Consider the following 115343-nt stretch of genomic DNA (forward strand, 5'->3'; position numbering starts at 1 on the left):
TGGGTTACCTATCTCCAGAGCAGTTTGAAGCTCTGTACAAAAAAAGTATTAGCTAATTGCTCTTATTTAGTGTCCACTTTCTTGACTGAGGTCCACTTTTTGCGTTAACTGGCAGTATTACACAATACACGGAAAATCAGTGTGGTAAAATAATACCATTAAAACTACATCTTTAAATTACACTCCACACGTTTCATAAGGATATTTCGCCAATAGCAGGCAGAACTGGCAAGTCCGCAAATGGAGCATTGAATTTGCACGTATGCGATAGTCAATTATCTAAATAACCATCAATCAATCTGTGCACTTCCGTGTTTTCATTTATATGTACATTAATATTTCTAACATAGTAAGACTGAGAATATATCTGTGTTGAGTTAACGCGTTTATGGCCAAGGAGTTGCATTAAGACTAGAATATGGACACCAGAATCCCTCATTAAAGTAGCAAAAGAGTATCTTGTACTATGAAGGGTGACGTCGGGCAAATTTGCTTTTTTTAAAAAGAATTTTAATAAGTTGGTTACTGTTGTGTAAGTAATTGGACAGACATTTTTTGATTCGAATAAAAAGTCATCATCTTTTAATTCATTTAATGCACAGTAATTTTAAATGATTTCTCCGTAACCATCTCTTAGAGTTATAATTCTTTGGACATTGGTTTTGGTATCTAAAAGCATCAGACAATCGTCTTTAAAATTAATTTGATTTACTCTCAAAGTTCGAATCTCAGAATTTCTACATCCTGTGGAATATAACAAAGAAAATAACAAGAGATCACGTTCAAGTTGTTCACTATATGTCACTATTGCATTTAGAAGCTTTAGAATTTCATGCCGGCTTAGTATACGGGTAGGCTTCTTAGTTTTTCTGAATTCTTTAAAATCAAACGTAATCTGATTCATAACATTTTTAAATCGGTATTTTTGCTCAAGATAATTAAAAAAGTGACGGAGAGCATATATGGTTCCACGCATCCAAGAGAAGCCACGATGAATATTTTGGTTTAAATAGCTGTCTATAATCAGATAATCTATAGGTCGATAAGTTAAAATATCCCCAGATGAATTTAGGACAACATAAATTCTCTCTAGATGTAACTCGCTTAAATCAGTATTGGTTATTGCTGCGAGATTTTTCGCTAGATTTCTAAGATGTCTTATATATGCTATTAAGGTTTGCGGCTTTAACTTAAGGTTAGTATTTGAAAAAAGTTGAATTTCATCAATTAGTTTCTCCATTCGTAGCACCACCATTCGGTATTAATTTTTGCATTAGCTTTTCAAAAGGGAAGGGGAATTTCTCCATTACGTCATTTTTTAGGTCATGAGGGAGTAGCTTAGTATATACTCTGGTTGTTTCTATACTCTTGTGTCCCATTACTTGAGCTAATATATCTATGCGCATTCCTATTTTGAGGCAATTTACAGCAAATGTATGTCTAAATGAATGAACGCTAAATCGCTGATCCATTTGTATTTCTTTTAATATTGATTTAACTGTTCGTTGAATATACTTGTTTGATAATGGTGGTCGATCTTCTCCGAAACCTTTAGTAAAAAGTGATTTTTCGTTATTGCGATTCCATTCCTTAATACCGGTTCTTTGAAGATAGCTAAGCACTATATTTTTAACTTCTGGATACATGGGGATATACCTGTCCTTGTAGCCTTTACTTTTTTTAATGAAAATTAGATTATTCAATACGTCAAATTGATTAATTCTTAGTTTTGTTACTTCACTTAAACGGCAGCCAGTTCCAAGTAAGAAAATAATTATTGTGTTGTTTAAATGAGGTCGGCTAGTGTGGTGACTTTTTATAATAATATTTGAAGCTACATCATCGGGTATGTATCGAGGTAGAATATCAGTAGTTAACTTTTCAAATCTTGGACGTAAATCAATATTGATATATTTCATTATAAGAGAAAAGAAAAGCAGTTCTCTGATAATCGATTGATACGTATTAATTGAGCCTCTAGACAACGAACCACCGTCCCTAGAGATGCATTTTTCTAAAATGAATTCATTAAATAAGACTTCGGTAAGACCGAGTAAATCAATACTCGGATCGACCTCATTGAGAAAACTTTTGAATTGGGATAGGAATGAAGCATAATAAGAAATAGTTGTAGCACTCTTATTTGATTTTTTTACCGTACCCATAAATTCGTCAATGACTTCAATGATTGTTTTTAAATTACTTGGCTCCTCTTGTTTACCAGAAATAAGCCTAAGGAAATCTTCTCTTTCAATACCAAAAGTTGAACATATTTCTTCAATGTTATAGTTAGAGTTTATTGGAATTGCCATTTTTATCGACCTCCAGTTTTGATAATGGATTGAATTTCAAGCTGTTCTTTAACAAACGCTTGTTGCTTCTATGAAGATAATACATTGTAGAAATCCAATTTAAATGTCCAAGACTTTGTACAACCTCATCGAATGAATTTCCATTTTCAAGAGCGTTGGTAGCATATGTATGTCTAAGAGATTTTGCTGAATAACGATTTTCACCAAAAGTCTTTATCGTAGTTTCATTAACAAATCGTTGTATTGTACCTGAACGTACAGGTTCTTTGTAGCAGGTTATAAACAAGGCATCACACTCAACTTCAAGTGTAGTACGTTGCTCCAAATATTTTTTTAGAGTAGTCTTTAGAGTAGAACTGATTTTTAAAATTTTTGCCCTGATTTCATTGAATAGATGGTTAACGTTCGTTCGATGAGGTTAACATCGTATACACCTAAACTGCTCACTTCAATTGGGCGGCTGATATGCTCCCCAAATAGTAGACAGGTGAAATAATAAAACCTGCTGCTATGAGGGGAGCAGATCAAGGTGGAGGCCTTTTTGCTTTTTTAAAGTAGGAAATGATGAAAGTTTTAAATCAGCAATAAAAAATCCATTGACGATTGCTTATGTAAGCGTTTATAATTCAATCAGGTAAACGATTACGTGAACGATTACTTAATAGGAGATAAGGGATTGAAAGCGTTCTTAAAAAGTGCATTACGGAGGTTCTTCTCAAGAAGGGACCTTAATAGTTTTCTTATGAGGGTAACGTAAACGTTTACGTATTGATGGGAAGGTGGAAATGATGATGAAGACGATAAGCCGGGATAATGTACGGCTGGTAAAGGAAAAGCCGGCAGCAAGCTCCACCAATCAAACATGGGTGAAAATGAAGCAAAACTATGAGCTGTACCTGTTCATGCTGCCGGTTGTTATTTTATATCTGGTATTTAAGTATTACCCGATGTACGGCGTCCAAATTGCCTTTAAAGACTTCAGGGCGAGCAAAGGAATTTGGGGAAGCGAGTGGGTCGGATTCGAGCATTTCATTCGTTTTTTTGAGGCTTATAATTTCTGGCCTATTATGGAAAATACGATTCTGCTTAGCCTGTATTCCTTGGTGATCGGTTTCCCTGTTCCGATTCTGGTTGCACTTATGCTGAATCAGATGATGGCCAAACGGTATAAGAAATTCGTTCAAACCGTCATTTATGCTCCGCACTTTATTTCAACCGTCGTGCTTGTCGGAATGCTGAATGTTTTTCTGTCCCCGAACAGCGGAATCGTTAACCACGTTATTACGTTTTTTGGCGGAGAACCGATACTGTTTATGGCGGATGAGGGATGGTTTCGTCCTTTGTATGTACTGTCTGGTATCTGGCAGGAAACAGGCTTTGCGACCATCATATACTTGGCTGCCTTGGCCGGAGTAAATCCCGAGCTTCACGAAGCCGCCGTTATGGATGGCGCCAGCAAATGGAAGCGAGTCAGGCATGTAGATATTCCGGGTATTTTGCCGACGATTATTATTCTGATGGTGCTCGCTCTTGGAAACGTGATGAGTGTCGGGTTCGAGAAAGCGTTTCTGATGCAAAGCGACTTGAATTACGGGGCGTCCAATATTATTCCGACCTATGTATATGAACTAGGTATTCAGAAGGCGCAGTACAGCTTCTCTGCTGCAATCGGCTTGTTCAATGCGGTTATAAATGTGGTGCTGTTAGTTACGGTAAACCGTATAGCCAAGAGGCTGACGGAAACAAGCTTGTGGTAAGGAGGCAAAACCAATGAATGCTCTGCTAAAACGGAAAACAAAAGGTGATCTGTTGTTTGATATTTTGAATTACTCGATTCTGACCATTGGAATGCTGCTGATTCTTTATCCGCTTTACTTTGTTTTTATAGCATCCTTCAGCGATCCGAATCAGATTTACTCGGGAGATATATGGTTGTTTCCAAAAGGGCTTACCTTGGACGGATATGAGCGCATTTTCAGCGATTCGACGATTTGGATCGGCTATGGGAATTCGCTGCTCTATGCCATAGTAGGTACGGCCATTAGCGTGATGCTCACCTTGATGGCGGCGTATCCGTTGTCCCGCAAAGATTTTGTAGGCCGCGGCGTGTTCATGTGGTTCTTCGTGTTCACGATGTTTTTTGGCGGCGGATTGATTCCTACTTATCTGCTGATCAAGGATTTGAACATGATTAACACGATATGGGCGTTAGTTGTTCCGGGAGCGGCGGGCGTATTCAATATTATCATTGTACGCACCTTCTTCCAAAGCACGATTCCTGATGAAATGCGAGAGGCCGCATTTATCGACGGCTGCTCGAACACGAGGTTTTTCCTGGGTATGGTCCTCCCTCTTTCGAAGCCGATCATTGCGGTCATGGTGCTTTACCACGTTGTCGGCTTTTGGAACGGATTTTTCGACGCAATGATTTATTTAAATGAGGAAACGAAATTTCCGCTTCAGCTGGTGCTTCGGAACATTCTTGTTCAGAATCAGGTCAACTCCAGCATGATGATAGATGTTGAATCTTATGCCGCCAAGCTTCGTGTAACGGAGTTGATCAAATACGGCGTAATTATCATCGCAAGCCTTCCGCTGCTGATCTTGTATCCGTTCCTGCAGCGATATTTTGTCAAAGGGGTCATGATCGGCTCCATAAAAGGCTAACAAGCCTGCTTACTCCGGTTATCGCCGGGCTCCGTATTACCGCGGATCGGACTCGGATGATGATAGATAAATAAACAAAATTAAGGGAGGATCATCAAATGAAAAAGACAGGGTCGATTGCTGTAAGTCTTCTTCTCACTGCAAGCTTGCTGCTTTCCGCTTGCGCCGACAACATAACAAACAAGGGACCAGATACCGGCAAAACGAATGGCAATGCAGCTAAGGTTGAGGGCTTTAATAAGGAAGGGCTCCCGATTGTCAACGATAAGATCACACTCTCGATAGTATCCCCAAAAGCGCAGCTTGCGCCGGAATACAACGAGATGGAAATCTTCAAACGGTTAGAGACCGATACGAACGTTCATATCGAATGGACGAATATCCCGGATACCGATTATGCGGAGAAGAAAAACCTGCTGCTTGCCAGCGGTGATTTGCCCGATGCCTTCTACAGCTCGCAATTCACTGATTATGAATTGATTACTTATGGCAAGGACGGGACGATCATTCCTCTGGAGGATCTGATTGATCAATATGCTCCGAACTTGAAAAAGCTGCTGGAAGAAAGACCTGACCTTAAAGCGGCTATCACAGCTCCTGACGGCCATATTTACGGTCTTCCTACTTGGGAGGAGAATGAGCTCGGCACGAATCCGTTCTTCCATGTGATCAATACGGAATGGCTCAATAAGCTGGGCTTGAAATTCCCGGAAACGCTTGACGAATACACGGCTGCGCTGCTTGCTTTTAAGACGCAAGATCCGAACGGCAACGGCAAAGCCGACGAAATTCCGCTTAGCTTTATGCATATGCAGTGGTGTATGGACATTGCAGGTCTGTTCGGTGCGTTTGGCTTGCCGGACAATCTGGAGCACCGCATCGTAAGGGATGGAAAGGTTATTTTCACAGCCACTCAGCCTGAATACAAGGAAGCTTTGAAATATTTTAACGAGAAATGGTACAAACAAGGTCTTATCGATCCTGAATCGTTCACGCAGGATGCGCCGCAATATTTGGCCAAAGGTAAAACGCCTGACGCAACGCTAGGTTCCTACGTTTGGTGGGAAATCGAAGAGGTTGTCGGGACGGAGCAAGCGAAAAACTATGCTCTAGTTCCTCCGCTTACAGGTCCGACAGGCAAAAAAAGCATCGGAAGAGGCAACGGCGGCGGTCCGGGAAGAAACGCATTTGTTATAACCAGCGAGAACGAAAACCCGGAAGTGACAATGCGCTGGATCGATCAACAATATGAGCCTTATATGGCCGCTCAAATTCACTGGGGTCCGATCGGGGTTATTTATGAGAAAGACGCAAGCGGAAAGCTTGTTAACCTCCCGCTGGAGGAAGGCGTATCGATGGGTGAATTCCGTCAAAAGGTTGCTCCGAACGGAGCGGGCGTCATTACAAAGGAGCACTTCAAAACAATCGTAGATATGGAGCCGCGCGCACAGCAGCGGAAGAAGGATCTCGAGCAATATTACGAGCCGTTTATGGAGAAGGAAAATTATCCGACGATCTTCTTCCTTCCGGAAGAGCTGGATACGATTAACCAGTTTGAACCGGAATTAATCAAATACGTGAATACGCAAAGAGCCAAATTCATCGTTGATGGCGTGACTGACGCAGAGTGGGACAGCTATGTGAAAACCGTAGAGGATATGGGCCTGAGTAAATTGATGGAGATTTATCAAACCGCTCTTGACCGCTACAAAGAAGCTCAGAAATAGTAGATAATCGTTGGCCGGGGCGGAACCTTCAATTGAAGGTTCCGTCACCTCCATTGATAAGCATCGAACGATAAGAGGAGAGAGACACATATGAATCCTATTTATGATAACCCGTTACGCCCGCAATTTCATTTTACGCCTGCTGCTAATTGGCTAAACGATCCGAACGGGATGGTATATTTCGAGGGAGAGTACCACTTATTTTATCAGCATCATCCGGAAAGTACGGTATGGGGACCTATGCATTGGGGTCATGCGGTAAGCAAGGATCTTGTTCATTGGGAGCACCTGCCTATCGCGTTATATCCGGATCACAACGGCACGATTTTTTCGGGGAGCGCTGTAGTGGATTGGAACGACAGCAGCGGCTTTTTCGATGGAAAAGCAGGGCTAGTCGCGATCTATACGCAAACCGAGATGATTCCGGATTCTAACCTCTCAAGGCAGCGGCAAAGTATTGCTTATAGCAAGGATAACGGCCGAACCTGGACTGCTTATTCGGGTAATCCCGTGCTTTCGGATGAACGATTCTCTGATTTTCGGGATCCGAAAGTATTCTGGCACCAAGATTCGAAGCGCTGGATTATGGTGCTTGCGGCTGGTGACCGGGTATGCCTCTATCATTCGCCTAATTTGAAGGAATGGACGTTTGCAAGCGAGTTCGGTGCAGAGGAAGGGTCGCATGCCGGAGTATGGGAATGCCCGGACTTATTTGCATTGCCTGTTGAAGGAAGCACGGGGAAAGAGAAATGGGTGATGATCGTAAGTATCGGGGACGATGAAACGCTCCCTGAAGGCTCGAGAACGCAATATTTTATCGGTGAATTTGACGGAATCAAGTTTACGAACGACCATACGCCGGAGTCGGTGCTATGGATGGATCACGGCCGCGATAACTATGCAGGCGTAACCTGGTCGGATGCGCCGGAACTAACTGGAGCGCGGCTGTGCATCGGATGGATGAACAACTGGAAATATGCCAACCTGATCCCGACGGCTGAATGGCGCGGCGCAATGACTATACCCCGCAAACTTACGCTGCGTGAGCGGGCGGACGGTATCCGTCTCGTTCAGGAAGTGCCGGACGAGATGAGAAAGCTGCGTTTGGATGGCTTCGATTGGCGGGATGAACTAATCGTTCCGGGAAGCAATCTACTGGTCGGTCATAAGGGCGAGTTATTCGAAATTTCAGCCGAATTCGAGTTAGACACAGCATCTGAGTTCGGCTTTAAGCTAAGAACAAGCGATGAAAATGAGACAATCGTCGGTTACAATACGGCTGACTCCCAGTTGTTTATTGATAGAACTAAATCGGGGATCATCGATTTTCATACGCAATTCGGCTGCAGGCATAGTTCGCAGCTTGAACCAGATGATGGTCGAATTAAGCTTCAATTGTGGGTTGACCGGTCGTCAGTCGAGGTATTTGCTGATAACGGGGGGCTTGTCATGACCGATCAGCTGTTTCCGCTTGAAGGCAGTGATGGAATCGAGATCTATGCGTTGGGCGGCGTTGTTTGGCTTCGTTCGTTACAAATATATCCGTTAAAATCCGCTTACGCGCCCATGGTAACAGAAACCGTAGGAAAATAACGATAAGAAATGCGGGAGGACGAGTGTTCATGGATAATCGTAAGCTGCCCTTCACCCTTGAAGCGGGATTAATCGCCCACTGGCCTCTGAATGAAGGCAAGGGAAAAACAGCGATTGACGTCATAAGCGGGAATGCGGACGATATCTCCTATGCCCTTCTTGATGCACGTTTCACAGAATCGCGTGATCCGCAGTGGCGCAAAGGAATTCGCGGAAGCGCGATGCTGTTTGATGGCTATTCAACTTGGATTACACGTAAGGCTGCTGCAATAGAACATCTAAGGAACGCCTTTACGATCTCGGCGTGGGTCGCGCCGCGTTCGTATGAGTGGGGACAGGAGCAGAGGCTCTCTGCTATCGTGAACCAGCATGACAGGGAGGCCAAAGAGGGTTATATTCTTGGCATGTACAGGCATGGCTCATGGTCAATGCAGATGGGGCTGGCCGGGAAATGGGTGGAACTATGGTGTCATGACCGGCCGCTGCCGAAGAAGCAGTGGTCCCATATTGCCGCCACGTTCGATAAGGATGAGGCGGTTGTGAAGCTTTACTTAAACGGCGAGCAGGTTGCTGCTCTTTCAACACCGGAGAATACCGAAATTATCCCATGTTTGAACGACTTGCTAATCGGGAAAAATAACCAGGCGGCGGTATTGGCCGAAGCCTTCAGACATAATATGTTTGACGGTTTGATGGATGAGGTGAAAATTTACGGCCGCGCTTTGTCGGCTGATGAAATAGCATCCTCGTATGAAGCTGACCTTATTCCGCACGGCGGGATTATACCAGAAATCGATGAAGCCGATATCCGGCTGGATCGTACACCACTGCTGGCTGACAGGCATCGGCCGCAGTACCATGCCAGCCCTGCGGCTCATTGGATGAATGAGCCGCATGCACCTATATATTTCAACGGACAATATCATTTGTTTTATCAACACAACCCGCAGGGGCCGTACTGGGCACAAATCCATTGGGGTCACTGGGTGAGCGAGGATATGGTTCATTGGCGCGACCTGCCGGTCGCGCTCTCACCGGAGAAGGGAGCCGTCGATCCGGACGGCGTATGGTCGGGCAGCGCCTCATACGACGAAAATGGGATTCCTGCTCTTTTCTTTACGGCTGGGGATGACAGCGCGGTGCCGAATCAAAGGGTAGGATTAGCGAGAAGCACATTTAAGCAGGACGGAGAGACTGATCTTGTGCGCTGGGTGAAGCATCCGGAGCCGCTGATCGTTCAAGAGAAGGGACAAGGCATGTTCGGCGACTTCCGCGACCCGTTCGTTTGGAAGGAAGGCGACCTATGGTACCTGCTTATCGGTTCCGGCACGGAAGGGCAGGGCGGAACAGCACTGGCCTACACGTCACGCAATATGACGGATTGGGAGTACAAGGGTCCTTTCTACTTATCTGATCCTGCTGTTTATCCGTATCTTGGCAATATGTGGGAGCTCCCAGTTCTGCTGCCGCTCGGCAAGGACAGCGCCGGCAAGGAAAAGCACGTATTTCTTATTAGTCCATTAGGTCCAGGTGCTGATGTGGAGGTATTTTACTGGATCGGGACATTTGACCGGGAGGCATTCCGATTCGTACCCGATCAGGATGAACCGCAGCTCATCGATGTCGGCGACTTTCATTTTACGGGGCCGAGCGGAATGGTTGATCCGAAGACCGGGCGCAGCATCGTATTCACGATTGCGCAGGGGGAGCGAACGCCGCAGCTGGACTATGACTCTGGTTGGGCCCATAATGCGGGCTTGCCTGTCAGCTTAACCTTGCGTGAGGACGGCCGTCTCGGTATCGAACCGATTGAGGAGCTTCAATCGCTGCGCGGCGCTCACATCATTTCTCTGCGGGATAAGTCTTTAGCGGAAGCTAACAAGCTGCTTGAAAACGTGCAAGGTGACATGCTGGAAATTCAGGTCGAATTTGCAGCGGACAGCGCTGAGCAAATGGGGCTTATAGTAAGGAAATCTCCAGCGGGCGAAGAGGAGACGGTCATCTATTATGACTGGAAGTCGTCTGAATTCGGCGTCGACCGTTCAAAGACGACATTAGATCCGAATGAGCGCTCCAGGGGAGTGCAGCGCGGCCTGCTGGAGCTGGAGGATGATGCGTTAAAGCTGCATATTTACTTGGACCGTTCGATGGTTGAAGCATACGCGAACGGATTAAAAAGCTTGACGACAAGAGTGTACCCGAGCCGCCAGGATTCGCTTGGCTTGCAGGTTTGGGGCGACGATAGCTTGAATGTCAAGTCATTGGATATATGGCAAATGTCATCCGCGTTTTCATGAAGTAGAGATTTGCAGGTTCCGTTAATTTGTTCCATTTAATCTTACGCTAATGTTCTTCCTCTATAATCAGGATATCTTTTGCTTCTGAGAATAGAGGAGGAAATCATGACAAATCTGCAAGCGGGAATCGAACGTAAGGCGCCTGAGCCGGAGTTCCGCCATAAAAAAGAACGGATCGAAGAAGTGACGCTTCTTCGCGCGTTTGCCTTTTTGGCGGTGACGCTTCAGCACTGCATAGCGGAATATATTTATCGGCCTGACATCTTGCAGTCCGATTCGATCATGCTGGCGATGCTGTTTCATTTCACCCGGTTCGGTACTCCGACGTTTGTATTCCTGTCAGGTCTCATCCTATTTTACAATTATAGCGGGAAGCTGCATTACCGTTCGTTTATCCGAAAAAGGTTCGGCGATATTTTTGTTCCTTTTCTATGCTGGACGATCATTTACTGGATCGCGGTGGAAGGGGTAATCGGCGGCAAGCTCATGCAGCCTTCGGCTTGGCTAAATATTTTCTTACAGCTGATAAAGCCGACCAACGGTTATCATCTGTGGTTTATCTTGATGATTTTTCAGTTTTACCTGTTATTCCCGCTGTTTTCGCGGGCGGTCGCAGCGTTCCGGGATCGTCTGCATCCCGATACGGAAGGGAAATTAATCCGCCGGGTTGCGTGGGCGTCTTTGACGCTCAGCCTAATGTACGGTGCGCTGATGTGGCTGTCCTATTATAAAATGCCGGGCTGGGCCGCGTCCGCCGGCGGTTTTTGGGCGGGGCTGATCACATTCCGCTCTAATTATTTTATCATGTACACATTCTACTTTCTGATAGGCAGCGTTTGCGCCTTTGGCTTGTCCAGATTTCGGACGTTTGTGGCTGATGCGATGGGCTGGACAATGATTGTGTTCATCGGGGCGTATATTTGGCTTGGTTACGATGTTCTTCGCTTCTCGGCGGAGCGGATGAATTTGCAGGTTTCCAACTATTTGAAGCCTTCCACCTTCGTAATCATCGTCTCCCAACTGCTGCTGCTATACGGGTTCGCGCTGCTGCTGCAGAGACGGAAAGGCGCGATATACCGCATCTTGCGGTTTATCGGGCGGTATTCGTTCGGCGGTTTTCTGGCCCATGCGTTTGTGCTCATGTTGGTGAGCGGGGTAACGCGGCCGATGCATCTCACCGGGTCTCATCTGCCGGCTGCATTGATTACGTTTATTTTGGTGGCGGCAGGCGCGATCGGGCTCTCCAGTCTTCTGGAAAAGCTGCCTTTCGGGCGATGGCTGGTCGGACCGACTGGCCGACGGAGAGCTGGGGCGGCGTATGCAGGCCGTTCCGTCGCGGAACGTGCCGTCCGGGAACAGACAGGTTAGAAATCGCTGCTGTAATGTAACCGGACATTTATTTGAATGAAAGACCATAGTAATATCAACGATAAGGCCGCCAGTTTTTTAACTGACGGTCTTTGTTTACTCTCGGAAATAGTGCTGGATACCGGATTAATTTTTGCTGCTGCGGTAAAAGGAAGGGGCGGTACCCTCGACCGTTTTGAAGAAACGGCTGAAAGCATGGATGCTCAGAAATCCCATTTTCTCCGCAATAATCGACAGCGGGTCTGTTGTGTACTGTATCATATGCCGGGCGGCATGAACGCGCATGAGTTGATGATATTGGATCGGACTCATGCCAAAAGCTTTCTGAAAGAGACGGACTAGATAATGCTTGCTGATGCCGGACATCTTGGCGATCTCATCCAGACTGATCTTTCTGTTTGTATTATGCATAAGGTATTGTTTTATGTGCATTAATGCGTGCATGTTTGTCTCAACATGAGGGTTGCGGCTCCAGTGATTTTCACGAAGCAGCTGGATCCATAACTGGATAAACAAGCCTTTGACCTTGAACTCGTAATACGGCATTTTTGTTTCATATTCATAGATAATGTCCATGAGCATCTTTTCGATCAGGATCGGATTCTTAAGCCGAAGATGGCTGGATAACGGGATCGGCATATCATCGATGATATCATTCCTGAACCAGTAGTACTCGTCGGTGCTAATCTCCTCAAGAGGGCGAAAGGAGACTTTTACTTTATCGCTGTCTTCGGTATAAAAGAAATCGAAATGAATATGAGGCTGTCTCAATCTCTGTCCTTCGACTTTGACGATCTTGTGCTTTTGCTTCGGGCGAAACAGAAAGATATCCCCCCGTTCCCCCTCGTAGACGGCGCCTTCAATCGTCACAATCACTTTGCCCTCCATAATATACAGAAGTTCATAATCGAATAATACACGATCCTGGATGATCCACGGGCGCTCGACGATATTATCCATGGCCACCCGGATATAGGGTGAAATTTGATGTAAAATCATCGTGAATCTCTCCTTAAAATCGTTTTTTGTAAGCGTAACACAATAGCAAGAAATGATAAATATAAAATAAGAATTGCTAAATACAAGCGTAAATTAAGGGTGTAATATTGGTTTATACTTCAGGGTAGAGGGCAATATTTGCTATCTTGAAGATTATGAATGAGGGGGAAATACAAACAATGAAGAGAAAGCTATCGATTATCCTTATCGTTTGTTTTGTGATTCTTGGCCTAGCGGCATGCGGCAAGAACGGGAATGCGGGAGAAACTGCTCCGGCCAAAACAGCGGGTAACTCGGATGGTACCGATGCAGCGAATAAAAGCACTGGCAACGATGGGAATGCACAGAAAGCGGTAACCCTCTCGATTGCCATGCATGTAGCTAATGTGAAGGACCAAGAACCTTACATGTATGGGATCATACAAAAATTCCAAGAGAAATATCCAAACATCAAGATAGATCTGCAAGGCGCGGATACCCAGGAGCATGTAAAGAAAATGAAGATGATGGCGCAATCGTACACGCTTCCGGATATTTTCTGGATGCTGCCGGCTCCGGCCAAGGAAATGAACAAGGCCGGTCTTCTTCTCGATCTGAATGAATTTTTACAAGACAATCCTGAAATCGCTGCCAGTATCGACTCCAAGATGGTAAACGCTTACCAAGATGGAGGCAAACAATTTGGATTGCCTTATCAAGCATTGGTCACGGGATTGTGGTACAACAAAGCGCTGTTTGACCAATACGGCCTAAAAGTTCCGGAAACCTACGATGAACTGCTTGCGGCAGCGAAGGTGTTCAAGAAGAACAATGTGGTCACTATAGCAAAAGGCGCGAAAGACACATTCAGTACATGGGCTTTCCTCGGGATGCTTACCCGCTATGGGTTCTTCGACAAGATCGATAAAATACAAGCTGGCACCGAGAAATTCGAAAATCCGGATTTCCTGAAGCTGTTCAATAAGATCGACGAGCTTCGCATAAACGGCGCGTTCCCGGACAATGTAACCACGCTTTCCTACTTCCAGGCGGTCGAAATGTTCACGGCCGGCAAAGCGGCTATGCTGGATGCCGGCGTATGGGAAACCAAAAAGATTGAAAGCAGCCCAATCGCGAAGACCGTCGGCTTCTCATGGGGACCGACATTCGCAGACGGCGCAGGCAATCAGAAGATCGCGATGGCTGTAGCCGCGGCACCGCTCGTCGCAAGCGAGAAGGTGAAAGAGGATGCCGCGAAATATGACGCGGTAACGAAGTTTTTCGGGTTCTTCTACAGCCAGGATGGCGCTGCCGTTATGGCCGAGAATGAAGCTCCACCCGTCGTTAAATACACAGGCAATGTGGACAAAGAGAAATATCCGGTCTACGCGGACGTCATCAGCAAGTTGAACGAGCCGGGCTGGGACCGTCCAGCTGCACAACCTGACCTCGTTCTTTCCGAAGCTGTAGCCAATCAGCTGAACGACAGCATTTATGGGGTAATTAACGGAATATATAAACCGGCAGAGGCGCTGAAGCTGATTGACAGCAAAGTTTCGAAATAATTAGCGTAGCGTTCCGCCGGCACCCGAGAATGCCGGCTGGACCTTCATACTCCATAAGATAGGGAGAGAGCGTGATGATTTGGCTTAGTAAACGAAGATACATCCTGGGAATGCTTCTTCCGACCCTACTTGTATACCTGGTCTATATCATTTTGCCGGTGATTGTTTCCTTCTATTATAGTTTTACGACCTATACGGGAATCGGAGCAGCAGAATTTGTTGGACTTAAAAATTACGTGACCCTATGGCAGGACTCCTTATTTTGGATATCGCTCAAAAATACGTTCATTATATTGGTTGTCTCCATCATGTTTCTACTGCCGGGAGCCTTCCTGCTTGCCTTGCTCCTGAATTTAAAGATAAAGAGCGGCAATGCAATCAAGGCGCTTAACTTTGCTCCAAGCATTATCGCGCCAATTCTGGTTGGGTTAATCTGGGTATTTATTCTCGACCCGCAGATGGGGCTGATTAATGTGTTCGCCAAGAGCCTAGGTTTGAATCAGCTGGCTCTGCAATGGATTGGCGGAAAGACGTTAACGCCTTATTCGATAGGCGTTGTATTCACTTGGCAAATGATTGGGTTTCTGGCGACTGTTTTTCTAGCCGGCTTAAAGATGATTCCGCGTGATGTATATGAATCAAGCTCCATCGACGGGGCGGGCAAGCTGCAGCAATTGTTAAGCATCACGATTCCGATGCTGAATGAAACCGTTAAAATCAATGTCGTGCTGATTATTACAGGCGTATTTAAAATTTTCGAAACTGTCTTGCTGTTAACGAACGGAGGACCAAACCACCTGTCGGAAGTCTTGGTCACGTATATGTACAATGTTACCTTCACTTCAGGTGAATATGGCTACGGAATGTCAATCGCTACCGTGACCTTCTTGCTAACGATGGTATTCTCCCTAGTCTACATGGGACTCAGCAAAAAAAACATCGAGGAATAGGGGGGGAATGCGATGAGTGATTTAGCAAAAATCAGTTCCGGACCGGTAATCAAGAGAGTGAAAGGGAAACAACATACGCTTTCTGAAGGACGCGGCGGCAGAACCGTACTGGCTTACATCGTAACTTTATGTATACTGCTTCCTTTATTGTGGATGGTTCTCTTATCCTTCAAATCGAACAGCGATATCCTTAACAATCCGTTCAGCTTCCCCAAGACAATCAGCTTTGGCAATTACGCACGCGCCTTGGAGACATTGAATCTGGGATTACTATATAAGAATACGTTTGTTATCGCTGCGATTACGATCGTTATTGAAATCATGATTACCTTTATGAGCTCTTACGCTTTGGCGAGGATGGTCTTCAGGTCGGAGAGGCTAAAACGCTGCGTCACTGCCCTTTTATTAATGGGCCTTGCCATACCGGCATTTATTCTACTGTTTCCCGTATACCGTCTTACGATTTTCTTTGGGATCTCTAATACCTACGCATCACTGGTCATCCCCTATATCGCAACGTCCATCTCGTTCAATACCCTTCTGTTTACAGGCTTTTTGAGGGGGTTTCCGAAGGAAGTGGAGGAGGCGGCGGTCATTGACGGTTGCGGTCTATTCACCTTGGGCAGAGCGGTGGTGTTCCCGATCATCATGCCTGTTGTGGCTACCGTTTTCATCTTTAATGTACTGTATATTTGGAATGAATTCCCTTTCGCAGTGACCTTGATCAGCAATGAAGCCATGACTACGTTATCGCTTGGCATTTCACAGTTCAAGGGAAGGTTCAATATTGACTACGGCGGCATTATCGCAGCCAGCATCCTGTTGATTATTCCACAGCTTGCCTTCTTTGTTTTCTTCCAACGATTCATCATTGAAGGCATGACGGCAGGCGCAGTAAAAGGCTAGGCGGAACGTTTTCTAACAGCAACAACCATTTCCATATAAACCATACAAAAGGAGAAATCATCTATGCAAAATCAATCGTTAAACCTTGAGAAATCATCTATGCACAACCAATCGTTAAACCTGCTCAGCAGACTTACTCAGGTTAGGGAAGTCCGCTCTGCTCGGGTATCCAGCTGGGATCAAGACGGTCGCAATCAGGATTACTGGATGATTCCGGCCGGTGAGTCGGTTGTTCTGGGCGACATTGAAGGACCGGGCAGCATCTCGCATATCTGGATGACATCGTTCTGCCGCAGAACTCATGGCCCAAGCGTCATTAATCCGGAAGGCGGAGGCAATATCGCACCGGTAAATGAAATTCATAACGCGCTTGGCGTCACGTGGGAGACGGCTGACCCGGCTTGGTACCGTAAAGTGCTGATCAAGATGACTTGGGACGATCAATCGCACCCTAGCGTGCTTGTTCCTTATGGCGATTTCTTCTGTATTGGCCATTCCATGCCTGGCAATTTTGCTTCACTTCCGTTCACAGTTTCCGTTAAACCGGAGGAACAGTTCAAGTTCGGCGGTGTTGCGTCGGTTAACTGTTACTTGCCAATGCCTTTCAACAAGAAAGCCAAAATTGAAATCATCAATGAAAACGATGTACCGTTCGGTCTCTATTTCCATATCGATTATGAGCTATACAAGAAGCCTTTCGGCGATGACACAGCGTATTTCCATGCGCAATGGCGCCGTGAGAACCCATGTGACGGCTGGGGTCCCGATCTTCAGGTAAATACGCCGGAGGTGAACCGTGTAGCGAATCTTGACGGAGCTGGGAACTACGTCATCCTGGAGACGGAAGGGAAAGGCCACTATATTGGCTGTAATCTATCCGTTACCCACTTCCAGGGAAGCTGGTGGGGAGAGGGCGACGACATGTTCTTCATCGACGGCGAGAACCTGCCGAGCATAGTCGGCACAGGTGCGGAAGACTATTTCAACCATGCCTGGGGCATGCAAAAGAACGCCTTCCCGTTCCACGGCTCCATCGTACACGAGAGCGACGTTCCTGGTTACCAGGTCTCATACCGGTTTCATATTACCGATCCGGTTCATTTCTCGGAGAGCATTAAAGTCACCATCGAGCATGGGCATGCCAATCATCTGTCCGATGACTGGTCTTCAACGGCTTATTGGTACCAGACGCTGCCGTCCAAACCGTTCGGCATTCTTCCGGTAGAAGAGCGGATCCAACTGATGCCGCAATTTCCAAGCCCGGGTCAGCTGAAGAAGGTAGAGCTTAATGACGAGATGAAAGAATCGTATAAGCTCGCAAAGGAACGAATGGCAGCGTATTCGGAAGGGCGGACGAATCAAGTTCAGAAGAAATCGGACAGACTTTCCATGCACTCCCAAGGAAATATTGAACAGAGCAAGAATATCCGTAACTCGTTTAAATAAGAGATTCAAATTGTTGCGGGACCTTGAGGTCCTGCAGCAATAAACAGTAGGAGGAACAAATGTGGAAATACCAATCAAAAGGATCTCCCATAGAGAAGCGTTATTGAAAGCGGAACATTCCATCGCCAAGATAAAAGATACCGTAAGTAAGGATTTGAGCCGATTAAAATATCATTTTATGGCACCGGCATATTGGATCAATGATCCAAATGGACTTATCTTCTATAAAGGAGAATATCATCTCTTCTATCAGCATTACCCGTATGGTTCTAAATGGGGCCCTATGCATTGGGGACATGCGAAGAGCAAGGACCTGGTGCATTGGGAACATTTGCCGATCGCCCTTGCACCCAGTGAGCCCTACGATCTGGATGATCGGGGAGGCTGCTTCTCCGGGAGCGCTGTGGACGACAACGGCGTCCTGACGCTGCTTTATACGGGAACGGTCATTAAAGACGGGAAACTCATTCAAACGCAATGCCTGGCTACAAGCGAAGACGGGATCACTTTCGAGAAATATGAAGGAAACCCTGTTATTCCGGGCCCTTCCGAAGATGGCTCTGCGGATTTTCGCGATCCAAAAGTATGGAAACATGATCAATTCTGGTATATGGTAGTCGGCTCCAGGAAATACGATACCGGTAAGGCATTGTTATATAAATCCTCAGACCTTCGTGCCTGGGAATATGTCGGCGTACTTGCGGAAAGTGACGGGACAATGGGTTATATGTGGGAATGTCCTGATTTCTTCGCGCTTGGAGACAGGCATGTCCTGTTGTTCTCACCAATGGGAATGGGCAATCGCAAAACGGTCTATCTGGTCGGAGATATGGATTATGAGACCGGCAAATTTACTTGGGATACAATGGGCGATATCGATCACGGTTATGAGTATTATGCGCCGCAATCGTTCTTAGACGGCAAGGGACGGCGGGTGATCATTGCCTGGTTGAACGCCTGGGATTGGATGCCGTGGTTCAAGAACTTTGGTCCAACGGAGAAGAATCACTGGTCCGGCGCAATGTCGGCTCCGCGGACCGTGGAATTGGATACCGACGGCAGGTTGAGGTTTGCACCAGTTGAAGAATTGCAGGTGCTTCGCCGGGAGCATTATCGTCTTGTGAATACGATCGTCTCTCCTGGGGCCGAGGTGCTGCCCAAATATGCGGGCAGCGATTGCATGGAAATTATGGCGGAGTTTCAATTGACCGGTTGCAAAGCGGAAGAGATTGGGTTTGTATTAAGGGCCTCCAGCGATGGAACACAGCGGACACTGCTTGTATACAATGTCCGTACAAACGAGCTTCGTTTCGACCGCAATCAATCCGATGGGTGGAGCGAGGGCGTTCAGTCGGTTACCTTGGAACGATCGGGAGAAGAGGCGCTTAAGCTGCACATCTTCATCGATACCTGCGTGATCGAAGTTTATACGGATAATGACCGTACAGTAATGACCAACAATATTTATCCGGATCCGAGTAGTATCAATATGGAAGTTTTCTCAATCGGCGACCAGGTAAGGATGAGTTCGATCGATATCTGGAAACTGCGTTCCGCTTGGTAAGGAGGAACGAAACATGCGTATTGGCGCGATCGAAGTCATTGGTTCTTCCGGTAGAAAGAAGAACTGACGCCATCGGTCTTCTTGAACGCTTTCCTAAACGGCTGGGGGCCGTTTAGGAATGACAGTCGCGCAAAGCAGCAGAACCATCTTTTTATAAAGGTGGTTCTTTTATTAAAATGCGGAATAGTGACACTTCCCTTGACGACTTATAGAAATTGGAATAATATAGATTAAAATGCAAGTGAGCACTTGCAATTACGACCGTCCCGAAGGAGGCTTTTATAACGGAGAGCGTACAGTTGTTCGCTAGGGCATTAACCCCCTAGTTTTTTTACAAATTGAATGCAAGTATGTGCATGCATACAAAAAGGAGGGTCTAAACAATGGAAACGGAATTTAAACAGCAAACAGGAGAGAAATTGATCCGCATATTGATGTTCACGCTCACCCTTTCCGTGATGAGCGCGTTCATGTTTAATCTCGTACTTCCCCAAATAAGCGAAGAGTTTGATCTTACCATCGCGCAGGTAAGCTGGGTCTCATCAGCGTATGTTCTGATTTACGCGATAGGATCAGTCACTTACGGGAAGCTGGCGGACAGCTTCAAGCTCAAAAATTTAATAACGTTCGGCTTGATATTTTTTGCTTTCGGTTCATTGATTGGCCTTGCCTCCCAAGCATTCTGGATGGTGCTTGCCGGTAGATGCTTGCAAGCAGTAGGCGCTGCGGTTATCCCGGCAACGGCTATGCTTATTCCGATCCGATACTTTGCCCCAGAGCGAAGAGGCTCTGCTATAGGTACGGCAACCGTAGGGTTAGCTCTTGGCAATGCTCTTGGTCCCGTTATTTCCGCTTTTATCATCAGTTTTGCTCATTGGCGCTGGTTATTTTGCGTACCCCTTCTCCTCTTGCTTACGCTGCCCTTTTACCGGAAATATTTGGGGGATGAGCAAAGTAACCCAGGCAAAAAATTTGACTGGCTTGGCGGAGGGCTGCTTGCTGCAACAGTGGCAATGCTGCTTCTAGGCGTTACGAATGGAACATGGTTGTTTATTATAGGCGGCATACTTGTTTTGGGATTGTTCATCATGCGAATTCGTTCCATAGAAGATCCCTTTATTCAACCGAAGCTTTTTAAGAACAAGAGGTATACTGTCAGTCTATCGATCGTTTTTCTAATAAGCGGGATTGGTTTTTCCCTTGCGTTTCTTAGTCCTTTGCTGCTGGCCCGTGTTCATCAACTGCCGCCAAGCTGGATCGGCTTTGCCATGGTTCCCGCAGCAATAGCCTCGGCCATTCTTGGGAGAAAGGGCGGCAAGCTGGCAGACTTGAAGGGGAACTCGTATTTATTCTTTCTTGCATCCGGATCGTTATTGATTTGTTTTGTATTACTTTCAACCTTCACAGGAATTTCTCCCGTATTCATTGCCGTCTTTCTGATTTTCGGTAATGTAGGACAATCCTTTATGCTCATTGCCATGTCTAATTCGATTTCAAGGACATTGCCAAAGGAACAGGTCGGAGTGGGCATGGGGATTTTTTCGATGCTGAATTTCATTGCTGCAGCAATGTCTACAGGGGTTTACAGCAGGGTAGTTGATCTCGGATCCGATATTCACTGGAACCCGGCCTATTTCTATCCTAGTTGCTTCACTTACAGCAATATATATTTCGTTCTTGCTGCCTTGCATGTAGGTATTCTGTTGTTTTACTATATCCAGTTTGGCAGTGCAAAGAAAACAAGCGTTCAAATGGAAAGCTGAGGCATTTAGATCACATAATAACTAGAAGGAATATTCGTGGCCTAGTTCAAGACAAGAACGCGAAGCGATTATTCCTCTAGTAACTCTCTTAGTAATTTCAGCGCGAATGGAATTAACACCCCCCCGCATTCCATTTTCGTAATTATCATCTGTTATTTCTGCTTATTGTTGAATTGGATACTTATAAGCGGGCAAATTTTACTACTGTTCAGCAATTCAAAGCAAGTGCTTGAAATATCAACAGAGGATTTCACTCCAGACATTGATTTTATAGAGCGCAAGTTATTACTGTTTATGAGCAAAGGAAACAAGTCAGAAAGGCGTTAGATATCGTAATGAACACCCTGAATATTGAATAACTTAAACCCCCTATCAAGTAACAATAGGGGGTTGAAATGTTAAGCCATGTATTAAGGAGAGCGGCGGGCAGCTTCGAATATTAAGTTAATTCATCTTATGATATTTCTGACTTGTGTTAATTCATGAATGAAATAATCAAGTTGTTTTTGTGTAGTTTCTACCTGCATTGATTGTTGGCTTTGGTATGGGGTTCTGTACTCATTTTCTAATGATTCTAAAGTAAGACCAGCAGCGAGAGCTGCTATCCCATCTCCCAATGTAGCAATGGATAAACCAATAAATTCAAGCCTAGCAATTTCAATTTCCCTTAAAGCTTTTTTACTTTTATCCATGTCGGTCCTTGATGATAATCATCATGATATGCGTAATGAACCTAGTTAGTGAGGGATTGGGTGTAGAAGTCCGATTAAACATCGGAAGAATATCGTGGTGCGCGTTCATAGATGGAAGGTTGTTCAGGTCACCGAAAATAATTCGGGAACAATTTTGAATACGCAAATACATGGGAGGCGCGGCATGAAGGGTTTGATAATAAAACCGAAATTTAGGTAAGCATCATGTTCCGCTAGGCGCGATTCCGTATTGCAAACCGTGGGCATGGGTGCTGCAAAATCCGATAGTTTACCCGGTGCCGGTTCCTTACGAGCATCCACAAGGCGCGGTAATTTGGGTGAACATAGCTTGAGTACGGAAATACATGGGGAGGCTTTCGATGAACCGAAACCGAAAACGATTCGAGAAGGAACTTTCAGCCAAGGGATACTCGTTGGTGACTGCATCTTGGCAGCCGATCGGCGGAAACGTCGAAATGATAGGACGGGAACGGCTGGGTAGTCGAATACACCGATGGAGATTTAAGCGACTACGTTTTCGGCTACAGTTCCGATGAAGTACTATCCAATATCGAGAAACTGGTGAAGTACGCAGATGAATACTGAAATACAAAGAAAGGGGCAAAAACTTAGCCCCTGAAACGAAACCTCTCACTTGGGTATGGATTGATCCTGTTCAGCATCGGTCTCATCTGCAACTGATTTCACGATTCTGTCAGTATAAGCCTCTACAATTTCGCTTAATCCGTCTGTGGCTGCTACACCTTCTTCACCTTTCGGTATCCTGGATTCGCTAAAGGCATCCCGCTCTTTATTTTCATCATTAGAGTCCATTATTGAAAAGTCTCCTTTCTTGATTGTAGACTGTTTCTATAATTACCAAAAACAATCTCGTTATGCGTAGGCAGCACGTTTCAGATGTAACAAAATGAATAATAAGTTGTATAGGGCGTGCATGAAAAAACTCTGCGGTTTCTATATCATTTATGATGGATTCTTACATTGAAGCGGTTGAAGTTAATGTATTGCAAGATTAGCTTGCAAAAAAAGATAATATCCAAGATCACCAAAGTCCTTCCCATATCCAGGCGAACCTGCCCATTATAAGTTAATCATATTTCAATAAGTTTCTTCTTCTGGTAATGTTAATGAAAAAATATAGTACTAGGTGTGATGATTATGAAACCATTTCTAATCTTTGACTTCGATGGGACGATTGTACAATCGAAAATGTTGGCTATCCAACTTTTTAATGAGCTTTCAGGAAAGTATGGTGGTCGAAAGATCGACAAAAAAGATATTGCTTATCTGTCGGACTTATCGATTCCGGATCGTTTACGAGCTTTAAATGTTCCCCTACATAAGCTTCCGGCATTGATTATCGAAGGGAAACGCGAATATAAAAAAACAGCTGTTAGCGTTCAGCCGGTGGAGGGAATAAGAGATATTCTTTTTTCACTTAAAGATAATGGTTATTCGTTAGGGATTCTTTCGTCCAACACAACAGAAAATATTCAGCGATTTCTTGATCTTTACGGGTTAACCGTCTTTGACTTCATCCATTCAGCCACGAATCTTTTCGGAAAACATAAAGCAATTACAAGCGTGGCTCGAAAGTTCCAGATTGATCGTAACCAAATGCTTTACGTTGGTGACGAGCTGCGAGATGTTCAAGCCTGTAAAAAAATTGGTGTTAAGATAGTTGCAGTGACATGGGGATTTGATTCTGCCTCCTTACTGGCTGAAGCTAAACCGGACTTCCTATGTAATTCTCCTGCTGCATTTGCTGATCTTCTTCTCGAAGGAGGATGATTACGTATGATGGTTTATCGGTTTGATCAGGATACGATTTTCAAGGTTGTGTTTGCAAATCGTAATGATTCTGATATACTTACGTCGTAATTATTACGTTTAAATAGAGCGTTCGCTAAAGGAGAATTAACAGATATGAGCAAAAACAATAATAACCGTCTTCCGCGGGCTAAAGGCTCGGAAATGGCTACCTTTTATACACCGAAGGATTGCGCGCGTAAGGTTAAGCGTATCGTATTTCAGCCGGAAAATCGGAGAATTATAAAAGAATTTCTGACCATTCTTGAGATGAAGGAAAAGTTTATCCTGCATGATGTGCCGATTCCGAACAAAATCGTCATGTTCGGGCCCCCGGGAACAGGTAAGACATTGACTGCTTTTTATATGGCTCAGCAGCTTGATATACCGCTCGTTCTCGTACGCTTGGATACGATAATTCATAGCCATCTTGGTGAGACAGCAAGCAATGTCCGCAAAATTTTCGAATATGCCAAAGCTTCTCCCTGCGTTTTATTTCTCGACGAGTTTGATGCGATTGCGAGGACGCGCGAGAATAATGATGAGGTCAAGGAAATGGCCCGAGTCGTGAATACGCTGCTTCAATGCTTGGATGAATTCGAATGCGATAGTATATTCATGGCGGCGACGAATTTGCAGGAGGAGCTCGATCACGCAGTATGGCGCAGGTTCGATACAAAAATGACGTACGGAATGCCAGATGAAGCTACAAGAAGTGAATATATCAGGCTGTTGATCGGCGATTTCGAGAAGGAGGAGCAAACGCTAAAACAGGCTTCCATGTCGTTAAAGGACTGCAGCTTCGCCGACATGGAGCAAATCGTCTTGAAAGCAAAGCGAAAAGCGATTATTGAAAGCTCTATGCTTACATCCGAGCATATACGATATTCTTTTGAGGAATATAAACCTCATTTGATTGCGGGAGTCATTTCATGAGTATCTCATGATTTAGTTATCGATTCTATCATAAGAACCACTTTCCCGCGGCCATGACCGGTCTCGACTTCACGGTGCGCGGCCGAGGCCTGGCTGAGCGGATAGGTGTTCCGGATATGAATGCGCAGCTTTCCTTCCGAGTAAAGCTGAACCAGCTCGGCCAGCCGGCTCGCAGAACGATTGCTGCGAATCCATCGGACACCGAGCTCCTCTGTGAGCTGAAAGGCTACGATGGTGCCGACTCTGTCCTTGTCCTTTACAAGCTCCGCCGCCACTCGCAAACCTTCTTCTCCCGCAGCATCAAGCGCAGCATCAACACCGTTCGGTGCGAGGGCTCGCACTCGATCAATAAGACCTGCTCCATAGATAACCGGTATCGCACCAAGTGAGCGCAGGTATTCCTGGTTCGCTTCGCTTGCCGTACCGATTACAGCAGCTCCCCGTGCCCTAGCCACCTGAACCGCGACTGTGCCAACCCCGCCAGCCGCACCGTTAATAAGGACGGTATCGCCCTTTCCAACCCGCAATTCAGCCATAGCGGTATGCGCGGTTTGGCCGGCGCCGGAAAGTCCCCCGGCAACCTCCCATGGCATGGTGTCGGGCTTAGCCACAATCTGATTGACTGGTACCACTACGTACTCGGCATAGGTGAACTGGAGCCGGAAGCCGAGGACCTCTGCACCGACTGCAAAGTAGGTCACACCCTCGCCGATCTGGTCAATTACACCCGCGAACTCACCGCCTGTGACATGTGGAAAGGTGATGGTTACACCAGGCGGACTGAAGCCATTGCGTACAGCACAATCTACCGGCTGCACTCCGGCTGCCTTTACACGGATCCGTACCTCACCGGCGCCCGCTTGCGGTGTTTCGATCTCTATAAGCTCCAACATCTCCGGTGAACCAAAAGAATAAAATCCTGCTGCTCTCATAAAATTCCTCCTATAATAAATCACGAATTGCCGCTTGTGTAGTTCTATTTTATAATGGGTATCTAATAAATAAAAATATATCTTACACTATATAATATATGCCTTTGAGTATATGAATGGAGGATTGTACCGTATGGAACTGCTGCAGCTGCATTATTTTCGAACGGTCGCCAGGCTGGAACATATGACGAAAGCCGCGCAGGAGCTTCACATCGCTCAACCTGCGCTCAGCAAGACTATCGCCAGATTGGAAGAGGATTTAGGCGTACCGCTATTCGACCGGCAGGGCAGGCAAATCCGGCTCAATACTTTCGGAAAAGCATTTTTGGCGAAGGCGGAGACAGCATTAACAGCTTTGGAAGAGGGTAGAAGAGAACTCGCCGATCTCGCGGGAATGGAGCGCGGGAGCATTCATTTGGCAGCTCCTACACTTAATCGCCTATCGGGACTTATAGGTGATTTTCTTACATTACATCCTGAAGTTCAATTCCATCTCGCTCAAGCTTCGACAGAGGAAATGGTTCAGCAGCTCGAAAATGGCCAAATCGATTTCTGCTTCACAGCGCTGCCGATCGGACGGCCGGGAATTCATGAATTACCTGTATTGAATGAAGAAGTTTTCCTTGCCGTGCCTCCCGGGCATCGATTGGCTTCACGGACCAGCATTAATCTGAGCGAGGTGGCCGACGAGTCTTTTATCGGATACAAGAAAGAAAATATTTTCCGGAAAAGGGATGATGAAATTTTTGAGAAGGCTGGAATAACGCCGAACATCGTGTGCGAGATTAACGAACCTTCCGCCAAAGCAAGCCTTATTAAAGCCGGACTAGGCATCGCATTTGTCGGGGCATGCAATAGAAGCGATGAAGCTCCGCCTCTTCCGTTTGTGTTACTGCACATTGATAATCCAAGATGTCAGAGCTCCTTTCAATTGGCATGGCATGAGAAGCATTACCTGTCCAAAGCGGCATGTGAGTTTCGGGACTTTGCGGTTCAATATTTTGCCGGGAAAAGAGGACAAAATCCATTTGACAAAAATTTGATAATCAAATAAAGTAATGATATGTAAACGTTTACGCGGAATCCAGAACAACGTTTATAAAATTGAGTCGCAAGCACGGGTGTTATTTTATGAATGAAAATAAAAATATTAGCATAAAAGACGTAGCCAAACATGCCAATGTATCAACCGCTACCGTGTCGCATGTGATTAACGGAACTCGATTTGTATCTGAGGAAACGAAGCGGAAGGTTCATCAAGCGATGGACGACTTGAACTATCGAATTAATTCAGTTGCCCGATCCTTAAGGAGCCGTAAGTCACATGTCATCGCTTTTTTGGCCCCAATCTTAGCTTCGGAAACATCGAATTTTTTCTTTATGTCCGTAGCCGCCGGCATTCAAAGCGTGCTCAAACAAAATAACTATCATCTTGTACTTAGTGATTCGCATGAAGAGCTGGAGTTCGAAGAGGATGAAATTCGAATGCTGAGCTCCCAGATGATAGATGGCCTCATTATGGCTCCTGCCAGCAGAGAATGCGATTATGATCAGCATTTTGGCGATTATCCGGTTGTGTATATAGACAGAGTTCCAAACAATCATCAGAGAGATAGTGTGCTGGTCGATAATAAGACCGTTTCCAAAGAAGCGGTGCAGATGCTGATCGGGAAAGGGCATAAGCGAATCGCTTTTCTGTCAGGCCCTCATACGCTAACGACGACTGAGGAACGTTACGAAGGATATATAGAGGCACTAACCGAAGCCGGCATAGCGGTTGACTCTCAGCTAATTAGAATAGGAGAGGTAACTCTGAGCAACGGATATCAGTTAACGGATGTTTTGCTGCAGCACGATCCATCGGCTATTTTTGTGACGGATAACGTAATGGCGATGGGAGTTATGTCCTATCTTCAAGAGAAATCGATTCGTGTACCCGGCCGGATCGCTGTCGTTGCCTTCGATGAATTTCAATGGACGCGAATAACGTCGCCACCGCTTACCGTGATTGAGCAGCCGGCTTTTGAACTGGGCGTCAAGGCAGCGGAGGTTATGCTCGAAAGAATAGAAAATGCGAATGCGCCTAGACAGGAACACCGTCTAACTGCAAAACTTATAGTCAGACAATCGAGCTGACTATTCTTTTTAATGATTACGTAAACGATTACGCGATTTTTTTCATCCCTAATTATAATTGATAATAAACTTATCATTATCATTATCATTAATCGTTTGCGTAAACTTTAATCCAGTTTTAAAGGTGGTGATTACTTTTTAATATTTGAAATCGCTTACATAACCCTGCAACCAATTTAAATCACCATTGCTCACGTCGGCAATTTTAGAAAATTATTTTTTCCATTAATTAACAGTTTATTTGGGGAGGCTAGCAATGCATGAGAAGTAAAGCTTTCAAATTAGGTTTGGCTATTTTACTCATTTGTTCGTTTTTTAATCAATTGATTCCTCCGGCTGCTGCAGGTGCAACTGATTTGATCAAGCCCGGAGAGGACCAGCTGAGACCTCTGTTTCACTACACACCGGAAAAAAACTGGCTTAACGATCCGAACGGACTCGTTTATTATAACGGAGAATATCATATGTTCTACCAACATAAGCCCAGCGGAGATACGTGGGGAGAAATGTTCTGGGGTCACGCGGTGAGCAAGGATTTGGTCAATTGGGAAGAACTCCCGATTGCTCTTTATCCGGATGAGCTGGGTCATATTTTCTCGGGCAGCGTTGTGGTGGACTGGAATAACACGAGCGGCTTCGGGGAAGGCAACATTCCTCCGATGGTGGCTATGTTTACGCATGAGTACGGGGGCAATCAAGTTCAAAGCTTGGCTTACAGTAATGATAACGGGAGAACCTGGACGAAATATGAAGGCAATCCGGTTATTGGACAGCCGCCTGGATTGACGGTGTTCCGTGATCCAAAGGTCATCTGGCATGAGCAAACGAACAATTGGGTTATGGTTATTACGGCTGGCGACCATGTAAGCCTTTATTCCTCGCCGGACTTAAAGACGTGGACCTTTGAAAGCGATTTCGGTTCGACAGAGGGCTCGCACAACGGTTTTTGGGAAACGCCCGATCTATTTCCGTTAGCGGTTGACGGCGACCCGAATCATACGAAATGGGTGCTGACAGTTAGTTTGTCTGGAGGCGCTCCCGCCTTCGGATCAGGCATGCAATATTTTGTAGGCGATTTTGATGGAAAGAATTTCACTAACAGTAATCCGACTGACAAAGTGTTATGGGTCGACTACGGTGCAGATTTTTATGCGGGAATGACCTTCAGCGATGTGAAGGACCGCCGAATTTGGCTGGGATGGATGAATAATTGGCATTATGCGCAAACGATTCCTTCTGCAGGTTGGCGGGGTTCGATGACAGTGCCGAGAGAACTGATGCTAACGGATAAAGCTGGTGTTGGAATCCGTATGCAGCAAACACCGGCAGCCGAGCTGCAGCAGCTTCGTGGAGCTGTCACCGAAATAGCGGCTGATACGGTAACGAGCAGCACTTACGCTCTTCAAGGCATTGAAGGGCCGGCATACGAAATAATCGGCGAATTTACGATTACGGATGCTTCTGCGAGCCGGTTCGGATTCAATGTTCATGCAGGCGATGGGCAGAAGACCGCGATCGGTTACGATATCGCCCGTTCCAAGCTGTTTGTGGATCGAACGAGATCAGGAATTATCGAGTTTAACAAAGAATTCGGCTTTGAGGCGCATGAAGCAGACTACGCAGCAGGGGATACATTAAAGCTGCGTATCCTGGTTGATAAAACATCCATTGAGGTGTTTGCCGATGACGGCGCAGTTGTGTTTACCGATCAGCTGTTCCCGGATCCTGCTCACAATCAAGTTGAATTGTTCGCGGAAGGAGGATCGATCAACTATACCTCCTTGAAGGCTTATCCCTTGCGTGCTGCTAACATTGGGATCAGCGATGAACAGGGAATAACCGAGCATGAGATACCGAATCCTGATTTTGAAAGCGGTAATCTGAACGGCTGGACAACGGAAGGCAACGCTTTTTCGAGCGATAATGTTGTTACGGATACCGATTGGGGCTGGGGCTGCTGCTTTAATAAACAAGGCGACTATCATGTGTGGGGGGCTAAAACCGGGGACGGTCATACCGGGACATTAAAATCCGCAACGTTCCGGCTGGGTGGTTCTGGAGAGGTCAACTTTCTAATTGGCGGAGGCAATGACATAAATAAGCTATACGTTGCTTTAGTACGGGCATCCGACAATGAGGAGCTGCTCAAAGTAACGAACACGGAATGGAAGGACGACGGAACGCTACGACGGGTACGCATGAATGCGGGTGATTATATCGGCGAACAGGTATATATGAAGGTAGTCGACGATCATACCGGAGGCTGGGGACATATTAACGTCGATGATTTCCACGTTTTGAATTACCCGGAGGCAATCGTAAATCCGGATTTTGAAACGGGAGATCTGACAGGCTGGACGACGATCGGGACGGCCTTTACAGCACCGGTCTCAAATGCTGCCTCCTATTGGGGGAGCACGCCATTTCACCATCAAGGCGTTTTTCATGCATGGGGCTTCGAGGGAGCGAGCAATCCGGATTTTTCCGACAGAAGAACCGGAGAGATGAGATCGACTGCTTTTAAACTGGATGGCAATGGTAAGGTCAGCTTCCGCGTCGGCGGCGGAGAGGATATTAATAAGCTTTATGTAGCTCTGGTCCGTGAATCGGATGACGAAATTTTGTATAAGGCCACCGGCGCTGCTGCGACAATGGGGGAGGGCTACCGGCAAGTCGAATGGGATGCTTCGGAATATATGGGTCAGAACCTGTATATAAAAGTGGTTGATTATCATACAGGCGGCTTCGGACATATCAATGTGGATGATTTTATTGTCTATAACACCAAACCGGTTATTCCTGCTCAATTAATTAATCCGGGATTTGAAACCGGAGATTTGACGGGCTGGACGGTTGAAGGGGATGCTTTCGCAGGCGCGGTCAGCGGTCAGGCAGACTACGGAGACTCGCAGATACCGTTTGAGCAGGAAGGTTCTTATCATGTTTGGGGATTGGCCAGCGCACCGGAAGGAACGGATGCTGACGATAGAACGGGACAATTGACCTCGCATTCTTTCATTTTGTCCGGAAACGGAAGCATACAATTCCTCATAAGCGGCGGACAAGATTTGGAGAAGCTGTATGTTGCTTTAGTTCGCGCATCTGATGATGCTGTTTTAATGAAAGCGACAGGTTCGGATTCAGAAACGTATACGCGTGTGTCTTGGGATGCGGTGCAATATTTAGGCGAGGAGGTCTACATCAAGGCGGTTGACCAGAAATCGGGTGATTTTGGTCATATTAACATCGATGATTTTCAAGTAAGGGGCACAGGCCTCCTCGGAAGCTGGAGCTTCGATGAAGGTCAGGGCATCACGGTAAATGATAAGGCGCGGAACATCGAAGATACGGTTCATTACGTATTTAATGATGCGCAGTATAAACCAAACAGCGAACCACTATGGAAGAACGGGATTAATGGCAAGGGATTGCTCTTTGACGGATATTCCACATGGATCGAAAGATCTGCGGACCAAATCGCTAAGCCGGATGATGAAATATCAATCGAGGCTTGGGTCGCTCCAAGATCGTATGAATGGGGCGATATGAACCAGTTATCTGCAATCGTAAATCAGCATGACAAAGCTGCAAAAAAGGGCTATATTCTCGGAATGGGCCGCCATGGCAAATGGTCTTTCCAGGCAGGAATAAACGGGGAATGGGCTGAAGTATGGGCTGCAGAAGATAAACCGCTCAACAAGTTCGAGTGGTCCTACATCGTCGCGACATACAGTAAATCCGATGCTAAGCTCAAGCTTTATCTGAACGGGGAATTGGCCGGGGAACAAAATGCTCCGAAAAAAGCGCCGATCATAGCCTCCGGCAGTCCTTTTATAATTGGCAAAAACAATACGGGAGCCGTTATCAACGGTGTATTTACGGCCAATATGTTCAACGGCTTAATGGATGAAGTAAAGGTTCGCAATACTGTTCTGAGCGCAGAAGAAATTTCTGACATTTACGGTGCAGCGGCAGCAGGGTTTGAAAATGGGACAGCGCCGAAGCCTGATCTGGATTTCGAACGCTCCGTATACGATGGAGACCGCTACCGCCCGCAGTACCATCTTATTTCGCCGGGGCATTGGATGAATGAGCCGCATGGCCCGCTTTATTTTGAAGGGAAATATCATATTTTTTATCAGCATAATCCGCAAGGGCCATATTGGCATCAAATTCATTGGGGCCACGCGGTGAGTGACGATATGGTGCATTGGCAGGATATGCCGGTGGCTCTAGCGCCGGAAGGAGGATCGGTAACGCCGGATGGCGTATGGTCGGGCAATGCTGTCGTGGACGATAATGGGAATCCTGCGTTATTTTTTACAGCCGGTAATGATAAAGCAGTGCCGAATCAAAGTACCGGACTTGCCAGAAGCACGTTTAAGGATGACGGCAATGCCAACCTTGAACAGTGGATTATGGAGGAAACGCCTGTTACGGTTCAAACCGATAATCTTCCAGCAGACGAAGGCGAGGTTTGGTTCGGGCAATTCCGTGATCCTTACGTATGGAAGGATGGGGATACATGGTACCAGCTCGTTGGCTCCGGCATCAAAGACGTCGGCGGAACGGCGCTGCTGTACTCTTCCCCGGATATGGTGAATTGGACGTACGAGAATCCGTTTTTCGTCGGCGATTACAAGAATAAGCCGGAAACCGGCCAAGTATGGGAGCTGCCCGTACTGCTTCCTCTTGGAGAAGACAACAATGGAACGATGAAGTATGCCTTTTTTATCAATCCGTGGTTCGATCACTATAACGAGCACAATGTAAAATATGTATTCCATTGGATCGGAACGTGGGATAAAACGAGCAACAAGTTTATTCCGGATCATGAAGAGCCTCGCCTCTTTGACTTTGGCGAACATTTCACAGGCCCAAGCGGCATGGTTGATGGAAAAGGGAGAGCCATTCTGTTCAGCATCGCACAGGACCGCCGCACCGAGCAGCAGCATTACGATGCGGGCTGGGCACATAATGCGGGCTTGCCGGTTGTGCTTACGCTTCGCGATGATGGTCTGCTTGGGGTTGAGCCGATAGAGGAGCTTAATTCGCTGCGGGGAGAAAAGCTTGTTGATGTAACCAACGCGACTGTGGCACAGGCCAATACCCAATTAAGAGATGTCCAAAGCGATATGCTCGAAATTGTGCTGGAAGCGAAAATGAAAAAGGGGTCTGAGCTTGGCATCAAGCTTCGTTCGACGGGAGACGGCCGCGAGGAGACGCTGCTTTATTATAATGTGAATAGCGGAATGTTGAACATTGACCGCACGAAATCCAGCTTGGATCCGGATATAGCGAAGGGGATTCAAGGGGGAGAAATGACGCTTGACCGCGATCTATTAAAGCTGCATATTTATTTGGACCGTTCGATGATCGAAGCTTATGCCAATGGGAAAAACAGCATCACCTCAAGGGTGTATCCTACGCAATCCGATGCGTTAGGGCTTGAGCTATGGAGCGAAGGCGGAAATGTAAAAATTAATAAGCTTCAGGTTTGGTCGATGAATTCTGCTTACGGCGAAACGGTGGAGGCCTATTGGCCGCCTGCTGAGCCAGCTGCAGAGGCTGTCGGCGAGCTGACTAACCATGATTTTGAAACCGGCGATTTGTCGGGCTGGACTATTGAGGAAGGTCATGCGTTTACGGATGCGCATGTCACGAACAGCATTGACTGGGGATGGGGCGGTCCGTTTAATCAAGCTTCTGATCGGAAGGATACGAATCGTTATCATCTGTGGGGCTACCATCCTGAGTATGGCGATGATGCGTCAGGAAAGATCAAATCAGACACCTTTATGCTAGGCGGCAGCGGAGCAATTGATTTCTTGGTAGCTGGCGGGAATGACATCGACAGATTGTATATCGCCCTTGTGCGTGCTTCCGATCATGAGGTGCTCATGAAAGCAACCGGTCATGACAGCGAGCAGTACCGTAGAGTGAAATGGGATGCATCGGCTTTTAAGGGTGAGCAGTTGTACATCCAAGTCGTTGATCAGCGCACGGGCGGATGGGGACATATCAATGTCGATGATATTAATGTGCCTGTCGCTTTGAATAACCCCGATCCGGGGGAACCTCTGGTTAATGGGAATCCGGAGGCTCACTAAAGTAAAATGGATTGTAAAACACCTGCAAATATAGCGTTGTAGTTGCAGGTGTTTTTCGTCTGCCTTGCCCCCGAGAAGGGGGAAGTTAAACTCAAACGGTGACGAAGAGAATGTCGGAAGCTCATGAAGCATCCTTTTAAAATGCAGTCTTGACAATCTTAACTGTATATCCTAATATTACAGTATCAAAAAAAGTTACAGTTTTTAGTGCTTTATAGATAAATGGGATAAACAGGAGAGATGAAACCGATGAAACCAAGCTATATGCCTTTATTTGAAGCTTTCTCTTTAAAAAGCGGTATTCAGCTAAAAAATCGTATCGTTATGGCGCCAATGACGAACTTTTCCTCGAACGAAGACGGGACGGTATCGGACGCAGAAATAGAATACTACGCCCGCAGGTCCGGCGGAGTAGGTCTAGTCATAACGGCGTGCATTTATGTTTCGCCAAACGGGAAAGGATTTCCGGGCGAATTCGCCGGCGACAGCGATGAGATGATTCCAAGCTTAAGACGTTTAGCTGCTGCGATTAAAGAAAAAGGCGCGAAAGCTGTGCTGCAAATATTTCACGGCGGCAGAGAGTGCCCGCCAGGGCTCGTACCTAACGGCGATGTTGTTAGCGCAAGCGCTGTTGCTTCAGAACAAAACAATAAGGGAGTCGTTCCAAGAGCATTGTCGGAAGCTGAAATTGAGTCCATCATTCGTGATTTCGGAGCAACGACTAGAAGGGCAATAGAAGCGGGATTCGACGGTATTGAGATTCATGGGGCTAACGGCTATCTCGTTCAACAATTCTTCTCTCCGCATTCGAATAGACGTGAGGACCGCTTTGGTGGAAATATTGACAACCGACTAAGGTTCCCGCTTGCCGTTGTGGACGAAGTGAAGCGGGTAGCAGCCGAGCATGCGAAGGAGCCATTCCTTATCGGTTACCGCTTCTCGCCTGAAGAGGCGACCCTACCTGGCATAACGATGGAGGATACGTTCCGGCTGATTGATGAGCTGGCGCAAAAGGATTTGGATTACCTCCATGTATCGTTGCAGGAATTCTGGTCGGTTCCAAGACGCGGCGCAGACGAGAGCAAAACCCGCCTCGAATGGATTCAAGAGCGGGTTGGGCATTTGGTTCCTGTTATTGGCGTAGGTGCGGTTCGTACGCCGGATGATGCGCTGAAGGCTCTGGAAACGGGAATTCCGCTCGTTGCCATTGGCCGCGAATTGATTATAGAGCCTGATTGGGTGGAGAAGATTGCTGAGGGCCGCGAAGCTGAAATTAAAATGACGATTAGCAAAGATGATCAAGATCGCCTGGTTGTTCCAACTCCATTATGGCAGACCATTATGCGTGTGCCGGGGTGGTTTCCGATCGGAGATTAATATAGATGAAGGAAAACAGGCCAGAGATTACTTTGGCCTGTTTTTTGTTTTTTTATAACCGAACATCCCATTACGAAAAAATATAAGTAGTGAACCGCCTATTTGCGACATAGAGTTGAATTAGTAAATTAATTGAGACTCGACTGTCGCTTTGTTGAAGGGTGGTCATTATACGATATGGTCATATCAACCTTTAATGAATTTATCCAAGTGTTCGGCTTACCGATATCCATGAGCCTGATCGGTGGTCTTATCGGTCATTTTGTGAAAAATGGCATAGTCGAATTGCCGAAGTTGGTCATAGAATATGACGAGGAAGGATTAACCCTTTCGTCAAACTGGTTTGTCAAATGCATTCAGCGATTGTACTATTTCCTCATCTTCGTTATCGGTTTCAGGAACCATAACAACGCGAAGAAGAAAATCTTCTTCGACCTCGGGTTTCTCGGTGACCTCTTAATTGCAATCGGCACGGGAATTCTTGCTAAGACCGCGCTTGCGATGGCGAATACATCTGATAATTTTGCTGTCATTAGCAGCTCCTTGCTTGCAGGATATGCAGGTTTGTCATATTTGAAGGGGAAGCAGAACAAAGAGCTTGCTGATCTTTTTCCGGAAGAAATGGATGACCAAAATCCGCGAACTCCACCGGCATAACGTACAATTTTGGTTATGTTGTGCGTATAATAATCAAAAAAGTATAGGAGGAGGAATCATATGGGTAAAAAAACGGTCAAAGTGACGTCAGAAGAAATGCAGCAGCTCAAGATGCTGGCCGAGATAGTCAAAAACCCTCACCTTCCAATGTCAGACCGCCGAATCGCGAAGTCGCAGTATGAATCCATTATTAATTACGCTAAAAATAGCAATCGGGGCATTATTTCTACTGCCTTCTTATAACATTTCCGTCGGCTGCAGCAATACATGAAAATAACGTTCCTATACGAATAGGAAGATCTCCCGCCAAGGGAAGGTCTTTCTTTTTTTGTCTTATTATAATTATGAGCACAAAATAGTAGACAGTGAGTACACCCGATCGTAAGATAAAGTTATCTGATGAATAGGGGGACTTATCATTCAACCTTTAACCTTTGGGCTCGACCCGATATTCGGCGATCATATGATTTTGCAGAGAAATGCTGAAGTGCCGGTCTGGGGTACCGGAACGGATGGAGCGGCGGTAACCGTCGAATGCCGGGGTGCTCGTTCGGAAGCTGTTGTTATAGCAGGAAAATGGAAAGCGCTTTTATGCCCGATGGAGACAGGAGAGCCTTGCGAGCTGATTGTCCGTTCGGATGGGAGAGAGATCCGTCTCACTGATGTGCTGTTCGGAGAGGTGTGGCTTGCGGGCGGGCAGTCGAATATGGAATGGTCGCTGATCGATTCGGCCGAGGGAGCGGAAGAAATTCCGGCAGCGCGATATCCGGAAATACGGTACTATAACGTACCTAAGGTCGAATGGGATGATGGAGCTGAGCACCGAGGCGAATGGAAGATTTGTACGCCTGATAACGCCCCTGTATTTTCGGCTGTCGCTTACCATTTTGCCAAGTCCATCCATCATGAGCTGAGTATTCCTGTCGGTATCATTGGCTGCAACTGGGGCGGAACGTCTGCATCCTGCTGGATGAGAGAAGAGGAATTGAAAGAGGACGAGGATCTGCGCGTTTACATTGATGAATTTCAAGAGCAGCTTCGAGATTTTACTTGGGATAAATTCGAGACGGATAAAATGCGCTACCAGGAAACCGTTGATGAATATATACGATTGAAGGAGCAGGGAGCAAGCCCGGAGGAGCTTGGCAATTACCCTTGGCCGCCGCCGCTAAGTCCGCATAATTTTGGGCGGCCAAGCGGTCTCTATCACACGATGCTTAAGAAGGCATCTCCTTTTGCCATTAAAGGGTTTATCTATTATCAAGGCGAGTCGGATGCAGGGAAAGCTCTACTTTACGAGAAGCTGCTGTCGAAGCTGATTTCCAATTGGCGGGATATATGGGATAATGTTGAACTTCCATTTCTGTTTGTCCAGCTGCCTGTCTACGGATGCGACGGTAATCCATCTGGCGAGGAATGGCCTCTGCTCAGGGAGTCCCAGCAGTTGGTCAGTGATCATGTTTCTAACACGGCTATGGCCGTCGCCCTTGACTGCGGAGTAGAAGATGACATCCATCCTAGGCATAAAAAAGAGGTTGGGCAGAGGCTCGCGCTGCTGGCGCTTGATCATGTTTATGGTTTACATATTCAGAGCTCAGGGCCTGTGTTTAAAGAAATGGTGATCCAAGCTCCAACTGTATTCTTGTCCTTTAACAACTTAGAGCTCGAACAAGAGGATGAAACTGTACGGGAAAGTATTGCCGGATTTGAAGTTGCCGGTGACGATGGTCGCTTCGTGTTGGCTCACGCAGAGTTGAATGAAGGCAAGATCAAGGTATGGAGTGACCAAGTGGCGGTTCCCCGTCACGTCCGGTACGGGTGGGCTAATTTTACGGATGCTAACTTAAAGAACAAATATGGGCTCCCTGCTGCTCCTTTTAGAACAGATATGAGCAGCCGGCGCGATATCCAGTAACTAACAGACACAAGGGGCTGTCCCAAGGTTATCAACCTTCAGGGACAGCCCCTTGTTTGCAGCCAAACATTTAATTTTCATATGATTTTATGAATGATTTGCATGGTAGTTTCTGGGAGTGATGTACATTAAAATAAAAATGTAATCGCTTTCAAACTAAAGCCAAAGGAGAATATCGAGAACAATGAGCAAAAAAAGATCATTTTTATCCATTATGCTGACTCTTGCTTTAATGCTGGCTCTATTTACTTCCACTGTTTCGGCGGCCGCTAATCAAGATGAAAACGTGCAAAAAGTCAATCAACAAGAGAAAAGCATACAGTCTTATGTTAATGCCATGCAGCCTGGTTGGAATTTGGGTAATACATTCGACGCGTTAGGCAGCGATGAAACAGCCTGGGGCAACCCGCGCGTAACCAAGGAAATGATAAACCAGATTGCTGCTCAGGGTTTCAAAAGCATCCGTATTCCGATTACATGGATGCAGCATGCGGGTCCTGGTCCGGACTATACAATCGATCCGGCATGGATGAACCGGGTACAGGAAGTTGTCGACTGGTCGCTGGATGCGGGGCTGTATGTAATGATCAACCTCCACCACGACTCGTGGATGTGGGTTAACACGATGGGGACGAATCATGACCCAGTACTGGCTGAATATCAAGCGGCATGGACTCAAATCGCTAACCATTTCAAGAAATATCCCAATAAGCTGATGTTCGAGAGCATCAACGAACCGTCATTTAACGTTGATAGGGCATCGCAATTCAAGCTGCTCGAGGAGCTAAATACGGCCTTCCACAAGATCGTAAGAGAATCCGGAGGGAAGAATGCCGTTCGTCCGCTCGTGCTGCCGACGTTATGGACAAATGCCGGGCAGGAACATTTGGACTCGCTCACCAATACGATTGCTAAACTGAACGATCCGAATTTGATTGCCACTATACATTATTATGGATTTTGGCCGTTCAGTGTAAATATCGCGGGCTTCACTAAATTTGACGAAACGACGAAGAACGATATCATTACAAACGCTGACCGTATCTATGATTCGCTTGTGGCCAAAGGCATTCCCGTTATAATGGGCGAATTCGGACTGCTTGGATTTGACCAGAACACTGGTACTATCGAGCATGGCGAAATGCTGAAGTTTTTTGAGTTCTTGCTTCACTATACCCAGTCGAAGAACATTACCCACATGCTGTGGGATAATGGCCAGCATTTCAACCGCAACACATTCATGTGGGCGGACCAGGAGCTTTACGATATGATGAAAGCAAGCTGGAAAGGCCGTTCGTCCACCGCAGAAACCGATTTGATCTACATTAAGAAGGGTGCTGCTATTCAAGACGCAGTGATCAAACTGAACTTGAACGGCAATGCGCTGAAAGCGATCCGGGCCGGAGCCGACAAGCTGCGTTTGGGTACAGATTATGAGTTGAACGGCGACGTATTGACCGTCAAGGCAAGCCTTCTCTCTAAGCTGACCGCTACAGGCCAATTCGGCGAGAATGCGGTATTGACGGCTAAATTCAACAGTGGTGCGGATTGGCACTTTGATGTGCTCTATTATGACACGCCGAAGCTGCAAAATGTTGAAGGTACGACAGGTGATTTTGCGATTCCAACAGCCTTCAACGGCGACCGTCTTGCTACAATGGAGGCCGTCTACGCTACCGGAGGTAACGCCGGACCGCAAAACTGGACTTCGTTCAAGGAGTTCGCTTACACGTTCGAGCCTTCCTACGATACGAATCAAATTAAGCTTAAACCGAACTTCTTCAATGAAGTGAATGACGGAGTAGTGCAACTGAAGTTCCACTTCTGGAGCGGTGAAATCGTCAATTATACAATTACAAAGAACGGTGCGAGCATCGTAGGAGAAGCTTCCTAGAACTTATCCAAAATTAAACCGAAAGAAATAAGGAAATAAAGAGAAGGGGCTGTTCCTCAAGGTCTACGACCTTTTGGGACAGCCCCTTTTGGTTATGTCATCATTTCCAATTTGGCAGTTCGATCGTAACTTCCCGTTTGCTCGCTGCCGAACGGAGGACGCCGTCGATGATGGCTTGATTATATAAGATTTGCTCACCGGGGATAGGCGCCGGACGACTATCCCGAATAGCCGCGACAAAATCCCGTACTTTCTCGGCGAATAAATCAAGGCGGTGCTCGATAATAGGAATAGTAGATTGAACATGCTGCCCCATGACGTCATGATATAGGGTCATGCTGCCGACGCTTCCATCCCAAACGCCGCTCCAAGGTCCCGAACCGGCAGAAGTGACCTTTAGGCCGCCTTCTGACCCAAGGAACATCGTAGCGCCTAATGTATCCATGTGCATAGCCCAGCTTATTTTATAATTGAGCACAATGTCGCCCTCAAGACGGATCATCGCTACGCCAAAATCCTCGACGTCAAAGCTTGCCGCCTCTTTATGATATTTAGGATTAGTGCCGAAATGATTAGACGTATACGCTGAGACGGTTAACGGTTTTGGATTTCCCAGCGCATTCAGAGCCATATCCAGCGAGTAGCAGCCAATATCGGCCATTGCACCTGCGCCGGCAAGCTCTTTGCGTATAAATGTGCCGGTAGGCATACCGCGACGTCTGCCTCCGCCCGTCTCCACGAAATATACGTTTCCTAGTTTCCCCGATTGAACGATTTCTTTAATTAAAGCCATATTAGGATCATATCTTGGCTGGAAGCCTACAGTCAGCATTTTCCCGCTGGCTTGTGCGGCTTCGACCATCTCGATCGATTGCTGTAGCGTGACTGACATCGGCTTCTCGACCAATACATGCTTTCCTGCATGAAGAGCGTTTACAGCGGTCTCGTGATGGGCGAAGTTTGGCGTGCAAATGCTAACTCCGTCAAGGTCCAGTTCTAGCAGCCTGCGGTGATCATCGAATGCCTTTGCAAGCGGAAGCTGTTCCTGATCGATGAAAGCCTGCGCCTTGCCTTCAATGCTGTCCGCTACCGCTATGATTTCTACATTCGGCATCGATTTATAAGCTGATCCATGGGCGCGGGCGATACCGCCGCTTCCGATTATGCCAATTCGTATCGTTTTCGACATGGTATGTACCTCTTTTCATAATGGTATTTCTACTTTAGCACAGGGCTATGCTGCTTGAAATTGCGAGAAAAGGACATACCGACTATAAAATAATGACAAGGCAGCTGTGAATAGAGTTGTATCTCTATCGGGGCTAAGCCCACACTGTTGCATGGCTCTGACATATACTGCTGAAAGTTGAATAATGTTAATCGATATTCAGAGGTGAATATAAGCATGGGTAAAAATGAAACAGGCGGGGTAACGATCATAACTCCGACGATCCGTCCGGAATTTATCGATCAAGTATTTCAAAATTATGCCCATCAAAAGTGGAGTAAGAAAGAATTAATCATTGTCATTAACAAAAACAATGTAAATATAAACTTATATAAAAATAAGGCAGTGGATTTTGCGGACGTATCCATATACAAGCTGCCAGAGAGCAAGAAGCTGGGTGCATGCCTTAATTATGCCATTTCACGTGCAAAGTACTCGTATGTTGCCAAATTCGACGATGACGACTATTATGCTCCAAACTATATACCGGAAGCGATGAATCTTTTCTTAAGCTCCGATGCAGATGTCGTAGGAAAACGCTCTTTCTTTTTTTATTTTCCGCATCTGTCGACGTTATTACTCCGCAAATCAAAGACTCCTCCTTATAGCAGGTGCAAAAAAATTGCGGGTGCTACAATAATGTTTCATAAACGGGTATTCCGGCGGGTTCAGTTTGCAACCCATGTACGGCAAGGCTCGGATGTTCGATTTGTCTCCGCCTGCTTAAAGAATGGTTATAAGTTGTACACAACAAGTCCTTATAATTTTGCGGCATTCCGCAGGACGAACCGGCAATCTCATACTTGGAAAGTTTCCGAGCGATCCTTATTTGCCGGCAAAAATACTAGCAGCATACGAACAAATAACTTCAAAAGCTACGTAAAAAGACCGCTGCGTAATACTCTGAAAACAATAAGTAAGGAGTTATTACCTGCGTCCTTTAATTTGAAAGAAATGTGATCAATTTGAATGATATTACAATGGCTATCAATCTTGCATTTTGTTACTATTTGCTTTGTATATGGTGACAGAATATGAGAAGGAGGCTGAAGTGCATGATATCTACCCGTACTGAATTAATCACTTACCCGGCGCCACTTGAGGCAGTCGTCAATAATGATTTCTCCGTTCGCGTCCGATTGGAAAACGGAGTGTGGCATGAGTTGTTCCCGTATCTGGTTCCTGTGGACATGCATAATGTGCGTGAGACTTCTATGGTTTCTTTTGACTTCGAGGGTGTCGTTGAGGTGGAAGTGACGAAGAGGGACGGCATTCTTGAGAGCGTAGATATACGTCCCAATAGCTTTGAAATCCCGTTCAATCAAATCGGGAATACCGTAACCTTCAAGCTTGACCGGCCGAGGAAGCTGTCATTCGAAGCGAATGGCGAGAGATTTCATAACCTGCATCTATTTGCAAATCCGCTCGAGACGAACGTGCCGGATCTGGAAGATCCCCGGACAATCTACATAAAACCGGGTAACCACCGGATGGAAGAGCTTGTTGCGCCGCTTACAACACCTAGTGATGGTGAAGGAGAGCTCCCAGAGATACTCTATTTTGGACCGGGCATGCATTTTATTGAGGAAAAGATATTGCGAATCCCTTCTGGCAAGACGGTATATATCGCCGGAGGCGCTATGGTAGTGGGCTCAATGATATGCGACCACGTAGAAGACGTTACGATCAGGGGACGCGGAATCGTTTATTTAACGAATATCGAGAAGACAACGTATTTGCGAACCGTACAAATCGATTTCTCACGCAACATTACGGTGGAGGGCATCATTTCTGTGGATCCCCCTCACTACAGCATTCATCTTGGGAAGTCGGAGCATGTTCATATCAGCAATTTCAAGACGTTCAGTACACGCGGGTGGTCTGACGGAATTGATATGATGTCCTGCTCATATGTAAATATCGACGACGTGTTTCTTCGCACATCCGACGATTGTATCGCGATCTATGGAAGCCGAGGGATTTTTTATGGGGATAGTACGAATATTTCTGTGAGAAATTCAGTGTTATGGGCGGATGTCGCGCATCCGATGATGATCGGCGTCCACGGGGATCACGAGCATGATGGAGACATTATTGAGAACATCGTCTTCGATAACATTGATATTTTGGAGCACCATGAGCCTCAGGATGGCTATTGGGGCTGTATGACCATTAATGCCGCCGACAAAAATACCGTCAGGAATGTTACATATAAGAATATCCGGGTAGAGCAATTTGAGCTTGGGCGGCTTATCGATATACGCGTCTTTCAAAATCCGAAATATAATCCTAGCCCCGGCAACAGAGTGGAAAATATCCGGTTTGAAAATATCGAGTTTAACGGAATATGCGAAAATCCGTCTGTTATCGAGGGCTTTGACGGGGATCGGATCGTTGATGGGATCACGATTGAGAATTTCAGAATCAACGGCATACAGGTGACAGATGCGCTATCGGGAAATATTCAAGTAGGGAAATATGTCAATAACGTTGTTGTAAAATGATAATTGATAGTGTCAATACAAAAAGTCGGTAACGACTGCATAAGCTTCGAAATGCAAAGGAGGAAATCCGGCGTCTCATGGCAGATGTCTAGTTTCCTCCTTTCTTTTTTCATTTCTAAATGCTGCTGCGGCTGATATACTAAATGGAAAGGTCTGGTATAAATGCATAAGGGCACGTTTTGATTAGTGGAGGGAAATAAATTGATACAAGTCATAAACACCATATTTATGGGACTTATTATATCAGGAATATTAAATCAGAAAACAACGATCAACAGTATGAGAGCGATAAAAATAATAATTATCTTACTTGTTTGTTCAATGTACTTTTTTCTGTATTCACTAACGCCTAATCTGATTATGATTTTTGGTCCGGGGGCTTGTTTAGTTATTTATTCATACATTGATTACGGACTTAAAAAACACTTAAAAAGTGAAGAAATATTTAAAGATCAATAGCGAATCAGGAGGAACCAGGTAAAATTTACTCGGGTCATACAAAGTTTGTTTAATCAATTACTGAAAGGTGGATTTTATGATTACCTTTGAAAAAGAGAATAATAAATTCAACTTTAGAGTTGCTGGAATCGCAATTCATGATAATCGAATATTACTACATACAACATTGAAAGATGATTTTTGGAATCTCCCAGGTGGACGGGTTGAATTTAATGAATCGACAGACCTAACAATCTTAAGGGAAATTAAAGAAGAGCTTGATATTGAAGTCCGAATCGAAGAATTACTCTTTGTTAACGAAGATTTCTTTGAATATGACGGAAAGAAATATCATGAAATCTGTTTTTATTATTTAATTACATTTCCATTGGGACATGAAATTATAAGGATTGATGATGAGTTTTACGGAATAGAAGATGAAGGAAGACTTATTTTTAAGTGGTTTCTCATTGATCAATTGATAGAATTAAATGTCTACCCTGAAATCTTAAGAACCGAGTTACTTAAATTGAAGGCAAATAATCAAATACATCATTTTGTGAATCATCAATAACGAACTTTGTGGGAGATAAACAGAATTTATAAACAAGATTATATTGGAAGCTGATCAAAAAAGGCAGTAACTGCGTATAACACCGTTTTCACGCTGCAATTGCTATCGCTCCGTGGTCTGAAGATGATTTTTTGAAGAACAGGGGACTGATAATATGTTCTATGTAAATTCAAGGGCAATTATTGAGAGAATCTCAAATCAAGAAACTGAAATAGTAATCCAATGCAGAACAAAGATAAATGAACCATTAAAAATTGAATTACCAGGTGGCAGAATAGAACCATTTGAGTCATTAACTGATGCCTTGAAACGGGAAGTTAAAGAAGAAACCGGATTAGATATTTATGAAATAGAAGGTGAAGATACGCGGATAGATACAGTAGGAATAAATTCTAATTTTGAAGTTGAATGTATACGACCATTTGCAGCTTATCAGACGATTAAAGGGCCGATTGATTCGGTGGGATATTATTTTAGATGCAAGGCAGAAGGGGTATTAGTACCAACCGGTGACGAAACAACGAATATCAAATGGATTAATCTACGAGAATTAAATAAATTAATAAATGATGATCCAATGCAATTTTCAGACGTAGATCGGGCTGGAATACTATATTATTTGAAACAATCACTCGAAGGGAATTATTGAAGGATAACTCGAAGAAGGTATTGACATCAGCTAACACCGTATTTACGCATCGGGTTAACGCCCTCGGTCCGCAAGAAGCTATTTTAAAAGGGAGTAATTTCAGGGGACAACCCTGCGAGGCTAAGAGCTGAATCACCCGTTCCCTTTAGTCAATTAAGACTCTCGGGTTCGTGAATACAAGAACGTTAGCTGAAATACGAAGCTTATTAAGTGGGTGATCTCAGTGGAGCAGTTAGAAACAAAACTTTCAATAAGACGTGCACAATTTGATGAAGCCTCAATAGTATTAAGCCTCTGGCAGATGTCTGCCAGATGGCTTAACTCAAAAGGGATTTATCAATGGAGACCCGAGTATTTTAATCTAGATAAAGTCATTAAATTTATGAATAACGGTTCGGATGTATACCTTGCAGAATTAAACAATGAATTTGTAGGGACTTATATTTTAACATGGTCAGATCCATTCATCTGGAAAGAACTTGATAACTTAGAATCTGGATACATACATAAATTTGCAGTTAATAGAGATTATCAAGGTTTTAGAATAGGTAGCTTTCTTCTAAAATCAGCTGAAGAACAAATTAAATTGAAAAGGAAGACATTAATAAGACTTGATTGTATGGCAGATAACATACGACTCAATCAGTACTATAAGGACAATGGATTCAATTTTATAAGAAGAATTAATGGAGAAGGCTGGAGTGCTAATTTATATGAGAAAAAGTGATTTGCGCCCGGTTCTTTAGACCTTAAGGTGGTAGGGCGTCGAGAATACAAGAACATTATACGACAGACCGAAGTTTTTATTAAAAAGTTATTCAAGAACTCATTCAAGATGAGAAGAGTATAAACCCTATGACATACATAGAACTACGTAACCGTATGGCAGATTTTTTAAGACATAACTGGCAAGCAATATTACTAATTCTGTATGAGGAAATTGTTGGGTACGGTCTGTATCAAGAAAGGGTAGGAGCAACAGAAAACGCAGTCAAGAGAAATCTATTTAAGATTGGGAAATCGACATCAGGAACATATCAACGTTATGAGAAATCATTGCAAGACATCTAATAGAACATACTTGGAGGAAGGTAAATGGACGATTTTACAAAAACCAGAGTAACAAAAATTATGGAAAAGTACGTGGGAACAAAAATTCCAAAACATCTTCAAAATCAAATAAAAATAACATTCAAGATAAGAGGAAATAATGTCACGCTGCTGGAAGAAAGACCCGCTTATATTGGTGAAGGATGGACTCAACTAGACATCGCTCAATTTAGATTGGATCAAAACAAATGGAAAGTCTATTGGAGAGACAGTAAACATAAGTGGCATTGGGTAGATGATATTAAACCTGATGAAGATTTTGAAAAACAATTGAAGATAGTGGACAAGGACAATAGAGGACTTTTCTGGGGTTAATCGGCGAAGGCAAAGACTTCTCATAACACCGCATTCAAGGGTAGGGCCAGCTAACGCTGACCCTCGGCCCGCAGAGGGAATTCGGGGAAGCGGATTCAGCGATTAAACAATTTACCGATGATACAGAACTCATGCCTAGACACGAAAGCTTTATTTTCGTATCTACACCCGGAAATCAGAGAGATTGTTTGGACAGATTATCTAATTAAATACTACAACATTTATTATAAGGATCTTAGAAGGCATGATGCATTAGGAGACAGTATCTTAATTGGACGAATCTTTTTGAGAATATTAGAAGAGTTTAAAGCTAGAAACATCAACGACATTGATTTAATTGAACCAGTACTCGTAAAGAGATTTCAAATCAAACCACTAGTGTGAGTTGCTTAATGGATGTGTATCTTCTGCTAACATCGTATTCACGCATCGGGCCTCTCGGCCCCTCGAGATGTAAATGGCAGGAAGCTGATTCAGCGGACACATCCGAACCGGCTAATTGCGCATGCGCAGCCGGCTACATACAAGTATTTTAATTTGAGAGGATTGGTCAAGTATGAGTACAATAGCAACGTAGGATTCTTTGACAATTTTTTTGTTTGGTTCTTTTTGTTTATTGGATTTTTGTTACTTGCTTACGGATTCCCTAAGAAGCAATAGAACACTTGGGCTTACGCGACTTGGTCTTCAAGAGGGATTTTGGGAAGATTACTCTCAATTGCAATTTTAAAATCTATTCACACTTTGTAATGGAGGGTAATAAATTGATACAAATTATAAACACCATAATTATTGGACTTATTGTATCTGGAATATTAAATCAGAAAGCAAAGATCAAAAGTATGAGAGGGATAAAAATATTAATTATCTTATTTGTTTGTTTAATTTACTTTTTTCTGTATTCACTAACTTCTAACCTAATTATGATTTTTGGTCCGGGGGCTTGTTTAGTTATTTATTCATACATTGATTACGGGCGTAAAAAACGACTAAAAAATGAAGAAAGATTGTAAGATCAATAATGAATCAGGGACATAAGGACGTTTACAGAAGCTATAAAATAAAAGAGAGGTGCAATAATGAGCGAATTTAGCGCAAGCTATCATTTGAGAACAAGAAGAAGAGATGATGTGGTAAATCTTATTAAAAACTCGGGTAATAAGGGTTACGTTTTCGAAGAGGCGAATGGATGGGTAAGCTTTGTAATTAAAGGTCCGGCCTTCGATATAGACGATTCTTTAATTTCCTGTAATCCTGGAATAATTGTGCATTATATTTACGCAGAGGATCATGGTTGGGAGTTAAGAATTTTTAACAAAGATGATCTAGTTTTCGAGTATAAGTGCGATTGGACCGATGAAATACATATTGAGAAAGAATTATTTGATATTGATCTCATTAAAGAATTAGTCATCGCTCAAGGTAACTCAGTTGATGATTTAGAATCGTTGTTTGATATAATTGATTATGATTTTGAGGAACCTGCCGCTTATAAATTTGCTGAGAAAATTGGACTTACATATTACGAATGGGTTTCGGCTGATTATTTCGATGACAGCGAAGTCGATGAAAGAGTATTGGTGGTAGATTAATCGAGGAAAAACGGATTCCAAAAGACAGCCCCTTCAAGCCATCAAATGGCGAAGGGGCTGTCTTTTTGTATTTTTCGATTCGATTTTAAAAAATTATGAGTAAAATGAATGAAATTGCAATAGATGAAGCGCTTTCATGGTGTTAATATTTGTTAGGAGTATGCAGCATTCAGGCCTGCATCTCATGGCAAGAAAAGCGCTTTGGAGGTGAATGAAGCACAGACATCATGTAAAGGCAGCTGGGGATTTATATTTTGAGGAGGAACATAATGAGAAGCATTAGTAACGGTGTCTTTAACACAAAGAAGTATTTGTCCAACCAGGTTGCGAGATTCTTGGCTGTGAGCCTCATTGTTGCGCTAATTTCGCAATTATTTATTCCGATGCAGTCTTCCGTGGTGCATGCAGAAACAGCAGCAAGTAATAGTAATGGCTATTTGGATAAAGTCGTATTTGGCGACGCCGCCTCAGAAAGCGCTCATCAATTTAAAGGCGATTTCACAACTTCCACGACGGGTTTCTTAGGCCAGCCTGCCCGTGTGTCGAATCCGCGTACACCTCTGGAGGGACAGGGCGGAGATTTAACGTTTACAATAAAGGTCGATCCCTATCTCCAGAACTATTTCACGATGAAGTTCTCGGATGAAGCGGGGCATCAACCGGTTCTTGTTGTTAACGGCGAGCAAGTAGGGTTTTACAGAAACGGGGATTATACGTTTAATCGGAGCTGGGGAATCCCGAACCGCTTTCTGTACTACACGATCATGCTTCCGCTGGAAACGACGGTAGGCAAGGAGACCGTTGAAATCACCATCAAAACGATGAACGTGTTTGGCAATATGGATACTACTTCCAAGAAATATTATACAGCCTACACGCATCCGCAAGCCTATCTGAATGTGGAGGATGAACCGCAAGGAGCGGAACTGTTTCCGGCGGACATGGCTTCCATTGTGAAGGCAGACATTACGGATGCTGAGAAGCAAGCCAAAGTAGATGCGCACAGACAAGCGCAAATCAGCCGGTTTAACACCATGTCGGGCCAGATCGATAGTTCGGCGGGCGCTAAATTTTCGATCGAGCGGTATAAGGACGATATGCGATATTATTCAAGGATATTGAATCAATCCTGGTCTCCCGCGAATACGCCGGAACTTAAAAAAGCGGCGCTGGCGCGTATTTTCAAATCGATTGACAATCATGTAAAAGATTATTACGCCGATTCAAGAAGGGTTCTTCGCGGCGGACATCAAGGCGACTGGGGCAGTTATTACAGCGCTTTGGGTGAAGCGCTGTACATTGTCGAAAACCTCATCAAGGATGATGCGGTATATGGACAAGCGGCATTCGACGCTTTCCTGAACCAACCGTTCGTCACTGGAACAGCCGCTGGCGAGTTCTCGCTGGCAGGCGTAGATTGGAACGGCGGCGAATTGACGCGCCGCGAAGCGTGGGAACGGGCGCTGAAAGCGAGCTTCGACTTTGCCCGCTCAAGGCTGTCCTATATTTATAACCAGCAGCTCTATACCTATGAGGGCGCATGGGAAGCTCACGAAGGGCTTGGTATAATCGGATCGAGCTTCTTTGAAGGCAAGCAGCGCAGCCATGACATTCTGCTTGAAGCGCTCGGCGTTATACCGTTTCTGGGCGAAGAAGTGCTGGTTGGACCGAATGGCGAGGAATTGGATGTGTACCACTCCCTTTTCCATCATGATGGCGCAGCGGTATTCACGAATGATTATGTGCATATTATCGGTAAAGGACTTGCCAAAAGCAAGCTGGATGCTGAAGGAAAAGTCGAAAGACGGAAGCCGTACGGGGAGCATTACGTAGGCATTACCGAAGCCGGTTTGTCTAGAGAAAATACGTATGTAGGCAACTATGGAGAAGCCGTCAACTATCTTCCGGAATATTTCTATAAAACATTAAATCACGCAGGCGATGAAGCGCTAAACGACGAGATCCTGAAACTGGCGTTAAAAACGATTAATGCCCGCAAGTATCTCCGCGTTCCGATGCTCAATGGCGACAAGAATCGGGTTATGACCGCAGATCAAACGCTGGATGAACGGAACGAAGGTCCGATCGGATTTGACGCCTACGGACCAAAAGCGAGCTCTGGAACGGCTCTGCTGTTCGCGTCTTTGGAGATGGCGATGGTTCAGAACGAGCAGAGGTACAGCGGTCCGGAATGGGAGAAGTACTGGCAGTATGCGAAAGAGGCAGTCGGGTTTACTCAGCAGCAAATGCTGGATAACCAACTGTTCAATCACGGTTTCGGCTCGTATAGCGCGTCGATGAGCTCAGAGAATTTTCTGGTGCCGGAAGTCTATAGCTACCTGACTGGTGAGCGGGACGACTACGAGCGGCTGGGAGGAACATTAAAGGCAAGCGTTATTTTGCCGCACACGGATTTCGATTATTATACACCGGAAGAAATGGCCGAACTGGGCGTTGACCCGGCAGATTATCAGCAGTTTGCATGGGCAGACATCGACAACATGATCTTGTCGGTAAGAGACGGCGATCTTTCGTTTAACGGCTCGTTGTATCTCCGCAATCGCGGACTGGCAGGCAACGGACGTCTTCATGTGATGAAAGACAATTATGAAAGCGTCGTACAAGTCGCCACCAACTCGAAATTCCAGTATGAGGACTATTACATTCGTACGCAGAATGTAGACGTTGATTTTATGTCGGATCAAGCAGCCAATGTAGCCAACCTGCCGCAAGCGCTGGCCGGCGAAGTGAATCCATCTGCTTATCAACCGGGCGTCGGCAGGGTCAACCGCGATAACTTCGAAGTGGACCATCCGTATTCCGGTTATCCGGATTTGATGACGGCCAGATACGGGAAATATTTCATGGCCATCAATACAACCCGGAGCGAGTATGGAAACGAACAATCGTTTGAGATTGAGCTGCCGTCCGATTACAACGGAAGCACGGTGCTGGATTTGGTGACGGGAGCGAATGTTCCTGTGGTGAACGGGAAAGTGACGATTTCGCACAAGTCGGCAATGGTGCTGAAGCTGAACTCCGAGTTCGATGCCGCCCAGAAGCCTTACCACGTTGATTTTGTGAATGCGCTGGCAGGCAACGGATATGTCGGCCTTTCGTGGAGAACGGCGGCAGGCGGGAAAACGTACACCATTAAACGTTCGACAACGGAAAACGGCACTTATGAGACTATAGCAACAGGAGTAACAGGAAATTATTACAAAGATACGGATGTACAGAACGGCAGCGTCTATTATTACAAAGTAGCAGCCGTAAACGATAACGGAGCCGGATGGGATTCCTGGCGGGCCAAGGCCGATTTGACAGCGCCTGTATCCGGCATTACTGACGGGGTATGGCGTGACGATAGGATCGGCACAAGTTCCGGCAGTGCGACGGTTAATGGCGCTTCGGTCGCGATCGCGTCTGCCGGTGGAACGGGTCTCGGAACCGGTGACGACTACAATATTTACAACAGAAACATTAACGACTCCTTGCATTTCGTCAGTCAGGTTGTAGGCGGCGACAGCACGGTCAGCGCGAAGATTGACAGCCAGAGCGGAGCGGCAAGCGGAATTATGCTGCGTGACCAGCTTGCTTCTAATACGCGTTATATGTATTTTGGCGCAGACAAGGACGGCAATCTCGTCTTGCAAAGCCGGACAAGAGATTCCCGCGTCCAATGGTCCGGTATTGTCATGAGTCCATACAACCCGGGGGCTACCGGCTACAAGGCAGCCGATTATCCGTATATTAAATTGGTACGCGAACACGATTCGCAAAATGTGAATGCGTTTGTGTCCAAGGATGGCGTAGCCTGGGAATTTGTCAAGAAGATGATGGTCCTGTTGCCATATGCCTACCATGCAGGCGTTGTGGCAGCGGATCAAGCGCAGTTCAGCGAGGTATCCGTAATGGAAACGCCGCGCAATATCATTGAGCCGTATATCGTTAAAGCGAAGGATCAGGTTACGGTTCATTGGAATAAACCGAAGCAGGCTGCCTACTTCCATCTGTATCGCACCAATGATGAAGCGGCGAGCTTGACTGATCCGGTATTCAAAACAGGCACGACGGAACTGGTAGACGGTTCCCCTTGGACGAAAGTTCTCGCAGGTACGAGAGCGACTTCCTTCAAAGAAGCAAGCCTGAAATACGGCAGCTTGCACTACAAGGTCATGGCCGTCCATGGCGATGGATCGCTGCAACTGTTCTCTGCTACCGTTTCAGCTTATGCGGATTCCATTGCAGTCGTAATGGGAGATGCCGAGAGCCTTCCGGCAAAAGACTACACGAAGGCCAGCTTCTACCTGTATCACAAAGAGCTGGACCGCGTCAAAGCGGAAATAGCAAAACCTGATTTCGACGAGGAGCAGCTGATTAACGACATCTATGCAGCCAAAAGTTTGCTTGTTTCGTTCAGAACGCTGCTGACGAAGGTCCAGATGCAGCCTTCTATGGTTCGAGCATCCGAAAAATATTGGGGAAATGACAATATCTCTGAAGCGCAAAACGGATGGTTTTTATTCGATGGCATAACGACTAACCTTACCCACACCAGGTCGGCTGTAAGCTGGGTTGATATCGACTTTGGCGCAGGCAATGAAAAAGTAGTTGACACATTCAAATACCTTCCAAGGGAGAGTCATTTCACCCGTGCTAACAATACGGTCTTTAAAGGCTCTAACGATGGCGTAAACTGGGTCGATCTTCATAAGATTACTGGCATAACGTCATTCAAATGGTATTCGGCCATCAATCCTGATCCAACACCATACCGGTATATCCGTATCTATGATAATCATTCCGGTTTCGTGAACTTTCAGGAAGTAGAGCTCCTGGAGAGAGGCATAGACAAAACGCTGCTCACCCAGCTGCTGGATGAATCGGCTGCAGCTGTTGCTGCTGAGATTTATACGGCTGAAAGCTTGCAGCTTCTCGAGCAGGCTGTAACCGCAGCAACGCCGATTGCCGGCAATGAGAATGCAACACAGGAAGAGATTGATGCGGCGGCAGAGGACTTGGTAACGGCGTTAAAGGGACTGCAGTATATTCCGGGAATGCCGGTGCTTGATTCCATTGGAAACAAAACCGTCATTGCGGAAAAAGAGCTATCCTTTGTCGTACAAGCGACGAATACCGATGCAGACATTGTATACGGGGTCAGCGGACTGCCTGAAGGAGCCACCTTCAACGCGGATACCCAAACCTTTGCATGGACGCCGGCCAAAGAACAGAGCGGCGTTTATGCCGTAACCTTTACCGCAACATCCGGTGAGAAGTCTTCTTCTCAAACCATCAAGATTACTGTAAAAGGGCAGCCGATCTTCTCCTCTGACACGAATGTGGAGCTGACGGCGAAACAACAGATCACCTATAAAGTAACGGCAACTGATCTATCAGGAGAAGCATTATCTTACAGCGCCGGCAATTTGCCTGCAGGCGCGGTATTCAACGCATCGACCGGCGCTTTCATATGGACACCAGGCCAAGCGGATTATGGCAGTCATCCGGTAACCTTTACGGTCAGCAACAGTAATTTTTCAGTTACACAAATCGTTGACTTTAAGGTCATGCTTAATATTCTTTCTTCTACAGACATTACAAAGGGCAGCTACTACCTCTACATGAAGGAAGTAGAGCGGATCGAAGCGGAGATGGCAAAACCGGAAGCCGATAAGGTGCAGCTTGCAGCTGAGCTTGGCCAGGCGGAAGGCTTACTTGTTCCGGTTCCGTCGCTTTATGCGTTTGAAGGAAATGCGGACAATTCCTTAGGAACGTCTCACGGAACCGTCGACGGGACGCCTGTTTACACGGAAGGAAAAGTCGGCCAAGCCTTCAATATGAGTGGTGACGATTATGCCACGCTGCCAGCTTCGCATATAATGTCCACTTACAATGAGATCACCTTTGCAACATGGGTGTACTGGAGGGGCGGAAGTAATTGGCAACGGATTTTCGATTTCGGGAACAACACCAATCAATATATGTTCCTTACTCCGAGTTCAGGCAACAATACGCTGCGTTTCGCGATCAAGAACGGCGGCGGCGAACAAATGGTGCAAACCTCGCAGCTTGCCGCTAATCAATGGGTTCATGTGGCGGTAACGCTCGGAAACGGTACGGCGCAATTGTATGTTAACGGCGAGCAGAAGGCCACTGTTAACGGCTTCACGATCAAACCGAGCGATTTCAAACCAAGCAAGAACTACATTGGAAAGAGCCAGTGGCCCGATCCGCTGTACAATGGTTTGGTCGACGAATTCCGCATTTATAATCACGTTTTAACGGTAGAAGAGATTCAGGCCGTAGTGAACAATACGGCGAAGTGGATCGACAACAGCTTGCTGACGATCTTACTGGAGGAAGCTTCAGCTATTAACGCCGACTATTATACAGAGGAAAGTGTAGCGGTCCTACAGAAGGCTGTATCAGATGCGGAGCTCGTATCAGCAAATGCTGATGCAACCCAAGCAGAGATTAATGCGGCGGATGCCCCCCTGCTTGCGGCATTGAAAGGGTTGCAATGGAAGGATGTATCCACGTCCTTTGATCCTGCGGTTCCGAATGGCAAGAACGGCTGGTATACGTCACCTGTCACAGTGACTTTGTCTCCTACGCCAATTGCGGAATACAGCCTGGACGGCGGAAGCAGCTGGGCCGCTTATGATGCGCCTATTAATCTGAAAGAAGAAGGAACGCACAAGCTTTTGTACCGTTCCGTAAAAACGGGAGAGGAGAAATCACTGGAGGTTAAAATCGACCTAACGGCACCTGTGGCGAAAATAACAGGCGCGGCTTCGTATACGATCGACCAGACGGTTACCATGACGTGCACCGCGACCGATGTTACTTCGAGTGTTTACGGTACACCATGCGATAAACCGATGCTTCAGGCCAAAGCGTATACACTAGTGGCCGGACAGAATTCGGTAACGTTCACAGCGGAGGACACGGCAGGCCATGCAACGACGGTTACGCATACGTTCACTGTTAAGGCAACGTTTGACAGCTTAAAGACAGTAACGTACGCTTTCCTTCAGGCGAAAGGTGCCAAAGGATGGGAAGGCGTCGCAAAGTCGCTCAACTATAAGCTGGATCAAGCGAAAGCTGCGGCTGGACGCGGCGACACAGCTGCGGTGAAGGACTTGATGACCTCTTATATAGGTCAAGTAACGGATCAGTCCGGAAAAACATTAACGAAAGAACAAGCGGATATCCTGATCCGGTGGGCTCAATCGCTTATTTAAACCGAATCGAAATAATATTGAATACCTGATAATTCTTTTAGCAGCCCTATAAGGGCTGCTATTTTTTTATGATTTTTTCTGTGACCGATAAACTTTGAAACTACAGCCTTATTTCAGCTTTTAAGCACATTGCTTTCTGAATCCATGTTGAATGTTGTCGAAACTTCTAATATACTTACTTAAAAAACGCCATAAGACTGAAATTTTTTTGTTTATGATTTAATGTGAATGTAGTACATTTGTGTAAGCGTTTGCACAATAAACTTGGATATTTATAATAAAAGGAAGTGGTTCAGTTATCAGTTGGTCATACCTCTATAGATAAATATACATTCATTGTGAAGGGGGATATGTTACATGAGATTGCTTCCAAAGTATAGAAATTCCTTTTTTACCCGTCTCATTTTATCCTATACAATATTGGCGGTTGTCTTAATAGGACTTGCGGGAGGTTACTTGTATTCCCAAGCCAATCGAATGATGGTCGACGAAATCGCAAGGGACAGTCAAATCCGGCTTAATACTGCCAAGGATTATGTTGAACAGACGCTGCTTGCCAAGTTTGAAGCCAATCTTCAAAACACCACTTTATCAACCATTTTCACTCAACAAAATTCCAATTTAAACTATTTATTGGACAACAGTTGGGAAGGTCAATCTACCCGCATTTTACAGTTTCGACAAGATCTTGAATTGATCGTACATGCAAATGAAGGGGCTTCCAACGCAACGGTCTATTTTCATAAAGATAATTACGTAGTGGATAAAAATCATTTTTATATGGTGCCCGATAACTCCGCGGACGCTGCTTTCATCAAGAAGCTGGAACAAATGATTGCGAACCGGTGGATGATTCGAACGCTGCCGGACGGGAAGCAAGCAATGACCTATATCGTTAAGCTTCCTTATGAAAATTTGAATGCCTCACCCAAAGGCTATCTCTTTCTTGATATCGATCTGAAGCATATTACTCAAGCGACTGCTAAAATTATGAGCTCGCCGCTCGAAAAGCTATATATATTCGATAAATCCGGGAGCTTAATCGTTCATACGGGTGACGCGAATCCAGAGGAGGTCAGTCTCCTTCAGAACGCAATCAGCTCTGGTGAATCGGTTCAGGAAATTAACGATGAGAAACAGGGCAATATCGTTTTATCGTATCTTGATGGGGAGAAGTCGGAAAACGGTTGGACCTATGCGATCATTCGCCCGATAAATTCGTTTGTTCTGTCGTCGGAGCAATTCAAAACGAGCATATTTGTAGGCTGCAGTCTGGTGCTCTTGTTTGGATTAATAATTTCCTATATGTTTTCGAAAAGATTTTATATCCCGATGAAAAGGTTGGTTCAAAACATACGGAGTCTGTATCAACCCGACTCATCGCAGCCGCAGGCGAATGAGTTTGCTATGATCGGTAGCGCATTGAATTTTATGGGTCAAAAAATCGTGAATCTTGAGTCCCGGGCAAAAACGAATGAGATGAAAAATCTGGTTTTGGGCGCCAGCCTTGAACTGGAGCATATGGATGAAATACCGCAGGAGCGCCGATTTATGGTTGCGCATATTCGTCTTATTGAAGGCTATACAGACAAATTCAAGCAGCGTTATGCTGATGTTGATGAGACTATGCGCTTCGAGCTTGTGTGCTTGAATCCTCAGGAGGCCGCCATTATCTATTTTTTAGATTCAAATGGAGCAAACGAAGACGAGACGATTGCTGCGCATTTGGATCGGATCAAAGAGGAAGTTCGTGAGGAGTTCCGTTTCGGGGCTGCGGTTGGCACCTTAGTACATTCACTTGAAGAAATCCCGATTTCATATCAATTGGCGCAGCAAGCTTATCGTTATCGTTTTATGTACGGTCCGGAAGCGATCGTTCTACATTCGAAAATTTCAACTTTCCATTCAAGCCCATATCAGTTTGCGTTCGATATTTATAAAAATGCGTTGAAGGCGGGGGACGTGAACGGAGCGAACCGATTTATAGATGAATTTGCCGCCATTCTGGAGAAACGGAGCCTTCAGTTAGAGACGGTGGAGCTGTCATTGCTGCAGCTGGTTTCCACTTTGTATCAAGTTGTTATTGAATTGGATCTGCAAAACCTGGTTCCTCCGTCCAACCTGTTCGATGAATTGAAAAAGGATACTCTCGCGGCGACGATCGATTCCATTAGAAGTCTTTCCGAAAGGATGGTGCTTCATGTACGTGAATCGGGCAGTCATGCGCACACGGATGTCATTTTAAAATTAAAAACGTACATCGATGAGCACTTGCATGAAGATCTTTCGTTGAATATACTCTCTGAAGTGGCCTCGCTGGCGCCGGCATACATTTCTACCTTATTTGGCGAAGTTATGAAGGAAACGTTTACCGAATATGTCACCCGGACACGGCTGGATAAAGCTGCGGTCTTGCTTCAGAAAGAAGCGCGAATGTCCGTCGCCGATATCGCGTCCCTTGTAGGCTATCGAAATCCGCAATATTTTCACAATAAATTCAAAGCCCGATACGGCATCACGCCAATCCAATACCGTAATGCGAATAGTACGGTTACAATGGCCAATTAGCACGCTTCCAAAAAAATGAAAAAAGCAGCCCATTACTGGGTTGCTTTTTTATTTATTAAAGAAATTATAAGCATATTTGAAAGAATGTATAGGCAATCAAATGAATTTACAATGGAAATAGCGCTTTCACACTTGTAATGTAAAGGCAAGCGAGTTAGGCAACCGACGCCTTACACTCATCTACTTTTTTTGAAAGGAGCTTACAAGCATGAATCCGAAAAACGACCCTGAATTTGACAGTATCAAAGGGTCGAAAAACATCGAAATTAGTTGAAATAAGGGAATTGTATAAAAATTACAAATTTTATATTTTTTAATAAAATAATAATACACCATGCACCTCTTGTCGATTAATCATTAGAAATTGATATTTGTATTAACTAAATTAGATGATGCCAACCGAAAATTACAATAAATCTCGCGAAATTGTTATATTCCGCGCAAAATGATGCGCTTATGATTAAGTTATGAAAGCGTTACGAAAAAGAAGCAGGGCGGAAGCATCTCGCCGGACGCTGTGACAAGACTTCGACATCGTACTCATCAAGCTTCTATGCAATTGTGGGAAAGGAATGTTCAATCATGAGTAATGCGAATATTGCAAGCATTGAAAGCGTTGCCAAAACAACCGAACGAAAAGATTCGAAATGGGGGGCAACGTGGAGGGAGTACAAAAAGAGCAAGTATTTATTTTTTATGCTCATTCCCGTCCTTATCTGGTATGCCATCTTTCATTACGGTCCGTTATACGGCGTTTTGCTGGCGTTCAAGGATTTTAGCCCGAGGCTCGGAATACTAAACAGTCCATGGATAGGGTTAGATCATTTTAAGTTTTTGTTCTTCCAATCACCCGACTTTATGCGAATCTTCCGAAATACGGTTCTGATTAGCTGCTACCACATGATATTTGGGTTTCCCGCGCCTATTATACTCGCCTTATTGTTGAACGAGCTGCGGCTTGGATGGTTCAAGCGGATCGCCCAGACGATTTCGTACCTTCCTCACTTCTTCTCGTGGGTCGTGCTTTCCGGAGTCGTTATCGTCATGCTGTCGCCGTCGGAAGGACCGGTCAACTTCCTGTTAAAGCTGGTGAACATTGAGCCGATTTACTTCCTTGCCGACACTGACTATTTCCGCTCGACGCTGGTAGGAACGGGGATATGGAAAGAGATCGGATGGGGAACGATCATCTATTTGGCCGCGCTATCGGGCATCGACCCGGCGCTATACGAGGCGGCCGTCATCGACGGCGCCAATCGAATAAAACAAATTTGGTATATTACGCTTCCTTCGATATTGCCGGTTATTACGATATTATTCATTCTTTCCCTGGGCGGCATCCTGAACGCGGGCTTCGACCAAATCTTCAACCTGTACAACCCTGCCGTGTACGAGGTCGCCGACATTATCGATACGTACGTCTATCGGGTGGGTATCCTGGGAGCGCAATTCGGGTTAACGACCGCGGTCGGATTGTTCAAGAACGTGATCGGAATTGCTTTGGTGCTGGGGACGAACTATGTCGTGAAGAAAATGGGACAAGAAGGCGTTCTTTAACGGGACGCGTGGAAGGGGAAAGAAACTTTGAAACAGACTACAGGTGAAAAGATATTCCAAACTGTACTTATCGTATTCATTACAGTGATGTGCATCGTCATGATCTATCCGTTTTTGCATATTGCTTCCGTATCCTTGAGCTCTCCGGCCGAGGCCACCCGATTCGGAATCCATCTCTATCCGAAGGAAGTCGATTTCACAGGTTGGAAGCAAGTTCTGGCCCAGGAGAAAATATGGATAGGATTCGGCAATTCGGTTTTCCGGACCGTTGTCGGGACTTTCCTGACTTTAATTATGATGTCGCTCTGCGCTTATCCGCTGTCGCGCAAATATTTGCCGCACCGAAATGTTTACACTATGCTTATTCTCTTCACGATGTTCTTCGGCGGAGGCATCGTGCCGACCTACTTGCTGATCAGGTCGCTGAATCTGATGGATTCGGTATGGGTGTACATTATTCCGGGACTCGTTCCTACGTTTTCGATGCTCGTCCTGCGTAACTTCTTCATGTCGATTCCGGCCGAGCTGGAGGAATCGGCCAAGATCGACGGCGCCAACGACATCCGCATTTTGTTCAACATCGTGCTGCCGCTCTCGAAGCCCGTACTCGCTACTTTAGCGCTATGGAGCGCGGTCGGACATTGGAACGCCTGGTTCGATGCCGTGCTGTACATTACCGATCAAAGCAAGCAAGTGCTGCAGTTCTTCTTGCGTGAGATCGTAATTACGAATGCGGATAGAGAAACGCTAGGCAATTCCGCTATCGGGAATATAAGATATGAAGCTCCTATTAAAGCTGCTACCATCATGTTTGCAATACTGCCGATCCTTGTCGTTTATCCATTCTTGCAGAAGTACTTCGTCAAAGGAACGATGATCGGCTCGCTCAAAGGTTAAGTTGGTTTACTCGGTGGCACTTGCTGCCACCGTTTAAATAAATTTTATTTGCACGATACAAAAGGGAGGAAGAAAGAAAAATGAAAAATCGCATCAAGTTAGGCATCGCGTTATTGTTATCGTTCTCATTGCTGGTAGCAGGATGCTCGTCAAACGGCAGCGGCAATAATGGCAACAAGCCCGCTGAGGGTGGGGCGACCAATACCCCGGTACAGGAAGAAGCGCCGATCGAAATTACTTTCGCGGCATCGACGTGGGATGTTCCGAAGGAAGACAATAACTACGTTCAGAAGTATCTTGAAGAGAAGTACAATGTAAAGATCATTAATATGCGAGTTACGGACGAGAACTTTAAGCTCAAAATCGCAGCTAACGAAATTCCGGACATTTTCCCGCAAACGCCTACCGAGGTTGATATGGTGACTTGGGCTAAGCAAGGCGTCATCGCGAACGTTTCCGTGGACGAAATTAAACAATACATGCCTAAGTATGTCGCGGACGTCGAGTCCGTAAATCCGAACGCTTGGGATATCGGTTTGGTTGAGGGCAAAAACTACGGTATTCCGAGAGTTTGGCTGAACGGTTCGACTGGATTTATCCCGACCTATAACAATAATTGGTTGAAAGCGATCGGCTACAGCGAGCCTCCTAAGACGATTGAGGAGTTCGAGGACGTGCTGACGAAATTCCGCAACAACGATCCGGACGGTAACGGCCAGAAGGATACGTACGGCATGAGCGGTCGTGGAAAAAACGCGAGAAACCAGATGTTCAATGAGGTTTATTCCGCATTTGGCGTTAACCCGTATATGTTCCTGGAAGCATCCGATGGAACGATTGCATGGGGCGGTATTATGAATGAATCGCTCGAAGCAACGAAGCTGCTGAACAAATGGTATAACGCTGGTCTAATCGATCCAGAATTTATGACGGATGACAACGGACTCATGGGCCAAAAGTTTAATAGCAAAAAAATCGGTATTATCGACACGAACATGTACCACCATCTTCATGGTCAACTGCAAACGTTTACGGATAACGGCATCGAACCGGCATTCGGCAAAGGCTTGACCGGTCCTGCCGGCAAATCGCTTTCAATGTCAAACGGCGCCCTGCAAACGCCGCTCTTACTGGGCGCGCAGGTTGAAAAGGATGAGAAGAAGCGAATCAAAATTTTGCAAATTCTTGAAGAAATTGCGACAAATGAAGAGACTTACCTGACTACAGCTTTCGGTGAAGCAGGCGTATCCTATGATTTGACTGACGGTGTTGCAGTTCTGAAAGCACCGTACGACACGGAAGCGGACAAGCGCTATGAGCTCGGAATTGGCGGTTTCTACAATCCGCTTATCGAAAGAGCTGTGTCGACCTGGAAATTCCACATGCCACAAGATAAACTCGATTTCAAAACCAAACTTACGGATGGAAGCGAATTGATCGCTGACGTTCTTGGACCGACAGTATTGGAAAGCAAAGGCAAGTACTTTGCAAACTTGAGTGCGCTGCAGGATGAGTTTTACACGAAAGCAATCATTGCTAAGAACGCAGGCGATGTTGACAAGCTGTTCGCAGACTTCAAAGCGCAATGGCTGAAAGCCGGCGGACAAGAAATTCTTGACGAGGCAAACAAAGTATATCAAGAGCGCCAAGCAGCGAATTAATCTGGAATGCTATTATGAAAAAGCTCATCTTTCCGTTCAATCGGAAGGATGGGCTTCTTCATGGTATTTCAAGGCCGATTCCTATTTTTGCCGCATAGATAAGCTAATATTTTTCTGTTATTCTATTAATAGAATTTGCAAGCGTTATCATTAATTTTGTACGTCTGAAGGTGGATAATATGCGTTTGTTGATAGCGGATGATGATGATTATACGAGAGAAGGGCTCAGAGAGAGCATCGATTGGGAGCAATACGGAATCGACGAGGTTCTACTTGCCGGCGACGGAGCCGAGGCGCTGCGAATCTGTACGATCAATAAACCGGAAATCGTGCTGACCGATATTCGGATGCCGAAGCTTAACGGCATCGAGTTCGCCGAGAGGCTGTCCGAGAAGTCGCCGGGCAGCATACTGATATTTATGAGCGGCTACATGGACGTTGAATATTTGCGGAGCGCCATTAAGCTGTCTGCCGTGGAATATATCGAGAAGCCGATCAAACTTGTGGAGGTTGAGCAGGCTATTCTCAAATCCGTCCGCGCGCTTCAGGAGAAGCAGGCACAGACGGACGTCTTCCGCCAGAAGAACGAGCTGGTCAAGCAGAAGCTGGCCGGACTGTTGAGAGACGAGCATGCCGATCGGGATGAAATAACGAGGCTGTGCCGCGAGACCGGGTTTCCGGAGGATAAGCGGTACTTAGGCTTCATAGCGCGTGACCGAATGGAGTCGGATACGCAGAAGACGGATTTGGACTCCTTTATTACGTTTTGGCATGAGAATGGCTTTAAGGCGATCGGCGAACAGCTAGACCGCCGGCATTGCTTTGTCATAGTGGTCTGCGATAGCAGCGTTAATAAGAAGCTGTTTTATTTAAGCGAAGTGTTCTTGACGCGAAATGTTCATTATGTCATTGGTATCGGAGCAGAAGCGAGCGGCGTGAATGCGATTCGGAACAGTTACCTGACGGCGCGAAGTGCGCTGGAGCGTTCGTTCTACAGCCCGGATTCCCGCTTTCTGACGCATCAAGAAGAGACGGGCCGATCGAACGAGTTTTATTCGGAGTCGCTTCCTTTCTTCTATAAATTGTGTAAGGAAAGCCCTGAGAAGCTTCCAGATTGGCTGAGGACGCTGTTCGCGTCATTTAGAGAGAAGCAGTATCCGGCAAGGGAGAGAGTCATCGCGCTGCTGGAAACGATAGCACAGACGTTGATTAACGACAATCAGAAGATTATTGCTATGCTCGAGAACGAGCATGGCATAACAGAGGCCGTACAATCTTTAAGAAAATGCGCAACGATTGAGAGAGCCGAATCCATTACACTTGCGGTCGCCTCGGTATGGTTGGAAGAGAAGCAGCAGGTTTCGAAGTATTCGAGACTTGTGCAGGAAGTTATGAATTATGTCGCTTCCAACTATCGCAACATCGATCTGGATTTGACCATGATTGCGGGCCATATGAATTTATCGACGAACCATCTGGGTAAGCTTTTCAAAGAGGAAACGGGAACCTCTATCAAGCAATACATCAGTGATTATCGGATCGATCTCGCCAAGAAGCTGGTTGAGAGTGAACATTATAAAATGCATACGATAGCTGAGCTTTGCGGCTTTGCCAGCGCAAGCTACTTTGTCAAGGTATTCAAGGCATCTACGGATCTATCGCCCTTGCAATACCGGAAGAAGAGCTAGCACATGATGCTGATCAACTATATGAACGACATGTCTTTGCGCAAAAAAATCGTGATTCTATTCTCGATTGTCGGCATCGTGCCGCTTATTGTCACGTTCTTCGTTTCGTACGGAGAAATACGGAAGCTGGCCGTAGATGGACAGAGCTATGCCGAAAATAAGAATTTCGAGCAGATGCTTGCGACTTTATCCATGAAGTTTTACCATTTGGAAGAAACGACTACAATGCTTACCATCAATAAGGACTTGAAGACAATATTGTCCAAGAAACCGGCGGAAATGAAGATGTCGGAGCAGCTCGCGGTCTTTAATAATGTCGTGGCGTACACGCAAAATATGGAGATCAATTCCGAATTCGAAAGTATTAATTACTTTATCGACGACCGATTCGTGTTGACCCGAAGTGATACGATGTTTCGCAAGCTCGGATCGGTCAAGGATATGCCGTGGGCACAAAGCATTTACGCGAAAAACGGCAGGTCGGCCTGGGTGATGAAAGAGGAGCCGGACAGCGTTCCGAATCGGTATTTGGCACTCGGACGACTATTGTGGAATCCCGCTAACCTGAGCGAGGCTGTCGGGATCGTGACGCTGAATATCGATTTGAACCAAATCCGGTTAAGCTTGACTAAGTCTAATCCAAGGCAATTGGTGTATATCGCCTCCGTGACAGGAGAAGTGATTGCGAGCACGGGAGAAGAGGAATATGAGGAAATGCATCTGCCGGAGCCTATAGACACCGGTAAGGCGTTCAAGAAAGTAAGGCTTGAGAACGGCGAGTATTTGGCCCGCGGCCAGAAAATCGGCAGCACGAACCTGTATCTGATAACCGTTATTTCAAATAAGGCCGCAACGGAAGCGATCAACAGTATTCGGACACAAATGTTGTCTATTTACTTAATCATTTTACTTATTATATTGATCTTTATTTTCCCGGCGGCGAGATCGATTACCCACCGAATCTTTCTGCTCATGAACAAGATGAGCCAGGTGCGCCAAGGAAGGATGAACCAGCTCGACATATCGCCAAGCAAGGATGAGGTCGGGCAGCTCATTTCTTCCTATAATTATATGATTGGCAGCGTGCAGGAGCTTATGGCCGAGCAGTTCAAGCTCGGACAAGAGAAGAACGAGGCGGAGCTCAAGGCGCTGCAATCCCAGATCAATCCCCATTTTCTATACAATACGCTGGACATGCTGAACTGGATGGCGCAAAAGGGCGAGCGTGACAATATTCAACAGGTTGTATACGCGTTATCAGATTATTACAAGCTTATCCTTAATAAAGGGGAAGATTTCGTTACAGTTAGGGACGAAGTTCGTCTCAGTGCGATTTACATTGAAATTCAGATGAAGCGCTTCAGGAATCGAATTCAAATCGAGTTCGGCGTCGACGAAGAAGCGATGGACTGTTTTATTCCGAAAATAACACTGCAGCCGCTCGTTGAAAATGCGATTATTCACGGCATTTCCGAAAAGCAAGGTGGCAAAGGAATCATTCGAATCACGGGATCAATCATCCATGGACGGCTGCTGCTAGAAGTGAAGGACGACGGCGTCGGCTTGCATGGCGAAGGCAGGGAAAAACGCAAGCACAAAGGCAGCGGCTACGGGATTAAAAATATCGAAAAACGGCTGGAGCTGTACTTCGGCCTGCCCGCGGGCTTGCGTTTCAGCAGTCCTGACGGGGGAGGAACATGCGTGACGATCGATGTTCCGGTTGTAAGAAACGAACCTGGGTGACGGCGGGGCATCGATTGATTTCGGCACAAAGGGGGAGAAAGAAGTGAAAAACAAAAAGAAACTATTGTTCGTCATGACATCCATCGTCCTTTTGATGTCATTAGTCGTGGCAGGCTGCAGCGGCAACAACGGGAAGAACGGCGGCAACGCAGAAAATGATGCGGAGAGCACATCAACGCTGGAAGGAAATGAGGAGCGAATCGAAATTACGATTGCGAACAATTTTAATCCACCAGAAGAAGACGGTAACTATGTACAGAAGCAATTAGAGGAAAAATTCAATATCAAAATCAATAATGTCAAATTAGATCGCGGCACTTGGAAGGAAAAATTCACCGTTTTACTGGCTTCGGGAAATATACCTGATATTTTTCCAATAGATGCTAATGAAACGGACATGGTTCAATGGGCGGATCAAGGCATTATCGCCAGCATATCCCCGGAAGAAATCGCAACCTATATGCCTAACTTTACAGCAGCTCTAAACTCGGTTGATGAGGGAGCATGGGGAGTCGGTCTTTACAACGGGAAAAACTGGGGCATTCCAAAAGTATGGCCGGGCGGTCTGGACGGATTTTTACCAGGCTATAACGAGGCATGGCTGAAAGCTGTCGGTTATACCGAACCGCCGAAGACGCTTGCGGAGCTTGAGGATGTGCTGACTAAATTCGTCAATAACGACCCGGACGGCAACGGCAAGAAGGATACATTCGGTATGTCAGGAAGAGGTAAGCTGACGGAGCAATTGTTCACTACGGTTTTCTCGGCTTACGGTGTATCCCCGTATCAGTTTAAATTGGATGCTGCCGGTAAAGTTGTATATGGCGGAGTTACAGAAGAAACTCGCACCGCGTTGACGCTTTTGAATAAATGGTACAAATCCGGACTCATTGACCCTGAATTCATTACGGCTGATAATATTGATCTTAATGGAAAATTTATAGACCAAAAAGTCGGATTGATCGATAATATGAAGTGGGGCAACTTTGACAAGAATTCAGGCTTCATTGCAAAACCAGCCTCGGAGAAGGGACTGACAGTAATTGCAGGAAAACCTGTCACAGGACCAAACGGCGATGCGTATGCCTTCGCTTACGGCGCCCGCCAGGCTCCGGTACTGTTAGGCGCTCAATTGGAAAAGGATGAAAAGAAACGGATTAAGGTAATGCAGCTGCTGGAATATGTTTCAACAACTTCTGAAGGATTTTTGTTAACGAATTTTGGACAACTGGGCGTCAGCTATGATATGGAAGGCGATTTAGCTATAGCGAAAACGGATGAGGCAGCAGCTGCCACTAAAATAGGCGCGGGAGCCTTCTACAATCCGCTTAACTCGGTAGATATTTCCATGACAAAGCATACTTTGAAGCCTGAGTTGATTTCGTTAAAAGAAGAGCTTAATGCCGGTGTAACATCGATGTTTGATATTCTTGGTCCTGCTGTGTTGAACAGTAAAGCGAAATATTGGGGTAATCTGAAGTCACTGCAAGACACTTATTTAATTATGGCCATCACTGGTGAAGCGAACACGGAAAAAGATTTTGATCTATTCAAAGAGGATTGGTTAAGATCCGGCGGACAAGAAGTAACGGATGAAGTAACAAAAGAACTTGCAGATCGTGACGCGGCTAAGTAGCATTCGTATCATTACATTGATCTGAGACGAAAGGCTGGAACATTTATGTTCCAGCCTTTTTGGCGTTACCATTATACGAGATATAATTGCCTGTACACCGTCGGAGTCATACCCTCATGCTCCATAAACCGTTTGTTGAAATAGCTGACGCTCGGGTAGCCGGCATCTGCCGCGATTTGGCCGATATTGACCTCTTTGCGCTCGAGCAGCCATTGCTTAGCCATTTGTAAGCGGCTTCGGGTGATGAAGTCCATTGGAGTCATTTCCATAACGCTGCGAAACAATTTGCAGAAATAGTACGGACTGACACCAGCCTGCTCCGCCCAATGCTCGAGATTAAACGGCTGAGCCGCTTCCTGCTGCATGAGAGGGAGCAGTTCTAGTATACGGTTCGAAGACGAGCTTGCCTTACTTCCAGATAAGGGTACGGCCTGATCGACAAAGACGGCCAGTATAGCATAAGTCAATGCGGACAAACGGATCGGATGCAGCATTCGGCGCGCCTCGGCTTCTGTAAGGAGCTCCTCGTGCGCTTGCTCGAATGCTGCGGTATTGCGAACCATCCATAGCTGGCTCTTGTGAAAGCCTCTTTCAATCATATAATCCTGAAGTCCGTTTCCGTAGAAATGGAACCACCGAATGTCCCACGGATCGTCAGTGCTGCTATAGTAATGCTGCCGCTGAAGAGGGAAATAGAGAACGGCTTCCCCTGCTTCAAGGGTATGCACTTTACCGTCCCATTCGACATATCCCTTGCCGGATACGACATAATGAATATTGAAATTATTTAGCGCTCCTGCTTTTCTTAGTACGGAATGCTCCGGATGATCCCTATAATTTCCGACCGATTCGGGAAAGCAAAAGAACGGGTTATGCGGCAGGGTGAGCAGAAGACTCTGTCGCTGCATGTCGATCACCTCAATGACAATATTGTTTTAACCGATAACAAAATAATATCATTTTAATTTTAAATTGATCGTCTTATAATCGCAATATAGTCATAAAAAAATATGAGGTGATTATGTCATGACGAGTAAAAAGCTGAAATGGGGCATCCTGGGCTGCGCGGGCATCGCGAAAAGAGCGGTGATTCCCGGTATCTTTCAATCGCAATTGGGCGAGGTTGCGGCAATCGCCAGCCGCGATATGGACAAATCAAAGAGAACAGCGGAAGAGCTGAACATTCCCGTTGCATACGGAAGCTATGAAGCGCTGTTGGAGGACGATTCGATCGATGTGGTTTACATTCCGCTGCCGAATCATTTGCATAAGGAATGGACGATCCGCGCTGCGGAGGCAGGCAAGCATATTTTGTGCGAGAAGCCTTTGGCATTAACGGAGAAGGAAGCGGCTGAAATGGCGGAAGCATCCGCTAAAGCCGGCGTATTGTTGGCAGAAGCGTTTATGTATCGATACCATCCACGCTACCAAATGATGAAGCAAATGATAGCTGCCGGGGAAATTGGGGAAATTCGCGGTATTCGCAGCGCCTTTACCTTCAACAATGCCGCCAACAAGGAAAACGTTAGATACCGCAAAGAATGGGGCGGAGGCTCCATATACGACGTCGGCTGTTATCCGATCAATGCCGCCCGCTTATTGCTTGGCAAAGAGCCCGAGGCGGTGACGGTACAAGCTTTGTTCTCGCCGGAGCATGACGATGTAGATATGATGGCTTCTGGTTTAATTGAGTTTGAAGGTTCTGTGTCCCTTTCGTTTGATTGCGGCATGTGGGCGGCATTCCGCAATCCGCTGGAGGTGCTCGGCACCGATGGGATCATTGAAGTTCCATCCGCTTATGTTACAGGCGAGCCTGGCAGCGGTAATTTCTTCGTAAGCGCCAAAGGGGAGCGCCGTGAAATAGAGGTGCCGCACGTTAACGCCTACTCCGAACAGGCTGACCATCTGGCACGCGCGATCATCGACGGCACGCCGCTGCAATTTAATGCTTCCGATGCGGTTAAAAATATGAAAGTCATTGATGCTTGTCTGCTTTCTGCCCGCGAACGGGCTAGAATCATTTTATAAGGACAATTGAGGAGGTCATTTCAATGGAATATATTCATATTCAAGGCTCACCTAAGCCAGTGTCCCGTTTGATGAAAGGCTCGGATTACTTTTTTCATCATTCTTATGATAAAGCCGCGGCGAATTTGGATGCGTTTCTGGCAATCGGGGGCAATTCTATCGATACGGCTCACATTTATTGCGGCGGTCAAAGCGAGGAAGTAATCGGCCGCTATATGCAGGAGCGGGGCAACAGGGAGCAGATCGTTATTTTGACGAAGGGCGCTCACCATGATCAAAATGGACCCCGTGTTAACAAAGAGGCGATTAGAGCCGATCTGTCTGCGAGTTTGGAGCGGCTGCAAACCGATTATGTCGATTTGTACGCGCTGCATCGCGATGATCCATCCGTGCCTGCGGGAGAGGTAATTGAAATACTGAATGAGCATGTCAAGTCCGGCGCAGTCCGAGCAATCGGCGTATCGAATTGGACGTGGCAGCGGATTCAGGAAGCAAATGAATACGCAGAAGCTAATGGTCTTGTCGGATTCACGTTCAGCAGCCCTAACTTAAGCTTAGCTAAGGCGAATGAGCCTTTCTGGTCCGGGTGCGTATCTGCGGATGCCGAGACATGCGCTTGGCATGAAGAACGGCAATTCCCGCTGCTTTCCTGGTCCTCGCAGGCGAGAGGCTTCTTTACGGGACGGTTTTCTCCTGAAATTCGCGACAACGCCGATCTTGTCCGCGTGTTCTACAGCGACGACAACTGGGAGAGGTTTGAGCGGGCGAAGCAGTTGGCAGCCAAGAAAAACGTGAGTGCGATCCAAATCGCCCTTGCCTACGTCCTCAATCAGCCGTTTCCTACATGCGCCTTAATCGGAGCGCAGACAGCCGAAGAGCTGCAATCATGCGATGCAGGCTCGCTCATTCAACTGACGAAGGAAGAGCTGGAATGGCTGGACTTGGCAACTCAAAAGGTTTAATTCGTATATGAACTTGGAGCCGTCTCATAAGGTCTTTGACCTGTGAGCGGCTCCTTTTTTGATCATAATTAAACAGGCTTTACGAGACCGCCTTTTTCCTTTTTATAGGCTCTAGGGCTGACACCATACGCTTTGCGAAACAGGTCGGCAAAATGATTGTAGTTGTTAAAGCCGACATCCAGCGCGCTTTCAGTAGCCGTTCTTCCCATATGCTCCATAAGCAATGCAGCCTGCTGGAGGCGCAATCGGTTAAGGTGCTCCAGCACGCTTTCGCCGGTCTCCTGTTTAAATAGATGAGATAAACGCGACACGGAGAGACCGACGGAATTGGCCACATCGTCGACTCGAACCGGCTGACTCATGTGGCGGGATATATATTGCAGGGCAAGCTCAATCCTTGGGTCAAGACGCTGCTCCATTTGCTGAGCTGTCAGCAGTATAACTTCCCGGAGTGAATTTTCGCAGAGTATGTGCCAAAAGCCCGAGCGTTCCCGGGAGTCGTTCAAAATGTTATGGAAGGCGCGCTGTACCCTTTTTTGCAAATTGCCATCGGGCAGAGCTTGCACAACCGCCTCGTCGCCCGGCAGATAGTCGATTTCAGGCAGTTTCTGAAAATGTACCCAATAGAAGTTCCAACGCTTGCCTTGAACGGTTCCATACTCGTGGGACACCCCTGCACGCAGCAGTCCGATATGACCAGCCCCGCATCGCTTCTCGCCGGCAGGCGTACGCAAATAACCTTCACCCTCAAGCGTATAAAAGATTAACCAGTCGCTCATTCCGTTCGGCCTGCGGTGCCGATAAGTATCCGTTTCATCAAAATGACCGCCGAATAACGTTCCAAATGGATGTTCATTCTTTGCTTCAATGCCGCTGATAGGTAGCAAACAAGTAAACCTCCTCTTAACTATGAATAGCATAATCCCGTTACTTTTCAGCAGTAATCTTTCTTCCTTAAAAATAATCAAAGCTCTATCATTATGTCAAGAAGCAGCAACTCACAATTGAAGGAGCGGTGTGCCATGAGTAATACTTTAAACGTGCTGACGGAAGAACAGGTGAATCAATTCGCAAGGGAAGGCTATCTTATTGTAAAAGGCCTTTTTTCAGACGAAGACATACGTACGATCGAGGAGACGTTCGAAGCAATCAGCCATACGGTTGTACCAGGTTTGTTCGAGCCTGAGCTTGACAGGAAATCAGAGGATCCGTTAAAACGTTATCCGCGCGTGATGCACCCGCACCGGTTCAACGAGACGGCCAAAAAATATATGCTTCATAAGCCGGTTATGAATGTGCTGGCTGACTTATACGGCGAAGAAGCGCTGGCCGCGCAAAGCATGTTTTATTACAAGCCGCCAGGCTCACGCGGTCAGGCTCTGCATCAGGATAATTTCTATTTGCAGGTAGAGCCGGGCAACTGCATCGCTGCATGGACGGCCATTGATGCGGCGAATGCTGAAAACGGCGGCCTGCTCGTTGTGCCGAGGACAAGCGAACATGCCATTAGCTGTCCTGAATTAGCCGATTCTTCAGAATCTTTCACAACGCATTATGTGAAGCCGCCGAAGGATGAGAAAGCCATCCCGGCGATTATGGACAAAGGCGATGTCTTGTTTTTTAACGGCAACCTGATTCACGGCTCTTATAGAAACAAGACGAAGGATCAGTTCCGCCGCGCTTTCATTTGCCATTACGCGAATGCTTCGGCTACCCATATCAACACCCATTACCGCCCGTTATTCCGGTCTGACGGCACGGCGGTCGATTTGGAGGCAAATACGAACGGAGGGCCTTGCGGAGTCGAATTCGAGACAGCTTATCCTCACTAATCTAGACCAACCCATGCAGGTTTAAAATTGTCCAAATAAAAAGTCTAATTCTGTCCAATTAAACGCTTTCATTTTTTCGATACAATGAAAGCGTAAACAAGACAGGTCATTGGGACATTTTTATATACTCATGGGGGTAACGTTGTGGAAAAAGTAAACACGAGGTGGATTTCAAGCACGGAATCATCCGTATGGACAGATAAACAATGTCAGACAGCCGCGCAAGGAGAAGCGAATCTATTCCTGACGAATGAGAAATATCAGCTATTAGACGGTTTTGGCGGCTGCTTTAACGAGCTCGGATTCGTTGCCTTAAGCCATTTGCCGGAAGAAGAGCGGGCGGGCTTGATGCATTCCCTTTTCCATCCGGAGGGAGAGCATAAGTTCAGCATCTGCAGGCTTCCCATCGGTGCCAGCGATTACGCGATTGATTGGTACAGCCTAAACGAGACAGACGGAGATTTGGATATGGTACATTTCTCCATCGAGCGTGATCGTCAGTATTTAATTCCTTATATTAAAGAAGCGCTGAAATTAAATCCGGACTTGAAGCTGTTTGCATCGCCATGGAGTCCGCCTACCTGGATGAAGTTTCCGAAAGCTTATAACTACGGTACTTTGCGCTGGGAAAAGGACATCCTGGAGGCTTACGCGCTATACTTCGTAAAGTTCGTGGAAGCGTATCGCGAAGAAGGCATTATCATTCACCAGGTACATGTCCAGAACGAAGTGGTCGCGGACCAGAAATTTCCTTCCTGCGTATGGACGGGCGAGCAGCTGCGCGAATTCATCCGCGATTATTTGGGATCCACCTTCGAGCAACATGGATTGGATACTGAAATCTGGCTGGGAACCATCAATGCGCCTGAGGCGTGGGATGAGTGGATTAAGAAAAAAACGACGGATTTTGATGCCTATGCGCATACCGTATTGAGCGATCCTGAAGCTTACAAGTATGTCAAAGGCGTCGGTTATCAATGGGCAGGCAAGCATGCGATTCAAAGAACCGTTCAAAGCTATCCGGAGCTTCGTTACATGCAGACGGAAAATGAATGTGGAGACGGCGAAAACACATGGTTTTATGCGAGATATGTGTTCAACCTGTACCAGCATTATTTTTCAAATGGGGTCAACGCCTATATTTACTGGAACATGGTGCTTGAGCCGAAGGGAAGAAGTACTTGGGGCTGGGAGCAAAACGCTATGATTACGGTTGATCCTGCCTCAAAAGAGTCGAAGCGCAACCCTGAGTTTTATGTTATGAAGCATTTTGCCCACTTTACAAGTCCGAATGATAGACGGATCGGCTTGAAGGGCCCATGGTCAGGGAATGCTATTGCCTTCGAAAAGCCGGACGGAACGAAAGTGATCGTCATAGCGAACCCGTTTAAAGAAACGAGGGAGCTGCGGTTGTCGAACGGTTCTGCCGTTCAAACCTTCCAGCTTGAATCCGAATCCTTTAATACAATCGTTCTCCGTAACGGATGACGAAAGTATAGCGACTAACGCCTCCGTTTTAACGGGGCGTTAGTTTTTTGCTATAATACGATTCTAACGGAGTTCGGGTATCCTATAGACGAGAGAAAGGCAGAAGGTGAGGATTATCCATGTTTGCGAAGCTCATACGTATGTTATCGGATCCCTTCCGGCGCAGTATACGCAACAAATTGATTTTGACAATGATTATATTATCGGTTATTCCGATTATCGCTGTAACCGTTCTCGCAGCCGAAAATAACCGGAAGTCGATGGAAGCAGAAGTGATCAGCACGAATTTGTCCAGTATGAAGTGGACAGGCATATATCTGGGGGAGCAATTTGCGCAGTTAAACAATCTTATTTATACGGTACTTATAAGTCCCCAATTAAACGATTATATGGCTAATACGGAGGGTGTCAGTCTCTCCTACCAATTTGCCGCGCAAAAAAATATAATCGAAACGCTTACCAATTTATTTTATTCAGCAGGCAATCATGTGATTGGCGTCGAGCTTTACTTGAATGAGCCCAGCAAATTATTCACAATTAGCGCATTCCAGAATGACATTGAATCCGTATCCGCCATCCCCTCGCCCTTTAAGCAATTGTTCGAACAAAACAAGGATTTTTATATACAGTCAAATAACGGAGACCAAGATGACTTTCAACTGATCCGAAGCATCAACCGATTCGAAAATCAGGAGAAGCTGGGCGGGATCTCCTTGGAAATCCGTTGGTCTATGCTGGATCAGACATTGGATCTGCTCGGACGCGGTGACGAGCATACCGTGCTCATCGCAGGACCTGACGGGAAAATCTTATATCAGCGGGAGGGCCAGCCGCCTTCACAGGAAATTATGCGGCAGATCGAACAAACAGATGACGGACAAGGCTTTATCCGTATGCCGGAGGAGTATATATTCTACAATACGATTGACCCCGTTGGATTGAAGCTGGTGACCATCATTCCGAACAGCTTTATCAATAAGAGCGCTCAGGAGACCATGCGTTTCGGTATAATCGTTGGGGGAATTTCCGTAGCAGTCTCGATATTGATTGCGGCTTATATGGCTTGGCGCATGGCGACTCCGATCGTAAGCCTGGCAAGATCGATGCAAGGACTCGGTTTAATTAAGGAAACGGAGGTTCCGCTTAGCAACCGGGTTGACGAAATCGGATTGCTCGAAACGAAGCTTCATAACATGTCTTACCGGATAAAGGAACATATTAAAACGGAATACAGCATCAGTCTGGAAAAAAAGACGGCAGAGCTCAAAGCGCTTCAAGCGCAAATTAATCCCCATTTTCTACAAAATACGCTGCAAATGATCGGCAGTATGCTGTTCACCAAAAAGCCGGCCGAAAGCTATGAAATTATCCGGTCGCTCAGCGAAATGTTCCGGTACATCATTCGGGATCCGGACGAGCTGGCGTCTTTAAAATCAGAAATTGATCATTTGAACAATTACATGCTCATTCAGAAGCAGCGTTTTTCAGCCAGACTTAACTACACGACCGATATAGACGAGTCCGTGATGAGATGCTCCATTCCGAAGCTGACCCTTCAACCGATTGTAGAAAATGCCTTTTTCCACGGGCTGGACACGAAACCGGGGAACTGGGAGCTCGATGTGTCAGTCGTTCGTGAGCCATCTGCGGTTTGTATCCGAATACGAGACAATGGTGTCGGAATCGGTACGGACAGGCTAGCTGAGCTGCGTTCCCGGCTTAGCAATCAGAGTGGACAAGTGTGGACCTATGGAAGCCGGATCGGTTTGCAAAATGTAGCTTCCCGCATTTATATGCATTTTGGAGCGGAGTATGGGATATCGGTCGAGAGCGAGTTAGCGAAGGGAACGGTCGTAACGGTACGAATTCCTTTTGAAACCGGAGGTAATAATCATGTATAAAGTATTGCTTGTCGATGATGAAAGCTGGACACGGGACATTATTAGAGCTTTCGGCGAATGGGAAAAATTTGAAATGGATATTGTAGGTGAAGCGGACGACGGATTAGAAGCGCTGCGGCTTACGGAGCTATTAGCGCCGGAAGTCGTTATTACAGATATGCGTATGCCGGGAGCAGACGGCATGCAGCTGCTTCGAATGCTGAACGACCGATTTCCTGAAATCAAAGTCATCGTGGTGAGCGGGTATGATGACTTCAATTATGCGAAGCATGCACTCCGTTACCGGGCAGTCGATTATTTGCTCAAGCCGGTTGATCCGAAAGAACTGAACGCGGCGCTGCAAAATTGTAAAAGCGAGCTGGAGGCTGCTCTTCAAGACCGCAGTGCGATGTCGCTCGATCTCGATATCTCCTATTTGTTGTCCTCTTATAAGCAATTGCTGCGGACCCATTTCAACGAATTGAATAAGGAAGGCGTCGCTGCAACACTACAGCAAATGACCGGGGAGCTGGAACGAAACGGAATCAAGAAAGCGGGCATGCTGGAACAGGTTGTACAGGAGATGCTGCTGCTCTTAAAGGAGCTGATGTTTGCCAACTCTCTCGACAGCGAGAGTCTCCATGCGCCTTATAGCCATGATGCTCTTGCTTCCAGTGCGAATATGACCTCGTTTTTAATCCAACATTATGAAGATACATTAGAACAGCTCATTCACCAGCGAAAGTTTAAAAATAAGTTGAATTTGGAGGAAGTTAAGCAGTTTATCGAGATGCATTTTGCGGAATCCGTTACGCTGGAGCAATTGGCGAGAGCCTTTTTCGTTAGCAAGGAATATTTGAGCAAGGTATTCAAACTGGAATTCGGCCGCAACGTAACCGATTATATTTTGTTTCTGCGGATGGAGAAGGCGAAGGAATGGCTCGCCGATGAAAGCATTCCGATCAAAGCGGTAGCCGAGATGGCCGGCTATGAGGATGTTACGTATTTTTATCGCGTATTTAAGAAACACTTTGGAATTGCGCCGGGTGAAATGAGAAAAAGCGGCGAGGTTTAAAAATGTCCAAACAAAGAGTCTAATTCTGTCCAATTAAACGCTTTCATTTTTTAGATACAATGAAAGCGTAAACAAAAACAAGTCATTGGGAGGTCAAAATTAGATGAAAAAGATCGTGAAAGGCTTACTCGTTACCGTCTTGGCAACAACGCTGCTCGCAGGCTGCGGGGGCAAGGAAAACAACACTGGAAATACAGAAGGCGCGGCGGCCGGCGGCGAAGCGAAAAGCGTGACGCTGAAAATGTTTATTGCCCAGCCGCGGTTAAAGGAGCATTACGATAAATACATTGCGGATTTCGTAGCGAAAGAGAAGGCAGATAAAAATATCGACGTTACGGTCCAGCTCGAAATGCCGACTGCCGACAATGCGGCTCAAATTTTAAAAACGCGTCTGGCATCTAACGATGCGCCTGACATTTTCGCACTTCATGCGATCAACGAAATTCCTTCCTATTACAAAGCAGGCTACCTGGAGGATTTGTCCGGCCAGCCATTCGTCGGCAAGCTTCTGGATAGCGTAAAACCGTCCGTTACGACAACCGACGGCAAAGTCGTTGCCGTTCCTTTGGAAACGTTATCGTGGGGCTACTTATACAACAAAAAAATATTTGCAGATCTGGGACTAACGCCTCCAACAACGTTGACAGAAATGAAAGCGGTTATCGAGAAGCTGAAGTCGAGCAATGTAACGCCGTTTGTACTTTCTTATAAAGAGGCGTGGATTCCGCAGCTTGTGCTTCCGCTTGCTGCAGGCGCGCTTATCAATACGGAGAATGCAGATTTCATTGACCGTATGAATAAAGATGAAGGCTCGTTTACCGAAATGAAATCGATGTTCGACATTTTCGACCTGATCAACGCAAATGGTACTGAGAAAGCAACAGAGGTTGGCGGCGATGACGGCGCTGCGGCATTCGCGGCAGGCAAAGGCGCAATGTGGCTGCAAGGTCCTTGGTATGCGGAAACGATTTTGAAATCGAATCCTGAGCTTGATTTCGGAGTGGCTCCGCTGCCGATCAATGATAATCCTGAAGCAACCTTAATTAATTTGAGTGCTTCGACTTCTTTAGCCGTATCGAAGAGCAGCAAGAACAAAGAAGTTGCGCTTGATTTCATCAACTATGTTTTGGACGATACCGCTTCTAATGATTTCTTCCAAGCGCTTAAGTTCAATCCAATCGCAACCGTGCATACGTACGAAAGCTATCCTTGGGTAAATGATGCTACCGAATATGTGAAGAATGGAAAATCTTATCAAGATCCTGCAATTCCGCAATCCGTCAAGGATGAGGTCGGCAAAGGGCTTCAAGCTTACTATGCGGGACAAATTTCGCAAGACGATGTTCTGAAAGCACTTGATAAAGCTTGGAAGTCTTTTAACAAAGTAAACAAGTAACAGCACCCGGGATGAGGGGAAGACGGAGTTCCTTCTTTCCTTCATCCTCATTTTTTAGACACAAATATAGGAGAGGGGCGAATATTGTGCCGATCAAGAGCTACAAAAAATACTTCTCGCTTTTCACGTTCGTCGCGCCCGCATTTATTTTATATGCCATCTTCCTGCTTATACCAACGGTAGGCGGTATGTTTTACAGCTTTACGGATTGGAATGGCCTAAACACAGATTATGAATTCATTGGCCTCGGCAACTTTATCGAAGCCATTACAGAGGATCCGGACTTCATCGGTTCATTATTTTTCACGTTGAAGTATGTGCTGTTCATGATTGTTCTTCAAAATGTGTTCGCTTTGCTGCTGGCCGTATTTATTGAGTCGCGTGCCAAAAGCAAAGGCTTCTTCCGGACCATCTTCTTTATGCCGAATATGATCAGCACGATCATCAGCGCGTTCATGTGGACGTTCGTATTCGCTCAGGTGCTGCCTCAGCTCGCTGAGAAGACAGCGATTACGTTTTTGGACCAAGCATGGATCGGTGACCCGAAGGTGAGCTTCTTCTCCATTCTTACCGTCTCGCTCTGGAATGGCGTCGGATATATGATGATCATTTATTTGGCCGGTCTGCAGGGCGTTCCTCAAAGCTTAAAGGAAGCTGCACTTATTGACGGAGCGACTCCATTCCAAACGTTCCGCAGCGTTACGCTTCCGATGATTACGCATGCCATTACGATTTGCTTCTTCCTTACGCTGAACGGTGCTTTTAAAGTGTTTGAGGTTGTGTATGGCTTAACCGGGGGCGGCCCGGGACGGAGCACGCAGGTCATAACGATGAACATCTTTGAGGAAGCGTTCTCGAATAACTTCCGGTATGGCTATGCAAGCGCGAAATCGGTTATCCTATTCGTTATTATCCTTATTTTCACATTCATACAAATTCAAGTTATGAAAAAGAGAGAGGTGGAAGCATGAGTCAGAAAAAATCAACCTCCCTGCTTATTACCGTTTTGTTGTCGATCATGGCAGCCGTTTCCTTCTTTCCGATTTATCTGGCTGTCATTAATTCCTTTAAGTCGCAAGGCGAAATGTTCAGCTCATTCGTTGCTTTACCAACAAAGATCCATTTTGGCAACTATGTCGATGCCTTTCAACAAATTAACTTGCTGAATAGCACGTTCAATTCGGTAATTATATCGGTGCTCGGAATCGGCGGAATTGTATTTTGCGCCGCGCTGGCCGGCTATAAGCTTTCCCGTACGAGCGGAAGGCTGAGCAATCTCATCTTCTTCCTCTTTATCGCATCGATGCTCGTTCCGTTTCATTCGATCATGATCCCGTTGACTAGAATGGCCAAAACCCTATCTGTACAAGGCAGCACGTATGGGCTGGCGATCATATATATCGGACTTGGCGTTAATATGGCGATCTTCCTTTACCACGGCTTCGTGAAGTCGATTCCGAGAGAGCTGGAGGAAGCGGCGCAAATTGATGGCTGTAACGAATACCAAACCTTTTTCAAAATTATATTTCCGCTGCTGGTACCGATTACCGTAACGATTGCCATACTCGATTTCCTATGGATTTGGAATGACTTCCTGCTGCCGCTGCTTATGCTAACGGATACGGACAACTACACGTTGATTTTATCTACGAACACGTTGTTCGGCGAGTACAACAAAGAATGGTCGCTTATTTTGGCGGCACTCGTCTTGACGGCGATTCCTGTCATTATTATTTATTCGTTCTTCCAAAGGTTCATTATGCACGGTATTGCCGAGGGTGCGATTAAAGGTTAAAAGTGAAGGAGCTCTTATATGAAAAAATTATTGTACGGCGTTGCCTATTACGATGAATATATGCCTTATGAGCGGCTTGACGAAGATATCCGCATGATGAAAGAAGCCGGTATTAACGTTGTTCGAATTGCTGAGTCTACATGGAGCACGCATGAGCCGCAAAACGGTGTATTTGATTTTAGCTCTGTTGACAAAGTGCTGGATGCGATGCATAAAGCCGGCATACATGTTATTGTCGGAACGCCTACTTATGCGATTCCTACTTGGATGGTGAAGGAGCACCCCGACGTGCTCGCGGTTACCCCTCGCGGTCCCGGGAAATATGGGGCTCGTCAGATCATGGATATAACGAATCCTGCCTATCTATTTTACTCGGAGCGTATTATTCGCAAGCTGATTGGACGTGTAAGCGGACATCCGGCCGTTATCGGCTATCAAACGGACAACGAGACGAAGCATTATGACACGGCTGGTCCTAACGTTCAGCTGCAGTTCGTGAAATATATGCGGGACACTTACGAAACGTTAGAGCGGATCAATGAGCTGTTCGGTCTGGATTACTGGAGCAACCGGATTAACAGCTGGGAGGATTTCCCTTCCATGGTCGGTACGATTAACGGAAGTCTGGGAGCCGAATTTGCCAAGTTTCAGCGGAAGCTTGTTACCGATTTTCTGGCTTGGCAAGTATCGATTGTGAACGAATACAAGCAACCGGGACAATTCGTCACGCAAAACTTCGATTTCGAATGGCGTGGCTACTCGTATGGCGTTCAGCCGTCGGTCGATCATTTTGCCGCATCGGAGCCGTTCGATATCGCGGGCGTCGATATTTATCATCCTTCGCAGGATGATTTAACCGGTATTGAAATCTCGTTCGGCGGAGATATGACACGATCGTTGAAAGGAAGCAATTATTTGGTCCTGGAGACGCAGGCGCAAGCCTTTCCGAACTGGACACCGTATCCGGGACAATTGCGGCAGCAGGCATTTAGCCATCTCGCTTCCGGAGCGAATATGGTCGCTTATTGGCACTGGCATTCCATTCATAACTCTGCCGAAACGTATTGGAAGGGCTTGCTGAGCCACGATTTCCTGCCGAATCCGGTTTACAATGAAGCAAAAACGATCGGAGCGGATTTCGAACGGTTAAGCGCGCAGCTCGTAAATTTGCGCAAGCACAACCAGGTTGCGGTTATGGTAAGCAACGAGGCGCTGACGGCAATGGAGTGGTTTAAGCTGCCGGATGGCAAAACCTACAATGACGTCGTACGCTCTCTGTATGACGAATTATACAAGCTGAACATCGAATGCGATTTTATACAGCCTTCGAGCAAGAAATTAAAGGACTACAAGCTGATCATAGTACCGGCTTTATATGCGGTTGCGGATGAGCATTTGGAGAGACTAAATGAATTTGTCCAAGGTGGCGGACATGTCGTTTACAGCTTCAAGAGCGGCTTTGCAAACGAACAGATCAAGGTTCGGACGACACAGCAGCCCGGCGGCATTAACGAAGCCTGCGGCATCAGTTACAGCATGTTCGTCTCGCCGAATAAAGTGCGGTTGAAGGGCTGCCTCATTGAGCCTGGCGAAGTAAGCAGCGAGGTTGGTACTTGGATGGAGCTGATCACTCCGGCGACGGCCGATGTGCTTGCCTACTATGACCATGCCGAGTGGGGCAATTACGCGGCGATCACCAAGAACCGTTTCGGCCAAGGCACAGCCACTTATATCGGCTGTATGCCGGACGCGGCTATTGTGAGCCGCGTACTGAAGAATACCGTACAAGAAGCAGGACTGTGGGGCAGTAATCAGGAGCTAGCTTTCCCGATTATCGTCAAGTCCGGCACGAATGCAGATGGAAAGCAAATCCGTTATTATTTTAATTATTCCGGTGAAGCAGCAACCTTTGTTTATCCGCATGCAGTGGGCCGGGAGTTGTTAGCAGGCCGTTCCATTGGTATTGGCGAGCAGCTTGAGCTTGCTCCTTGGGGTGTTCTGATTATCTCGGAGTAGGTTTTCCGTATCTGTTATAAGGAAAGGCAGGCTGGAGCATGAAAAATCATGTTTCAGCCTTTTTTCGTACATCATTAGATCCATTGCTTGACCACACTAAATAACTTACGTATCATTACTTACATAAAGTAACTGAAATCGGGCATGATGAATGACATCAGGGAGGATATACAGATGAGCAGTGATACGGGCAATGAGCATGAAGGAGGCTTTGAATTCGGGCTTTACACACTGGGAGATCTTAGTGCTGATTATAAAACCGGACGGATAATGAGCGCCAGAGAGCGAATGAAGGAAATAATGGATGCTGCTAAGCTGGCTGACGATGCAGGCATTGATATCTTTGGCGTAGGTGAACACCATCGTTTGGATTTCGCCATTTCTTCTCCTCCAGTCGTATTGGCAGCCATAGCTCAAAGCACCCGCCGAATTCGTTTGACCAGCGCAACTACGGTACTTGGAACCGCAGATCCGGTAAAGGTTTTCGAGGATTTCTCTACCTTGGACCTGCTGTCGGACGGTCGGGCAGAAATTATTGCCGGACGCGGGGCATACGTGGAGTCTTTTCCGCTGTTCGGCTACCAACTAGAAGATTACAAAGAACTGTTTTCAGAAAAAATGAACCTGCTGCTGCAGTTGAATGATAACGAGCGGATTACATGGAAAGGCAGGCTTCGGTCCTCATTGAAGGATGCCGAAATCGCGCCCCGGCCGGTACAGCAGCGATTGCCGGTTTGGGTAGGCGTCGGTGGAACGCCCGCGAGCGCTGAATTTGCCGGGAGCATTGGAGCAGGGATGGCACTAGCTATTCTCGGCGGCGATCCAACGCGTTTTAAACCGCTGGTTGACGTATACAAGCAAGCGGGTGTACAAGCTGGACATAGACAAGAAAATCTTAAAGTAGCTATCACGAGCCATGGTTATATCGCGAACACCCCGCAGCAAGCAAAGGACGAGTTTTACCCCTATTACGCCAATTACGTTTCGCAGTTTATGGGTGGTCATTCGCGCGGGGAGCAATTGTCGCGCAACCAATTCGAGCAGCTGGCGAATCCCGTTAATGCGCTCGCCGTCGGAAGCCCGGAGCAGATCGTGGAGAAAATACTCGCTCAGCATGAGCTGTTTGGACATAACCGCTTCATGGCTCAATTTGATATTGGCGGGGTGCCTTTCTCCAAGGTCGCAGCCTCAATCGAGCTGCTGGCCACGAAAGTTGCACCGGTCGTTCGGCGTGAGCTGAAGATAAAGGCCGGAAAGCTGCAAACCGTATAAATGCAAGGTGGACGACAAATGTCATGCGAAGGGACTGAAACTGCTCTCTGATGCATGACATTTTCTTTTTCTGAAAGAAAGATATAATAGGGTAGTGCTATAATCCGTACAGAAGAAGGGAGTATTTTGTTTTGACGAGTAAAAGTGTTTCGATGTCAGCGCCTTTAATCCGGCTTTATGCGCTGACGTTTTTGTTTTTTAGTGCAAATTCGATTTTAAACGTTATTGTACCGCTTCGCGGTGAAGCGCAAGGAGCAACGAATGCAGAGATAGGGATTATGATGGGTGCCTACATGATGACTAGCATGTTCTTTCGGCCGGGTGCCGGTCACGTCGTGCAGCGCTTCGGTCCGTTGCCCGTATTGCGGGCAATTTTAATCGTGAATGGCGCAGCGTTAATTTTATATACGATTTCAGGACTTGAATGGTATTTTGTTATTCGTGCGCTTCAAGGTGTGTCTACTGCCTTTTTCTCCTTAGCAACGCAAATGGGCATCGTCGATACGCTACCCGATAAGGAACGGTCGCAAGGCGTGTCGCTTTATTCATTGGCGAGCATGCTGCCTACCGTCATCGGCCCGCTCGTTGCTTTGTCTATTTGGGATTGGGGCGGAATGAACGCTTTTACGGCTGCGATGTTTATCATTGCGCTTGTGACCGGAATGATAGGGTATCATTCGCCGCTGCCGTCAGCCGCAATAAGGAAGAGTGATGAGACGGCTGACGGATCGATGCTTGCACAGCTTCGTCAGTTGTGGATGAATCGTGCGATGTTCGTATGCGGATCTGCGATGATGATTACCTCCATTAGTCTGGGAGCGGTGTCGACCTTCATCGTTTTGTATACGAAGGAGAGCGGAGTCGGAAATGCCGGTCTGTATTTAATGATACAAGCGGGTGTAGTCGTGCTGTCGAGGTTTTTGCTGCGGCAGAAAATACCGTCCGACGGAAAATGGCATGGCCGTTTAGTCGTCGGTTTGCTGCTTAGCGCTGCAATCGGTGCGCAGCTGCTTGCCATGTCCGTTAATTATGGAATTCTGCTCATGTACGCGGCCGCTGTTCTGATAGGTATTGCAATCGCTATGATGTATCCAACTTTAATGACATACTTATCGTTTGTGCTGCCGAAGGCTTCACGCAATATGCTCATCGGATTGTTTATTGCAACTTCCGATCTTGGCATCGCATTAGGAAGTATGGCGATGGGACCCGTTGCCGACCAATTGTCTTATTCGGCTATGTACTCCTTATGTGCAATCCTGTCGGTTGCCGCCATTATTATTGTTCTTATAGGCGGTCGCCGCCTTGTTGCCAGCTAGACGATTTTCGTTATAGCGCAATCGTTAAAGGAGATGGTACAATTATACGAAAATAACGTTAAAAGGAGAGGCGCATGGAGGCTTCTAGACTGGATGAGTTAAGACACGGCATTGACCAAATTGATAGTGAAATCATTATTCTGCTTGCTAAACGGTTTCAATTAACGGAAGAGGTTGGCCAATTTAAAGCGATTCATCAATTAAATGCGCAAGATAATAGTCGGGAATCCCAACAATTCGATAAAATAACTAAGCTTTCTCATTCTCACGGTTTGAATTCGGAGTATGCCACCGCACTATATAGATGTTTAATGGACATCGTTATTTCACGCCATCAAGAAATACAGCAATCCAAGCAAGAACAAGAAACAACGGTTTAAGGAAACGGAGCAGGGGCTGTCCCATGAGGTCTGAACAAGACCAATGTGAAGGCTCCTGCTTTACTTATTGGACATTCCTAAACGCACTGTTCATCGATTTTTATCAGGAAGGAAGGATGGTAGCGATGATTGTATACGAGAAAGAAGAATCATTTATATTAATTGCACAGCATGATCATGCAAGGGTATCAGGTGATCTTGTATCAGCATGGAAGGATGATCTGTTTTCCAGCAGCTCTCGCAGGGAGGAGTTCATATATGCAGCCTACCAGCATGATAGCAGCTGGATCGATCTTGACCGTATGCCTTTATGGAATGATGCTGCAAATTGTCCTTTTTCATTCCGTGATTTTCCCGGCAACATTCGGTTTTTCTTTTATTCCAAGGGGCTGGATCACGTACAGCAAACAAGTGAGTATGCCGCTTTATTAGGAAGCATTTTGTACACAACGCTTGCCGAGAAATTTAGAAACGAGGATACCATTCCTTTCGTAGAACGTGAATTTGCCAGACAGAGCGCGATAATTGAGCGGCTGCAAACGGATGTAAAGCTGCTTCAAATGCATGCGAAGGCACTCTTGCTTTGTGACGAGCTATCCTTGTTTGTATGTATGGAGCAGCCCGGCACCCCGAGAGAAAAATACGAATGGTTCGCTAACGGATTCACCTATTGGTTCGACCGCTCGGAGCAAACGACACTCATAGCCGATTGGAAGGATCAAAGAACGGTTGAATTGTATCCGTTTCCTTTTAGGAGGAACGTCGAAACGACGGTGCCGTTCAAGGAAGTGAGAAAGCAGGATATTGCGAGGTATGGCATTTCTGAAGCGTATCAACGTGAACCATTTCGAGAATATAAGCTGTTGTTTCAAGAAAAGCGTAATTAAAATCGGTGCATATTCGCAAGGGGCTTTCTGCTAGCTTGAGTGGATGTGGACATCAAATTCGTTATTTGTGTAAATGAGGCTAAAAAGGTGAGTCGTGCGAACATTAGATCCGCTATACACCTTCTATTCTTCAGCAAGAAGAGGATAACAATCACAAGAGACTGTCTGCTGTTCATGTCTGTGGCGGACTTGTCCAATTTGATCTATTCAATGAGATTCAAGCTGACATTTACGGCATCGTCGTTATTCCGAATACAACGGAACAGGGCACCGTTATCGGTGCAGGCATCGTAGCCTTCACCGCAATCGGCCAATTCGACAGCTTGCTGGATGCCCATAAAGCGATGAGCCAGCTCGATATGAAACGGATGAAGACGACCAATCGCACAATGAAAGAGCTTTACATGGAAATGGCTGCACTGCACGATGCCTTGTACCAGTCATTGAATAACAATGACATGTACGCCAGGCTGAAGGAGACGGCTGGACGATTTAAAGCTGCGCTGAGTGAACGGGAAGTGTAAAGCCATATAACGATAAGAAATCGCCTCCTGCCGAACCGAATAGGCCGAGTAGGGGCGATTTTTTTTAGTTATTTCACCGGGCCCATGGCCCCTATCGTGAGATCCACTTTTACATGAAAGGTTGCATCCGCGACAGCCTTACCCCAGTGATCTTTTACCTTTTTATATTCCTTGTAGTGAAAAGCTCTTGCGTATAAGCCAAGCCCGATTGGGTCAATTTGATGCTTTTGCAATTTCTTTATCACGTTTTCGATCTGTGCTTGCATAAGTGCCGCAGCTTGTTTCTCTAATTTTTTCGCGTCACGTGCGACATCATACGGAAATAAATGCTCGGATAGTCCAATGGTCATTTTGATATGAAAATCAAACTGAAACCGGCCGTTTTGGAAAGAGGTTATCACTTTCGTTTTTATTTTCTCTGCCGAGAAGCTTAACATATCGGTAGCAAACGGGCCTTTGTTCGGCTTATCAGGTATTCGATACGACAGGCTTAAACCTGGTTTAGCTTTCTTTTGCAAAATGTTTAGCATTACCGTTTCTTGCGCTCCGAACGAAACTTCATATTTGCCTCTCTCATTGAGCAAAGCCGAGCCTTTTAATTTAATTTTCTTCTCAACTATCTCTACTTCTGCAATATACGGCGTTATTCCCTTTTCATGAAATTGCCGGTGCAACTCTTGTGTGGTCGTTGAATACGTTTCAGATATTTTGCTTTTCGTTTCCACCATTCCGCGCAGCAAAATAGGAAGCATGGGCTGATCTTTAGAGTTTAAGTCAAAGACATCCGATAAAGGGCTGTCGACGGCAATAACACGATCCATTACCGTATTTCTTGCATCGCGAAAAAGGACATCCAGCATGGGAAACCAATCCTCATATTGCAGCAATCGTTTACCGATTAAAAGGACTTGATAATTCCGACCTTGGATTGAGCCGGGTGAAAAGGCGTCTTGTTGAGCTTTTGATTGACGGAGCGAATAAGCTGTACCGCTATTTTCTTGACTCTTTTTTTTAGTTGTTTTGCTAAATAGAGGTACTGTATTGTAAAAACGAAATTTGTTATGCTCATCAAGGTCTATGCCATGCGCAAGCGGAGTAGCGGCATTTTCTAAAGTTATTTCGTCGCTGCATCCAGTTAGAGAGATGCAAATAATGAGTAAAGTGAAAAGCAGCCGTACATTCATAAGGCCGTCCTCTGCTGGAAATGTTTATTCAGGATAATATATACGAGCAAACAAAGCGGAAATACATATTCTATACTAATACCTAACCATCCGATCCAGAGTCCCAAGCGGTCGTTTTGATTAAAGGTAGGTAAGAAGAAAAACGAGCTTACGGTAATTACGATACAAAATATTTGCAAGGGGAGGGCAACGTCTTTCTTGCCCGATATCCAGCTTATACAGAAAGCAGCAATATACGCGGAAGGAATCCATGCCAACGAAAATATGAATAAATAAAAAGCGATAAAAGGAACTTCGATCCGTTCAATAAACCGGAATTCAATTGACTTCAGTATGCTGACTATCGGTTCATTATATAACGTGATTTCATCCGGACTAAAATATACAAAACAAATGATTGTAATATATAAATAGATGAGCATAGTCAATGAGTTTGAAATAAGGAGGTTGATGGGCGCCTTTTCCTTGTTTTTTAAATGGGGATACAAAATAAATGTAGTCACCATTCCAAGACTCGGATAAAGCATTGCAGGTACAGCTGACAACACGGGCAGCACGCCTTCCTTAAACAAAGGAAGTAAATGGAGCCCATGGGCGTTTTCAAGCGTAAACAAATAAATGAAAGGTATCCAGATCGAAAGGAAAAATACGAATTCAGAATATCTTCCAAGTATTTGGGGTCCATGCTTGGCAACGATATAAGTAGGAACGAGTAATAATATCATCAGCAAATAGGGTTGTGTATTCGGCAATAGCCAATCTTTTGTAATGAGAATCGCCCGGTTAAGACTATCGTACATAAAAGACAGAAAATAGACGCCAAGCAGCAATGCAAAGCATTTTCCCGCCCAAGCTCCCATTAACCGTGAGAGTAAGTCGAATATGGTGTCTTCCGGAGCATTTTGCATCACTTTGACGATGATAAAGCCGGCCGCTACGCTCAATATATAACCGATCGGAATCGCGATCCATCCATCTGTACCGGCTGCATCCGCTAAATCTCTCGGCAGAGACAGGATGGAGACACTAACTTGGATACCGGATATTATAAATATGTATTGCATGGACGTAATGGACTTCCCCGTATTGCTTGTCATAAGTCATCCTCCTTCAAACGATTATTCCCTTGCCTCATCTCTTGAATCGGTTTGGTGCTCGTCGGTCGTTTCTTCATTAGCCAAAGGGGCACGCGTATAAATGTATCCTTCCAGTCTACGAACCTAACCGGAGCAAGCGGGCTGCCATAAGGCATCCCCAGCGATTTCAGCGATATTAGATGGGCAATCATTGTCATCAAGCCAACGACTAACCCGACAAATCCAAATAAGGAAGCAAGAATCATTAGGATGAAGCGAATGAGCCGAACCGCAGCGACCATATCGTAATTCGGCAAAATAAAGGAACAGATCGCAGTAAAGGCGACGACAATAACCATTACGTTACTTATTAAGCCTGCTTGAACGATCGCTTGACCGATTACGATACCGCCCACAATGCCGACCGTTTGCCCAACCGGAGCGGGAAGGCGAACCCCGGCCTCACGCAGCATCTCAAGTGTTATTTCCATGAAGATCGCTTCGACGAACGGCGGGAATGGCACTTGTCCGCGCGATTCTCCTAGCGTCAGCAGCAGCTTCATTGGAATAATCTCGAAATGATAGGAAACGACAGCAATATAAAAGGCGGGTAGAAAAGTTGCCACGAAAAAGGCAAATATCCGCAATAGCCTAAGAAAAGTAGCGATAGACCAGCGAGTACTATAATCGTCTATGTTTTGAAAAAAAGACATGAACGTGACGGGTGCCACCAGGACGCTCGGTGAACGGTCGACAATAACAACGCATCTTCCTTGCATAATTTGCGAAGCTGCTGTATCCGGACGCTCCGTCGTTACAAACTGCGGGAAAAGGGAGAAGGGATGATCCTCAATCAATTCAGATAACTCCCCTGTATTCAAAATGACATCAACGTCTAGTTTTTGAATCCGCAGCTCAAGTGTGGATACCAAATTAGGGTCGGTCACGTCTGCCAAGTACAGGATCGTGACAACCGTTTGTCCTCGTCGACCGACTATAACACGTTTCATTTTGAGCTCGCGGTTAGGAATATAACGGCGAATCATCGCTATATTTTGCCCACCCGTTTCTAAGAAGCCTTGATGCGCTCCCTTTAATGAGGTCTCGAGCTGGGGATCTTCAATCGCCCGCTGCGGCCAGCCTTGCGTATCGAGCACATACGCCTCAGATCGGCCGCTAACAAATAAAACGCTGCTTCCTTGCAGAAGTGCAATCTCGATTTGCGCCCAAGACGTCACTGGCACGATTTGACTGACCGTCATGATGAGCTCATCGCCCGGTTCTCCGCTGCCGGCCTCGAATTGAAGCGGCCTCATTACATCACGATTAATCGCCGTCTTATCCGATAGACCGTCCAGGTAGACTAATATAGCTTTCTCGCCTGTCTGCTTAATCGTTAGCTTACGAATGACTAAATCCGATGTATCCGAGAACAGGTTGTTAATATGAGGGATGATTTCGGCAAGGTTTGAGCTTATGGTTTCGGATTGATTAAGAAGCAGGTTATCTGATGGTTCAATCATAGATGTATCCTCCTTCTTTGTTCAGCATTCGTCAGCATATTTTTTCCACTCGCCACAGTGAATATTCATGACAAAACAAATACCCCCTTGCATCAAGCAAGGGGGTAGACGTTATTATACTTACGAACCCGATTTAAACAACGTTGCAATGGATCCGCCTTCGGTAATAATCTTAATGGCCGTTGCGAGGAGCGGCGACATAGGAAGTACGATAAACTTATCGGAATGCTCATCGCTAATGGCAATCGTATCCGTTATGACGACCTCGCGAATATTCGGATGCGTCAGCTTTTCAATTGCGTTCTCCGAGAACACGCCATGTGTCGCGCATATGTAAGCATCGTGAGCACCCTTTTTCTTAAGCGCCGCTACGACATTAACGATTGTGCTGCCCGTATCGATTAAGTCTTCAATGATAATCGGAGTCATGTCGTCGACATCACCGATGATATGCGTAATTTCGGACTGGTTGTGGGCAGGACGGTTCTTGATCATAATTGCAAACGGACAATTTAGTCGACCGGCTAATTTTTCAGCTGTAGTTGCCCGTCCGGCATCGGGGGAGACAACCACCGGATTGGTTATATTTTTGTTTCTTAAATAGTCAATGATTAAATCGAGCGCAGTCAAATGATCGACCGGAATGGTAAAAAATCCTTGAATCGGATCGGCGTGCAAATCAACGGTTATAATGCGATTCGCTCCGACGGTCGTCAACACATCTGCAACGAGTTTAGCTGAAATCGGTTCGCGAGGCCGTGATTTTCTTTCTTGACGTGCATAGCCGTAGTATGGCATCACAATATTGATCGTTTTGGCGGATGCACGTTTGGCGGCATCGATCATAACGAGCAGCTCTATTAAATGTTCGTTAACGGGATGGGACAGGGATTGAACCAGGAATACGTCGCATGACCGAATCGATTCCCGATAGGATACATGTATTTCACCGCTCTGGTGACGTGAGATTGCTATATCCCCTAGAGGTACATGTAGCTCTTTACATAACTGTTCCGCCAACGCTTTGTTAGAGGAACCGGAAAATATTTTAACCTTTTGCATGTGATCCTCCTAATTAAAGACAGCTTCTTACCACAATCATAACAAACTAAGGATAGGAGAACAAATCATTCTTTAGGTGTATAATGGCTCTATAGAAGGGAGTGACGACATGTCCCGAGAAATACGCGCTTACGAGCTGGCCGCATTGAAGGAAATAGCCGAGATGCTGAATAGCACCAACAACATGGATCAGATGCTGAACGACGTGCTGGACAAACTTCTGCATGTGACGGGCTTCACGACCGGTTGGATCTTTATCATGGATAATACAAGCGATCGTATATGTGCTGCCACGCATAATCTCCCGCAAGCGCTTATCGCCAGAAATCAGGCGGTTATGTGCGGTGAAGAGTGCTGGTGCGTTGAAAGCTATAAGCAAAACAAGCTGCATCATGCCGTCAATATTATTGAGTGCTCACGAATTACATATGCCGTTACACAACAGCTTGGAGACAACGAAGGGGTATCGCATCATGCAACGGTTCCGCTCAAAGCGGGAATGGACCGCTTTGGTCTGCTGAATGTCGCGCAAGCGGGTAAGGATCATTTTACAGACGAGGAGCTGGCATTGCTGCAGGCTGTAGCCTATCAAATCGGAACGGCGATTAAGCGTATCCGCATCTACCAGGCGCAGGAGCAAAACGCGATTCATTATGCAAAGCTCGGCGATGTCATTCAGCAAATAAATGCTATTCAAGATATTAATCAGTTTCCGCTTCAGGCTGTTAAATACATTGGCGATACGTTCAACTGGCAGCATGTGTCGTTGTTTATGTATGAAAAACAGCAGCTATCGCTCCGTGCCCACTACACGAACAATCATGTCAACAAAGAATGGCTGTCATTAGCGATCGATCAGGCTGGTCCTGTGAGTTTGGCCTATCGTGATAATCGTCTCGTTATCATATCGGACAGTCATGAGGAGCCATGCACCACATTACTATCAACCATCGGCATTCCGCCGTTCTCGTCGGCGGCTGCGATTCCGCTCCGAATTAGAAATCGTCCGATTGGGGTACTATTCATTAGCAGCCAATTAAGAAAGCAATTTGATGTTTACCATGAGGATTTCATGTATTCATTAGGTGACCATTTTACATTGAGCGTTGAAAATTTACGAGTATATGAGCAGCGGCGTGAGCTCGCCCGCTTGGAAGAGAGGAACCGGATGGCGCGGGATTTGCACGACTCGGTCGCTCAAAAGGTGTTCTCACTATCCTTTCTTGCAAAAGGTGCGGAGACTGTTCTGGCCGGTAAAGAACCGGTGGTTCTTCGTTCGCTTCAGGAAATCAGCCAGCTGTCGCAAGAAGCGCTGAAGGAAATGAGGACACTCATATGGCAGCTGCGTCCGGCTGGTCTCGAGCATGGACTGCTGCCGGCACTAAAGCAATACGGGCAGAGTATGGATTTGAATGTATACGAGCATGTGGAGGGCGTACGGGAGCTGCCGCGGGCTATAGAAGAAGCCTTTTGGCGGATCGGGCAAGAAGCGTTAAACAACGTGAAGAAGCATGCCGGGACGAATGCGGTATATATTCAATTAGTGAAATCGGAGCATTCCGCAAGCCTGGAAATTACCGATAGAGGCAGCGGGTTTTCCGCCCGGAAGCGTGAAGGCCGGCAGACAATGGGTTTACTCTCGATGAGGGAGCGGGCCGAAACGCTTGGCGGTGAGCTGTCTATCACGAGTGGAATAGGAAAGCCGACAATCGTGAAGGCAACGATTCCGTTTTCCGCAGAGCTTGACATATGCGACGAGATAAGGGATGAGGAGCAATCGTGACGATAAAAATATTGCTGGTCGACGATCATCAAATCGTACTAAAGGGGATATCGTTTTTTCTTAGCATGCAGTCTGACTTTGAATTGGTCGGTGAGGCGCATAACGGGAAGGAAGCGGTATTGAAAGCAGCGGAATTGCAGCCGGATATTATTTTGATGGATTTAAATATGCCGGTTATGGATGGAATCGAGGCGAGCCAACTCATTGCTCAGCAAAATCCTGATATAAAGGTACTCGTTCTGACCAGCTTCTCCGATCGGAGTCACATCATACCTGCCATGCAGTCCGGCGTAATTGGTTATATGTTGAAGGATGTCGAGCCGGATCAGCTGGCAGAAGCGATCCGCAGCGCGTATAAAGGCAACATCCAGCTCCATCCGGACATATCGGGCGCGCTCTTTTCCCCAATGGTGCCTGAATTTGCTCCGGACAGGGAAATTCCAAAGCGCGGATTGATTGAATCCCTTACGCCAAGGGAATTGGAAGTGCTGCAGCTGCTGACGAGGGGAATGAGCAACAGAGAGATTGCCCATACGTTGACGGTTGCCGAGAAAACGGTAAAAACACATGTGAGCAGTATTTTAAGCAAATTGCATTTATCCGACCGCACACAGGCTGCATTGTATGCCGTACAAGCGTTAAAACCGAATGAAAATTGATCTTTAAGTCTTTGGTCGTAAGACTAGTCCTCCGCCTTTGGCGGTTTTTTTTATGTCTTTTTTTCGGTCTATTTACCGATGCTCCAACACATAAAACTATATACAATAAAGGTGCTTACAAAAAGTAAATTAGATACGGTGGAGGGAAACAAAAAATGAGTACTGTATTATTCGTTAAAGCTAATGATCGCGCAATTGAGCAAGCAGTCAGCGTAAAGCTGTACCATGCTTTTCTGGAAAGTTATAAAAACAGCCATCCTGAAGATACGATTATCGAGCTGGACTTGTTCCAAGAAGAACTGCCTTACATGAACGCAGACATGATCAACGGTAACTTCAAGGCAGCCCGCGGCTTCGACCTGACAGCAGAAGAGCAAGCAGCTGCTCAAGTATCCACCAAGTATGTAGATCAATTTATTGCCGCCGATAAGGTCGTTTTCGCCTTCCCGCTTTGGAACTTTACAATTCCGGCAGTGCTGCATACGTACATCGATTATCTTTTCCAAGCAGGTAAAACGTTCTCCTATACGGCTGAAGGCCCGGTTGGCTTAATTACCGACAAAAAAGTCGCGATTCTAAACGCGCGCGGCGGTATTTATTCCGAAGGTCCGGCAGCGGCAGCAGAGATGTCGTACAACTTAATCAAAAACACCCTAGGCTTCTTCGGCGTAACGGACATCGAGTCGATTATCGTTGAAGGCCACAACCAGCTTCCGGACCAAGCGGATAAGATCATCACGACTGGTATTGCGCAAGCGGAGAAGGTTGCAGCTGGCTTCTAATAAACGGATTCTCATTTTATATGAGTTCAAAAGGGGTTGTCTCTAAAGGTCTAAAAAACCTGAGAGGCAGCCCCTTTTCAGGGCATAATGAAACAAAAAGCTCTTTTCTTTACCGATCATTCTCAATATGATATATTGTTAGTGTAAAGTCTGCTGATCGTTCACTTAAATGTATAATGATTGTCTGAGGTGATAACAATGGCAAGATCCAAAGAATTTGAAGTTAATGAAGTATTGGATAAAGCAATACAACTGTTTTGGACACAAGGATATGAGAAAACTTCAATGCAGGAATTAGTTGATTTTATGGGCATTCATCGGAGAAGTATCTATGATACGTTTGGGGATAAGCATGCCTTGTTTATGAAAGCTCTCGAACGGTATGAAGCTAAGCAAACCCAAAAAATCAGATTACTCGTTGAAAAGCAAAAGCCGGTCAAGGAATTAATCCGGGAAATGTTCGAATTGACATTAAGAAATGAAGGAGAGCCTCTAGGGTGTTTACTTGTGAATTCGGGTGTGGAATTGGGCGTATTGGATCCGGAAGTTGCATCCTTGGTTGAGGAAAGTTATTCCAAGACTGAAGCTTTTTTGACTCAACTTCTTCAGGAAGGGCAGCAAACCGGTGAAATCAGGGCTGACCTTGAAGCTAAAGTTATGTCTCACTTTTTAATGAATGCCTGGTTGGGACTACGCACATTGGTTAAGACCACAACGGATCAACAAAAGCTAAAGAATATTGTTGATACGACGCTGGCTGTATTAGATTGAACGTGATTACAACCAGTGTCATTTTTGAATACAAAGGCAGGATTTAATCCTTTCAAAAAAATTCTTTACCGTTCGTTCTAGAAATGGTATAGTAAAAGCAAGTTAGATCTAACTTTTTTTTATTCTAATTAGAACGATCATTCTTTAATTATATTACACACATGAACCTAAACTTTTGGAGGAGAGATTAATATGAAGTACACCGTGATCACAGGAGCAAGCTCCGGCATTGGATATGAGTCAGCATTGGCGTTTGCTGCACGTGGCAAAAACTTGATTTTGGTAGCCAGAAGATTGGACAAATTAGAAGAGCTTAAATCGACGATTCAAAATAACTATCCTGACGTAGATGTCGTGATTCGTATAAGCGACTTGTCGGTTACGGATCAAGCCTATACACTGTATAACGATTTGAAGGAATATCAAATCGAGACATGGATTAATAATGCAGGGCTTGGTGAAGGCTCCTTCGTAGCCGCGCAGAAACTGGAAAAAGTCGAAACCATGTTACGCGTTAACATCGAATCCTTGACCATCCTTTCAACACTATATGTGCGAGATTATGCTGACGTAGAAGGTACTCAGTTAATTAACGTATCATCAGCACTCGGATATGTCATTGCTGTCGGTAGTGTTGCTTACTCTGCATCTAAATATTATGTGAGTGCCTTCACAGAAGGGCTGGCAAAAGAACTCGAACTGAAAGGCGCAAAAACAAAGGCAAAAATTCTAGCACCAGCCATAACGGAAACGGAATTCGTGAAAAAATCAATCGATGTCGAAGATTTTGATTACAAAGCCAACTTGCCTAAGTACCATACTGCCAAGCAAATGGCGAGCTTCATGCTGGATCTTTTCGATAGCAACGAAGTGGTAGGGATCGTAGACCAGAACTATAATTTCAATTTGAGAGGGCCAATCTATCCGATCTTTGAAGGTCTGTAAAATTTATTCGATTGATGGGATACATCATTTGAAAAGGGGAATATGGAAGAATGGAAAAATTGTGGAGTAAAACGAAAATTGGGAAAATGGAATTGCCTCATCGGTTAGCGATGGCACCAATGACACGTGGTAGAGCTCAAGAAGACGGTACGCCTGGAGAGGACGCTTCCCTTTATTACGCCCAGCGCGCATCCATGGGACTTATTATTACAGAAGGTGCGCAACCGTCAGATGATGGTCAAGGTTACTTGTGGTCTCCAGGGATATATACGGAAAAGCATATTGAAGGGTGGAGAAAAGTTACAGATGCAGTGCATGGAGAAGGTGGGTATATGTATATCCAATTGATGCATGCCGGTCGTATGTCGCACCCCGACAATACACCCCATCATCGACAACCCGTTGCACCTTCCTCCATCGCGCCAGGTGTAGAAATGTTTACTGCTACAGGCATGCAGGATATCCCCGTACCACGTGAGTTAAGTAAAGAAGATATTCAAACAACCATTGCAGACTTCCGCAAAGCGGCTGCGGCAGCTATTGCAGCAGGAGCTGATGGTGTTGAAATTCATGGAGCTAACGGTTATCTGATTAATCAATTTATCGGGGAAAGTTCGAATACGCGGACGGATGAATATGGCGGATCTATAGAAAATCGTGCTCGCTTCGCCATTGAAGTAGCAAGAGCCATCGTCGATGAGATTGGAGCCGAAAGAACTGGCTTCCGGATATCGCCAGGGACCCCTCTTGGGGGAATTCAAGATGGTGAACAAGGTCCTGAACTTTACCGTTACCTGGTGCAGGAATTAGCTCAATTGGATTTAGCTTACCTTCATATTATGCACCTCGGAAATGAAGAACTGCTCCGAGACATTCGTTCCCTATGGACGAATCCATTGTTAGTTAATCGGGCTGGGCGGGCACTGGAAGATCTTAGCGCTGACATAGATAGTGGTCTTGCTGATCTCGTACCCGTCGGTGTATGGTCATTAGCTAATCCAGATTTAGTGGAACGACTTCAAAAAGGTGCGCCATTGAATGAAGCGGATCCGGCAACATTCTTTGGTCACGGAAGCAAGGGATATACGGATTACCCTACGATGAATGAATTAGCTTCTCAAGAAAGGTAACAATAGGCATAGGTGAAAATGGCGTACAACTGAAAATTGTACGCCATACATCTTGCGCGAGCACTGATTATGCATAGAAAGAGGATAAAACATGAGAGCAGCGCAAATGCACAAGTATTCAAAAAAAATTCAACTGGAACTGAATGAGGTGGAAATACCGGTAATCAATAGCGATGAGGTTCTCATTAGCGTAAAAGCTGCGGGTGTAAATCCATTAGATATTCTAATTATAAATGGCAGTGTTCGGATGATTTCTGATTATGAGTTCCCATTAACTTTAGGAAATGAACTATCCGGCGTTATTGAAGCCGTAGGAAAAGAGGTTGTGAATTTCCGTGTGGGTGATCACGTTTATACGCGATTGCCGATGAACCAAATTGGGGCTTTTGCGGAATACGCAGCGGTGAAGGAAGAGGCTATAGCCCTCATGCCTGAAAATCTTTCGTTTACTGAAGCAGCGGCTGTACCCCTCACTGCTTTGACGGCATATCAAGCATTACATGATATGCTTCATGCTCAGCCCAATAAAAAGCTGTTTATTCCTGGAGGAACCGGAGGCTTTGGTGCAATGGCAATTCCTATCGCCAAATCCATGGGTTTGTATGTCATTACAAGCGGCAGCGAAAGAGGCAGATCACGTACCCTGTCGATTGGCGCAGACCAATTCATCAATTATAAAGAAGAGAACTATGCTGACGTTCTATCCGACATTGATTATGTGATCGACACCTTGGGAACCAAAGAGATCAAAGCCGAAATGGGTATTCTAAAACCCCAAGGAAAATTGGTATCCTTGAAAGCTGCGCCAAATTATCAATTTGCCGCTGATCGGAATTTTCCATTATGGAAAAGACTATTGTTTGGCTTAGCTGGGTCCCGCATCGATTCTTTGGCAAGCAAGCATCAAATTGAATATCGTTTTATATTCGTGCAGGCCAATGGCAGTCAGTTACAAGAGGTCACTAATATTGTTGAACAAGAAAACATCAAGCCCTCAATAGACTCCGTTTATCATTTTAATGACATTAACAAGGCATTGGTTAAAGTCTCTACTGGCCATTCGCAAGGCAAAGTAATTGTAACGTTCTAAGCCGAGCTCTCGTAGCTGGATTTCCGATGACAGAGACATACCTTTCAAAAAGCCACATATTTTTTTCGTTTTATTAGAATGATCATTCCCTAATTTTCAGTCTCTCCGTGCTAAATGAACTCGTTTCGTTTAGTTTGCAAATCCAGGCAGCTGGAAACGTTACACTATGGTTTAAGCATAACATTTAAAATTGAGGTGGGATACCAGAATGAGAAAGACGGTTCTTATCACAGGGGTTTCCGGTGGGATCGGTAAAGAATTAGCTGATCGGTTTGCCAAGGGCGGACATAATATAGTGCTGGTGGCTCGCAGCGAGAGTAAAATAGTGAAACTCGCACAGGAATATCGAAAAAAATACGGCATTCAGGCAACGGTCATCGCCAAGGATGTGGCGGCACCGGGGGTACCTGAGGAAATCTTCACAGAGCTAAAGGAGAAGGGGATTACCGTTGACTATTTGGTCAATAATGCCGGCTTCGGTTTGTTTGGGACATTTATAGAAACGGATATGGAGCAAGAAGTGAATATGATTGACGTTAATATCAAGGCTCTGACGGTTATGACGAAGCTATTCTTGCCGGATATGATCAAACGAGGGCAAGGTGGAGTGATGAATGTAGCTTCCTTGGTGGGTTTCTTCCCAGGACCGATGATGTCTGTTTACTATGCGACGAAGGCGTACGTGTTGTCGTTCACCGAAGCTTTGGCGAACGAAGTGAGCGGAACAGGCGTGACTGTAACCGCATTATGCCCGGGGCTGACGTCAACCGGATTTGTTGATCGTTCTGGTATGGGCGCCGTGAAGGGCGCGATCATGGAAGCTGGACAGGTGGCTGAAGAAGGGTATCGAGGCTTCTTGCGTGGCAAGACATTAATTATGCCCGGTGTCCGTAACCGTTTCATTGCGTTTATGCCGCGGTTGCTGCCTCGTATGATGGTGACTCGTTTAGTTAGAAGCACACAGGACAGGACGGAGCATTGATTCGAAGGGGAAAGGTTAAACAATGAACGAGTAATCAATAGCGAAGCATTTCAATGGCATCGAAAAAACCTTATTCAAGGAAATGGGAAGAGTCTGATCAAGACATGAAGGGCGGCCATATGTAAGCAGTTTGAGCTAACCCATTAGAGCCAAATGAGGCTAGCTCCCCTCGTCCATCATTTCGTGCTACAATAAAAGAAAAGTCGAGGGGACGATAGCGGGGTCGTCGATGTCATACACCCCGGAATAGCCGATGAGCGAAACCGAACAACTTACTTATAAACAATGCGCATATTGCAAGAGTAGTAAGCCGCTCTCCGAATTTTTGCGTCGAACGGGTCGGCGCTCCGGTTCTGGAGCACGCCGCGGCGCATGCCGGGACTGCCGCATGTTGAAGGGAAAAGCAGCTGCCCCTGCGATCGCTGCCGCTGAGTCAGAACAGAAGGCTTTGCGCAGCAAAGCGCCTTCCCGGTCTAAGAAGACGCCTTTGAAGGCATCCCCCATACTTGCGTCAAACGACGCAGCACTGCTGAGGCCGACTCGTCAAGGAACGATTTGGATGCGCGGACGGACGGATAAAGGCCGAAGATGGCATCAGGAAATCGAACTGGAATTAGCGCAAACGCTGGTAAAGGAACGGGCAGCGGTTGTCGTTAACCGTCACACGATTCGACGCCTTTACAGCAATAGGGATTTCCGAAAGTTCATTTTGGAGCGGGATAATCATACTTGTTATTTTTGCGGGGAGTACGGGGATACGATCGATCATATGCTGCCGCGCGCGAAGGGCGGTCACACGACGCCTGACAATTGCGTTTGTGCCTGTAACGAATGCAATCAATCGAAGGCGGACCAAGATATAGAGGCGTTTATGAAAAATGAAGAGGTTGTTCAGTGAAGTCTTACGGGCATAACTGAACAATCTCTTTTTGTCTATAACCGCAATCTATTTATTAATACAGGTGCAGGTTATACTTGGTATAATACTTGATCGCCAAGGAAGGAGCTTCAAGGTGAAATTGGGCAGAGGTTCGGTTGTTTTGTTATGTGTCTTGGTTGCTGTCATACTAGGATTCATTTTTATTAGGCATACCGGCTCAAAAGAAGAAGCTCTTCCTGCACCTTCTGAACAAGTTGAGCCGGAGTTGTCTCCGGCAAAGCCGGAGGAAGACAAAACGGCCGCTGCAGTTACGATAACGATCGAAGCTGAGGCTGGAGAGCGGACAGGGGTTTCGGCCGTTGTCGACGACAGAGCTTCTGCCGGGAAAATCGTTGAAGGCTTCGACAAAGCAGGCGACAATCTGAGGTTAACATTGCAAGTGGCTGCTCGCGGAACGTATTTGATTACGATTCGATATAAAACATACGGGGGAGATAAGCCTAATTCGTTATCTCTAAACGGGGAGAAAATTGCGGATTATACGTTTAAGGATACGAATATATTGAAAGATGCCGTAATCGGTCAATTCGACCTGAACGAAGGTGCCAATACATTTGATATCACTAGTAGCTGGGGATGGATTGCCGTAGATCATATCCAGCTGTTCGGGGGACCGGGCGGACCGGTAAATACAGTTGCCTTAACAACGGATGGCAGCGGTTCCGGGCCCTCCGATTTGCCAGTCACGCTAACCGCCCGCGCCGACAATTCATCCGAATACCGCTATTTGTACCGTGTGAAGAATGGCGAATGGATGACGTTGAACGAGTACAGCAGGCGCCTCAATTTTGTATGGATACCCCCTTCCCCGGGAGAGTACGAGCTTAAAGTATATGCCAGGGGAATCTATTCCAAGGAGGAGAAGCAGGCGGAAGAGATCATACCCTATACGGCTTTGCCCTCATACGTCGGGAAGCCGCTAGTGAATCCGATGTTCAGCGATAATATGATTCTTCAAAGAGGTGCGGAGGCTGCCATATGGGGGTGGGCGGCGCCAGGAAAAGTGGTTACTGTTGCGATTGGCGGTAAGACGGTAACCGCCACCGCGGATTCTGACGGTATATGGAAGACAGTGCTTGGTGTTTTTACGGCTGGTGGACCCTATGAGTTAACGGTTAGCGATGAAGAAGAGATAGTTAGCTATAATAATATCCTGTTCGGCGACGTATGGTTGTGTTCGGGACAATCCAATATGGAGTTCAGGCTGTCCAATGTTATAAATGCAGACGATGAAATTAAGAATGCCAATTATTCCGACATCCATTTCATCACGATACCTGCTAAAACCAGTCAGGTACCTCTTTCTATGGTGAACAGGGACACTAAGTGGCAGGTTACCACTTCGGAAACGGCTCCGAATTTATCTGCGGCCGCCTATTTTTTTGCGCGGAAACTGAACAAAGAAACGAATGTTCCTGTCGGCATTATATTTTCAGCCGTAGGCGGAACCAATGCGGAATCTTGGACCAGCTATCAAACGTTACAAACTTTACCTGAATTCATTCAATCTTCGGATGACGTCAGAAACGGGGCTGCAAGCAGTGCGACTACGAAGTCACCGACTGCGTATTACAACGGAATGATTGCTCCCGTAGCTCCTTATTCATTGAAAGGAGTGCTCTGGTACCAAGGCGAAAGCAACTGGGGAGAGCATCGTTACAACAAGCTGCTGCCTGCGCTGATTGCGGATTGGCGTGCTGCTTTCAAGGATCAGGAACTGCCGTTTGTTATTATTCAAATTTCCGCGTATGGAACGATTCAAAGCGAAAATAATCCGGCACAGACGAGTGAAGGGCTGCCGGAGATCCGTGAAGCCCAGCTTAATACCGTGCAAAATGATGACAGGACTTGCCTGGTCGTCACAACGGATGTAGGAAATAGCGCAGATATCCATCCAACGAATAAGCAGGATGTCGGTTTGCGGTCTGCAATTTGCGCATTGGGTAAGTTTTATAATGAAAATATCGAATATTCAGGTCCTATTTATAAAGCAATGGCTAAGGAAGGAAATCAAATCAGAGTGTCGTTCGACCATTCCGGTACAAAGCTATTTGCAGGACTTAAGAACGGATTGCAGCCGGTTCAAGAGGACCGGAATGGAGAGCTCAGCGGATTTGCGATTGCCGGAGCGGATCATAGATTCTACTCCGCGCATGCGGAAATAGATGGAGATACGGTTCTTGTATCGTCGGATCGAGTTGATGATCCCGTGGCCGTGCGTTACAGTTGGAACGATTCGCCCATCGGCAATCTTTACAATAATGCCGGATTGCCTGCTTCTCCGTTCAGGACGGATCCGGGTCACTATCTTTCCGTTATAGGCGGGACTGGGGAAGGAGTTTACGGTATAAGCGAAGAGGTTGCCATTACTGCCAATACTCCTCCAGAAGGAATGAGGTTCGATAAATGGATAGGGGATACCCAATTTGTTAAAGATGTTCGCAAACCGGATACTTCGATACGCATGTCGGATGCCCGTTATACCGTAATAGCTCCAAGTTACGTTAAGTATGCGGAATGAAGTTAGCTTTATTGCTAAAGGGTATGTACGCTAAAATGACAAAGAGGATATCCATTATTTCTGGATATCCTCTTTGTCATTTCTCATATTAATCCCTAATAATGACATCCGCCTGAATAAGCGTTTTTTCATAGCTGGTATTTGGGTTGAGTATTCTCCAAAGTATCTGATCCACGGCCCTCTTGCCGAGCAGCTCCTTGTCGACATTGACGGTGGCCACGATTGGCACCGTTGGGTGCGTGTTGTCGAAGCCGGTAAAAACGAGGTTATCAGGAACAGCCATACCCATTTTCTCCATTGTTTCTAAAGCGAAAAAAGCGCAAATATCATTCGCGCACACGAAAACCTCAGGCAATCCATACTGTGTGATCGCTGCTTTAAACGTATCCTGAAAATTATCGATCTCCGGGCCGATGAGCGAGGGAATTTGTTTAAGTTCGATCCCATGATCGTCAAGCGCAGCACGGAACCCGAGGAAACGTTCATAAAAGCTTTGCGCGTCTCTGATGTTGCCTAAAAATTGATAGTTCTTATACCCTTTTCTAATAACGGTGGTCATAATTTCCTTCATACTGGTTAAGTTGTCGGTAAAAATAGAGTCGCAGCGGAAGCTCGGATCAAGATGATCTACCATGACAACAGGTATGCCGAGCCGTTTAATATCGAACAAAATTGGCGTTGATATAGAGCCGACAGTTATGATGCCCATTATGGCTTCAGGGTTTAGAAGGGAAAACATAGAATCATCTGTCGGCTCCGTTAAGGTTAATATATTTATGCCCTTCTGATTTAACCGTGTGGAAATGCCGTTAAAAATCGGTCCCCAATAGAGTGAATCCGTGTTTTGATAACGAATGTTTGGAAATAGGACGAGAATGGTCCCCGACCAGTTCTTTGTATCGATATCGATCAATTCATTGGACGAAGGCGTACCCGGAAAATCTTTAAAGTATCCCAGCTGCCCCGCCGCTTTTAAAATCATCTCTCTCGTTTGCGTACTGACTCCCGATTTGCCGGATAGTGCCCGAGATACGGCAAACTTCGACAACCCCGTGTAATCAGCTATTTCCTGTATGGTTACTTTACCTCGCATGTAGATCATCCTACTTTAGTCAGATTGGTTGTACATCTATATTTGTTAAAGCATTCAACATATTTAGTAAATGGTACTCATCTAAAATATCATTTTACATGATTGCCCGAATCATTAGAAATATATTTTTCAAATAAGTTCCCTTATTAATCGCGGTTTTTAAAGTATCAGCGCCTTTCCAACCAATTATTTTGTTTTGTTATTTTTGTTATGTACACAAACATATCATCAAAAGTTATTTTATACAAGTTGGTTTGTTATTAATGCAGGCTTTATACAGCGTTTCGGCGTTTTTATAGAACATAACAAACAAAAATCATTGACCGTTTTAAATGTTGATGATAGTATTTGTTATGTAAAACAAAACAAAATAAATAACAAATGAAGGCGGTGTTCAAAAGAAACGCAGGATGGGAGAGGCGGTTATTTTTTCGGATAGCTTTGTAAGCGCTCTATGCGCTCTATTTAAAATGTTTTTAGTTTCTTTTGATGAACGTTAAAACGGGAGGTTCGACAATGAGAAAAATGAAACTGGTTTCAATTTTGTTGTTAAGCTTCATGCTTATGCTTACAGCCTGCAGCGGCGGAAGCAGCAATAAAGAGAATAATGCGGCTCCAAAAGAAAGCGCTGTCACAGAGCCAGCTCCAACAGAAGAGCCGGCTGCAGAAGCTCCCGATTTAGGCGGACGCGTCATTAAAGTTTCAGCATGGTGGGACTTGAAGCCTGCTGGAACAACGGCCTCCGAGAAAGCCCGTCTCGCAAAAATCGCTGAAGTTGAAAAAAAATATAATGTAAAGTTCGAATTCGTAAATGTTCCTTTTGAAGAATATTTGCCTAAATTTACAGCAACCGTTCTGGCGGGAGAGCCTTTCGCCGATATCGTTCAACTGGAGTACAAAGCGGCGCTGCCGGCTATTTTGAAAGGACAGCTGCTTCCTCTTAGCGATTTCACGACTTCGGCTTCGAACATTAACAACGAAGCAAACCTGATCATGAAATCCCCTGCCATTGCAGGCGGAGAATATGCGTTCGACGATCCGTTCACAGGCGGTTCGGGGATGCACTATAACCGCGATTTATTCAAAAAGCTTGGACTTCCGGACCTGCAGGAGCTGTACAAGAGCGGACAATGGAACTGGGATAAGTTCATGGAAATCGCCAAGCTGGCCACGAAGGATACAGATAATGACGGAAAAATTGATGTTTACGGATATTCCGGCTGGCCTACTGATCTGTTCCGCAGCTTTACGGCCGCAAACGGAGGCTTCATTGTTGACGAGAAGGCGGGTACACAAGGCTTCACAGATCCGAAAACGATTGAAGCGGCAGAATTTGTGAATCGCATGTACAATGTTGAGAACGTTGTCAAAGTAAAAACAGGCAACAAAACGGATTGGCAGGAGACAAACACGTTTAAAGACGGCGACGTAGCCATGTTTATGGCTGCTGCCTGGAATTTAGGCGGATTGACCTTCGACATGGGTCTCGTTCCAATTCCGAACGGACCACAAGGCAGCCCGGAAGTAACCTATGCGAACAATGCCCAATCGGCCAAGTTTATCCCTAAAGGCGTAAAGGATCCGCAGCTCGTATACCAAGTTTATGAGGAAACATTTGACATTCCTAATACACAAGAGTTCCCGAGCCAAGAGTGGCTCGAGAGCATCTACAATCATGAAGAAGATATTTTCATCATGCGTGATCATATTAACGGTACCGGTCAAATCCTGCTCGATGACGCTTATCCGGATTTCCCAATTTACAAGTTTGTTGAGGACATAATCGTAAACAATCAATCGGTTACAGCGACTGCCGAGAAGTATAAACCGGAGGCGGAAGCTTCCATAGCCAAGCTAGGTAAGTAATCGTAATCGTAATCGTAATCGGATTAACTTTTGTCATGAGGGTTGGGGGATGTCTTTGCGACCTCCCCCAATTGTATGAATAAAGGAAGTATCAATGGACGGTGAAACCGTTCACGTTGCAGGGAGGACTTCTGGTGATAAGCAATTTGCGGCTTGCTAAAATGGCTAGGAAAATAGTGCCTGTTGTTTTGGCGTTTATAATTGTGCTTCCATCCGGCTTGAATTTGCAGGCAACCGCAAGTTCAAATGCTTCGTCAACGGACGAGCAAGCGGGCAGCAGCACGAATGGGACAGCTACATTTAATGAGCGCAAATACGTTCAATATTTATCGGAATACGAAGGAGCCGCCAGACCCGATCAGGAAATCGTGCTGGAAGCGGCTAATTACAGCCATGTGGAAGGCCATGGTTTCGAGAAGCTTGACCAATACGAAGGCATGGACGGGGTTTCACTCTTAACCGGCGAATCTGGTAAGGCAGAGTGGTCTTTTCAAGTAGATGAAGCAGGACTATACCATTTATCTTTGCTCTATTTCCCAATCGAAGGGAAAAGCTCGGCTATTGAGCGCGGCTTGTTAATAGATGGCGAACGTCCTTTCCGGGAAGCGGCTTTTTTACAGTTTGACCGTATTTGGAACAATCAGAAGGAACAGGTTGTACAGGATAATCAAGGCAATGATTTACGGCCGAAGCAGGTCGAGAAGCCGAGATGGAGCGAGAAAGCGTTTCAAGATTCCGACGGTTATGAAGATGCGCCGTTTCTCTTTTATTTTACGGAAGGCGAACATACGATAACGCTGGAATCGACAAGGGAACCAATGGTGATCAAGCAGCTGAAGCTGTTCCAGAAGCAAACGCCGCTGCCTTATGATGAAATGGTCGAACAGTACGAGGCGGAAGGCATAAATCCCGCGGAAGGTCAATTAATAACAATCGAGGGCGAGCATTCGACCGCCAAGTCATCGCCAACCTTATATCCTCTAAGCGAACGCTCCAGCGCTGCCGTTTCTCCGTACAGCGCTTCTAAAATAAAAATCAATACGATCGGCGGATTTAATTGGAGGCTGCCCGGCCAATGGATGGAATGGGAGATCGATGTCCCGGAGACGGGACTGTATAAAATCGCGTTTAAATCGCAGCAAAATTTCGTGCGGGGCATTTATTCGACGCGTAAATTAACGATCGACGGGGAAATTCCTTTTCAAGAAATGGAAAGGGTTGCATTCCGTTATAAAAGCGGTTACCGGCTCGATGTAATGGGCGGCAAAGATCCATACTTGTACCGGTTGGACAAAGGAAAGCATGTGCTGCGGCTTGAAGTAAGCCTCGGCGAGTTTGCTCCTTTAATTCGGGAGGTCGAGGACAGTCTTTATAATTTGAATGACATGTACCGCAAAATATTGATGATTACGGGCACGAAGCCTGATGAATTCCGCGATTATCAGCTGGAAAAGAAAATTCCTGATTTGCTTACGGTATTTAAATCAGAAAGCGACCGTCTGAAGGTAGTCGCAAAGCAGTTAGTGGAATTGTCCGGACAATCAAGCGACCAAGAGGCGCTGCTGAAAACGATGGCTTTGCAATTGGATGAAATGGTGGAGAAGCCGGATACGGTTCCAAGAAGGCTGGGCGCGTATAAAACGAATACCGGTGGCCTCGGCACGTGGGTTCAGCAAGCAAGGCAGCAGCCCCTTGAATTTGACGCCATCTATATCGCATCTCCTGATAAAAAGTTTCCGAAGAAAGGCATGGGATTAGGCGCAAAGCTTAAGCATGAGGCTTCAACTTTTGTCACCTCTTTCTTTACCGATTATAACCAAATCGGAAATGTGGCTGAAAGCGATGATCAGCGCTCGGTCACGGTATGGATCGGAAGCGGACGGGATCAAGCTAACACAATGAAGGCCATGATCGATGAAACGTTTACATCATTAACAGGCATTAATGTCAATCTGAAGCTTGTTAACATGGGAACGCTGCTGCCTGCCACTTTGGCCGGCCAGGGACCCGATGTAGCGATGCAGATCGACAATGACATCCCAGTTAACTTTGCAATGCGTAATGCGACGGTCGATTTGACGCAGTTTGACGATTTCGAACAAGTGAAGGAACGATTCCGGTCAAGCGCAGTCGTGCCATACAGCTATGAAAACGGGGTTTATGCCCTGCCGGAAACGCAAACGTTCAATATGCTGTTTTATCGTAAGGATGTGCTGGAAGAGCTTCATTTGGATGTGCCGCAAACGTGGGAAGACGTGTCTAATCTGCTTGCTGTACTTAGTAAAAACCATATGCAGTTCGGTTTGCCTGTCGTTGCTCAGGCTGCTGTTCAAGGGCAGAACATCCCTCCTAATTCGATGTACGCCACGCTGCTGTTCCAAAATGGCGGCCAATTTTATCGCAATGGCGGGAAAGAGTCCGATCTCGATTCCCGTGTAGGCATCGAAACCTTCAAGCAGTGGTCTGAGTTTTACACGGATTACAAATTGGAACGGGAGTACGATTTCGCCAACCGTTTCCGTACCGGACAGATGCCTATCGGCATTGCGGATTATACGATGTATAACCAGCTCTCTGTATTTGCCCCGGAAATTCGCGGGATGTGGGGATTTGCTCCCGTACCTGGAACCTTGCAGGAGGACGGCTCGATTAATCGCGAAGTCCCAAGCGGAGGCAGTGCCGTCGTCATGATGAAGCAAGCCGGTGATAAGGATGCGGCATGGGAGTTTATGAAGTGGTGGACGAGCGAATCGACACAGACGGTATTCGGCAGGGAAATGGAAGGCTTGATGGGCGCCGCGGCACGTTATCCGACAGCGAATATTAAAGCGTTAGACAGCTTGCCATGGCCTGTTGCCGACTATGAAAATTTAAAAGAGCAGTTCGAATGGGTGCAAGGTGTTCCGGAAGTGCCGGGCGGCTATTTCACAGGCCGGCATTTATTTAACGCCTTTTACAAGACGGTGGTCGGTCAAGTAGAAGCACGCGAATCGATCATGGACTATGTGCAGTACATGCAGGACGAAATACGTACCAAACGGAAAGAATTCGGTTTACCGCAATAATGGGGGAGGGTCAAGCGTGCAAAATTGGTGGAGCCTGAAGTTGCGGGAAATGAAAGCCAATAAGCATTCGTATATTTTGCTGGCGCCGTATATGGTGTTGTTCGCCGTCTTTACGGTGCTTCCCGTCTTAATATCGATTGTACTCAGCTTTACGTACTTTAATATGTTGGAATTTCCAAAGTTTATCGGCTGGCAAAACTATACCCGCTTGTTTCTGGAGGACGAAGTATTTCTAATTGCGGTGAAGAACACGCTGCTATTCGCAATTATTACCGGACCAATCAGTTATATCGCATGTTTTGTTTTCGCCTGGATTATTAATGAGCTGTCTCCGAAAGTTAGAGCGGTAATGACGCTCGTTTTCTATGCGCCGTCTATTTCAGGAAACGTTTTTTTCATATGGCTCATGATATTTTCAGGCGACCGTTACGGCATTGCCAACGGATTTCTACTTAAATTGGGATTAATACTGGAGCCCCTTCAGTGGTTGAAGAAAGAAGAATATATTTTACCTATTATCATACTCGTCCAATTGTGGCTCAGCTTGGGGACCGGCTTCCTCGCATTCATTGCAGGCCTGCAAACCGTCGATCGTACCTTGTACGAAGCGGGTGCTGTGGACGGTATAAAAAACCGCTGGCAGGAGCTTTGGTATATTACATTGCCATCCATGCGGCCGCAGTTAATGTTCGGCGCGGTCATTCAGCTTACATCCGCGTTTGCCGTAGCTGACGTATCTATAGCTCTTGCAGGGTTTCCAAGCGTGAACTATGCGGCAGAAACGATTGTGACGCATCTGATCGATTTCGGCACCACCCGCTTTGAAATGGGTTATGCTTCGTCCATCGCAACCGTACTGTTCATGATTATGGTGGGAACGAACCTCATCGTACAAAAACTTCTTCGCAAGGTGGGTGAATAAGTTCATGACCTTTTCGTATCGCATCCGCAGAAAACGGGTAAACCGGTCGTTCTGGGGCAGCTTTTCTCTGTTCGTACTGCTAGCGGCGTTTGGAGCGTTCATGATATTACCGCTCATTTACGCGATCAATAATGCGTTCAAGCCGCTCGATGAAATCTTTATGTTTCCGCCGACGCTGTTTGTCCGCAATCCGACGATGAACAATTTTATTGATTTAATGAATTTGCTCGGCAATTCCTGGGTCCCGTTTTCACGGTACATTTTCAATACGGTGTTCATTACCGGCATGGGTATTATCGGACATGTGCTGCTGGCGTCGGCTGCAGCCTATCCGCTCGCCAAGCATAAGTTCCCGGGCAAGGGCTTTATGTTCACCATCGTCGTCTTGTCTTTGATGTTCACCCCTGCCGTGACGGCTATTCCGACCTATATGATTATGTCATGGCTTGGATTAATCGATACGTACTGGGCAGTCATTATACCGGCTTTCGCCTATTCGCTTGGCTTGTATTTAATGAAGCAATTTATGGAGCAAATTCCTGATGTGCTGCTTGAAGCGGCGAAAATTGACGGGGCGAGCGAATACCGGATTTTCTGGACCATCGTGATGCCTAACGTGAAGCCGGCATGGCTCACGCTCATCATTTTGTTATTCCAAATCCTTTGGGGCAGCGACGGGAACGGGTTTATTTACAGTGAGCAGCTGAAATCGCTGCATTTTGCCGCCAATCAAATCGTGCAAGGCGGAATAGCGCGTGCGGGAGCGGCCGCGGCAGTGGCGCTCATTCTGATGAGCGTGCCGATTACACTGTTTGTTTTCTCGCAAAGCCGGATTATTGAGACGATGGCAACATCAGGAATGAAAGATTAAGGGGGGAACGCATTTGGCAGCGAAAAAATGGCTTCTCTCGATCGCGGCGGCTTCCCTACTGTTTGTTCATGCAGCGCCTCCGCCGGCGTCCGCTTCATCGACGCCGTATGAGAGCTACAACTATAACTATTGGGAAGAAGCGGTACCGGCACCTGCGGCATACATTCCCGACCGTTCCATATCCGGCGTCGATCTTGGAATCGGAGACTTCTTGGAGCCTAGCGATATGGTCGCAGCTGATAGCGGACTGATCTATATTGTGGACAGCGGCAACGGGCGTATCGTCTGTATAGATGATAAGTGGAATGTACGGAACATTTTTAACGGGTTCGACAATGAGGGGAAAGCAGACGGCTTTAAAAACCCTTCCGGACTGTTTGTTGACGGCGAGGGCAATCTTTATGTCGCGGATACGGATAATGGACGTATCGTCGTCCTGTCGAAGGAAGGCGATTTGCTCAAAATCATAGATCAGCCGAAGTCCGATATTTTGGCGGCCGATTTCAAATTTGTCCCGTTAAAGGTGGCAGTAGATAAAGCGAGACGCGTCTATGTCGTAGCCAGAGGGATTTACGAAGGCATTATGCAGTTCGACGGAATCGGCGAGTTTATCGGGTATGTGGGAACGAACAAGGTGCAGCGGGATTATACGGAATATGTATGGCGGTTGCTCTCGACCAAGGCGCAGAAGGCACAAATGGTGCTCTTCATTCCAACGGAGTTTTCCAATATCGATATGGACTCAAAAGGGTTTGTCTATGCCACCAATATCGACCCTGACTCCAGGGAACCGGTTAAGCGGCTGAATCCTTCCGGAGAAGATGTGCTGAAGCGGTTCGGATACTTCGATGTAAGTGGAGACATCCGCTTCCGAATAGCGGTAGGACCGTCTAAGCTGATTGACGTAAAGGTGCTGGAGAACGGCATGTACAGCGTGCTGGATGCCAATCAGGGAAGAGTGTTCACTTACAGTGACGAAGGCGATTTGCTTTATATCTACGGTGGTAAAGGCAACCAGACAGGCACTTTCAAAACACCCGTCGCAATCGAGCGGATAGGTGATAAACAGCTGGTCCTCGATCGGGGAAGAAGCCAAATCGTCGTGTTTAAGCCGACGAAATTCGGTTCCAGCGTGAATGAGGCCGTGAAGCTTCACTATAACGGCGAAGATAAGCTGGCGGTACCGGTTTGGGAGGAAGTGCTGCGAATGAACGGAAACTATGACATCGCCTATATCGGGATTGGCAAATCCTTGTTAATGGAGAAGCGAAATGGAGAGGCGCTTGCATACTTCAAGCTCGGTATGGACCGCGATGGTTATACTGTGGCATACAAACGGTACCGCCGGGAACTCTTGAAGGAGCATTTTGGAACCGTGCTTACTGTGCTTTTAGTCATAGCGGCAGCATGGGCGGCGTTCAAGCTGACGAACTCTTGGAGACGGAAGCGGACGGTTATCATGTCCGGTTTTGCCCCGCAAAACGTTAAGGAGGACAAAGCCCCATGAAGCAGGATTTCATCAAGTTTCCGCTGCACTTGCTTATGCATCCGTTTGACGGCTTTTGGGATTTAAAATATGACGGCAAAGGCAAAGTTCGGGTAGCTTTAGTCCTGTTGGCACTCGTAGTCATATCTGTCATTTTGCAAAATCAATATGCCGGCTTTCTTGTTAACTATAATGATCCGCGCCATTTGAACAGCATCACCCAGCTGTTAACGATCGTATTTCCTTTCTTTCTGTGGTGCGTATCCAACTGGGCGATTACGACCTTGATGGACGGGGAGGGGAAGTTTAAGGAGATCGTTATGGCAACAGGCTATGCGCTTGTTCCGATCGTGCTCATCTACTTGCCAATGACGGTTGCAAGCCGGTTTATGGTAGAGGAAGAGACGGCTTTTTATTATCTGCTCCTTTCGATTTCATCGATTTGGTTTGCAGCGCTTCTATTTGTCGGTACGATGACGGTCCATCAATATACGGTGCTCAAAACGGTTGTAACGATGGTGCTAACGGTCATTGTAATGGGAATCATCGTATTTCTGGGGACGCTGGTGTTAAGTATGATGCAGCAAATTTATGAGTTTATCGTCAACATTTATCGGGAAATTATTTTCCGTACGTAAAGGAGGCCGCACCCGTGAGAAAACGAATAATGCTGGTTGCGGTGCTGGCCTGTGCCGCAGCAATCTGTATCATTGCCGGCTCCTTGTTCTTCATGGATCGTGGGGTCCGCGCAATTGACGCAGCCGATTATATGGAAATAACTGCTGAGCTGGAAGCCGGGAGCGAGCTGAACGTATTGCCTGATTCGTCGGAGGGTGTACCAGGGATGAAGCTAGTGGCGGACAACTCCGATTTATCCTTGTATTTCAATGCAGACACAACTGAAGTGGCTGTCATGGATAAGCGGCATGGCAAAGTGTGGTACAGTAACCCTTCAAACCGCAGCGGGGATACCTTAGCCTCGGCTTTTGAGAAGGAAGTGCTGTCATCGCAATTAACGGTGCTATTCCGGGACTCCGTCGGCACATTGGACACCTTCACAAACTTCGCACGAAGCATCAGCAATAAACAGTTTACTGCCGAAAGCATTGAGAACGGTATCCGGATCACTTATACGATTGGCGATATGTCGCTCGGGATCGATGCTTTGCCTAAGTATATAAGCAAAGCCAGATTGGATGAAAAGGTGCTCTCCAAATTAGATGAATCGGTGGCCAGGTATGTATCGACGCGCTATTATCCGCGCGAGGGGAATCCGGAAGTGTTGGAGCGTCTTGATGAGCAAGTTTCCAAGCAGCTCGTACTTAATAAGATGATAGCCGCATTCGCAAAAGCCGGATATGCGGAGGCGGATCTCGCTTTCGACAATGAGGAAAACGGGAGCGGGAGCGCCGGCGGGTCATCCAGGCCGAATTTTGTTATCCCGCTGGAGTATCGTCTTGAAGGCGGATCGCTTGTTGCCTCGATACCGGTGGGCCATGTTAAAGAGAGTGAAGGCTATCAAATCCGCAGCATAGAGATGCTCAATTTTTTCGGCGCTGCCGATGCGTCGGATGAAGGATACATCTTTGTGCCGGACGGTTCGGGCAGCCTTATCCATTTAAACAACGGCAAAGTGAAGGAAGAGCAATATGTACAAAGAGTATACGGATTTGATCCGAACGATAACAGCTGGAGACGCGGACAAGTGAGCGAAAGCGCCCGTATGCCGGTATTCGGAATCAAGGCAGGCAATGCCGCATGGTTTGCCGTTATTGAGGAAGGAGACGGCATTGCCAGCATAGCAGCCGATATCAGCGGCAAGAAAAACTCGTTCAACTACGTATACAGCAGCTATACATTGCGCGGAGAAGATGAGCTTGAGCTGTATACCGGTTCGAAAATCCAGGAAATTCAGCTTCTAAACGATGAAATATACAAAGGCGATATTCAAGTTCGCTACAGTTTCCTGGCAGGCGATAAAGCTGACTATTCCGGAATGGCTGAGCTTTACAGGGATAGGCTTGTGGCGGAGAAAGCGCTTGAGCCGCTGAACGAAGGGGAAGACATCCCTTTCTATCTGGATATCGCGGGGGCTGTCGATAAGCAAAAATCAATGCTTGGGGTGCCTTATAGCTCCGTCATTTCGATGACGACCTTTAAACAAGCTTCACAAATCGCAGAGCAAATGAAGCAGGATGGAATCGGCCGGCTGCTGATGCGGTATTCGGGATGGTTCGGCAAAGGCGTTAACCATAAGTCACCGGTTAAATTAAAGACCGACAGCGTGCTCGGCAGCAAGTCTGAATTCATCCAGCTTTCACAGCAGTTGAAGCAGTCCGGCGGAGCGCTATTCCCGGATGTAGCTTTTCAGCAGATCTATCATAATGATGGAGGCTTTACGCCTTCCTCCGATGCAGCGCGGTTCGTTACGCGGGAAGAAGCGGAGCTTTACCCGTATAACCGGGCGCTTAATCGGATGGACATGAGTCTGGGCTCCTATTATTTACTATCGCCGGCGAAGCTTCCCTTCTATGTCGATACATTCATGGAACGTTACGAATCGTTTGGAATGGAAGGGGTGTCGCTGCGGGATCTCGGCAGCTCGCTTAGCGCAGACTATCGTGACGACCGGGTTATTCAACGCGAAACGGCGAAACAGATCGTTGTTGAACAGCTTAGCAAGCTGGATGAAGGCATGGATGAGACAATGATATCGGGCGGTAATGCCTATGCTTGGCCGTTCGCGGATCATCTCATTAATGTACCCACGTCCTCTAGCGGATTTATTATTACGGATGAAGAAGTGCCTTTCTATGAAATGGTTGTGCACGGATATATGGATTACACAGGTACTGCGGTTAACTTAAGCGACGAGCAGGACGTGAAGCAGCAGCTGCTCCGTTCCATCGAGCTCGGCTCAGCGCCACATTTTTCGTGGACCTATGAGCCGTCCTCAACGCTAAAATACACTCATTTTGACGCTATGTTCTCGACGTCCTACAAGGATTGGTACGATCAAGCGGTTTCCATGTATAAGGAAGCGAATGATGTGCTATCCGAGGTTAGAAATGAACGGATGGTCAAGCATGTACGTCATCAAGAGGGCGTTGTAGAGATGCTATACAGCAATGGCAAATCCATTATCGTCAATTATACGGATCAAGCAGTGAACGTCGGCGGAAATACAGTCGAAGCTCAACATTATTGGATAGGCGGTGAACGGTCATGATCGGCTCGAAGCTAACGTTAAGCCGCAAGCGTTCACTTCTGGGATTCGCGTTTATTACACCCTGGTTACTCGGATTCTTATTCATGTTCGCGACGCCGCTTATACAATCGGTCAAATTCAGCTTTAGCAAATTAACGGTAGCGCCAACCGGCTATGAATTAGAATTTATGGGCTTGGCCAATTTCAAGGATGCCTTGTTCGTAGATGCTGTCTTTAACCGGATACTGACACAATCCGTTTCAGAAATGGCATTAAATGTGCCGATGATTTTATTTTTCAGCCTTTTCTCTGCGACGCTGTTGAATCAGAAGTTCCGGGGAAGGGTGCTTGCACGGGCGATATTTTTTCTTCCGGTCATTCTGGCCTCGAATGCGATTTCGGCAGCCGAGTCGGCTGGACTCATAAATTTGGTCGGCGATGCAAGCGCCGTGAACGAAATGGGTGAAGGCTCATCCGATTACAATATTTTATCGATGGTTATGAT

At 46.1% G+C, this 115343-nt stretch carries 85 protein-coding genes and 2 pseudogenes (1 of these 87 running past the window's edge); 71 read left to right on the forward strand and 16 right to left on the reverse strand.

Annotated elements, in window-relative coordinates; translation table 11 throughout:
- Positions 1 to 271 precede the first annotated feature (271 nt).
- The 3 genes and pseudogenes from DFP97_RS32130 to DFP97_RS32285 form a co-directional block, all read right to left on the reverse strand.
- Positions 272 to 1255, reverse strand: a pseudogene (locus DFP97_RS32130) (tyrosine-type recombinase/integrase).
- Positions 1224 to 2312 (reverse strand): tyrosine-type recombinase/integrase, encoded by a 1089-nt coding sequence (locus DFP97_RS16355; protein ID WP_114381266.1) that lies wholly within the window; start codon positions 2310 to 2312, stop codon positions 1224 to 1226. The pseudogene DFP97_RS32130 and the gene DFP97_RS16355 overlap by 32 nt, the downstream one beginning before the upstream one ends.
- On the reverse strand, positions 2290 to 2694 hold the full coding sequence (locus tag DFP97_RS32285; RefSeq protein WP_114381267.1) for a tyrosine-type recombinase/integrase: 405 nt from the start codon (positions 2692 to 2694) through the stop codon (positions 2290 to 2292). The genes DFP97_RS16355 and DFP97_RS32285 overlap by 23 nt, the downstream gene beginning before the upstream one ends.
- Positions 2695 to 3184: 490 nt before the next feature.
- On the opposite strand from DFP97_RS32285, the gene DFP97_RS16365 reads away from it, so the two are divergent.
- The 6 genes from DFP97_RS16365 to DFP97_RS16390 all read left to right on the forward strand — a co-directional run bounded on the left by DFP97_RS16365 (position 3185) and on the right by DFP97_RS16390 (position 11964).
- Positions 3185 to 4069 (forward strand): ABC transporter permease, encoded by an 885-nt coding sequence (locus DFP97_RS16365; protein ID WP_245976340.1) that lies wholly within the window; start codon positions 3185 to 3187, stop codon positions 4067 to 4069.
- Positions 4070 to 4082: 13 nt separating this feature from the next.
- The gene (locus DFP97_RS16370; protein WP_114381269.1) at positions 4083 to 4979 is read left to right on the forward strand and encodes a carbohydrate ABC transporter permease; all 897 of its coding nucleotides are present in this window, start codon (positions 4083 to 4085) and stop codon (positions 4977 to 4979) included.
- A 98-nt stretch (positions 4980 to 5077) separates the two neighbouring features.
- Complete coding sequence (locus DFP97_RS16375) at positions 5078 to 6706, forward strand: ABC transporter substrate-binding protein (RefSeq protein ID WP_114381270.1); 1629 nt, start codon at positions 5078 to 5080, stop codon at positions 6704 to 6706.
- A 90-nt stretch (positions 6707 to 6796) separates the two neighbouring features.
- Positions 6797 to 8299, forward strand: a complete 1503-nt coding sequence (locus DFP97_RS16380) for a glycoside hydrolase family 32 protein (RefSeq protein ID WP_114381271.1) — start codon at positions 6797 to 6799, stop codon at positions 8297 to 8299.
- A gap of 29 nt (positions 8300 to 8328) precedes the next feature.
- Entirely contained in the window at positions 8329 to 10596 is a 2268-nt protein-coding gene (locus tag DFP97_RS16385) for a GH32 C-terminal domain-containing protein (RefSeq protein WP_114381272.1), read from the forward strand.
- A 105-nt stretch (positions 10597 to 10701) separates the two neighbouring features.
- Positions 10702 to 11964, forward strand: coding sequence for an acyltransferase (locus tag DFP97_RS16390; protein ID WP_114381273.1), 1263 nt, complete (start codon positions 10702 to 10704; stop codon positions 11962 to 11964).
- A 126-nt stretch (positions 11965 to 12090) separates the two neighbouring features.
- Here DFP97_RS16390 and DFP97_RS16395 read toward each other — a convergent pair whose 3' ends face one another.
- Positions 12091 to 12963: an AraC family transcriptional regulator gene (locus DFP97_RS16395; protein WP_114381274.1), complete on the reverse strand. Its 873-nt coding sequence runs from the start codon at positions 12961 to 12963 to the stop codon at positions 12091 to 12093.
- A gap of 179 nt (positions 12964 to 13142) precedes the next feature.
- Between DFP97_RS16395 and DFP97_RS16400 the strand changes: the two genes are divergently transcribed.
- The 6 genes from DFP97_RS16400 (at position 13143) to DFP97_RS16425 (ending at position 21136) form a co-directional block, all read left to right on the forward strand.
- Positions 13143 to 14507 (forward strand): ABC transporter substrate-binding protein, encoded by a 1365-nt coding sequence (locus DFP97_RS16400; RefSeq protein WP_114381275.1) that lies wholly within the window; start codon positions 13143 to 13145, stop codon positions 14505 to 14507.
- Between the two features lie 74 nt (positions 14508 to 14581).
- Positions 14582 to 15457 (forward strand): carbohydrate ABC transporter permease, encoded by an 876-nt coding sequence (locus tag DFP97_RS16405; protein WP_114381276.1) that lies wholly within the window; start codon positions 14582 to 14584, stop codon positions 15455 to 15457.
- Positions 15458 to 15469: 12 nt separating this feature from the next.
- Entirely contained in the window at positions 15470 to 16363 is an 894-nt protein-coding gene (locus DFP97_RS16410) for a carbohydrate ABC transporter permease (protein ID WP_114381277.1), read from the forward strand.
- 63 nt (positions 16364 to 16426) lie between these two features.
- Positions 16427 to 17809: a glycoside hydrolase family 172 protein gene (locus DFP97_RS16415; RefSeq protein WP_245976311.1), complete on the forward strand. Its 1383-nt coding sequence runs from the start codon at positions 16427 to 16429 to the stop codon at positions 17807 to 17809.
- Positions 17810 to 17870: 61 nt separating this feature from the next.
- Entirely contained in the window at positions 17871 to 19373 is a 1503-nt protein-coding gene (locus DFP97_RS16420; RefSeq protein WP_114381278.1) for a glycoside hydrolase family 32 protein, read from the forward strand.
- Between the two features lie 383 nt (positions 19374 to 19756).
- Positions 19757 to 21136 (forward strand): MFS transporter, encoded by a 1380-nt coding sequence (locus DFP97_RS16425; RefSeq protein ID WP_114381279.1) that lies wholly within the window; start codon positions 19757 to 19759, stop codon positions 21134 to 21136.
- Positions 21137 to 21585: 449 nt separating this feature from the next.
- Here DFP97_RS16425 and DFP97_RS16430 read toward each other — a convergent pair whose 3' ends face one another.
- Both DFP97_RS16430 and DFP97_RS16435 read right to left on the reverse strand, forming a co-directional pair.
- Entirely contained in the window at positions 21586 to 21828 is a 243-nt protein-coding gene (locus DFP97_RS16430; RefSeq protein WP_114381280.1) for a translation initiation factor 2, read from the reverse strand.
- Positions 21829 to 22479: 651 nt separating this feature from the next.
- Positions 22480 to 22662, reverse strand: coding sequence for a hypothetical protein (locus DFP97_RS16435; RefSeq protein ID WP_114381281.1), 183 nt, complete (start codon positions 22660 to 22662; stop codon positions 22480 to 22482).
- 345 nt (positions 22663 to 23007) lie between these two features.
- Here DFP97_RS16435 and DFP97_RS16440 point away from each other — a divergent pair, with 345 nt between their 5' ends.
- Complete coding sequence (locus DFP97_RS16440) at positions 23008 to 23640, forward strand: HAD-IA family hydrolase (protein ID WP_114381282.1); 633 nt, start codon at positions 23008 to 23010, stop codon at positions 23638 to 23640.
- Positions 23641 to 23775: 135 nt separating this feature from the next.
- Positions 23776 to 24594 carry an AAA family ATPase gene (locus tag DFP97_RS16445; protein WP_114381283.1) on the forward strand — a complete coding sequence of 273 codons (819 nt, stop codon included), beginning with the start codon at positions 23776 to 23778 and terminating at the stop codon, positions 24592 to 24594.
- Between the two features lie 5 nt (positions 24595 to 24599).
- Here the strand turns inward: DFP97_RS16445 and DFP97_RS16450 are convergent, their stop codons facing one another.
- Positions 24600 to 25526 carry an NADP-dependent oxidoreductase gene (locus tag DFP97_RS16450; RefSeq protein WP_114381284.1) on the reverse strand — a complete coding sequence of 309 codons (927 nt, stop codon included), beginning with the start codon at positions 25524 to 25526 and terminating at the stop codon, positions 24600 to 24602.
- Between the two features lie 133 nt (positions 25527 to 25659).
- Between DFP97_RS16450 and DFP97_RS16455 the strand changes: the two genes are divergently transcribed.
- From DFP97_RS16455 to DFP97_RS16490, 8 genes are all read left to right on the forward strand, one after another.
- Positions 25660 to 26580: a LysR family transcriptional regulator gene (locus DFP97_RS16455; protein WP_114381285.1), complete on the forward strand. Its 921-nt coding sequence runs from the start codon at positions 25660 to 25662 to the stop codon at positions 26578 to 26580.
- Between the two features lie 77 nt (positions 26581 to 26657).
- The gene (locus DFP97_RS16460) at positions 26658 to 27662 is read left to right on the forward strand and encodes a LacI family DNA-binding transcriptional regulator (protein ID WP_114381286.1); all 1005 of its coding nucleotides are present in this window, start codon (positions 26658 to 26660) and stop codon (positions 27660 to 27662) included.
- A 260-nt stretch (positions 27663 to 27922) separates the two neighbouring features.
- Positions 27923 to 33772: a GH32 C-terminal domain-containing protein gene (locus DFP97_RS16465; RefSeq protein WP_114381287.1), complete on the forward strand. Its 5850-nt coding sequence runs from the start codon at positions 27923 to 27925 to the stop codon at positions 33770 to 33772.
- 249 nt (positions 33773 to 34021) lie between these two features.
- Positions 34022 to 35149, forward strand: a complete 1128-nt coding sequence (locus tag DFP97_RS16470) for an NADH-dependent flavin oxidoreductase (protein ID WP_114381288.1) — start codon at positions 34022 to 34024, stop codon at positions 35147 to 35149.
- Positions 35150 to 35326: 177 nt separating this feature from the next.
- Complete coding sequence (locus tag DFP97_RS16475; RefSeq protein ID WP_114381289.1) at positions 35327 to 35806, forward strand: hypothetical protein; 480 nt, start codon at positions 35327 to 35329, stop codon at positions 35804 to 35806.
- 60 nt (positions 35807 to 35866) lie between these two features.
- Complete coding sequence (locus DFP97_RS16480) at positions 35867 to 36049, forward strand: hypothetical protein (protein ID WP_114381290.1); 183 nt, start codon at positions 35867 to 35869, stop codon at positions 36047 to 36049.
- A 226-nt stretch (positions 36050 to 36275) separates the two neighbouring features.
- Positions 36276 to 37721, forward strand: a complete 1446-nt coding sequence (locus DFP97_RS16485; RefSeq protein ID WP_181873553.1) for a sialate O-acetylesterase — start codon at positions 36276 to 36278, stop codon at positions 37719 to 37721.
- 184 nt (positions 37722 to 37905) lie between these two features.
- A complete protein-coding gene (locus DFP97_RS16490) occupies positions 37906 to 39615 on the forward strand; it encodes a cellulase family glycosylhydrolase (RefSeq protein WP_114381292.1) in 1710 nt (569 codons plus the stop codon).
- A 100-nt stretch (positions 39616 to 39715) separates the two neighbouring features.
- On the opposite strand, the gene DFP97_RS16495 is transcribed toward DFP97_RS16490, so the two are convergent.
- A complete protein-coding gene (locus tag DFP97_RS16495) occupies positions 39716 to 40804 on the reverse strand; it encodes a Gfo/Idh/MocA family protein (RefSeq protein ID WP_114381293.1) in 1089 nt (362 codons plus the stop codon).
- A gap of 216 nt (positions 40805 to 41020) precedes the next feature.
- Here DFP97_RS16495 and DFP97_RS16500 point away from each other — a divergent pair, with 216 nt between their 5' ends.
- The 15 genes from DFP97_RS16500 (at position 41021) to DFP97_RS16590 (ending at position 67025) form a co-directional block, all read left to right on the forward strand.
- On the forward strand, positions 41021 to 41803 hold the full coding sequence (locus DFP97_RS16500; RefSeq protein ID WP_114381294.1) for a glycosyltransferase family 2 protein: 783 nt from the start codon (positions 41021 to 41023) through the stop codon (positions 41801 to 41803).
- Positions 41804 to 41898: 95 nt separating this feature from the next.
- The gene (locus DFP97_RS16505; RefSeq protein WP_114381295.1) at positions 41899 to 43347 is read left to right on the forward strand and encodes a glycosyl hydrolase family 28 protein; all 1449 of its coding nucleotides are present in this window, start codon (positions 41899 to 41901) and stop codon (positions 43345 to 43347) included.
- 535 nt (positions 43348 to 43882) lie between these two features.
- Positions 43883 to 44359, forward strand: a complete 477-nt coding sequence (locus tag DFP97_RS16515) for an NUDIX hydrolase (RefSeq protein ID WP_114381297.1) — start codon at positions 43883 to 43885, stop codon at positions 44357 to 44359.
- Positions 44360 to 44513: 154 nt separating this feature from the next.
- On the forward strand, positions 44514 to 45008 hold the full coding sequence (locus tag DFP97_RS16520; protein WP_114381298.1) for an NUDIX hydrolase: 495 nt from the start codon (positions 44514 to 44516) through the stop codon (positions 45006 to 45008).
- A 223-nt stretch (positions 45009 to 45231) separates the two neighbouring features.
- On the forward strand, positions 45232 to 45735 hold the full coding sequence (locus DFP97_RS16525) for a GNAT family N-acetyltransferase (protein WP_114381299.1): 504 nt from the start codon (positions 45232 to 45234) through the stop codon (positions 45733 to 45735).
- A 368-nt stretch (positions 45736 to 46103) separates the two neighbouring features.
- Positions 46104 to 46433 (forward strand): DUF3024 domain-containing protein, encoded by a 330-nt coding sequence (locus tag DFP97_RS16535; RefSeq protein ID WP_114381301.1) that lies wholly within the window; start codon positions 46104 to 46106, stop codon positions 46431 to 46433.
- A 1079-nt stretch (positions 46434 to 47512) separates the two neighbouring features.
- A complete protein-coding gene (locus DFP97_RS16550) occupies positions 47513 to 48025 on the forward strand; it encodes a hypothetical protein (RefSeq protein ID WP_114381304.1) in 513 nt (170 codons plus the stop codon).
- A 269-nt stretch (positions 48026 to 48294) separates the two neighbouring features.
- A complete protein-coding gene (locus DFP97_RS16555) occupies positions 48295 to 55275 on the forward strand; it encodes a LamG-like jellyroll fold domain-containing protein (protein WP_114381305.1) in 6981 nt (2326 codons plus the stop codon).
- Between the two features lie 357 nt (positions 55276 to 55632).
- The gene (locus DFP97_RS16560; RefSeq protein WP_114381306.1) at positions 55633 to 57843 is read left to right on the forward strand and encodes a helix-turn-helix domain-containing protein; all 2211 of its coding nucleotides are present in this window, start codon (positions 55633 to 55635) and stop codon (positions 57841 to 57843) included.
- Positions 57844 to 58425: 582 nt separating this feature from the next.
- A complete protein-coding gene (locus tag DFP97_RS16565) occupies positions 58426 to 59400 on the forward strand; it encodes an ABC transporter permease (protein WP_114381307.1) in 975 nt (324 codons plus the stop codon).
- A 27-nt stretch (positions 59401 to 59427) separates the two neighbouring features.
- The gene (locus tag DFP97_RS16570; protein WP_245976313.1) at positions 59428 to 60297 is read left to right on the forward strand and encodes a carbohydrate ABC transporter permease; all 870 of its coding nucleotides are present in this window, start codon (positions 59428 to 59430) and stop codon (positions 60295 to 60297) included.
- Positions 60298 to 60377: 80 nt separating this feature from the next.
- A complete protein-coding gene (locus DFP97_RS16575; RefSeq protein WP_114381308.1) occupies positions 60378 to 61958 on the forward strand; it encodes an extracellular solute-binding protein in 1581 nt (526 codons plus the stop codon).
- Positions 61959 to 62137: 179 nt separating this feature from the next.
- Complete coding sequence (locus DFP97_RS16580) at positions 62138 to 63646, forward strand: response regulator transcription factor (protein ID WP_114381309.1); 1509 nt, start codon at positions 62138 to 62140, stop codon at positions 63644 to 63646.
- A gap of 3 nt (positions 63647 to 63649) precedes the next feature.
- Positions 63650 to 65389, forward strand: a complete 1740-nt coding sequence (locus DFP97_RS16585; protein WP_114381310.1) for a cache domain-containing sensor histidine kinase — start codon at positions 63650 to 63652, stop codon at positions 65387 to 65389.
- Positions 65390 to 65432: 43 nt separating this feature from the next.
- On the forward strand, positions 65433 to 67025 hold the full coding sequence (locus DFP97_RS16590; protein WP_114381311.1) for an extracellular solute-binding protein: 1593 nt from the start codon (positions 65433 to 65435) through the stop codon (positions 67023 to 67025).
- Positions 67026 to 67096: 71 nt separating this feature from the next.
- Here the strand turns inward: DFP97_RS16590 and DFP97_RS16595 are convergent, their stop codons facing one another.
- Positions 67097 to 67933: a helix-turn-helix transcriptional regulator gene (locus tag DFP97_RS16595; protein WP_114381312.1), complete on the reverse strand. Its 837-nt coding sequence runs from the start codon at positions 67931 to 67933 to the stop codon at positions 67097 to 67099.
- A 118-nt stretch (positions 67934 to 68051) separates the two neighbouring features.
- On the opposite strand from DFP97_RS16595, the gene DFP97_RS16600 reads away from it, so the two are divergent.
- On the forward strand, positions 68052 to 69053 hold the full coding sequence (locus tag DFP97_RS16600; protein ID WP_114381313.1) for a Gfo/Idh/MocA family protein: 1002 nt from the start codon (positions 68052 to 68054) through the stop codon (positions 69051 to 69053).
- Between the two features lie 23 nt (positions 69054 to 69076).
- The gene (locus tag DFP97_RS16605; protein ID WP_114381314.1) at positions 69077 to 70015 is read left to right on the forward strand and encodes an aldo/keto reductase; all 939 of its coding nucleotides are present in this window, start codon (positions 69077 to 69079) and stop codon (positions 70013 to 70015) included.
- 68 nt (positions 70016 to 70083) lie between these two features.
- On the opposite strand, the gene DFP97_RS16610 is transcribed toward DFP97_RS16605, so the two are convergent.
- On the reverse strand, positions 70084 to 70902 hold the full coding sequence (locus DFP97_RS16610) for a helix-turn-helix domain-containing protein (protein ID WP_245976315.1): 819 nt from the start codon (positions 70900 to 70902) through the stop codon (positions 70084 to 70086).
- Between the two features lie 135 nt (positions 70903 to 71037).
- On the opposite strand from DFP97_RS16610, the gene DFP97_RS16615 reads away from it, so the two are divergent.
- From DFP97_RS16615 to DFP97_RS32290, 13 genes and pseudogenes are all read left to right on the forward strand, one after another.
- Positions 71038 to 71847 carry a phytanoyl-CoA dioxygenase family protein gene (locus DFP97_RS16615; RefSeq protein ID WP_114381315.1) on the forward strand — a complete coding sequence of 270 codons (810 nt, stop codon included), beginning with the start codon at positions 71038 to 71040 and terminating at the stop codon, positions 71845 to 71847.
- Between the two features lie 168 nt (positions 71848 to 72015).
- Positions 72016 to 73335: a glycoside hydrolase family 30 protein gene (locus tag DFP97_RS16620; protein WP_245976341.1), complete on the forward strand. Its 1320-nt coding sequence runs from the start codon at positions 72016 to 72018 to the stop codon at positions 73333 to 73335.
- Positions 73336 to 73454: 119 nt separating this feature from the next.
- A complete protein-coding gene (locus DFP97_RS16625; RefSeq protein WP_114381317.1) occupies positions 73455 to 75236 on the forward strand; it encodes a sensor histidine kinase in 1782 nt (593 codons plus the stop codon).
- The gene (locus tag DFP97_RS16630; protein WP_114381318.1) at positions 75229 to 76290 is read left to right on the forward strand and encodes a response regulator transcription factor; all 1062 of its coding nucleotides are present in this window, start codon (positions 75229 to 75231) and stop codon (positions 76288 to 76290) included. The genes DFP97_RS16625 and DFP97_RS16630 overlap by 8 nt, the downstream gene beginning before the upstream one ends.
- Positions 76291 to 76393: 103 nt before the next feature.
- A complete protein-coding gene (locus DFP97_RS16635) occupies positions 76394 to 77686 on the forward strand; it encodes an ABC transporter substrate-binding protein (RefSeq protein ID WP_114381319.1) in 1293 nt (430 codons plus the stop codon).
- Between the two features lie 86 nt (positions 77687 to 77772).
- Complete coding sequence (locus DFP97_RS16640; RefSeq protein WP_114381320.1) at positions 77773 to 78657, forward strand: carbohydrate ABC transporter permease; 885 nt, start codon at positions 77773 to 77775, stop codon at positions 78655 to 78657.
- On the forward strand, positions 78654 to 79481 hold the full coding sequence (locus DFP97_RS16645) for a carbohydrate ABC transporter permease (RefSeq protein WP_114381321.1): 828 nt from the start codon (positions 78654 to 78656) through the stop codon (positions 79479 to 79481). Before DFP97_RS16640 ends, DFP97_RS16645 begins: the two co-directional genes overlap by 4 nt.
- 18 nt (positions 79482 to 79499) lie before the next feature.
- A complete protein-coding gene (locus DFP97_RS16650) occupies positions 79500 to 81497 on the forward strand; it encodes a beta-galactosidase (RefSeq protein ID WP_114381322.1) in 1998 nt (665 codons plus the stop codon).
- A 174-nt stretch (positions 81498 to 81671) separates the two neighbouring features.
- Positions 81672 to 82769, forward strand: coding sequence for an LLM class flavin-dependent oxidoreductase (locus DFP97_RS16655; protein WP_114381323.1), 1098 nt, complete (start codon positions 81672 to 81674; stop codon positions 82767 to 82769).
- A gap of 131 nt (positions 82770 to 82900) precedes the next feature.
- Positions 82901 to 84088: a staphylopine family metallophore export MFS transporter CntE gene (cntE, locus tag DFP97_RS16660; RefSeq protein ID WP_245976317.1), complete on the forward strand. Its 1188-nt coding sequence runs from the start codon at positions 82901 to 82903 to the stop codon at positions 84086 to 84088.
- A gap of 74 nt (positions 84089 to 84162) precedes the next feature.
- Positions 84163 to 84468 carry a chorismate mutase gene (locus DFP97_RS16665; protein ID WP_114381325.1) on the forward strand — a complete coding sequence of 102 codons (306 nt, stop codon included), beginning with the start codon at positions 84163 to 84165 and terminating at the stop codon, positions 84466 to 84468.
- Between the two features lie 23 nt (positions 84469 to 84491).
- A complete protein-coding gene (locus DFP97_RS16670) occupies positions 84492 to 85355 on the forward strand; it encodes a DUF3891 family protein (RefSeq protein ID WP_181873554.1) in 864 nt (287 codons plus the stop codon).
- Positions 85356 to 85516: 161 nt separating this feature from the next.
- Positions 85517 to 85600: pseudogene (locus DFP97_RS32290) on the forward strand (hypothetical protein); the annotation flags it as partial.
- Here DFP97_RS32290 and DFP97_RS31935 read toward each other — a convergent pair.
- A complete protein-coding gene (locus DFP97_RS31935) occupies positions 85559 to 85693 on the reverse strand; it encodes a hypothetical protein (RefSeq protein WP_281270977.1) in 135 nt (44 codons plus the stop codon). The pseudogene DFP97_RS32290 and the gene DFP97_RS31935 sit on opposite strands and share 42 nt — an antisense overlap.
- Before the next feature lie 6 nt (positions 85694 to 85699).
- Here DFP97_RS31935 and DFP97_RS31585 point away from each other — a divergent pair, with 6 nt between their 5' ends.
- Complete coding sequence (locus tag DFP97_RS31585) at positions 85700 to 85879, forward strand: hypothetical protein (protein ID WP_245976319.1); 180 nt, start codon at positions 85700 to 85702, stop codon at positions 85877 to 85879.
- Between the two features lie 68 nt (positions 85880 to 85947).
- Here DFP97_RS31585 and DFP97_RS16680 read toward each other — a convergent pair whose 3' ends face one another.
- The 4 genes from DFP97_RS16680 to DFP97_RS16695 form a co-directional block, all read right to left on the reverse strand.
- Positions 85948 to 87063 carry a Ger(x)C family spore germination protein gene (locus tag DFP97_RS16680; RefSeq protein WP_114381327.1) on the reverse strand — a complete coding sequence of 372 codons (1116 nt, stop codon included), beginning with the start codon at positions 87061 to 87063 and terminating at the stop codon, positions 85948 to 85950.
- Entirely contained in the window at positions 87060 to 88160 is a 1101-nt protein-coding gene (locus DFP97_RS16685) for a GerAB/ArcD/ProY family transporter (RefSeq protein WP_114381328.1), read from the reverse strand. The genes DFP97_RS16680 and DFP97_RS16685 overlap by 4 nt, the downstream gene beginning before the upstream one ends.
- On the reverse strand, positions 88157 to 89662 hold the full coding sequence (locus tag DFP97_RS16690; RefSeq protein ID WP_114381329.1) for a spore germination protein: 1506 nt from the start codon (positions 89660 to 89662) through the stop codon (positions 88157 to 88159). The genes DFP97_RS16685 and DFP97_RS16690 overlap by 4 nt, the downstream gene beginning before the upstream one ends.
- A gap of 120 nt (positions 89663 to 89782) precedes the next feature.
- Complete coding sequence (locus tag DFP97_RS16695; protein ID WP_114381330.1) at positions 89783 to 90724, reverse strand: ribose-phosphate diphosphokinase; 942 nt, start codon at positions 90722 to 90724, stop codon at positions 89783 to 89785.
- A 109-nt stretch (positions 90725 to 90833) separates the two neighbouring features.
- Here DFP97_RS16695 and DFP97_RS16700 point away from each other — a divergent pair, with 109 nt between their 5' ends.
- The 10 genes from DFP97_RS16700 to DFP97_RS16745 all read left to right on the forward strand — a co-directional run bounded on the left by DFP97_RS16700 (position 90834) and on the right by DFP97_RS16745 (position 102327).
- Positions 90834 to 92507 (forward strand): GAF domain-containing sensor histidine kinase, encoded by a 1674-nt coding sequence (locus tag DFP97_RS16700; RefSeq protein ID WP_114381331.1) that lies wholly within the window; start codon positions 90834 to 90836, stop codon positions 92505 to 92507.
- Positions 92504 to 93166 (forward strand): response regulator, encoded by a 663-nt coding sequence (locus tag DFP97_RS16705; RefSeq protein ID WP_114381332.1) that lies wholly within the window; start codon positions 92504 to 92506, stop codon positions 93164 to 93166. The genes DFP97_RS16700 and DFP97_RS16705 overlap by 4 nt, the downstream gene beginning before the upstream one ends.
- Before the next feature lie 155 nt (positions 93167 to 93321).
- A complete protein-coding gene (locus tag DFP97_RS16710) occupies positions 93322 to 93948 on the forward strand; it encodes an FMN-dependent NADH-azoreductase (RefSeq protein WP_114381333.1) in 627 nt (208 codons plus the stop codon).
- 198 nt (positions 93949 to 94146) lie between these two features.
- Complete coding sequence (locus DFP97_RS16715) at positions 94147 to 94719, forward strand: TetR/AcrR family transcriptional regulator (RefSeq protein WP_114381334.1); 573 nt, start codon at positions 94147 to 94149, stop codon at positions 94717 to 94719.
- A 192-nt stretch (positions 94720 to 94911) separates the two neighbouring features.
- A complete protein-coding gene (locus DFP97_RS16720) occupies positions 94912 to 95664 on the forward strand; it encodes an SDR family NAD(P)-dependent oxidoreductase (protein WP_114381335.1) in 753 nt (250 codons plus the stop codon).
- Between the two features lie 50 nt (positions 95665 to 95714).
- Positions 95715 to 96794: an alkene reductase gene (locus DFP97_RS16725; RefSeq protein WP_114381336.1), complete on the forward strand. Its 1080-nt coding sequence runs from the start codon at positions 95715 to 95717 to the stop codon at positions 96792 to 96794.
- A 91-nt stretch (positions 96795 to 96885) separates the two neighbouring features.
- Entirely contained in the window at positions 96886 to 97884 is a 999-nt protein-coding gene (locus tag DFP97_RS16730) for an NADP-dependent oxidoreductase (RefSeq protein WP_114381337.1), read from the forward strand.
- Between the two features lie 208 nt (positions 97885 to 98092).
- Complete coding sequence (locus DFP97_RS16735) at positions 98093 to 98866, forward strand: SDR family NAD(P)-dependent oxidoreductase (protein WP_114381338.1); 774 nt, start codon at positions 98093 to 98095, stop codon at positions 98864 to 98866.
- A gap of 253 nt (positions 98867 to 99119) precedes the next feature.
- Positions 99120 to 99764: an HNH endonuclease gene (locus DFP97_RS16740; RefSeq protein WP_114381339.1), complete on the forward strand. Its 645-nt coding sequence runs from the start codon at positions 99120 to 99122 to the stop codon at positions 99762 to 99764.
- Positions 99765 to 99879: 115 nt separating this feature from the next.
- Complete coding sequence (locus DFP97_RS16745; protein ID WP_147275067.1) at positions 99880 to 102327, forward strand: CBM35 domain-containing protein; 2448 nt, start codon at positions 99880 to 99882, stop codon at positions 102325 to 102327.
- 88 nt (positions 102328 to 102415) lie between these two features.
- Here DFP97_RS16745 and DFP97_RS16750 read toward each other — a convergent pair whose 3' ends face one another.
- Entirely contained in the window at positions 102416 to 103420 is a 1005-nt protein-coding gene (locus DFP97_RS16750; RefSeq protein ID WP_114381341.1) for a LacI family DNA-binding transcriptional regulator, read from the reverse strand.
- A gap of 516 nt (positions 103421 to 103936) precedes the next feature.
- Between DFP97_RS16750 and DFP97_RS16755 the strand changes: the two genes are divergently transcribed.
- The 8 genes from DFP97_RS16755 to DFP97_RS16790 form a co-directional block, all read left to right on the forward strand.
- Positions 103937 to 105286, forward strand: coding sequence for an ABC transporter substrate-binding protein (locus tag DFP97_RS16755; RefSeq protein WP_114381342.1), 1350 nt, complete (start codon positions 103937 to 103939; stop codon positions 105284 to 105286).
- A gap of 161 nt (positions 105287 to 105447) precedes the next feature.
- On the forward strand, positions 105448 to 108351 hold the full coding sequence (locus DFP97_RS16760; RefSeq protein ID WP_114381489.1) for an extracellular solute-binding protein: 2904 nt from the start codon (positions 105448 to 105450) through the stop codon (positions 108349 to 108351).
- Between the two features lie 49 nt (positions 108352 to 108400).
- Positions 108401 to 109273 (forward strand): carbohydrate ABC transporter permease, encoded by an 873-nt coding sequence (locus DFP97_RS16765; protein WP_245976343.1) that lies wholly within the window; start codon positions 108401 to 108403, stop codon positions 109271 to 109273.
- Positions 109274 to 109277: 4 nt separating this feature from the next.
- Entirely contained in the window at positions 109278 to 110144 is an 867-nt protein-coding gene (locus tag DFP97_RS16770; protein ID WP_114381344.1) for a carbohydrate ABC transporter permease, read from the forward strand.
- A 13-nt stretch (positions 110145 to 110157) separates the two neighbouring features.
- Positions 110158 to 111651 carry an NHL repeat-containing protein gene (locus tag DFP97_RS16775; protein WP_114381345.1) on the forward strand — a complete coding sequence of 498 codons (1494 nt, stop codon included), beginning with the start codon at positions 110158 to 110160 and terminating at the stop codon, positions 111649 to 111651.
- Positions 111648 to 112268, forward strand: coding sequence for a Yip1 family protein (locus DFP97_RS16780; RefSeq protein ID WP_114381346.1), 621 nt, complete (start codon positions 111648 to 111650; stop codon positions 112266 to 112268). The genes DFP97_RS16775 and DFP97_RS16780 overlap by 4 nt, the downstream gene beginning before the upstream one ends.
- Before the next feature lie 14 nt (positions 112269 to 112282).
- Positions 112283 to 114859 carry a DUF5696 domain-containing protein gene (locus DFP97_RS16785; RefSeq protein WP_114381347.1) on the forward strand — a complete coding sequence of 859 codons (2577 nt, stop codon included), beginning with the start codon at positions 112283 to 112285 and terminating at the stop codon, positions 114857 to 114859.
- On the forward strand, positions 114856 to 115343 hold the 5' portion of the coding sequence (locus DFP97_RS16790; RefSeq protein WP_181873555.1) for a carbohydrate ABC transporter permease. 412 nt of this gene lie beyond the right edge of the window; only the first 488 of its 900 coding nucleotides appear in the window; it begins with the start codon at positions 114856 to 114858; the stop codon falls past the right edge of the window. Before DFP97_RS16785 ends, DFP97_RS16790 begins: the two co-directional genes overlap by 4 nt.

Source organism: Paenibacillus prosopidis (assembly GCF_003337375.1).
Lineage (GTDB): Bacteria > Bacillota > Bacilli > Paenibacillales > Paenibacillaceae > Pristimantibacillus > Pristimantibacillus prosopidis.

What these genes read in the sequence shown, in the direction of transcription:
- DFP97_RS16430 (WP_114381280.1), bottom strand. Translation starts at nt 21,828, where the DNA reads ATGGATAAAAGTAAAAAAGCTTTAAGGGAAATTGAAATTGCTAGGCTT.
- DFP97_RS16395 (WP_114381274.1), bottom strand. Translation starts at nt 12,963, where the DNA reads ATGATTTTACATCAAATTTCACCCTATATCCGGGTGGCCATGGATAAT.
- DFP97_RS16645 (WP_114381321.1), top strand. Translation starts at nt 78,654, where the DNA reads ATGAGTCAGAAAAAATCAACCTCCCTGCTTATTACCGTTTTGTTGTCG.
- DFP97_RS16410 (WP_114381277.1), top strand. Translation starts at nt 15,470, where the DNA reads ATGAGTGATTTAGCAAAAATCAGTTCCGGACCGGTAATCAAGAGAGTG.
- DFP97_RS16365 (WP_245976340.1), top strand. Translation starts at nt 3,185, where the DNA reads ATGAAGCAAAACTATGAGCTGTACCTGTTCATGCTGCCGGTTGTTATT.
- DFP97_RS16440 (WP_114381282.1), top strand. Translation starts at nt 23,008, where the DNA reads ATGAAACCATTTCTAATCTTTGACTTCGATGGGACGATTGTACAATCG.
- DFP97_RS16380 (WP_114381271.1), top strand. Translation starts at nt 6,797, where the DNA reads ATGAATCCTATTTATGATAACCCGTTACGCCCGCAATTTCATTTTACG.
- DFP97_RS16580 (WP_114381309.1), top strand. Translation starts at nt 62,138, where the DNA reads ATGCGTTTGTTGATAGCGGATGATGATGATTATACGAGAGAAGGGCTC.
- DFP97_RS16635 (WP_114381319.1), top strand. Translation starts at nt 76,394, where the DNA reads ATGAAAAAGATCGTGAAAGGCTTACTCGTTACCGTCTTGGCAACAACG.
- DFP97_RS16465 (WP_114381287.1), top strand. Translation starts at nt 27,923, where the DNA reads ATGAGAAGTAAAGCTTTCAAATTAGGTTTGGCTATTTTACTCATTTGT.
- DFP97_RS16415 (WP_245976311.1), top strand. Translation starts at nt 16,427, where the DNA reads ATGCAAAATCAATCGTTAAACCTTGAGAAATCATCTATGCACAACCAA.
- DFP97_RS16670 (WP_181873554.1), top strand. Translation starts at nt 84,492, where the DNA reads ATGAGGTCTGAACAAGACCAATGTGAAGGCTCCTGCTTTACTTATTGG.
- DFP97_RS16585 (WP_114381310.1), top strand. Translation starts at nt 63,650, where the DNA reads ATGATGCTGATCAACTATATGAACGACATGTCTTTGCGCAAAAAAATC.
- DFP97_RS16755 (WP_114381342.1), top strand. Translation starts at nt 103,937, where the DNA reads ATGAGAAAAATGAAACTGGTTTCAATTTTGTTGTTAAGCTTCATGCTT.
- DFP97_RS16765 (WP_245976343.1), top strand. Translation starts at nt 108,401, where the DNA reads ATGAAAGCCAATAAGCATTCGTATATTTTGCTGGCGCCGTATATGGTG.
- DFP97_RS16600 (WP_114381313.1), top strand. Translation starts at nt 68,052, where the DNA reads ATGACGAGTAAAAAGCTGAAATGGGGCATCCTGGGCTGCGCGGGCATC.
- DFP97_RS16470 (WP_114381288.1), top strand. Translation starts at nt 34,022, where the DNA reads ATGAAACCAAGCTATATGCCTTTATTTGAAGCTTTCTCTTTAAAAAGC.
- DFP97_RS16680 (WP_114381327.1), bottom strand. Translation starts at nt 87,063, where the DNA reads ATGAATGTACGGCTGCTTTTCACTTTACTCATTATTTGCATCTCTCTA.
- DFP97_RS16650 (WP_114381322.1), top strand. Translation starts at nt 79,500, where the DNA reads ATGAAAAAATTATTGTACGGCGTTGCCTATTACGATGAATATATGCCT.
- DFP97_RS16490 (WP_114381292.1), top strand. Translation starts at nt 37,906, where the DNA reads ATGAGCAAAAAAAGATCATTTTTATCCATTATGCTGACTCTTGCTTTA.
- DFP97_RS16450 (WP_114381284.1), bottom strand. Translation starts at nt 25,526, where the DNA reads ATGAGAGCAGCAGGATTTTATTCTTTTGGTTCACCGGAGATGTTGGAG.
- DFP97_RS16715 (WP_114381334.1), top strand. Translation starts at nt 94,147, where the DNA reads ATGGCAAGATCCAAAGAATTTGAAGTTAATGAAGTATTGGATAAAGCA.
- DFP97_RS16535 (WP_114381301.1), top strand. Translation starts at nt 46,104, where the DNA reads ATGGACGATTTTACAAAAACCAGAGTAACAAAAATTATGGAAAAGTAC.
- DFP97_RS16710 (WP_114381333.1), top strand. Translation starts at nt 93,322, where the DNA reads ATGAGTACTGTATTATTCGTTAAAGCTAATGATCGCGCAATTGAGCAA.
- DFP97_RS16555 (WP_114381305.1), top strand. Translation starts at nt 48,295, where the DNA reads ATGAGAAGCATTAGTAACGGTGTCTTTAACACAAAGAAGTATTTGTCC.
- DFP97_RS16725 (WP_114381336.1), top strand. Translation starts at nt 95,715, where the DNA reads ATGGAAAAATTGTGGAGTAAAACGAAAATTGGGAAAATGGAATTGCCT.
- DFP97_RS16685 (WP_114381328.1), bottom strand. Translation starts at nt 88,160, where the DNA reads ATGACAAGCAATACGGGGAAGTCCATTACGTCCATGCAATACATATTT.
- DFP97_RS16505 (WP_114381295.1), top strand. Translation starts at nt 41,899, where the DNA reads ATGATATCTACCCGTACTGAATTAATCACTTACCCGGCGCCACTTGAG.
- DFP97_RS16480 (WP_114381290.1), top strand. Translation starts at nt 35,867, where the DNA reads ATGGGTAAAAAAACGGTCAAAGTGACGTCAGAAGAAATGCAGCAGCTC.
- DFP97_RS16720 (WP_114381335.1), top strand. Translation starts at nt 94,912, where the DNA reads ATGAAGTACACCGTGATCACAGGAGCAAGCTCCGGCATTGGATATGAG.
- DFP97_RS16735 (WP_114381338.1), top strand. Translation starts at nt 98,093, where the DNA reads ATGAGAAAGACGGTTCTTATCACAGGGGTTTCCGGTGGGATCGGTAAA.
- DFP97_RS16390 (WP_114381273.1), top strand. Translation starts at nt 10,702, where the DNA reads ATGACAAATCTGCAAGCGGGAATCGAACGTAAGGCGCCTGAGCCGGAG.
- DFP97_RS16615 (WP_114381315.1), top strand. Translation starts at nt 71,038, where the DNA reads ATGAGTAATACTTTAAACGTGCTGACGGAAGAACAGGTGAATCAATTC.
- DFP97_RS16770 (WP_114381344.1), top strand. Translation starts at nt 109,278, where the DNA reads ATGACCTTTTCGTATCGCATCCGCAGAAAACGGGTAAACCGGTCGTTC.
- DFP97_RS16460 (WP_114381286.1), top strand. Translation starts at nt 26,658, where the DNA reads ATGAATGAAAATAAAAATATTAGCATAAAAGACGTAGCCAAACATGCC.
- DFP97_RS16355 (WP_114381266.1), bottom strand. Translation starts at nt 2,312, where the DNA reads ATGGCAATTCCAATAAACTCTAACTATAACATTGAAGAAATATGTTCA.
- DFP97_RS16500 (WP_114381294.1), top strand. Translation starts at nt 41,021, where the DNA reads ATGGGTAAAAATGAAACAGGCGGGGTAACGATCATAACTCCGACGATC.
- DFP97_RS16565 (WP_114381307.1), top strand. Translation starts at nt 58,426, where the DNA reads ATGAGTAATGCGAATATTGCAAGCATTGAAAGCGTTGCCAAAACAACC.
- DFP97_RS16740 (WP_114381339.1), top strand. Translation starts at nt 99,120, where the DNA reads ATGAGCGAAACCGAACAACTTACTTATAAACAATGCGCATATTGCAAG.
- DFP97_RS16750 (WP_114381341.1), bottom strand. Translation starts at nt 103,420, where the DNA reads ATGCGAGGTAAAGTAACCATACAGGAAATAGCTGATTACACGGGGTTG.
- DFP97_RS16655 (WP_114381323.1), top strand. Translation starts at nt 81,672, where the DNA reads ATGAGCAGTGATACGGGCAATGAGCATGAAGGAGGCTTTGAATTCGGG.
- DFP97_RS31585 (WP_245976319.1), top strand. Translation starts at nt 85,700, where the DNA reads ATGAGCCAGCTCGATATGAAACGGATGAAGACGACCAATCGCACAATG.
- DFP97_RS16560 (WP_114381306.1), top strand. Translation starts at nt 55,633, where the DNA reads ATGAGATTGCTTCCAAAGTATAGAAATTCCTTTTTTACCCGTCTCATT.
- DFP97_RS16370 (WP_114381269.1), top strand. Translation starts at nt 4,083, where the DNA reads ATGAATGCTCTGCTAAAACGGAAAACAAAAGGTGATCTGTTGTTTGAT.
- DFP97_RS16695 (WP_114381330.1), bottom strand. Translation starts at nt 90,724, where the DNA reads ATGCAAAAGGTTAAAATATTTTCCGGTTCCTCTAACAAAGCGTTGGCG.
- DFP97_RS16475 (WP_114381289.1), top strand. Translation starts at nt 35,327, where the DNA reads ATGGTCATATCAACCTTTAATGAATTTATCCAAGTGTTCGGCTTACCG.
- DFP97_RS16520 (WP_114381298.1), top strand. Translation starts at nt 44,514, where the DNA reads ATGTTCTATGTAAATTCAAGGGCAATTATTGAGAGAATCTCAAATCAA.
- DFP97_RS16665 (WP_114381325.1), top strand. Translation starts at nt 84,163, where the DNA reads ATGGAGGCTTCTAGACTGGATGAGTTAAGACACGGCATTGACCAAATT.
- DFP97_RS16595 (WP_114381312.1), bottom strand. Translation starts at nt 67,933, where the DNA reads ATGCAGCGACAGAGTCTTCTGCTCACCCTGCCGCATAACCCGTTCTTT.
- DFP97_RS16550 (WP_114381304.1), top strand. Translation starts at nt 47,513, where the DNA reads ATGAGCGAATTTAGCGCAAGCTATCATTTGAGAACAAGAAGAAGAGAT.
- DFP97_RS16760 (WP_114381489.1), top strand. Translation starts at nt 105,448, where the DNA reads ATGGCTAGGAAAATAGTGCCTGTTGTTTTGGCGTTTATAATTGTGCTT.
- DFP97_RS16375 (WP_114381270.1), top strand. Translation starts at nt 5,078, where the DNA reads ATGAAAAAGACAGGGTCGATTGCTGTAAGTCTTCTTCTCACTGCAAGC.
- DFP97_RS16730 (WP_114381337.1), top strand. Translation starts at nt 96,886, where the DNA reads ATGAGAGCAGCGCAAATGCACAAGTATTCAAAAAAAATTCAACTGGAA.
- DFP97_RS16690 (WP_114381329.1), bottom strand. Translation starts at nt 89,662, where the DNA reads ATGATTGAACCATCAGATAACCTGCTTCTTAATCAATCCGAAACCATA.
- DFP97_RS16780 (WP_114381346.1), top strand. Translation starts at nt 111,648, where the DNA reads ATGAAGCAGGATTTCATCAAGTTTCCGCTGCACTTGCTTATGCATCCG.
- DFP97_RS16385 (WP_114381272.1), top strand. Translation starts at nt 8,329, where the DNA reads ATGGATAATCGTAAGCTGCCCTTCACCCTTGAAGCGGGATTAATCGCC.
- DFP97_RS16435 (WP_114381281.1), bottom strand. Translation starts at nt 22,662, where the DNA reads ATGGACTCTAATGATGAAAATAAAGAGCGGGATGCCTTTAGCGAATCC.
- DFP97_RS16405 (WP_114381276.1), top strand. Translation starts at nt 14,582, where the DNA reads ATGATTTGGCTTAGTAAACGAAGATACATCCTGGGAATGCTTCTTCCG.
- DFP97_RS16630 (WP_114381318.1), top strand. Translation starts at nt 75,229, where the DNA reads ATGTATAAAGTATTGCTTGTCGATGATGAAAGCTGGACACGGGACATT.
- DFP97_RS16400 (WP_114381275.1), top strand. Translation starts at nt 13,143, where the DNA reads ATGAAGAGAAAGCTATCGATTATCCTTATCGTTTGTTTTGTGATTCTT.
- DFP97_RS16700 (WP_114381331.1), top strand. Translation starts at nt 90,834, where the DNA reads ATGTCCCGAGAAATACGCGCTTACGAGCTGGCCGCATTGAAGGAAATA.
- DFP97_RS16425 (WP_114381279.1), top strand. Translation starts at nt 19,757, where the DNA reads ATGGAAACGGAATTTAAACAGCAAACAGGAGAGAAATTGATCCGCATA.
- DFP97_RS16515 (WP_114381297.1), top strand. Translation starts at nt 43,883, where the DNA reads ATGATTACCTTTGAAAAAGAGAATAATAAATTCAACTTTAGAGTTGCT.
- DFP97_RS16495 (WP_114381293.1), bottom strand. Translation starts at nt 40,804, where the DNA reads ATGTCGAAAACGATACGAATTGGCATAATCGGAAGCGGCGGTATCGCC.
- DFP97_RS16445 (WP_114381283.1), top strand. Translation starts at nt 23,776, where the DNA reads ATGAGCAAAAACAATAATAACCGTCTTCCGCGGGCTAAAGGCTCGGAA.
- DFP97_RS16605 (WP_114381314.1), top strand. Translation starts at nt 69,077, where the DNA reads ATGGAATATATTCATATTCAAGGCTCACCTAAGCCAGTGTCCCGTTTG.
- DFP97_RS16625 (WP_114381317.1), top strand. Translation starts at nt 73,455, where the DNA reads ATGTTTGCGAAGCTCATACGTATGTTATCGGATCCCTTCCGGCGCAGT.
- DFP97_RS16455 (WP_114381285.1), top strand. Translation starts at nt 25,660, where the DNA reads ATGGAACTGCTGCAGCTGCATTATTTTCGAACGGTCGCCAGGCTGGAA.
- DFP97_RS16575 (WP_114381308.1), top strand. Translation starts at nt 60,378, where the DNA reads ATGAAAAATCGCATCAAGTTAGGCATCGCGTTATTGTTATCGTTCTCA.
- DFP97_RS31935 (WP_281270977.1), bottom strand. Translation starts at nt 85,693, where the DNA reads ATGGGCATCCAGCAAGCTGTCGAATTGGCCGATTGCGGTGAAGGCTAC.